At 70.9% G+C, this 114,971-nt stretch carries 106 protein-coding genes and 4 tRNA genes (1 of these 110 running past the window's edge); 32 read left to right on the plus strand and 78 right to left on the minus strand.

Annotated features, from left to right (window positions below; translation table 11 throughout):
• Positions 1–140: 140 nt before the first annotated feature.
• The 24 genes from DDP54_RS17185 to DDP54_RS17300 all read right to left on the minus strand — a co-directional run bounded on the left by DDP54_RS17185 (position 141) and on the right by DDP54_RS17300 (position 26,933).
• Positions 141–584: a type II 3-dehydroquinate dehydratase gene (locus DDP54_RS17185; RefSeq protein WP_109133224.1), complete on the minus strand. Its 444-nt coding sequence runs from the start codon at positions 582–584 to the stop codon at positions 141–143.
• 25 nt (positions 585–609) lie between these two features.
• Positions 610–1,752, minus strand: a complete 1,143-nt coding sequence (gene aroB, locus DDP54_RS17190) for a 3-dehydroquinate synthase (protein WP_109133225.1) — start codon at positions 1,750–1,752, stop codon at positions 610–612.
• On the minus strand, positions 1,739–2,344 hold the full coding sequence (locus tag DDP54_RS17195) for a shikimate kinase (RefSeq protein ID WP_197711478.1): 606 nt from the start codon (positions 2,342–2,344) through the stop codon (positions 1,739–1,741). The genes aroB and DDP54_RS17195 overlap by 14 nt, the downstream gene beginning before the upstream one ends.
• 23 nt (positions 2,345–2,367) lie before the next feature.
• A complete protein-coding gene (locus DDP54_RS17200; protein ID WP_109133227.1) occupies positions 2,368–4,218 on the minus strand; it encodes a hypothetical protein in 1,851 nt (616 codons plus the stop codon).
• Positions 4,219–4,286: 68 nt separating this feature from the next.
• Positions 4,287–5,477 (minus strand): chorismate synthase, encoded by a 1,191-nt coding sequence (gene aroC / locus DDP54_RS17205; RefSeq protein ID WP_109133331.1) that lies wholly within the window; start codon positions 5,475–5,477, stop codon positions 4,287–4,289.
• A 60-nt stretch (positions 5,478–5,537) separates the two neighbouring features.
• The gene (locus DDP54_RS17210; RefSeq protein ID WP_109133228.1) at positions 5,538–6,344 is read right to left on the minus strand and encodes a hypothetical protein; all 807 of its coding nucleotides are present in this window, start codon (positions 6,342–6,344) and stop codon (positions 5,538–5,540) included.
• Position 6,345: 1 nt separating this feature from the next.
• Positions 6,346–7,044, minus strand: a complete 699-nt coding sequence (locus tag DDP54_RS17215; protein ID WP_109133229.1) for a fimbrial assembly protein — start codon at positions 7,042–7,044, stop codon at positions 6,346–6,348.
• Entirely contained in the window at positions 7,041–8,105 is a 1,065-nt protein-coding gene (gene pilM / locus DDP54_RS17220) for a type IV pilus assembly protein PilM (protein ID WP_109133230.1), read from the minus strand. Before pilM ends, DDP54_RS17215 begins: the two co-directional genes overlap by 4 nt.
• Positions 8,106–8,214: 109 nt before the next feature.
• Positions 8,215–9,015, minus strand: a complete 801-nt coding sequence (locus DDP54_RS17225; RefSeq protein WP_109133332.1) for an A24 family peptidase — start codon at positions 9,013–9,015, stop codon at positions 8,215–8,217.
• Between the two features lie 27 nt (positions 9,016–9,042).
• Entirely contained in the window at positions 9,043–10,596 is a 1,554-nt protein-coding gene (locus DDP54_RS17230; protein WP_146192468.1) for a hypothetical protein, read from the minus strand.
• Positions 10,584–11,189, minus strand: a complete 606-nt coding sequence (locus DDP54_RS17235) for a type II secretion system protein (RefSeq protein ID WP_242448577.1) — start codon at positions 11,187–11,189, stop codon at positions 10,584–10,586. Before DDP54_RS17235 ends, DDP54_RS17230 begins: the two co-directional genes overlap by 13 nt.
• Before the next feature lie 58 nt (positions 11,190–11,247).
• Entirely contained in the window at positions 11,248–12,903 is a 1,656-nt protein-coding gene (locus tag DDP54_RS17240) for a prepilin-type N-terminal cleavage/methylation domain-containing protein (protein WP_146192469.1), read from the minus strand.
• Between the two features lie 118 nt (positions 12,904–13,021).
• Positions 13,022–13,441, minus strand: a complete 420-nt coding sequence (locus tag DDP54_RS18865; protein ID WP_277949613.1) for a prepilin-type N-terminal cleavage/methylation domain-containing protein — start codon at positions 13,439–13,441, stop codon at positions 13,022–13,024.
• Between the two features lie 210 nt (positions 13,442–13,651).
• Complete coding sequence (locus DDP54_RS17250) at positions 13,652–14,881, minus strand: type II secretion system F family protein (RefSeq protein ID WP_109133234.1); 1,230 nt, start codon at positions 14,879–14,881, stop codon at positions 13,652–13,654.
• Positions 14,881–16,395 carry a type IV pilus twitching motility protein PilT gene (locus tag DDP54_RS17255; protein WP_277949614.1) on the minus strand — a complete coding sequence of 505 codons (1,515 nt, stop codon included), beginning with the start codon at positions 16,393–16,395 and terminating at the stop codon, positions 14,881–14,883. Before DDP54_RS17255 ends, DDP54_RS17250 begins: the two co-directional genes overlap by 1 nt.
• Before the next feature lie 138 nt (positions 16,396–16,533).
• Positions 16,534–18,207: an ATPase, T2SS/T4P/T4SS family gene (locus DDP54_RS17260; RefSeq protein ID WP_109133236.1), complete on the minus strand. Its 1,674-nt coding sequence runs from the start codon at positions 18,205–18,207 to the stop codon at positions 16,534–16,536.
• A 114-nt stretch (positions 18,208–18,321) separates the two neighbouring features.
• A complete protein-coding gene (locus tag DDP54_RS17265) occupies positions 18,322–19,230 on the minus strand; it encodes a shikimate dehydrogenase (RefSeq protein WP_109133333.1) in 909 nt (302 codons plus the stop codon).
• A gap of 5 nt (positions 19,231–19,235) precedes the next feature.
• Positions 19,236–20,387, minus strand: coding sequence for an endolytic transglycosylase MltG (gene mltG / locus DDP54_RS17270; protein ID WP_109133237.1), 1,152 nt, complete (start codon positions 20,385–20,387; stop codon positions 19,236–19,238).
• Positions 20,380–20,985, minus strand: a complete 606-nt coding sequence (ruvX, locus tag DDP54_RS17275; protein ID WP_109133334.1) for a Holliday junction resolvase RuvX — start codon at positions 20,983–20,985, stop codon at positions 20,380–20,382. The genes mltG and ruvX overlap by 8 nt, the downstream gene beginning before the upstream one ends.
• Position 20,986: 1 nt before the next feature.
• Entirely contained in the window at positions 20,987–23,689 is a 2,703-nt protein-coding gene (gene alaS / locus DDP54_RS17280) for an alanine--tRNA ligase (RefSeq protein WP_109133238.1), read from the minus strand.
• A gap of 98 nt (positions 23,690–23,787) precedes the next feature.
• The gene (locus tag DDP54_RS17285) at positions 23,788–24,159 is read right to left on the minus strand and encodes a hypothetical protein (RefSeq protein WP_109133239.1); all 372 of its coding nucleotides are present in this window, start codon (positions 24,157–24,159) and stop codon (positions 23,788–23,790) included.
• On the minus strand, positions 24,156–24,533 hold the full coding sequence (locus tag DDP54_RS17290) for a DUF948 domain-containing protein (RefSeq protein ID WP_109133240.1): 378 nt from the start codon (positions 24,531–24,533) through the stop codon (positions 24,156–24,158). Before DDP54_RS17290 ends, DDP54_RS17285 begins: the two co-directional genes overlap by 4 nt.
• 123 nt (positions 24,534–24,656) lie before the next feature.
• Positions 24,657–25,283, minus strand: a complete 627-nt coding sequence (gene rpsD / locus DDP54_RS17295; protein WP_109133241.1) for a 30S ribosomal protein S4 — start codon at positions 25,281–25,283, stop codon at positions 24,657–24,659.
• 243 nt (positions 25,284–25,526) lie between these two features.
• Entirely contained in the window at positions 25,527–26,933 is a 1,407-nt protein-coding gene (locus DDP54_RS17300; protein ID WP_109133242.1) for a replication-associated recombination protein A, read from the minus strand.
• 84 nt (positions 26,934–27,017) lie between these two features.
• Between DDP54_RS17300 and DDP54_RS17305 the strand changes: the two genes are divergently transcribed.
• Entirely contained in the window at positions 27,018–29,252 is a 2,235-nt protein-coding gene (locus DDP54_RS17305; protein WP_347338544.1) for an MMPL family transporter, read from the plus strand.
• 14 nt (positions 29,253–29,266) lie between these two features.
• Positions 29,267–29,614 (plus strand): hypothetical protein, encoded by a 348-nt coding sequence (locus DDP54_RS17310; RefSeq protein WP_109133243.1) that lies wholly within the window; start codon positions 29,267–29,269, stop codon positions 29,612–29,614.
• A 25-nt stretch (positions 29,615–29,639) separates the two neighbouring features.
• Here DDP54_RS17310 and aspS read toward each other — a convergent pair whose 3' ends face one another.
• The 3 genes from aspS to DDP54_RS17325 all read right to left on the minus strand — a co-directional run bounded on the left by aspS (position 29,640) and on the right by DDP54_RS17325 (position 33,617).
• Positions 29,640–31,415 (minus strand): aspartate--tRNA ligase, encoded by a 1,776-nt coding sequence (gene aspS / locus DDP54_RS17315; RefSeq protein WP_109133244.1) that lies wholly within the window; start codon positions 31,413–31,415, stop codon positions 29,640–29,642.
• A gap of 75 nt (positions 31,416–31,490) precedes the next feature.
• Positions 31,491–32,870 (minus strand): histidine--tRNA ligase, encoded by a 1,380-nt coding sequence (hisS, locus tag DDP54_RS17320; protein WP_109133245.1) that lies wholly within the window; start codon positions 32,868–32,870, stop codon positions 31,491–31,493.
• Positions 32,871–32,900: 30 nt separating this feature from the next.
• Positions 32,901–33,617: an MBL fold metallo-hydrolase gene (locus tag DDP54_RS17325; protein WP_109133246.1), complete on the minus strand. Its 717-nt coding sequence runs from the start codon at positions 33,615–33,617 to the stop codon at positions 32,901–32,903.
• A 176-nt stretch (positions 33,618–33,793) separates the two neighbouring features.
• Between DDP54_RS17325 and DDP54_RS17330 the strand changes: the two genes are divergently transcribed.
• From DDP54_RS17330 to DDP54_RS17340, 3 genes are all read left to right on the plus strand, one after another.
• A complete protein-coding gene (locus tag DDP54_RS17330; protein WP_347338545.1) occupies positions 33,794–34,762 on the plus strand; it encodes a peptidylprolyl isomerase in 969 nt (322 codons plus the stop codon).
• The gene (locus DDP54_RS17335; protein ID WP_242448588.1) at positions 34,686–36,386 is read left to right on the plus strand and encodes a DUF349 domain-containing protein; all 1,701 of its coding nucleotides are present in this window, start codon (positions 34,686–34,688) and stop codon (positions 36,384–36,386) included. Before DDP54_RS17330 ends, DDP54_RS17335 begins: the two co-directional genes overlap by 77 nt.
• 101 nt (positions 36,387–36,487) lie before the next feature.
• Positions 36,488–37,129 (plus strand): hypothetical protein, encoded by a 642-nt coding sequence (locus DDP54_RS17340; RefSeq protein ID WP_146192470.1) that lies wholly within the window; start codon positions 36,488–36,490, stop codon positions 37,127–37,129.
• Here DDP54_RS17340 and DDP54_RS17345 read toward each other — a convergent pair.
• From DDP54_RS17345 to DDP54_RS17440, 20 genes are all read right to left on the minus strand, one after another.
• Positions 37,078–39,411 (minus strand): bifunctional (p)ppGpp synthetase/guanosine-3',5'-bis(diphosphate) 3'-pyrophosphohydrolase, encoded by a 2,334-nt coding sequence (locus tag DDP54_RS17345; RefSeq protein WP_109133248.1) that lies wholly within the window; start codon positions 39,409–39,411, stop codon positions 37,078–37,080. The two genes, DDP54_RS17340 and DDP54_RS17345, sit on opposite strands and share 52 nt — an antisense overlap.
• A 113-nt stretch (positions 39,412–39,524) precedes the next feature.
• A complete protein-coding gene (locus tag DDP54_RS17350; RefSeq protein ID WP_109133337.1) occupies positions 39,525–40,058 on the minus strand; it encodes an adenine phosphoribosyltransferase in 534 nt (177 codons plus the stop codon).
• 47 nt (positions 40,059–40,105) lie between these two features.
• Positions 40,106–41,188 (minus strand): protein translocase subunit SecF, encoded by a 1,083-nt coding sequence (secF, locus tag DDP54_RS17355; RefSeq protein WP_109133249.1) that lies wholly within the window; start codon positions 41,186–41,188, stop codon positions 40,106–40,108.
• Positions 41,188–43,086 (minus strand): protein translocase subunit SecD, encoded by a 1,899-nt coding sequence (gene secD / locus DDP54_RS17360; RefSeq protein ID WP_109133250.1) that lies wholly within the window; start codon positions 43,084–43,086, stop codon positions 41,188–41,190. Before secD ends, secF begins: the two co-directional genes overlap by 1 nt.
• 84 nt (positions 43,087–43,170) lie before the next feature.
• Positions 43,171–43,572 carry a preprotein translocase subunit YajC gene (gene yajC, locus DDP54_RS17365; RefSeq protein ID WP_242448578.1) on the minus strand — a complete coding sequence of 134 codons (402 nt, stop codon included), beginning with the start codon at positions 43,570–43,572 and terminating at the stop codon, positions 43,171–43,173.
• 96 nt (positions 43,573–43,668) lie between these two features.
• Complete coding sequence (gene ruvB / locus DDP54_RS17370) at positions 43,669–44,718, minus strand: Holliday junction branch migration DNA helicase RuvB (RefSeq protein ID WP_242448579.1); 1,050 nt, start codon at positions 44,716–44,718, stop codon at positions 43,669–43,671.
• Positions 44,711–45,319: a Holliday junction branch migration protein RuvA gene (gene ruvA, locus DDP54_RS17375; RefSeq protein ID WP_109133252.1), complete on the minus strand. Its 609-nt coding sequence runs from the start codon at positions 45,317–45,319 to the stop codon at positions 44,711–44,713. The genes ruvB and ruvA overlap by 8 nt, the downstream gene beginning before the upstream one ends.
• 87 nt (positions 45,320–45,406) lie before the next feature.
• Positions 45,407–45,979 (minus strand): crossover junction endodeoxyribonuclease RuvC, encoded by a 573-nt coding sequence (gene ruvC, locus DDP54_RS17380; protein WP_109133253.1) that lies wholly within the window; start codon positions 45,977–45,979, stop codon positions 45,407–45,409.
• Positions 45,980–46,047: 68 nt separating this feature from the next.
• Positions 46,048–46,803 carry a YebC/PmpR family DNA-binding transcriptional regulator gene (locus tag DDP54_RS17385; RefSeq protein WP_109133254.1) on the minus strand — a complete coding sequence of 252 codons (756 nt, stop codon included), beginning with the start codon at positions 46,801–46,803 and terminating at the stop codon, positions 46,048–46,050.
• 62 nt (positions 46,804–46,865) lie between these two features.
• Positions 46,866–47,477: a pyridoxal 5'-phosphate synthase glutaminase subunit PdxT gene (pdxT, locus tag DDP54_RS17390; protein WP_109133255.1), complete on the minus strand. Its 612-nt coding sequence runs from the start codon at positions 47,475–47,477 to the stop codon at positions 46,866–46,868.
• Between the two features lie 23 nt (positions 47,478–47,500).
• Positions 47,501–48,700: a pyridoxal phosphate-dependent aminotransferase gene (locus DDP54_RS17395; RefSeq protein WP_109133256.1), complete on the minus strand. Its 1,200-nt coding sequence runs from the start codon at positions 48,698–48,700 to the stop codon at positions 47,501–47,503.
• A 74-nt stretch (positions 48,701–48,774) separates the two neighbouring features.
• Positions 48,775–49,344 (minus strand): NUDIX domain-containing protein, encoded by a 570-nt coding sequence (locus tag DDP54_RS17400; RefSeq protein ID WP_242448580.1) that lies wholly within the window; start codon positions 49,342–49,344, stop codon positions 48,775–48,777.
• On the minus strand, positions 49,341–50,288 hold the full coding sequence (pdxS, locus tag DDP54_RS17405; RefSeq protein ID WP_277949615.1) for a pyridoxal 5'-phosphate synthase lyase subunit PdxS: 948 nt from the start codon (positions 50,286–50,288) through the stop codon (positions 49,341–49,343). Before pdxS ends, DDP54_RS17400 begins: the two co-directional genes overlap by 4 nt.
• A gap of 67 nt (positions 50,289–50,355) precedes the next feature.
• Entirely contained in the window at positions 50,356–51,039 is a 684-nt protein-coding gene (locus DDP54_RS17410) for a hypothetical protein (protein WP_109133259.1), read from the minus strand.
• The gene (locus DDP54_RS17415) at positions 51,036–52,232 is read right to left on the minus strand and encodes a glycosyltransferase family 4 protein (protein WP_109133339.1); all 1,197 of its coding nucleotides are present in this window, start codon (positions 52,230–52,232) and stop codon (positions 51,036–51,038) included. The genes DDP54_RS17410 and DDP54_RS17415 overlap by 4 nt, the downstream gene beginning before the upstream one ends.
• A 32-nt stretch (positions 52,233–52,264) precedes the next feature.
• Positions 52,265–53,233: a phosphatidylinositol mannoside acyltransferase gene (locus DDP54_RS17420; protein ID WP_197711480.1), complete on the minus strand. Its 969-nt coding sequence runs from the start codon at positions 53,231–53,233 to the stop codon at positions 52,265–52,267.
• The gene (pgsA, locus tag DDP54_RS17425) at positions 53,230–53,838 is read right to left on the minus strand and encodes a phosphatidylinositol phosphate synthase (RefSeq protein ID WP_109133260.1); all 609 of its coding nucleotides are present in this window, start codon (positions 53,836–53,838) and stop codon (positions 53,230–53,232) included. The genes DDP54_RS17420 and pgsA overlap by 4 nt, the downstream gene beginning before the upstream one ends.
• Positions 53,839–53,845: 7 nt before the next feature.
• Positions 53,846–54,442, minus strand: a complete 597-nt coding sequence (locus tag DDP54_RS17430) for an HIT domain-containing protein (RefSeq protein WP_109133261.1) — start codon at positions 54,440–54,442, stop codon at positions 53,846–53,848.
• Between the two features lie 9 nt (positions 54,443–54,451).
• On the minus strand, positions 54,452–56,440 hold the full coding sequence (gene thrS / locus DDP54_RS17435) for a threonine--tRNA ligase (protein WP_109133341.1): 1,989 nt from the start codon (positions 56,438–56,440) through the stop codon (positions 54,452–54,454).
• 187 nt (positions 56,441–56,627) lie between these two features.
• Positions 56,628–56,699 (minus strand) — tRNA-Val (locus DDP54_RS17440).
• 249 nt (positions 56,700–56,948) lie between these two features.
• Between DDP54_RS17440 and DDP54_RS17445 the strand changes: the two genes are divergently transcribed.
• On the plus strand, positions 56,949–57,377 hold the full coding sequence (locus tag DDP54_RS17445; protein WP_109133262.1) for an SsgA family sporulation/cell division regulator: 429 nt from the start codon (positions 56,949–56,951) through the stop codon (positions 57,375–57,377).
• A gap of 88 nt (positions 57,378–57,465) precedes the next feature.
• Here DDP54_RS17445 and DDP54_RS17450 read toward each other — a convergent pair whose 3' ends face one another.
• Positions 57,466–58,329 carry an aminotransferase class IV gene (locus tag DDP54_RS17450; RefSeq protein ID WP_109133263.1) on the minus strand — a complete coding sequence of 288 codons (864 nt, stop codon included), beginning with the start codon at positions 58,327–58,329 and terminating at the stop codon, positions 57,466–57,468.
• Positions 58,326–59,486 (minus strand): chorismate-binding protein, encoded by a 1,161-nt coding sequence (locus DDP54_RS17455; RefSeq protein WP_109133264.1) that lies wholly within the window; start codon positions 59,484–59,486, stop codon positions 58,326–58,328. The genes DDP54_RS17450 and DDP54_RS17455 overlap by 4 nt, the downstream gene beginning before the upstream one ends.
• 126 nt (positions 59,487–59,612) lie before the next feature.
• Here DDP54_RS17455 and DDP54_RS17460 point away from each other — a divergent pair.
• The 3 genes from DDP54_RS17460 (at position 59,613) to DDP54_RS17470 (ending at position 59,925) form a co-directional block, all read left to right on the plus strand.
• Positions 59,613–59,684, plus strand: a tRNA-Gly gene (locus tag DDP54_RS17460).
• 59 nt (positions 59,685–59,743) lie between these two features.
• Positions 59,744–59,814: transfer RNA gene (locus DDP54_RS17465), tRNA-Cys, on the plus strand.
• Between the two features lie 36 nt (positions 59,815–59,850).
• Positions 59,851–59,925, plus strand: a tRNA-Val gene (locus tag DDP54_RS17470).
• A gap of 244 nt (positions 59,926–60,169) precedes the next feature.
• Here DDP54_RS17470 and DDP54_RS17475 read toward each other — a convergent pair.
• The 6 genes from DDP54_RS17475 to DDP54_RS18295 form a co-directional block, all read right to left on the minus strand.
• Positions 60,170–60,454, minus strand: coding sequence for a sulfurtransferase TusA family protein (locus DDP54_RS17475; protein WP_109133265.1), 285 nt, complete (start codon positions 60,452–60,454; stop codon positions 60,170–60,172).
• A 12-nt stretch (positions 60,455–60,466) separates the two neighbouring features.
• Positions 60,467–61,606, minus strand: a complete 1,140-nt coding sequence (locus DDP54_RS17480; RefSeq protein ID WP_242448581.1) for a cysteine desulfurase family protein — start codon at positions 61,604–61,606, stop codon at positions 60,467–60,469.
• Positions 61,607–61,678: 72 nt separating this feature from the next.
• Positions 61,679–61,927 (minus strand): DsrE family protein, encoded by a 249-nt coding sequence (locus tag DDP54_RS17485; RefSeq protein WP_197711481.1) that lies wholly within the window; start codon positions 61,925–61,927, stop codon positions 61,679–61,681.
• 151 nt (positions 61,928–62,078) lie between these two features.
• Positions 62,079–62,747 carry a metalloregulator ArsR/SmtB family transcription factor gene (locus DDP54_RS17490; RefSeq protein ID WP_197711482.1) on the minus strand — a complete coding sequence of 223 codons (669 nt, stop codon included), beginning with the start codon at positions 62,745–62,747 and terminating at the stop codon, positions 62,079–62,081.
• 267 nt (positions 62,748–63,014) lie between these two features.
• The gene (locus DDP54_RS18775) at positions 63,015–63,755 is read right to left on the minus strand and encodes a DUF4389 domain-containing protein (RefSeq protein WP_242448582.1); all 741 of its coding nucleotides are present in this window, start codon (positions 63,753–63,755) and stop codon (positions 63,015–63,017) included.
• A gap of 54 nt (positions 63,756–63,809) precedes the next feature.
• Positions 63,810–63,950 carry a hypothetical protein gene (locus DDP54_RS18295; protein ID WP_158274569.1) on the minus strand — a complete coding sequence of 47 codons (141 nt, stop codon included), beginning with the start codon at positions 63,948–63,950 and terminating at the stop codon, positions 63,810–63,812.
• A 53-nt stretch (positions 63,951–64,003) separates the two neighbouring features.
• On the opposite strand from DDP54_RS18295, the gene DDP54_RS17500 reads away from it, so the two are divergent.
• Together DDP54_RS17500 and malQ are read left to right on the plus strand one after the other, a co-directional pair.
• Positions 64,004–65,236, plus strand: coding sequence for an IS256 family transposase (locus tag DDP54_RS17500; RefSeq protein ID WP_109130386.1), 1,233 nt, complete (start codon positions 64,004–64,006; stop codon positions 65,234–65,236).
• Positions 65,237–66,082: 846 nt separating this feature from the next.
• Positions 66,083–67,699 carry a 4-alpha-glucanotransferase gene (malQ, locus tag DDP54_RS17505; protein WP_158274570.1) on the plus strand — a complete coding sequence of 539 codons (1,617 nt, stop codon included), beginning with the start codon at positions 66,083–66,085 and terminating at the stop codon, positions 67,697–67,699.
• Between the two features lie 122 nt (positions 67,700–67,821).
• Here malQ and DDP54_RS18030 read toward each other — a convergent pair whose 3' ends face one another.
• Positions 67,822–68,001, minus strand: coding sequence for a hypothetical protein (locus DDP54_RS18030; protein ID WP_146192471.1), 180 nt, complete (start codon positions 67,999–68,001; stop codon positions 67,822–67,824).
• A 643-nt stretch (positions 68,002–68,644) separates the two neighbouring features.
• Positions 68,645–70,690 carry a BTAD domain-containing putative transcriptional regulator gene (locus DDP54_RS17510; RefSeq protein ID WP_109133268.1) on the minus strand — a complete coding sequence of 682 codons (2,046 nt, stop codon included), beginning with the start codon at positions 70,688–70,690 and terminating at the stop codon, positions 68,645–68,647.
• A gap of 186 nt (positions 70,691–70,876) precedes the next feature.
• On the opposite strand from DDP54_RS17510, the gene DDP54_RS17515 reads away from it, so the two are divergent.
• Together DDP54_RS17515 and DDP54_RS17520 are read left to right on the plus strand one after the other, a co-directional pair.
• Complete coding sequence (locus DDP54_RS17515; RefSeq protein ID WP_109133269.1) at positions 70,877–71,506, plus strand: FAD-binding protein; 630 nt, start codon at positions 70,877–70,879, stop codon at positions 71,504–71,506.
• 189 nt (positions 71,507–71,695) lie between these two features.
• Positions 71,696–72,301 (plus strand): hypothetical protein, encoded by a 606-nt coding sequence (locus tag DDP54_RS17520; RefSeq protein WP_158274571.1) that lies wholly within the window; start codon positions 71,696–71,698, stop codon positions 72,299–72,301.
• A gap of 188 nt (positions 72,302–72,489) precedes the next feature.
• Here the strand turns inward: DDP54_RS17520 and DDP54_RS17525 are convergent, their stop codons facing one another.
• The 5 genes from DDP54_RS17525 to uxaC form a co-directional block, all read right to left on the minus strand.
• Positions 72,490–73,515 carry an ANTAR domain-containing protein gene (locus DDP54_RS17525; RefSeq protein WP_109133271.1) on the minus strand — a complete coding sequence of 342 codons (1,026 nt, stop codon included), beginning with the start codon at positions 73,513–73,515 and terminating at the stop codon, positions 72,490–72,492.
• Between the two features lie 192 nt (positions 73,516–73,707).
• Entirely contained in the window at positions 73,708–74,475 is a 768-nt protein-coding gene (locus DDP54_RS17530) for a GAF and ANTAR domain-containing protein (protein WP_158274572.1), read from the minus strand.
• A 106-nt stretch (positions 74,476–74,581) separates the two neighbouring features.
• Positions 74,582–76,144, minus strand: a complete 1,563-nt coding sequence (locus tag DDP54_RS17535) for a gluconokinase (RefSeq protein ID WP_109133273.1) — start codon at positions 76,142–76,144, stop codon at positions 74,582–74,584.
• On the minus strand, positions 76,141–77,559 hold the full coding sequence (locus DDP54_RS17540; RefSeq protein ID WP_109133274.1) for a mannitol dehydrogenase family protein: 1,419 nt from the start codon (positions 77,557–77,559) through the stop codon (positions 76,141–76,143). The genes DDP54_RS17535 and DDP54_RS17540 overlap by 4 nt, the downstream gene beginning before the upstream one ends.
• Positions 77,556–78,965, minus strand: a complete 1,410-nt coding sequence (gene uxaC, locus DDP54_RS17545; RefSeq protein WP_109133344.1) for a glucuronate isomerase — start codon at positions 78,963–78,965, stop codon at positions 77,556–77,558. Before uxaC ends, DDP54_RS17540 begins: the two co-directional genes overlap by 4 nt.
• A 98-nt stretch (positions 78,966–79,063) precedes the next feature.
• Between uxaC and DDP54_RS17550 the strand changes: the two genes are divergently transcribed.
• On the plus strand, positions 79,064–80,353 hold the full coding sequence (locus DDP54_RS17550) for a lactate racemase domain-containing protein (RefSeq protein WP_109133275.1): 1,290 nt from the start codon (positions 79,064–79,066) through the stop codon (positions 80,351–80,353).
• Here the strand turns inward: DDP54_RS17550 and DDP54_RS17555 are convergent.
• Positions 80,287–81,348, minus strand: coding sequence for a LacI family DNA-binding transcriptional regulator (locus tag DDP54_RS17555; protein WP_109133276.1), 1,062 nt, complete (start codon positions 81,346–81,348; stop codon positions 80,287–80,289). The two genes, DDP54_RS17550 and DDP54_RS17555, sit on opposite strands and share 67 nt — an antisense overlap.
• A 125-nt stretch (positions 81,349–81,473) precedes the next feature.
• On the opposite strand from DDP54_RS17555, the gene uidA reads away from it, so the two are divergent.
• The 4 genes from uidA (at position 81,474) to DDP54_RS17575 (ending at position 87,329) form a co-directional block, all read left to right on the plus strand.
• A complete protein-coding gene (uidA, locus tag DDP54_RS17560; protein ID WP_109133277.1) occupies positions 81,474–83,252 on the plus strand; it encodes a beta-glucuronidase in 1,779 nt (592 codons plus the stop codon).
• 164 nt (positions 83,253–83,416) lie between these two features.
• Positions 83,417–84,865 (plus strand): glycoside-pentoside-hexuronide (GPH):cation symporter, encoded by a 1,449-nt coding sequence (locus DDP54_RS17565; protein WP_158274573.1) that lies wholly within the window; start codon positions 83,417–83,419, stop codon positions 84,863–84,865.
• Between the two features lie 53 nt (positions 84,866–84,918).
• Positions 84,919–86,382, plus strand: a complete 1,464-nt coding sequence (gene gndA, locus DDP54_RS17570; RefSeq protein WP_109133279.1) for an NADP-dependent phosphogluconate dehydrogenase — start codon at positions 84,919–84,921, stop codon at positions 86,380–86,382.
• An 80-nt stretch (positions 86,383–86,462) separates the two neighbouring features.
• Positions 86,463–87,329, plus strand: coding sequence for a D-hexose-6-phosphate mutarotase (locus tag DDP54_RS17575; protein WP_158274574.1), 867 nt, complete (start codon positions 86,463–86,465; stop codon positions 87,327–87,329).
• Here the strand turns inward: DDP54_RS17575 and DDP54_RS17580 are convergent.
• Positions 87,317–87,610, minus strand: coding sequence for a hypothetical protein (locus DDP54_RS17580; protein ID WP_109133281.1), 294 nt, complete (start codon positions 87,608–87,610; stop codon positions 87,317–87,319). The genes DDP54_RS17575 and DDP54_RS17580 overlap by 13 nt on opposite strands.
• Positions 87,611–87,825: 215 nt before the next feature.
• On the opposite strand from DDP54_RS17580, the gene larE reads away from it, so the two are divergent.
• A complete protein-coding gene (gene larE / locus DDP54_RS17585; protein ID WP_109133282.1) occupies positions 87,826–88,680 on the plus strand; it encodes an ATP-dependent sacrificial sulfur transferase LarE in 855 nt (284 codons plus the stop codon).
• On the plus strand, positions 88,673–89,356 hold the full coding sequence (gene larB / locus DDP54_RS17590; RefSeq protein ID WP_197711483.1) for a nickel pincer cofactor biosynthesis protein LarB: 684 nt from the start codon (positions 88,673–88,675) through the stop codon (positions 89,354–89,356). Before larE ends, larB begins: the two co-directional genes overlap by 8 nt.
• A 72-nt stretch (positions 89,357–89,428) precedes the next feature.
• Here larB and larC read toward each other — a convergent pair whose 3' ends face one another.
• Both larC and DDP54_RS17600 read right to left on the minus strand, forming a co-directional pair.
• A complete protein-coding gene (gene larC / locus DDP54_RS17595) occupies positions 89,429–90,709 on the minus strand; it encodes a nickel pincer cofactor biosynthesis protein LarC (RefSeq protein WP_242448583.1) in 1,281 nt (426 codons plus the stop codon).
• Between the two features lie 149 nt (positions 90,710–90,858).
• Positions 90,859–92,781, minus strand: a complete 1,923-nt coding sequence (locus DDP54_RS17600; protein ID WP_109133284.1) for an FAD-dependent oxidoreductase — start codon at positions 92,779–92,781, stop codon at positions 90,859–90,861.
• Between the two features lie 315 nt (positions 92,782–93,096).
• On the opposite strand from DDP54_RS17600, the gene DDP54_RS17605 reads away from it, so the two are divergent.
• The gene (locus tag DDP54_RS17605; RefSeq protein ID WP_109133285.1) at positions 93,097–94,770 is read left to right on the plus strand and encodes an AarF/UbiB family protein; all 1,674 of its coding nucleotides are present in this window, start codon (positions 93,097–93,099) and stop codon (positions 94,768–94,770) included.
• A 33-nt stretch (positions 94,771–94,803) separates the two neighbouring features.
• Here DDP54_RS17605 and DDP54_RS17610 read toward each other — a convergent pair whose 3' ends face one another.
• The gene (locus DDP54_RS17610) at positions 94,804–95,031 is read right to left on the minus strand and encodes a hypothetical protein (RefSeq protein ID WP_109133286.1); all 228 of its coding nucleotides are present in this window, start codon (positions 95,029–95,031) and stop codon (positions 94,804–94,806) included.
• Positions 95,032–95,146: 115 nt separating this feature from the next.
• On the opposite strand from DDP54_RS17610, the gene DDP54_RS17615 reads away from it, so the two are divergent.
• From DDP54_RS17615 to DDP54_RS17640, 6 genes are all read left to right on the plus strand, one after another.
• Positions 95,147–96,538 carry a pyridoxal-dependent decarboxylase gene (locus DDP54_RS17615; RefSeq protein ID WP_109133287.1) on the plus strand — a complete coding sequence of 464 codons (1,392 nt, stop codon included), beginning with the start codon at positions 95,147–95,149 and terminating at the stop codon, positions 96,536–96,538.
• A 71-nt stretch (positions 96,539–96,609) separates the two neighbouring features.
• Positions 96,610–97,869, plus strand: a complete 1,260-nt coding sequence (gene dinB / locus DDP54_RS17620; RefSeq protein ID WP_109133288.1) for a DNA polymerase IV — start codon at positions 96,610–96,612, stop codon at positions 97,867–97,869.
• 70 nt (positions 97,870–97,939) lie between these two features.
• Entirely contained in the window at positions 97,940–98,944 is a 1,005-nt protein-coding gene (locus DDP54_RS17625; protein ID WP_109133289.1) for an alcohol dehydrogenase catalytic domain-containing protein, read from the plus strand.
• Entirely contained in the window at positions 98,935–99,690 is a 756-nt protein-coding gene (locus DDP54_RS17630; protein ID WP_109133290.1) for a carboxymuconolactone decarboxylase family protein, read from the plus strand. The genes DDP54_RS17625 and DDP54_RS17630 overlap by 10 nt, the downstream gene beginning before the upstream one ends.
• Positions 99,691–99,732: 42 nt before the next feature.
• A complete protein-coding gene (locus DDP54_RS17635) occupies positions 99,733–100,575 on the plus strand; it encodes an SDR family oxidoreductase (protein WP_109133291.1) in 843 nt (280 codons plus the stop codon).
• Positions 100,576–100,756: 181 nt separating this feature from the next.
• Positions 100,757–101,794 carry an alcohol dehydrogenase catalytic domain-containing protein gene (locus tag DDP54_RS17640; RefSeq protein ID WP_197711484.1) on the plus strand — a complete coding sequence of 346 codons (1,038 nt, stop codon included), beginning with the start codon at positions 100,757–100,759 and terminating at the stop codon, positions 101,792–101,794.
• Between the two features lie 45 nt (positions 101,795–101,839).
• On the opposite strand, the gene DDP54_RS17645 is transcribed toward DDP54_RS17640, so the two are convergent.
• Complete coding sequence (locus DDP54_RS17645) at positions 101,840–102,283, minus strand: hypothetical protein (protein ID WP_109133293.1); 444 nt, start codon at positions 102,281–102,283, stop codon at positions 101,840–101,842.
• Positions 102,284–102,448: 165 nt separating this feature from the next.
• On the opposite strand from DDP54_RS17645, the gene DDP54_RS17650 reads away from it, so the two are divergent.
• Positions 102,449–102,862 carry a nitroreductase family deazaflavin-dependent oxidoreductase gene (locus DDP54_RS17650; RefSeq protein WP_109133294.1) on the plus strand — a complete coding sequence of 138 codons (414 nt, stop codon included), beginning with the start codon at positions 102,449–102,451 and terminating at the stop codon, positions 102,860–102,862.
• Positions 102,863–102,926: 64 nt separating this feature from the next.
• Here DDP54_RS17650 and DDP54_RS17655 read toward each other — a convergent pair whose 3' ends face one another.
• Both DDP54_RS17655 and DDP54_RS17660 read right to left on the minus strand, forming a co-directional pair.
• Entirely contained in the window at positions 102,927–103,253 is a 327-nt protein-coding gene (locus DDP54_RS17655) for a hypothetical protein (RefSeq protein ID WP_197711485.1), read from the minus strand.
• Between the two features lie 11 nt (positions 103,254–103,264).
• Positions 103,265–103,813 carry a flavodoxin domain-containing protein gene (locus tag DDP54_RS17660; RefSeq protein WP_109133295.1) on the minus strand — a complete coding sequence of 183 codons (549 nt, stop codon included), beginning with the start codon at positions 103,811–103,813 and terminating at the stop codon, positions 103,265–103,267.
• A 163-nt stretch (positions 103,814–103,976) separates the two neighbouring features.
• Here DDP54_RS17660 and DDP54_RS17665 point away from each other — a divergent pair, with 163 nt between their 5' ends.
• Positions 103,977–104,258 carry a DUF1876 domain-containing protein gene (locus DDP54_RS17665; protein ID WP_109133296.1) on the plus strand — a complete coding sequence of 94 codons (282 nt, stop codon included), beginning with the start codon at positions 103,977–103,979 and terminating at the stop codon, positions 104,256–104,258.
• Between the two features lie 168 nt (positions 104,259–104,426).
• Positions 104,427–106,256, plus strand: a complete 1,830-nt coding sequence (locus DDP54_RS17670; protein ID WP_109133297.1) for a 5'-nucleotidase C-terminal domain-containing protein — start codon at positions 104,427–104,429, stop codon at positions 106,254–106,256.
• An 88-nt stretch (positions 106,257–106,344) separates the two neighbouring features.
• Here the strand turns inward: DDP54_RS17670 and fdxA are convergent, their stop codons facing one another.
• The 6 genes from fdxA to DDP54_RS17700 are packed head-to-tail and all read right to left on the minus strand — an operon-like array spanning position 106,345 to position 110,907.
• Positions 106,345–106,704 (minus strand): ferredoxin, encoded by a 360-nt coding sequence (gene fdxA, locus DDP54_RS17675; protein WP_109133298.1) that lies wholly within the window; start codon positions 106,702–106,704, stop codon positions 106,345–106,347.
• Between the two features lie 57 nt (positions 106,705–106,761).
• Positions 106,762–107,202: a hypothetical protein gene (locus tag DDP54_RS17680; RefSeq protein ID WP_109133299.1), complete on the minus strand. Its 441-nt coding sequence runs from the start codon at positions 107,200–107,202 to the stop codon at positions 106,762–106,764.
• On the minus strand, positions 107,203–108,612 hold the full coding sequence (locus DDP54_RS17685; protein WP_109133300.1) for a multicopper oxidase domain-containing protein: 1,410 nt from the start codon (positions 108,610–108,612) through the stop codon (positions 107,203–107,205).
• Positions 108,609–109,802 carry a hypothetical protein gene (locus DDP54_RS17690; RefSeq protein ID WP_197711486.1) on the minus strand — a complete coding sequence of 398 codons (1,194 nt, stop codon included), beginning with the start codon at positions 109,800–109,802 and terminating at the stop codon, positions 108,609–108,611. Before DDP54_RS17690 ends, DDP54_RS17685 begins: the two co-directional genes overlap by 4 nt.
• Positions 109,796–110,134, minus strand: coding sequence for a metal-sulfur cluster assembly factor (locus DDP54_RS17695; protein WP_197711487.1), 339 nt, complete (start codon positions 110,132–110,134; stop codon positions 109,796–109,798). Before DDP54_RS17695 ends, DDP54_RS17690 begins: the two co-directional genes overlap by 7 nt.
• The gene (locus DDP54_RS17700) at positions 110,131–110,907 is read right to left on the minus strand and encodes a helix-turn-helix domain-containing protein (protein ID WP_109133301.1); all 777 of its coding nucleotides are present in this window, start codon (positions 110,905–110,907) and stop codon (positions 110,131–110,133) included. Before DDP54_RS17700 ends, DDP54_RS17695 begins: the two co-directional genes overlap by 4 nt.
• A gap of 80 nt (positions 110,908–110,987) precedes the next feature.
• On the opposite strand from DDP54_RS17700, the gene DDP54_RS17705 reads away from it, so the two are divergent.
• Together DDP54_RS17705 and DDP54_RS18780 are read left to right on the plus strand one after the other, a co-directional pair.
• On the plus strand, positions 110,988–111,287 hold the full coding sequence (locus DDP54_RS17705; protein WP_109133302.1) for a DUF2249 domain-containing protein: 300 nt from the start codon (positions 110,988–110,990) through the stop codon (positions 111,285–111,287).
• Positions 111,277–111,759, plus strand: a complete 483-nt coding sequence (locus tag DDP54_RS18780; protein WP_242448584.1) for a DUF2249 domain-containing protein — start codon at positions 111,277–111,279, stop codon at positions 111,757–111,759. Before DDP54_RS17705 ends, DDP54_RS18780 begins: the two co-directional genes overlap by 11 nt.
• Here the strand turns inward: DDP54_RS18780 and DDP54_RS17715 are convergent.
• Both DDP54_RS17715 and DDP54_RS17720 read right to left on the minus strand, forming a co-directional pair.
• Positions 111,756–114,038 carry an EAL domain-containing protein gene (locus tag DDP54_RS17715; RefSeq protein WP_109133303.1) on the minus strand — a complete coding sequence of 761 codons (2,283 nt, stop codon included), beginning with the start codon at positions 114,036–114,038 and terminating at the stop codon, positions 111,756–111,758. The genes DDP54_RS18780 and DDP54_RS17715 overlap by 4 nt on opposite strands.
• Positions 114,039–114,096: 58 nt before the next feature.
• Positions 114,097–114,971: the 3' portion of an ATP-binding protein gene (locus tag DDP54_RS17720; RefSeq protein ID WP_109133304.1), read on the minus strand. 256 nt of this gene lie beyond the right edge of the window; 875 of the gene's 1,131 nt are visible here — the last part of the coding sequence; its start codon lies off the right edge, out of view; the stop codon is at positions 114,097–114,099.

Genomic DNA, 114,971 nt, shown 5'->3' on the forward strand with positions numbered 1-114,971 from the left:
GACGACCTGGCTCCCCTGCTGATCTATCGTCATGACCCACATACAACAAGGCTAGCGACCTGTTCGTGATCTAACAAGCCTCGATGTCGTCGACTCGAGGCTCTGCGCATCTAGCGTCCAGAACCCTCGGGTCCACCGGGTCAGCTGAGCCGGGAGGCGACTGCCAGCAGCGCGAGGTGGTACGACTCGAAACCGAAGCCCGCAACCGTTCCGGTCGCGACGCCGCCGATCACCGACGTATGCCGGAACGTCTCGCGTGCATACGGGTTCGACAGGTGCACCTCGACGAGCACGAGGCCGGCCTTCGTGACCTGGGCCGCGGCGTCGCGCAGCGCGTAGGAGTAGTGCGTGAACGCGGCCGGGTTGAGCACGACGTGCGTGCCTGAGTCGACGGACTCATGGAGCCAGCCGACGAGCTCGGACTCGGAGTCGGTCTGGCGGACCTCGACGTCGAGGCCGAGCTCGGCTCCCCAACGGGCGCCCGCGGTGACGAGGTCGGCGTACGACGCGGAGCCGTAGACGTCCGGCTCGCGGACTCCGAGCCGACCGAGGTTGGGACCGTTGAGCACCAGGACACGCGTCATGCGCCGAGCCTAGGGGACGCGAGGCTCAGAGCGAGATCGCGCGGCTCGGCGCGGCGGCACCCTCGCTGACCTCGGCGTATGCCGCGGCGAGGAGTGTCGGGTCGGGGCCTTCGAGACGAGTCGGCCGCCCGATGCCCTCGAGCACCACGAACCGCAGCAGGTCGCCGCGCGTCTTCTTGTCGCGGCGCATCGCGGCGAGCAGCTGGTCCCAGCGGTCCCCGCGGTAGGTGACGGGAAGCCCGACCGAGGTCAGCGCCGAGCGGTGGCGCTCTACGTCGGCGTCGCTGAGCCGGCCCGCGAGCCGTGCGAGCTCGGCCGCGAAGACCATGCCGACCGACACGGCCGCGCCGTGGCGCCACGAGTACCGCTCGACCTGCTCGATGGCGTGACCGAACGTGTGGCCGTAGTTGAGGATCTCGCGGAGACCGGCCTCGCGCAGGTCCTCCCCCACGACGCGCGCCTTGACGGCGACGGACCGCTCGATGAGCTCGAGCAGCTCGGCAGAGCCGGCCGCCCGGACCGGGTCGGCAACGAGCGAGGAGTTGGCCTCGACGATCTCGAGGATGCGCGGGTCGGCGATGAAGCCGGTCTTGATGACCTCACCGAGGCCCGCGATGTAGTCGAAGCGCGGCATGGTCTCGAGCGACGCGAGGTCGCACAGGACCCCGGCGGGCGCATAGAACGTGCCGACGAGGTTCTTGCCCTCGACCGTGTTGATGGCCGTCTTGCCGCCGACGGCGGCGTCGACCATCGCGAGCAGCGTCGTCGGGACGTGCACGACGCGGATCCCGCGCAGCCACGTCGAGGCGACGAACCCGGCGAGATCCGTCGTGGCGCCGCCGCCGAGCGAGACGATGGCGTCGCTCCGGGTGAAGTCGGCTTGCCCGAGCACCTGCCAGCAGAAAGCGGCGACCTGGGCGGTCTTCGCGGCCTCCGCGTCGGGCACCTCGGCGAGCAGGGCCTCGTACCCGTGGGACAGGAGGTCGTCGCGGATCGCGTCCGCCGACGTCGCGAGCGCGGCCGCGTGGATGACGAGGACCCGCTGCACACGGTCGCCCAACAGTCGCGGCAGCTCGCCGAGGAGGTGATGGCCGATGACGACGTCGTACGGCGCATCCCCCGCGACGCTCACGACCCGCGCCCCACCGTGCGCCTCAGTGCTCGTCATACCCAGCCTCGTTCCCGTCCTCGGTGCCGCGACCGAGCCGCAGCCGGCTCAGTCCGCGTTCGATCTCCTCGGCGATCTCCGTCGGTGTCACGCCGTCCGTGGCCACGCGCAGCGTGGACACCCGCTCGTACACCGGTCGCCGCTCCTCCATGAGGGCCGCCCAGCGCGCGCGCGGGTTCCCCAGCAGCAGCGGTCGGGCCGTGTTGAAGCCGACGCGGGGCGCCGCGTGCGCGAGCGAGACGTCGAGGAACACCACGACACCTCCCGCCGACGCGTAGGCCGCGAGGGCAGCCTGTGTGGCCTCGTCGAGCACCGATCCCCCGCCGAGCGCGAGAACACCGTCGTGCTCGGCGAGCGCGGCCGCCACCGCCGCGCGCTCGAGCTCCCGGAAGGCCGGCTCGCCGTCGTCAACGAAGATGTCGCTGATCGACTTCGCAGCGACGCGCTCGATGTCGTCGTCGGTGTCCCGGACCGCAAGCTGCCAGCGTTGACCGAGCGCCGCGGCCACCGTCGACTTGCCCGACCCGGGCGGTCCGATGAGCACGATGCGAGGGCCGCCACCGGGGCGTAGGGCTGGGAGGTCGTCAGGCACAGGGGAACCGTACCGCCCGCCAGTCACGTCCCCGGTGGACCGCCCACGAGAACGACGACGGCGACGACCGCCAGGACGATCCACGCGAGCACGACGGCCACGAGCGGGCCTGAGAGCTGGATGACGCTGCGCTCCACCAGACCAGTCGCCAGCCAGCGGGTGAGTGATCGGCGCTGGACAGCCGCGATCGCACGCCAGGCAAGGGCCGCGAGAACGGCGGCGACGACCGCCACGAGGGCCGCGCCGGCGACTGGCGACGCGGAGGTGCAGCAGTGCGACCCCGCTGACGTGAACAGCCCGGTCGCCCACGTCAGCCAGCGGTCGACGACGACGGCAACGCTGTCGACCGCGTCGACCTGCCGCATCCACCGTCCCCACGCCGCCAGATGGGTCCAGCGGTACGCAACGACGAGGGTCGCCGCCCCGAGCCACGTCACGACGCGCAGGACCAGTGACAACCAGTCGCGACCCTCCCAGGGCATCCAGCTCGTCCCTGTGCCGCCGGAGTCGCGCAGGGACGGCCGGGCCCGCAGACCGCGCCGTGCGCCGAGCTGGGCGCCGCCCGGTGCGAGGGCACCGGGGCGCATGGCGAGCTCACGGATCCTCGGCAACGCTCCGCTCGCGTGGGCGAGCACCCTCGGCACCGTCTCGGCGAGGTCCGACGCGTAGGACACATGGTCGTGGAGCACCGACATGCCGCCCGGTACCAGCGTGACCCGGTATCCGGACACCCCCTGCTCGACGGCTCGTCCGTTCGGGACCAGGTCGAACGGCGCCCACAGGTCCAGCCAGTCGACGCCGATGAGCGGGTCGAGGCGAGGGATGGCGCCGTCGCCCGCGAACCGCCTGGACCAATAGACCCACTGGAGCGCGCCGATCGCGCAGATCCACGCCACCGGAACGAGCACGAGCGCCGGATGCAGTCCGAACAGCGGCAGTATCGAGAGAGCCGCGACGGCGCTCGACGTCGTTGCGGCGGTGGCCCACGACGGGAGCGGGTCGAGGTGCCGCAGGTCGTTGAGCCGCCCGGTCGCGGCGCCGACGGTCGTGAACCTGGTCGGACGTCGGTCGGGCGGCATGCCTGCGAGGACGCCGTACGCGATCGACCCGCCTTGGGAGTGCGCGAGCACGTGGACCCGGCGGGGGTCGCCGAGGCGCGCCAGCTCGTGGTCGATGGTCCACCGGACGCGCGCCCTGATGGCCTTCAGGGACGTCGGGTCCTGCAGCGCGGTCGTGACGTCACCGATGCCGGCGCTGAGGAAGCCGAGGCCACCCGCAACCGCGCGACGCAGACCCGGGATCGGCAGCACCGTCACCACGAGCAGGGCGAGCGCGATAACGGCCAGCACGGGCGCGAGCAACGCGACCGAGACCAGCTGGAACGTCACCGGGAGGATGCGGGTCAGTGCACCCCACCGACGCACGACCGTCGCGGCCGTACTGGTCCGCTGCGAGCCGCCAGGCGACAGCGGCTGCACGTCGCGGTGCGCGGACAGCACCGCCTGCGCGACGGCGAGATTCGGGCCGAGCGTGAACAGCCAGCGCACGACCTTTCTGATGCTCGGCGCCGGGAAGGCGTTCGCCCAGTACGCGTCCACGAACTGCAGCCGCACAACCGGCAGGCCGGCGACGACGCCCGGCGCGTTGACCTCGACCGTGTAGGCGGGCGGCGCGCCGATGCCCGGCGGGACGACGTCGGTGATCCGCGCGGGCGTCCCGCTGCGCGTGAGGAACTCGACCGCCGACTGCGCCCAGTCGCGCGCGGTGGCGCCGTCGGACTGGCTGCCGATGCCGTGCACGACGACCAGGCTCAGCTCGGGGACCTCAACCTCGGCGTGAGCTGCGGGGGTCGATCGTCGGGTCGTGTCGCGCACGTCCCGATCATCCCGGTCTGCCCGGTCGGGCAACAGCCCCCGCCGCCCGGGAATGCCGGGCGCGTTGCTCAGCGCTGCAGCTCGGGGATGGCGTCGAGGTACGCGTGCAGGTTGCGGCGCACCTCGCCCACGGAGTCTCCCCCGCACTTCTCGAGCAGCGCGTCCGCGAGCACGAGCGCGACCATCGCTTCCGCGACGACCGCTGCAGGCGGCACGGCACACACGTCGGAACGCTGGTGCAGAGCCTTGGCAGGCTCCGACGACGTGGTGTCGATCGTGTCGAGCGCTCGCGGCACCGTCGAGATGGGCTTCATCGCGGCGCGGACACGCACGATCTCTCCGTTGGTCATGCCGCCCTCAAGGCCGCCGGCCCGGTTGGTCCGCCGCACGATCCGGCCCGACGCATCCCGCTCGATCTCGTCGTGCGCCTGCGAACCCCGGCGTGCCGCGGTCCGGAAGCCGTCGCCGACCTCGACGCCCTTGATGGCCTGGATGCCCATGAGGGCACCGGCGAGCCGCGCGTCGAGGCGACGGTCGGCGTGCACGTACGAGCCGAGACCGGACGGGACGCCGTACGCGAGCACCTCGACGACCCCGCCGAGCGTGTCGCCCGCGTCATGGCAGTCGTCGATCTCGGCGACCATCGCGGCCGACGAATCGGCGTCGAGGCAGCGCACCGGGTCCGCGTCGAGCGCGTCCACGTCGTCGGGCGTGGGCAGCGCGGCGTCGTCGGGCACCGCGACCGGACCGATCGCCACGACGTGCGAGACGAGCCGGATTCCTGCGGCCTGCTCGAGGAAATGGGCCGCGACAACCCCCAGGGCGACACGCGTCGCGGTCTCGCGGGCGCTCGCTCGCTCCAGCACTGGACGGGCGTCGTCGAACGCGAACTTGCGCATGCCCACGAGGTCGGCGTGGCCGGGCCGGGGACGCGTGAGCGGGGCGTTGCGCGCGCGGTTCAGCTTCTCGGGGTCGTCGACCGGGTCCGCGGACATCACGTCGACCCACTTGGGCCACTCGGAGTTGCCGATCTCGATCGCGACCGGGCCGCCCTGGGTCTCCCCCAGGCGCACGCCGCCGAGGATCCGCACCTCGTCCTGCTCGAACTTCATCCGTGCGCCGCGCCCGTAGCCGAGGCGCCGACGGGCGAGCGCCGCCCGGATGTCGGCGGACTCGACCGCGACGCCGGCCGGCACCCCCTCGAGGATGCCGACCAGCGCCTGGCCGTGGGACTCACCGGATGTCAACCAACGAAGCATGGTGCGCATCTTCCCATGTCGGGCGGGGCTTGGAGCGCCTCATCCGGGCCGTGGGTCGTGCTACTTGCCGCCGAGCGGGATGAGCGGGTTCTTGCCGGCGACGGCACCCGGGAGCGCGGGCACCGCGGCGGCAGGATCCGCTGGAGCTTGGATCGCGGTGGGGTCTGTCAGGACATACGTGAAGCCGGTGACCGCCAGCTCGATGTCCCCGATCGCGGTCGCGGGGCGGCCACCCCCGGCGACGATCTGGGCCTGCGACGTCCCCGTCAGCCCTGTCACGAGGAACAGTCGCGGCGTGGCGTTCTGCAGGTCGCTGAGAAAGGCCAACCCGTTGTCGTAGGTGCCGACCACGGTCATCGTGAAGGGAATTGCCGCAAAGCCCGTGGGTCCTGCGTTGGCGACAGGCGCGGCAGCTGTAGCGCTCGTCGCGTCTGTTCCTGTGGCGTCTGCGGCGGTGGCCTCGGCGGTTGGTGCAGGGGTCGGCACGGCTGCTGCTGCCGCGGCGGACACGACCGGGACGACCATCTCCGCCACCGACGGGTTCACGGAAGTCAGCGTCACCGAGTGCGCGACGGCGATCGCGTCGAGCTGCCGGAGATAGCCGGACAGGTCGGCGCCGACCGGGATCTGCACCCGGACTGCCGCGAGGTCCGCCTTGTACTCGGGAAGCTTGGCGAAGTCCGCCGCGAGCTGCGTGATCTTCCGCTGCAGCAGCTCGTTGGACTGCTGAGTCGACTCGACCTCGGCGCGCGTCTCGGACGCCGTGGCCAGCGTCGGGGACACCGCGAGGAAGTATGTCGCGACCATGATGACCAGCGCGACGAAGACCGTTCCGCCGATCCAGGTACTCCTCTTGGCTCCGCCCATGTCACTTGGTCCCTTCAGCTGCGGCGAACCGCTTGGCGTACGCAACGTCCGTGACCTGGACGGTCGAGTTCACGGTGTAGTAGACGACCTTGTTGGTCTCGCCGATCGCGGTCGTCGACACCCACGCGTCGGAGAAGCCTGGGACGGCATTGAGGGCGTCGATCCATGCGGCCGTGTCAGGCAAGGTATCGATGCGCCCACTGAACTGGATCTGCCCGACGCTGGCCGATTGCAGGACACTGCCTGGTGCCGCCGCCGCTGTCATCGGCGTCGCTCCCGTGACGGTGATGGTCTCGAGGCTGACGCCCGCCGGCATCACCGCCGTGATCGCGTCGAGGTAGTTCTTCCACTGCACCTCGGTCGACATCCCGAGAGTCCGCGCCGCCTTCGCGTTCGCCAGAGCGTTCAGCACGAGCGGCACCTCGGCGTACTGCTGCTGCTCCTTCTGAAGCCGAGCAGTCTCGTCCTGCGCAGTGACCAGGTCAGACTGCGCAGCGGCGGCGGACATGAGGCTCACGCCGTAGGCCAGCACGCAGAGCACGAGCGTCGCGAGCAGACTCACGCCAAGCCACCGCTTGAGGACCTTCAGGCCACGCTTGGCGCGGACCTCGGGCGGCAGGAGGTTCACCTGCGGCAGCGACACGCCGATCAGCGTCGGTCCAGCGTTCTTCGGCTTCGAGCGATCCATCACGGCGGTCATGCGGCAACTCCGTAGGCAAGGCCGATCGGCAGGGCGACCAGAGACTCGAGTCCGGCAAGCGCGCCCCGAGGCATCGACTTGCCGATCTTGAGGCCGGCCAGCGGATCGCCGAGCGTCACCGGCAGGCGACCCGCGCTCGACAGGTACTGGCCGAGCCCAGGCAGGTGTGAGCCGCCGCCTGTCATGACGGCGACCTCGATCGCCGCCCCCGGGTTGTTGCCCGAGTAGTAGACGAAGGTGTTGCGCACGGCCTCGACGAGAGTCCGCGCTACGTTGCTGATGGCCTCTGCCGCGACGGCCTGCTCAGGCCCGACGGCGAAGCCGACACCGATCTCCCGCTTGAGCATCTCGGCCTCGGGGGCCGCGATCCCGAGCGCGGCCGCGACGCCGTTCGTCACGTTCTGCCCACCCAGGGGCAGCGTCCTGATGAGGCGCGGCACACCGTGCACGGCGATCACCACGTTCGTCACGCTTGCGCCGATGTCGACGAGTGCGACGATCCGCTGGGCCAGGTCGCCTCGCGCCACCGAGCGCAGCAGGGCGAACGCGTTGAGGTCGACCATCGTCGGGTGCAACCCGGCGCTCTCGGCAGCGAGCACGTTCGCGCTGACCGTGTCGCGCTGAGCAGCGACGAGCATCCCCTGGACGGTCCGTCCGTTCGGCCCGTCGAACTCGCTCGTCGGGAAGTAGTCGAGCAACGCCTCGTCGGTCGACATCGGCAGCAGCTCCTGCACCTGGAACGGCAGCGAGGCCTTGAGCTGGGGCAGCGGCATCCACGGGAGGTCGAGCTCGCGGACCAGGACGCGCTGGTTCCCGACGCCGATCACGACCTCGCGTGAGCTGAACTTCTGCTGGAGCCACAGCTGGCGGAGCGCAGTTGCGACGGTCTCCGGCTGGATGGCCTCACCGTCGCGCACCGCGCCCATCGGGAGCGGGACCTGCCCGTAGCGGAGCAGCGTGGCGCCGCCCTTGCCGGTCGGCCCACCGCTACCGAACTCGAGCTCTGCAGCCCGGACAGCCGTGGTGCCGATGTCGAGCCCGATCACCCGGGTGCTGGCCACTGGTGCCCCTTTCGATTCCGAACGCTTCCGTTCCCTCTATCGGGCGTACGCCAGGGGACCTTGAGCGGGTGACATGGATTCGTCCCGAAGCGTTGCTCCGACGCCGGTCTCAGAGCACACCCAGATACCAGTCGGCGATCGCCTGCCCGCAGGCGATCCCTACAGCTGCACCAAGGAGGAGCCACGGACCGAACGGGATCCCCGTCTTGCGGTTGGCGCGTCCCGCCACCAGCAGACCGATCGCAAACAGGCCGCCGAGGAGGAACGCAGCGAACCAGCCGACGACGAGAGCGCCCCACCCGATCCAGCCGAGGAACAGCCCGAGCACACCGGCCAGCTTCACGTCGCCGAAGCCCATGCCGGCCGGGTAGACGACCATGAGCGCGAAGTACACGGCGTACAGTGCCGCGCCGGCGAGGAGCGCGCGTCCCAGCGCGGACCAGTCACTCGCGCCGCCCGGGTTCCAGCTCGCCAGCGCCAGCAGGGCGATCGCGGCTGGATACGACGGCAGCACGATCGCGTTCGGCAGCCTCTTCGTGTCGAGGTCGATGAGCGCGAGCGCGACCGAGACCGCGGCGAGGAACAGATAGGCCGGCAGTGCCCAGCTCAACCCGAAGTGCCACGCCGTGAGTCCGAACAGCACGCCCGTGCTGGCCTCGACCAGCGGGTAGCGCCGAGAGATCGGCTCACCGCAGTCCCGGCATCGGCCGCGGAGGATCAACCACGAGATCACCGGAACGTTGTCGCGTGCGCGGATCACGTGGCCGCACCTCGGGCAGGCGCTGGGCGGGGAGACGATCGACTCGCCGCGGGGAACGCGCCAGATCACGACGTTGAGGAAGGAGCCGATCAAGAGGCCTACACCTGCGGCGATGACAATTACGATTGCGGCAACGGTGCCCGCAGACACTCCGTACTCAACGATCACCGACTGGCCTCAGGATGTCTCTCGCTTGGCGACGATCTCTGCAGAATACGACATCGCGCTGATGTTCTGGATGCCGGTGACGGGGAGGAGGCTGTAGGAGAGGTCCATGACGTTGTTGATCTCGGCGACGCACCCGCTGAAGATCTGGCCGATGATCTCGCTGTTACCCGACGCCGAGTAGAACTTGTTCGGTGTGTACATGAGCAGCCGGATGTTCTCGTCGGCGGTGATGTGGTTGTTCACATCGATCCCGACCTTCGTGCAGTCGGGCGTGTGGTAGTCCTGGATGAAGTACAGATTCTTCAGCGCACCTGGAGTGCCGACGAAGTGCGGGCGACCCGTGATGTTGAAGGCCTGGCCGTTCGCATTGAGTCCGCGCGCGAAGATCGCAACGTCCTTGTTGAGGTACATCACCTGGCCGTTGACGTTCGTGAAGTCGACGGTGCAGTCGTTGGGCATCCGGACGAGCGTGTTCTGCGTCAGCGTGGGTCCGCTGTTCTTCAACCAGTATCCGAGCGATGCCGGGTTGCCGAAGTCGGCAATGCACGTCGGAAATGTGATGGTGGTAAACCCCAGGCCCAGCCCGGGAGGATCGGTGACCGGTTCAGTCCAGTGAGCGTCGGTCAACTCAGGAAATGTCGCTGTGGGCGGCGGGTTGATGGACTGGCCCGAGTTGCACTTCGCGCTCGGGCAGGCTGAACCCGAGACCGCTACATGGGCCCATGCCTTGCCGCCGAAGACCTTGTTCGACTGAGCGCCGAGCTGGTTGAGGAAGATGCTCCCCGACGACGACTTGATGTCACCCACCATGGTCATGCTGTTGGGGTTGGCCGTGACGTTTCCGACAGCCCAGACATCGCCGGCGATCCAGTCGCAGTCGTTCTCGAACGTGACAGTCGTCCCTGCGTAGACAGATCCGTAGATCTGGCCCCGGCAATTGACGTAGCCGTTCGAGTAGACGTCGCCGTTGTTCGCGCCGTTCTCGCCGTTGACCACCGTGTTGTTGTTAGTGATCGTCACGCCGTCGTTGCCGAAGATCGCCTGCTTCATGTTGACATTGAGGTGCAGGTTGATGATGGTCTCGAAGTGCCGCACCACCGCTGCCTTGTTGGGGAGAGGGGTTGACGTCGTTGTCGCGCGCACGGCAGCCGTCCGCGCCTCGATGGCGCCGCTTGCCACGTCCGCACAGTTCATCGGCGATCCGTCAGCCTGGAAGTACGTGACGGTGGACGTGACAGTCAGGTCGTCTCGGCCGACGCGCGAAGTGAACGCAGGGACGGTGCCGCACAGCGTCCCGTCGGTCAGTGAGCTCACGGACGCATGGTCGATCTGCGAGACGAGCTCGTCCACCTGGCCCTCGGCACTCGCGATGGACACTGCCCGTTGCCGCTCCCGGCCAGACAGACCGTTCTCCCGCAGGACGAGCACGAGGATGGTCGCCACCACGGCCGAGACGAGCATGATCACCGCAACGGCGATCACCATCGCGATACCCGCCTCGCGGTCAGAGCCGCGGGCGTTCGACCAGACTGCCTGTGCACGGAGGGGCTTCACGGCGTCCAACCTTCTGAGGGAACGGGCTCGCACCGTCCTGTGTCGTAGCCGTAGCTCGTGTTGCGCCCCGAGATCGAGGAAGCGATGGACACGTTGATGTCCCTGTCCGCGTCGTACGACTTCAGGCCGACATCCAGGAGTCGGCGGTCGTAGGGCGTCGCCGCCCCTTGGAGCTCGAATGGTGGATTCGTGGCATCGAGCGTCAGGCCACGAGCGACGGTGCGCCATGGTGTCACGTCGTTCGACGTGGACCAGAGCGGGTCCCAGTTTCTGGTCCGAAGGATCGCCTTGCCGTTGCCGCCAGGAGAAACCTCGAGGACCTGCCACTGGACGCACCGAGAGATTCCGTTGGTCTGGGTGAAGATCCGCATGCAACTGCCACGGTCCGTGCCGTCTGCCGCCTTGATGCATGAGAGGACCGCGGTGGGCTCGTCCTTGGGACTGAACAAGACGTTGCCTGAACGCATCTGCTTGCTGATGTCAGCGAGACCCACCCGGATCTCGCTCTGCGCATCCGCCCGGTTGAAGGCGCCGTTGCTAACGGTCATGAGCGTGATGAGAGCACCCATGACGATGGTGATGACGATGGTGAAGATCGTCATCGAGACGAGCAGCTCGACGAGTGTTGTCCCTTGGTCGCTCTTGGCGCGACCGCTCTGGTTAGCCAACTGGAGCCGCCTGGTATGCGGAGATGGCCGAGACGCCGCCGAGTGCCAGGTCCACCCGATAAGCGCTGCCTGGAGACGTCACCTGGAAAGACCCGGCGATGGACCCGCTCTTCTGGGTGGAGACGCAGGCGGATGCCAGGCAGTTGGCGGGCCCGCTGGCAGTCGATCCGGCTCGGGTGATCGTCAGGCTCCCGGAGATCGTCGTCGTGCCCACCGTGATAGGTGGATATGTCGAACCCGCCGCCGTCCCCCAGGTCCAGGTCCCTTCGGTGGTCCCGGAGAGCGTGACCAGCGGCGCGTACGCCGTCCCGTTCCAGAGCTTGAGCGTCCCTGAACGCGTCGCGGGCGGTGAAGTCGCGGAGGCACCCGCCTCGGAGACCGCGAACTCTTTGAGGTTCGAGATCTCCCAGAGTCCGGAAGGGCCAACGACAGGAGCAAACGTCAGGACGTCGACCGCTCGCTTCACCGACGAGTGGGCGCACCCCGGTGCCGCAGCGCCGCAGATTCCAGGCGTCGACACACCGACGACATTCGCCGCTCCTGCCGAGCCGGAGATCCCCGACGCCGTGAGCAACGCGTTCGAGGAGAGGGTCGCCGTGGCGTTGCCGGGGCCCGAGATCGTGGCAGCGCTGCAGGGGCGGAACTCTCCAGCAGGACCTGTGGCAATCTGCACGGTGCCGGTGGCCGTCGGCAACGTGCACACCGCGCCGCTCGCCGCGACATCACCGTTGAGGCTGGCGCTCGACGACGAGGCAGAGAACGCAGCCGGCGTCGGACTCAATGACCCGCCTGCGATCGTGTAGCTCTGTGAGTAGTTCCGGGTGCTTCCCGAGGTCGGGTCGCTGTTCGCTTCGAGAACCCTGCTCGTCACCACCCCGGAACCGAGAGCATCCTGAGCGCCTGCTCCAATACCAGTCGACATCAGTGCGACGGTCTGCTCGACCTCAAGGCTGCTGCTGACAGCGGGGAGTCCGAGGCTCCCGATGAGCGGGCCGACGATCGAAGTGTCAGTCGGGTCGAGCTGCGTGACGGTCAGATTGAAGGAGTCCGACCCCGCGCGCCCCGAGAACGCAGACTGACAGGGGCCTGAGAAGGGGTGCAGGGTGCTCACCAGGCAGCCGCCCGGCGAGAAGGTTGTCGATCGCTCCGCCGAGTAGGTGGTGGCGCCGCCGTGCTTCGTCCAGCTCGCGATCGACGTCAGGTTGTACGCATCAGTAGTGGTCGACTGCGTCACGTACTGCCGGACCGTGTAGGTCGTGTTGCCCTGCACAGTGGTGCGCTGGCACGGCGACTGGCTGTTCACCACGAGGACTTCTGCCGGGACCGAAAGGACGGTTGCAGGGGGCGTGAATGTCTGGGCGAGGCCGACGGTGGTCACGTACGTGCTCGTGGCCGCCAGTCCGAGGGAAGTGTTGCACCCGCCAGGTGCGCCGGCGGTCACCGTCGCATACGGCAACGCGCGAAGGGACTCGATCGCCTCTGTCGCGAGAGCTGATCCGGACTGTCGCTGTCGGGACTGGGCCAGCGTTCCGAGCGCTGAGACCACGAGGCCGAGCACCGTGGTCATCACTGCGACAACGATGAACATGGCGAGGATGATCTCGATGAGGGTGAACCCGTCGTCACCTAGGTCCCTGACGGTGCTCACGGAGCGTCTCATCTGTCCTCCTCCCAACGTGGTCCGGATATCGCCAACGCGCCATGGTGGAGCAGATGCGCTACGGCATCCGCTCCACCATGACGGCGCGGTGTGACTACTACGACTACTAGCAGGCGCCCTTCTTGAGCCCATCCTGGTTGTAGCTCCAGATACCTGCGCCAGCGATGGAGGCGCCCGGGTCGACCTGCACGCAGAAGTTGGTGCCATCCGTGACCGTGCCGCTTGTGGTGTTCTTCCCCGAGAGCTTGCCGCTCGTGGTGTAGACGGGTGTTCCAGCATCTGCGAGCGTCCACACGGGCGGAGTCACTGCTGCTGCCGTGACAGTGAGCGTCAGCGGAAGCGTTCCATCGACGTAGTACGCCGCGATCTCCTTGCCGATGGTGCTCACGTCCGCCTTGGCTGCGGTCTCGGCAGCCTTCTTGCGCTGGTTGAGGAAGACCGGGATCGCGATGGCCGCGAGGATGCCGATGATGATCATGACGACAAGGAGCTCGATCAGGGTGAAGCCCTGGTCCTTCTCCTTCATGGACTTCTGAATACGAGCGATCACGTGAGTGCTCCCGTTCGAGGTGTGCTGATGAGGTTGACTTCTACTTCAGTGCCGGCCAGGAGCCGGATCAGGGTGCTGCACCGACTTCATCGGTGACGACGGTCGCACCCTTGAGGCTCCGGGTCGCTGTGACGCGGAATTCACCCGGTCAGCCCAACGGTCAGGAGATCGGCCGCCGGATCGCCGCTACTTGATCAGGTCGAAGACGCCGAAGATCGGCATGTACATGGCGATGATCATCGACCCGATGATGGCTCCGATCACGACTATCATGATCGGCTCGATGAGGCTTGTGAGCTGATCGGTCGTCGCCTCGACCTCTTGGTCGTAGAAGTCGGCGATCTTGTCAAGCATGGTGTCGAGCGCTCCTGTGTCTTCACCCACGGACATCATCTGGACGACCATGGGCGGGAACACGGGGTGCTGCGAGAGGGGACCAGTCAGTGACTCGCCACGCCGCACGGACTCCCCGACTGCCTTCGACGCGTTCTCAATCACGACATTGCCGCTCGTCTCGCCAACGATGTCAAGCGCCTGAAGAATCGGCACGCCCGCGTGGATCATCGTGCCGAAGTTGCGGGTGAACCGTGAGACGGCGATCTTCTGGAACAGCTGGCCGAAGACGGGTGCCTTCAGTTTCCACGGATCGACCCGTGTGCGAACCCCATGGTCGTTCTTGTGCTTGCGCCACCAGGCAGCGAAGACGGCCAAGGCAATGACGAACGGGATGACTGTCCACTTCATGACCGTCGACATCATCATGAGGATGCGGGTCGGCAACGGCAGAGTCCCGCCGAGGGTGGTGAACATCGTGGCGAACACCGGAACGATGAACAGCAGCATGCCGATGGTCGCGAGGATCGCGATAACGAAGACGACCACCGGGTAGGTCATGGCCGACTTGATCTTGCCATGCAGCTTGACCTCGGCCTCGAAGTTCTCCGCAACCGAGAGGAGCACCTGGTCGAGGAACCCGCCGACCTCGCCGGCCTTCACCATGTTGATCATGAGTGGCGGAAACACCGCGGCGTGCTTGCTGAGCGCCGCGGAGAACGAGATGCCGGTCTCGACATCGTTGCGCACCTGCGCGAGGACCTTGGCGAGAGGCTTCGACTCCGTCTGGTCCGCGAGGATCGCGAGGGCCCGGATCAGTGAGAGGCCTGCGTTGATCATGGTCGCGAGCTGACGCGCCATGATCGCGAGGTCCTTGAGGGTGATCTTCTCCCCGAAACCGGGGATCGAGATCTCGCGACTCATCCCGGTGTTCTTGACCTCGGCGATGGAGACGGGCGCGAGGCCCATCCCCTTGAGCCGACCGGCGACCGCGGCCTGGTTGTTCGCCTCGATGCGTCCCTTGACGAGGCTGCCGGTGCGGTCGCGGACCGCGTACTCGAAGACCTTCGTGTCGGTGGCCATCAGAACGCCTGCATCCCGAGGCCCTGAGCGCCTCCGAGAGCCTGCATGCCGCCGACGCCCGCGGCGCCCTGCGACCCGCCGGAGAACCGCCCGGTGAGCCGGTTGAAGTCCTCGATGTGCTGGCACTTCTCGAGGCCGGTCTCGTACGAGATCTTGCCGACCTTGACGAGCTCGGCGAGGTGCTGGTCGAGGGTGTGCATGCCGAGCTGGGCGCCGGCCTGCATCGACGAGTAGATCTGGTGCGTCTTGCCCTCGCGGATGAGGTTGCGGATCGCGGGGGTCGCGATGAGCACCTCGGTCGCCACCACGCGTTCGGGTGAGTCGGCGCGCTTGCAGAGCGTCTGGCAGACGACGCCCTGGAGCGCGGCGGCGAGCTGGGTGCGGATCTGCGACTGCTGGTGGGACGGGAACACGTCGATGATCCGGTCGATCGTCTGCGCGGCGTCCGACGTGTGCAGCGTCGCGAAGACGAGGTGACCGGTCTCGGCCGCCGTCAGGGCCACGGAGATCGTCTCGAGGTCACGCATCTCGCCCACCAGGATGATGTCGGGGTCCTGGCGCAGCACGTGCTTGAGCGCGGCGGCGAACGAGTGCGTGTCGGCGCCGACCTCACGCTGGTTGATGAGCGACTTCTTGTGCCGGTGGAGGAACTCGATCGGGTCCTCGACCGTCATGATGTGGTCTTCGCGGGTCCGGTTTGCGAGGTCGACGATCGCGGCGAGCGTCGTGGACTTGCCGGAGCCCGTCGGGCCTGTGACAAGGACCAACCCACGCGGCAGCCCGGCGAACGTCCCGACGACCGGCGGCACGCCGAGGTCCTCGAGCGCCTTGATCTCGTACGGGATGACGCGGAAGGCCGCGCCGATCGAGTCGCGCTGCTGGTAGAGGTTGACCCGGAACCGGGCCACACCGCGCACCGCGTAGGCGAAGTCGAGCTCGAGCTCGTCCTCGAACTTCTCACGCTGCTTCTGGGTCAAGATTGCGTAGATGCTGCGCTGGAGAGCCTCGCCGTTGAGGATCGCGAAGCCCTCGAGCGCCTTGAGTGAACCGCTCTTGCGGATCATGGGCGGCGCGCCGGTCGTCAGGTGCAGGTCAGACGCACCGGCCTTGACCATGGCGATGAGTGCCTCGTCGAGCGGCAGATCGTCCGGGTGGGCCTCCTGCGCCATGCCGATGCGGGCGGCGCGATCGCGACCCGCTGGCGGTGCGTGGGGCGTGGGTGGAGCGGGGGGCGCCGTCGGCTCCGGTCGCCGAGCGGCGGGCGCGGGCGGGGGAACCTGTGCGCTGCCGTTCGCGGGAGAAATCGTCGGCGTGTAGGCCGTCGCGGCCGGCTGGGGGTTGGCGACCGGCGCGCGGAGCTGCGGGGGCACCGCACCGGTGCTCTGCGACGGCACAGGCGAGTACACCGGCTGGGTCGGCCGGTCGGGCACAGCGCCGACCTGGGGACCGGCGGGCCGGTAGGGCGGCAGCGGCCGGGTCGGTTCCCCATTCGGGGCCTGGTATGGGTCGCTCACGGTTCAGCCTCCACGTCGTCGCACACGCGTCCTGGGTGGTGCCGCGCCGCCGACGGCGGGCCGGGCACACCCATGAGCATTCATCGGTCCGGTTCCGCCCAGCCTTGAGCGATTTCCGGGGAACGGGTCACGCAGGACTCAGGCCACGACGCGCAGGATCTCCTCGATCGAGGTCTGGCCCATGACGACCTTGATCCAGCCGTCGTCGCGGAGCTGGACCATGCCCTGCTTGCGCGCCATGAGGGCGATCTCTGCGGCCGAGGCGTGCGACACGGCGAGACGCTCGATCTCCTCCGACACGCGCATCACCTCGTGCAGCGCGATACGCCCGCGGTAGCCCGTCTTGGAGCACGTCGCGCACCCGACCGGACGGTAGAGGATCGGCATCTCCTCCCCCGGCATCCATGGGAAGCGGGCGCCCACGAGCTCGACCTCTGTCGGCTCGTACGGCTCCTTGCACTTGTCGCAGAGCTTGCGGGCGAGCCGCTGAGCGACGATGGCGTCGAGCGCCGAGCCGACGAGGAAGGGCTCGATGCCCATCTCGATGAGACGCGTGATGGCCGAGGGTGCGTCGTTGGTGTGCAGCGTGGACAGGACGAGGTGGCCGGTGAGGGCGGCCTCGATCGCGATCTGGGCAGTCTCGTGGTCGCGGACCTCACCGATGAGGACGACGTCGGGGTCGGACCGCAGGATCGAGCGCAGCGCACTCGCGAACGTCAGGCCGGCCTTGGGGTTGACCTGGACCTGGTTGATCCCGTCGAGTCGGTACTCGACCGGGTCCTCGACCGTGATGACGTTGATCTCGGGGCGTGAGACGGCGTTGAGGGTCGCGTAGAGGGTCGTCGACTTGCCCGACCCCGTCGGCCCCGTCACCAGGATCATCCCGTAGGGCTTGGTGAACGACTCGTGATACGTCTCGTAGTTGTCGTCGAGGAACGACAGGTCCCGCAGGTCGAGGCTCGCCGTGGAGTTGTCGAGGATTCGCATGACGATCTTCTCGCCCCACACCGTGGGGAGCGTCGCGACGCGGAGGTCGATCTTCCGGCCGTTGTGCACGACGGACATGCGGCCGTCCTGCGGCTTGCGCTTCTCCGCGATGTCGATGTCCGAGAGGATCTTCACGCGGCTGATCACGCCGCCCTGGATCTGCTTGGGCGACCGCTGCATCTCGTGGAGCACGCCGTCGATCCGGTACCGCACGCGCAGGTCGTGCTCGGCCGGCTCGATGTGGATGTCGGACGCTCGGTCGGTGATGGCCTGGCTCACGAGCAGGTTGACATAGCGGACGATCGGCGCGTCGTCGTCGACGTACTCGCCGACCTTCGCGGCCTCCGCCTCGGCGAGCGAGGCCTCCTCCTCGAACGCCGAGGACAGGTCCTCCATCTCGCCGTCCGAGCGGCAGTACCGGTCGATCGCCCGCGCGAGGTTCTCGAACGTCGCGACGACGGGCGTCACGGGCATCCGCGACATCGTCCGGACGTCGTCGACCGCGACGACGTTGCCGGGGTCGGCCGTGGCGAGGATCAGCGTGCCGTTCTGGATCGCGATCGGCAGCACCGTGTAGCGCCGGCACAGCGCGGCGGGGACGGTCGCGACCGCCATGCGGTCCACCGGGTAGTCGTCGAGGTCGATGAACTCCATGCCGACCTGCCGCGCGAGCGCCGCCACGAGCTGACCCTCGGACAGGACCCCGATCTCGACGAGGGTGCGGCCCAGCGACTGCCCGCGTGCCACCTGCTCGTCCAGCGCCGCCATGAGCTGACCCTCGGTGACCAGCCCCTCGTCCAGCAGGATCTCGCCCAGTGCCTTCACGGTGGGTCCTCTCGTCACGGTGCTGTGCTCCGACCGCACAGGTGCCATCAACCAGATCGGCACGCGAACGGGTGAGGGTAAGGATCCGCGGCGTGTTTCGCCGGATGGATTTCGTCAGGCGCGCGGTGCGGGGTCTGCCTGGGCGTCGACCTGCTCGAGCGCGTCGGCCAGCGCGGCCGCCATGGCGTCGACGGGCCCGGGGCGACCCGTCATGAGCCGCACCTGCTCGGCGGCCTGGTGCAGCAGCATGCGTTCACCGCCGACGACGGGGCCCCCGGCGCGCGCCCACGCGGCCGCGAGGGCAGTCGGGCGCGGGTCGTAGGCGACATCGAGGAGCACCCCGGTCGGTGCGACGGCGCCGTGCTCGGAGGCCCGCGCGGCGATCTGCGTCGCGAGGACGTCGGCGGCGTGCGGGGGCAGCGTCGAGACGACGAGGTCGGCGGACGTGATCTCGTGAGCGGCGGTGTCCGAGCTCACGTACCGCGGTTCGACTCCCATCCGGTGGGCGGCGCGCATGAGCCCACCGATCCGTCCGAGCGAGCGCACGTACACGACGGGCGTCGTGCACCCGAGCTGCGCGAGCGCTGCGAGCGTCGAGGCGGCGGTCGCACCACCGCCGAGCACCGCGGCGGTTCGCCGGGCCGACGCGACGGGGCCGGTGGTGAGCGTCTCCGCCAGCGCAGTGACGATCCCGTACACGTCGGTGTTGGCGCCGGTGAGCACCGGGCGGCCGCGCCCGGCCTGGACCAGCACGGTGTTGACGGCACCGACGACCTCGGCGAGCGGCTCGATGTGGTCGAGCAGCCCGATGACCGTCTGCTTGAGCGGCATCGTCAGGCTGAGCCCGGCCCACTCCCCCGTCAGCGACTCGAGGAATGCCGGCAGCTGCTCCTCCGTGACGTCCACGGCGTCGTACCGCCACGTGTCCAGGCCGAGCGCGGCGTAGGCGGCACGGTGCAGCACCGGCGAGAGCGAGTGCGCGATCGGGTGCCCGAGGACGGCGGCACGCCGTCCACCGCGCACGTCGGTCACTTCCCGTTGGCCTTCTGCCACGCCCTCAGCTCGGCGACGTTCACGTTGTGCTCAGCAAGCGTCGTGGCGAACTTGGTCTCACCCGTGTCGAGGTTGACCGCTGTCCAGAACAGCCAGTCTCCTGGCGTCGGGTTGAGGACCGCATCGATCGACACCTCGCTCGGCGACGCGATCGGGTACGGCGGCAGACCGACCCGGTTCTCGAGGTTGAACGGGTTGTCGACCAGCTTGTCGTCGTTCGTCAGCGAGGTGCCTGGCCGACCCAGCCCGTACGCGAGAGATGCGTCGATCTGCAGGCGCATGTCGATGTCGAGCCGGTTCTGGATCGCCTGGGCGATCTTCGCGCGGTCCTCGGGCGACTTGCCCTCCTCCTCGACGAGCGAGGCGCGGATGAGCGTGTCCTCCCACTTCGCCTGCGGGACCTGCTTGGCGGTGAGCACCTCGACGGTCTTGGCCACCATCGGCGTGAGCACCGAGCTCGCCGTCGCACCGGGCTCGACCTGGTACGTGAGCGGGAACAGCCAGCCCTCGAGCTGACCACCGGCCTCCGCCGGCAGCCCCAGAGCGGCGGTGTCAGCCGCGGCCGCGTCGAGGTCTGCCGCGGGGATCCCGGTCGCGGTGGAGATCTTGGCGAGGATCTCCTTGACCGAGAGACCCTCCTGGATCGTGACCTTGAACGAGACTCGGCTCGCCGGGTTCAGCAGCGCAGAGACGGCGTCCGACGCCTTCATCTGCATGAAGAGCCGGTACGTCCCGGGCTGGATCGACGCCGCGGCAGGGTTCGCGTTGAACGCCTTCGTGAAGGCGCCCGCGGTGGCGACGACATCCGCCTTCTGGAGCGTCGCGCCGATCGCTGCGCCGCTGTCGCCGGTCGCGACGACGACGTCCACCGAGCCCTGGCCCGGGCCCGGGTAGTCCGTGACGGCCTTCTGGGAGCTCGTCGAGGAGAAGTCGATGCCGAGCACGCTGACGACGACGTACGCCGCCCCGCCGACGAGCGCGAGAGCCATGAGCAGAACCACCAGGCTCCGGCGGCGACGGCTGCGGCGTTCCTTGGCCTTGCGTGCCTTGCCCCGCTGGTGGGCCCGGCGGGACGGCAGGGGCTCCTCCTGGTGGTGAGCCGGGGCCCCGAGGAAGAGATCACTCATCGGGTCGTCCCTCCGTTCCGTCGTGCAGGTCATGGGCGATGCGGCCCTGGGTCGTCGAGTCGTCGGCCCCGCAGCCCCCCTCGCGCTGGTCCGGAGTGCCGGGGTCGACCTCGACCCGTTCACCGGATCGCCGCCCGGTCGCACGTTCCGCATCCAGCGCGGCCTGCAGGATCACCACCGCGGCCGCTTGATCGATGACCTGCCGGTGGTGGCGCCCGGACCTGCCGGACGCATGCAGCGCTTGATGGGCGGTCACCGTGCTCATCCGCTCATCGACGAGCCACACCCCCACGGGTGCAACCGCCTGCGCCAACGTCACAGCGTACCCACGTGCCGAGGCCGATGACGCCCCTTCGTGGCCCGAAAGATGTCGAGGCAGCCCGACGTACACAGCAGCTGCACCCCGCTCACGCACCTCCGTCACGATCCGCGCCACGTCCGAAGGGAACCGACCCGGGCCGGGCCGCGCCGTGTCCCGCGCCAGGGTGTCGACGGGCGTCGCGATCAGGCCGTCAGGATCGCTGGTCGCCAGTCCGACGCGGACGCTGCCCACGTCGACCGCGAGCCGAGGTCCTCGGGAGACAGTCAGACCCGGCACCTCAGGCTGCCGCGCCGATCGCCGTGCGGATGCCGTCGAGCGCCTCGCCGAGACGGGTCGCGTCGGTGCCACCGCCCTGAGCCAGGTCGTCCTTGCCGCCACCGCCACCACCGAGCACGCTCGAGGCGACCTTGACCAGCGCCCCGGCGCGAACGCCGCGCTCACGGGCTGCGGCGTTCGTCGCGACGACGACGAGCGGACGGCCCTTGTGAACGCCTCCGATGGCGACGACGACCGGCGCCGACTCGCCCAGCCGGGCGCGCACGTCCAGGACGACCGTGCGCAGGTCGTCGGCCGAGCCGATGTCACCCGCGTCGTGCGTCACGACCTTGACTCCACCGGCGTCCACGGCGCCGTCGGCCAGGGCTCCCGCCCCGGCGAGCGCCTGCGCCTGCCGGAGTGCGCCGAGCTCCTTCTCCGAGTCCTTGAGCCGCGTCAGGAGAGTCGAGACCCGGTCGCTCAGCTCGTCGGGACGCGCGCCGAGAAGGCCGGACAGCTGCCCGACGAGCGCGTGCTCCTTGGCCTGGAACCCGTAGGCGCCGTCGCCGACCAGCGCGTCGACGCGGCGCACACCGGAGCCGATCGAGGACTCGCCGAGGAGCGTCACGAGACCGAGCTGGCCCGAGCGGCGCACGTGGGTCCCGGCACACAGCTCCCGCGACCAGTCGCCGCCGATCGAGACGACCCGCACACGGTCGCCGTACTTCTCCCCGAACAGCGCCATCGCGCCCAGGGCACGCGCCTCGGTGATCGGCATGACCTCGTCGGTGACGTCGAGGTTCTCCGCGAGCTGGGTGTTGACCCGCTCCTCGATCTCGGCCAGGACGCCGCCGGGCACGGCGGAGCCCGACCGGAAGTCGAAGCGGATCCGGCTGGGGGCGTTCTCGGAGCCGGCCTGGGTCGCCGTCTCGCCGAGCGACTCGTGCAGGGCCTTGTGGATCATGTGCGTCGCCGTGTGGGCGCGGCTGATCGCCTTGCGGCGGAAGACGTCGATCGTCGCGGTGCCCGACTCGCCGAAGGTCACGGTGCCGTCGACCAGGCGGCCGTGGTGCACCGACAGGCCCTTGACGGGCGCCTGGACGTCGTCGACCTCGATGCGCGCGCCGCCGTCGAGCAGGATCGTGCCCTGGTCGGCGAGCTGCCCGCCGCCCTCGGCATAGAACGGCGTGCGGTCGAGCACGATCTCGACGTCGGCCGGCGCCGTCGCAGCCGGAGCCGGGACCCCGTCCACCAGAAGGCCCACGACGCGCGAGCGCGCCGTCGCCTCCGTGTACCCGAGGAACTCGACCGGGCCGGCCGTGTCGGTGCTGAGCTCGGCCTTGAGCTGCTGGTACGCCGTGGTGTCCGCACGCCCGGCACGCTTCGCGAGCGTGTCCGACCGCGCCCGGTCGCGTTGCGCCTGCATGAGCGAGCGGAACGCGGTCTCGTCGACCTCGACGCCCTGCTCCGCCGCCATCTCGAGAGTCAGATCGATGGGGAAGCCGTAGGTGTCGTGGAGCTGGAAGGCCTTCTCGCCGGACAGGACGGGGGTCGATGCCGCAGCGGTCGGCGCGGCCTTGACTGCCTGCACGGCCGTGTCGAGGATCGTCGTGCCGGCGACAAGGGTGCGCCGGAACGCGTCCTCCTCGTTGTACGCGATCGCGCTCAGACGCTCGAAGTTCGCCGCGAGCTCCGGGTAGGACGGGCTCATGGCGTCCCGGCTCGCCGGAAGCAGCGACGGGAGCGCGAGGTCCTCGACGCCGAGCAGCCGCATCGCGCGCACCGAGCGGCGCAGGAGCCGACGGAGCACGTAGCCGCGTCCTTCGTTCGACGGGGTCACACCGTCACTCATGAGCATCAGGCCGCTGCGCACGTGGTCGGCGACGACGCGCATCCGGATGTCGTCCGCGTGGTCGGCGCCGTACCGGCGACCCGAGAGCTCCTGCGCGGCCTGGATGACCGGGAACACCTGGTCGATCTCGTACATGTTGTCGACGCCCTGCATGAGGTACGCGACGCGCTCGAGTCCCATGCCGGTGTCGATGTTGCGCTGCTTGAGGTCACCCAGGATCGGGAACGACTCCTTGCCACCGCCGTCGCCGCGCTCGTACTGCATGAAGACGAGGTTCCAGATCTCGATGTACCGGTCCTCGTCGACGATCGGCCCGCCCTCGAGGCCGTAGGCCGGGCCGCGGTCGACATAGATCTCGGAGCACGGGCCGGCGGGCCCGCGGGCGCCCGTGGACCAGAAGTTGTCCTTCATGCCGCGGCGCTGGATGCGCTCGTCGGGCAGCCCGGCGATCTTCTTCCAGAGCAGGGCCGCCTCGTCGTCGTCGTGGAAGACCGTCACCCAGATCGTGTCGGGGTCGAAGCCGTACCCGCCGTCGGCCTGCGAGCCCGTGATGAGCTCCCACGCGTAGGTGATCGCGCCTTCCTTGAAGTAGTCGCCGAACGAGAAGTTGCCGTTCATCTGGAAGAACGTGCCGTGCCGGGTCGTCTTCCCGACCTCCTCGATGTCGAGGGTGCGCACGCACTTCTGCACGCTCGTCGCGCGCGGCCACGGGGCCGTCTGCTCGCCGAGCATGTACGGGATGAACGGCACCATGCCCGCGATGACGAACAGCGTCGAGGGGTCGGGCGAGATGAGCGGGGCCGACGGGACGACGGTGTGCCCGTGGCCCTCGAAGTAGTCGAGCCAACGCTGGCGGATCTCGGCGGTAAGCATGATGTCCTCGGTGTTCGTCTGTGCTGGGGTGACCTGCGTCGTCCGCCGGTCGCGGGTGGGTCTGCGTACTGGGTGTCGGGGTGCTGGTGGAGCGAGGTTCAGAAGAACGAGTACGGGAGGCCGTCGTCGCCGTCGTCCTCAGGGTCCTCGGTCGGTCCGTCCGCCCACCCGCGGCCGGCGCGGGTGGCTCGGGGAGCGTGAGTGCGGTCCGCGCGGTCCCGAGCGCGCTCGGAGCGGAGGGCCTCGACGTCGACGTCGCCGATCAGGTCGTGGCGCAGCTCGACCTCGCGCTCGGCGATACCGGCAAGGAACTCGGTCTTGACGGTCCGGGCGGCGCTCGCGACCCGACCAACCGTCCCGGCGGCGTCACGAGCGCCCGCGGGGAGATAGCGCTCGCTCAGCTCGGCACCCTTGCGGATCACGACGACGGTGACCGCAGCCCCGATCGCGATCCACACGAGGCGCTTCATCGCTTGCTCCTCGATGCGCGGGCGGCCGCGCCCAGTCCGGACAGGGCGCGCCGAACGCCGTACGAGAACGCGGCGACCTTGATCATCGGGGAACCGACGGTGGCGGCGAACAGAGACGTGAGCGCGGACACGTTCTCAGAGACCTGCGCCGCCGACGACGTGATCGCATCCACCCGCTCGATCTGGACGTTGGTCGAGGCGACGGCCGAGGCGGCCTCATCGAGCACGGGCACCGTGTGGTCGGTCAGCTCCTTGACCGAGACGCGCGCCTCGTCGAGCACGCGGCCGAGCTTGACCAACGGCAGCGCGAGGAATCCGACGAGCAGCACGAATGCGATCGCCGCGATGAGTCCCGCGACGTCTCCGACCGACATGTCCCGTCCTTCCCCGATCCGTGGCCACGGATCACCTCTCCCGACACTACCTGGACAGCGCAACGCCCCGTGCCCGCCGCAGGCGGCGCACACGGGGCGTTGCGGTAGCTCCAGTCGCTCGCGTCAGCGGGCGTAGTACTCGACGACGAGCTGGACCTCGCAGGTCACGGGGACCTCGGCGCGCTTCGGGTGACGCACCAGGACCGAGCTGAGCTTCTCAAGCTTGACCTCGAGGTAGCCCGGGACGGCCGGGAGCACGTCGCGGTGGGCACCGGCGGCGGCGACCTGGAACGGCACGGTCGCCTGGCTCTTGGGCTTGACCTGGATGGTCTGGCCCGGCTTCACGCGGAACGACGGGCGGTCCACGATCTTGCCGTCGACGAGCATGTGGCGGTGCACGACGACCTGGCGGGCCTGGAGGATCGTGCGGGCGAAGCCGGAACGCAGGACGAGCGCGTCGAGACGCGTCTCGAGGTTCTCGACGAGCGCCTCACCGGTCAGGCCCGGGGCCTTGCGGGCGTCCTCGAACGCACGGGCGAGCTGCTTCTCGCGGATGCCGTACTGGGCACGCAGGCGCTGCTTCTCCCGCAGGCGGACCGCGTAGTCCGACTCGGTGCGGCGACGCGCGCGGCCGTGCTCGCCGGGCGGGTAGGGACGCTTCTCGAAGTGCTTGACAGCCTTGGGCGTCAGCGCGAGGCCGAGGGCGCGCGAAAGGCGCACCTGGCGACGTGCACGGGTCACACTGCTCACAGAGGAACTTCCTGTCGTTGTAGACGTCACACCCGGACGCGGAGGTATCCGGCGGGCGTGGGGCCGACCATGGTGCGATCCCGGCGTGCAGATCGCGGCGGCTGAGGCCCCAGGTGGTCACCCGACCGGCATGTCCGTGCTCGCGCACGCCCATCACTCGCCAGGCAACTTCCCGATCATACCGTCTCGTGGGCGTCGGCCGAACCCGGGCCGGCGCGATGCCCTTGGTCGCCGCTCGTGCGCTCAGCGCTCCGTGGTCGGGGTGTGGGAATCGCCGGAGGAGAGGATCGCGCGGATGCGGTCCAACCGCTCCGCGACGAGGCGTTCGTGGCCGCGGTCCGACGGCGTGTAGTAGCGCGTGCCGACGAGCTCGTCAGGCAGGTACTGCTGCGCGGCGACCGCGTGGGGCTCGTCGTGCGCGTACCGGTAGTCCTGACCGTGCCCCAGCGGGCGTGCACCGGCGTAGTGGGCGTCACGCAGGTGCATCGGGACGGTGCCGATGCGACCGGCGCGCACGTCGGCCAGCGCGGCGTCGATCCCCCGGTAGGACGCGTTCGACTTCGGCGCGGTCGTCACGTGCACGACGGCCTCCGCCAGGATGATCCGCGCCTCCGGCATGCCGATGAGCGCCACGGCCTGGGCCGCTGCGACCGCTGTCTGGAGCGCGCTCGGGTCGGCCATCCCGACCTCCTCGGCCGCCGCGATGACGATGCGCCGCGCGATGAACCGCGGGTCCTCCCCCGCCGCGACCATCCGCGCGAGGTAGTGCAGCGCGGCGTCGACGTCGGAGCCGCGCATCGACTTGATGAACGCGCTGATGACGTCGTAGTGCTGGTCGCCGTCCCGGTCGTACCGGACGGCTGCCACGTCGATCGCGCGCTCCACCGTCTCCAGGTCGATGACCACCGGGGTCGTGCCCGACGCGTCGTCGAACGGGCCGGTCAGCGCGGCGCCCGTCGCGGCCTCGAGGATCGTCAGCGCCTTGCGCGCATCTCCCCCGGCCAGCCGCAGCAGGTGTTTCTCGGCGTCCTCGGTCAGCGCCACGGTGCCACCGAACCCGCGCTCGTCCTCGATCGCCCGACGCACGAGCAGGCGCACGTCCTCGACACCGAGAGGCTGGAGCGTCAGCAGCAGCGACCGCGACAGGAGCGGGGAGTTGACCGAGAAGCTCGGGTTCTCGGTCGTCGCCGCCACGAGGGTCACCCACCGGTTCTCGACGCTCGGCAGCAGCGCGTCCTGCTGGGCCTTGGTGAACCGGTGCACCTCGTCGATGAACAGGACGGTCTCGCCGCCATCGGTCGCCAGCCTGCGACGCGCGTCCTCGATCACCGCGCGGACGTCCTTGACCCCGGCGGTGACGGCGGACAGCTCGACGAACCGGCGCCCCGACGTCGCGGCGATGAGGTAAGCGAGCGTCGTCTTTCCTGTCCCCGGCGGTCCCCACAGGACGACCGACGTCGGGGCGGCCCGGCGCGCGTTCGCATCGCCGGGCTCGACGAGTCGCCGCAGGGGGGAACCTGGCACCAGCAGGTGCGCCTGCCCGGCGACCTCCTCGACAGTCCTGGGGCGCATCCGGACCGCGAGCGGCGAGCCAGCCGACGCGACTGGGAGCCCCTGCGCCGTCGAGCTCACGGTGTCGAACAGGTCCATGCGTCGAGCCTACGCACCGCCCAGGGAACTCTTCGCCCTCGTTGGGTGTGCGCGGCGGCCCGGAGTGCTGGGATGCTGATCAGCGTGTTCGAGAGCCTAGGTCGCGCAGTCGCCCATCATCCCCGTCGCGCCCTTCTCGCGTGGCTCGTCATCACCGTGCTGGGGTTCGGGCTTGCGCTGTTCGGGGTCCAGGGCGAGAACCTGTTCGACCGGTTGTCGACCGGGGAGCCTTCCGTGCCTGGCTCGCAGAGCGCGACCGCCAACGGCATCCTGCGCGACGCGAGCACGAGCGGTGCGTCCCTCACGCTCGCGGTGCAGAACGTCGACCCGTCGACCGCCGGTCTGGGCGACGCCCTGACCGCGGCACGCACCGACCTCATGGCGATCGGCGGGGTCGCGTCGGTCATCGACCCGCTCGTCCTTCCCGGCGGTGCGGCCAACCCGGCAGCAGCGCCGCTCATCGCCCAGGACAAGCAGGGCTTCCTCGTCGTCGTCGAGCTGACGCCCGGACTCAGCTCGTCCGCCGAGGCCACTGCGCTGGGCGCGGTCGAGCGTCGGCTCAACCAGGTCCCGTCCGACCTGCGTGCCGTGGCCCCGGAGGCGACCGGGCAGGTCGGCGGCGCGAAGCTCATCTTCGACGCCATCACCTCCCAGGTGGAGAAGGACCTCCTCACCGGCGAGACGATCGCCCTGCCGGCAGCACTGCTCGTGATGATCATGGTCTTCGGCGGCTTCCTGGCCGCGTCGATGCCGATGGTCGGTGCGATCGCGTCGATCGCGGGCGGTCTGGGCGCACTCCTCGGGCTGTCCTACGTCATCGACCTGGACTCGTCCGTCGTCAACGTGGTGACGATCCTCGGCCTGGGGCTCTCGATCGACTACGGCCTGCTCATCGTGTCCCGGTTCCGCGAGGAGCTGCACCATCTGACCGACGGCGACGGGGGCCTCGCGGCCAGGCGACGGCGAGGAGACGGCGCTGTCGTGACCGCCCTCGTCCGCACCATGTCGACGGCCGGGCGCACCGTCACGTTCTCCGCGCTGACGGTCGCGATCTCGATCGCCGGCCTGCTCGTCTTCCGTCCGCAGATCCTGCGCGCCGTCAGCGCAGCGGGTGTCGCGGTGATCGTCGTCGCGGTGGCCACGGCCCTCACGCTCGTGCCAGCGATGCTCGTCCTCTTCGGACGCCGGCTCGTGCGACCCGGCCTCATCTCACGCGTGCCCGGTCTGCGCACGCTGCTGGCGCGCACCGCTGACGTGCAGTCCGAGGAAGGCGTCTTCTCCCGGCTCACGGGGCGCGTGCAGCGCCACCCGTGGTGGGTCATGCTCGGCGCGCTCGCGCTGCTCGGCGTGCTCGCCGTGCCGCTGACCCACCTCGAGCTGCGCAACTCCACGACCCAGCTGCTGCCGCTCGGCAGCGACCAGCGTGACTACGTCCAGCTCCTCGCCCGGGAGTACCCGGCGGCGACGACCGCGCCGGTCATCGTGGTCGCGCAGACGTCCCTCGAGGCGGCGACCGCATGGGCCGCCCGGCTCGGCGACATCGCCGATGTCGTGTCGGTCGACCCGCCCTCGCCGACCGGCTCGCACGTGGTCATCGGGGTGCGGCCCGACGACACCGATCCCGGCGGCGCCGTGGCGGAGCACGTCGTCACCGAGGTGCGCGCGCTCGACGCGCCGTTCCCCGTCTGGGTCACCGGCCAGGCCGCCGGACAGCTCGACTTCACGGCGTCGCTGATGTCGCGGGTGCCCTGGGCCGTCGCGATCGTCGCGCTCGCGACCCTCGTCCTGCTGTTCCTCATGACCGGGTCCGTCGTCATCCCCATCAAGGCGCTGCTGACGAATGCGATCTCCATCGCTGCCTCGCTGGGGGTCCTCGTGTGGGTGTTCCAGGACGCTCACCTGTCCGGCCTGCTCGGCTTCGTGTCGACGGGCGGCATCGAGACCTACGTCCTCGTCCTCGTCATCGCCTTCGCGTTCGGGCTGGCGATGGACTACGAGGTGTTCCTGCTGTCGCGGATCAAGGAGCTGCACGACTCGGGCCTCTCGAACGACGACGCGGTGCGACTCGGGCTCCAGCGCTCGGGACGGATCATCACGTCCGCAGCAGCGATCATCATCGTGGTCTTCGCGGGCTTCGTCGCCGGCAAGCTGCTGGTCATCAAGGAGGTCGGCTTCGCGCTGGCGGTCGCGGTCCTCATCGACGCGACGGTCGTCCGGCTGCTGCTCGTCCCGGCCACGATGACCGTCCTGGGGCGTGGCAACTGGTGGTCGCCGCCATTCCTGCGTCGGCTGTACGCGCGCCTCGCGATCACGCACTGACGGCATCCGCCACCGTGGTCTCGCCACCGCCGATCGACCGCGTCGCGTACCTGCGTCTGCGGTGGCGCGCCCGCATCGCGACGGGATCGTTCCTGCTCGTCGGCGTGTGGCTGAGCTACCGCATGGCACGGCTCGGCGCCAGTCCGTTCGCCGTGATCCCGTTCCTCGCGTTGGCCGCCCTCGGCGCAGCGGCGTGGCCGGTGCTGCGCGGCATGTGGGCTCGCTCGTTCGCGGCACGCCCTGTCACGCTGCGGCTCGATCCCGACTCCGGCGAGCTCGTGGACCGTGCGGCCGCCACCGACGACGAGCCCCGTCGCCATCAGGCGTTCACGGGCGAGGTGCGGCCTCCCCGACGGTGGTGAGGCCGCCCGCCCCGACGGGCGCGCACTACTCCGAAGCGACCGCGACGACCTTCGGCTTCGCGTCCACACCGGCGTCGCGGCGCTGCTCGGGCGTGATGGGCGCCGGGGCACCGGTCAGCGGGTCGTAGCCCCCGCCAGACTTCGGGAACGCGATGACGTCGCGGATGGACTCGGACCCCGTCAGCAGCGCGACGACGCGGTCCCAGCCGAGCGCGATCCCGCCGTGCGGCGGCGCGCCGAACTGGAAGGCGTCGAGGAGGAAGCCGAACTTCTCCTGGGCCTCGGCCTCGTCGATGCCCATGACCCCGAAGACGCGCTCCTGGACGTCGCGGCGGTGGATACGGATCGACCCGCCGCCGATCTCGTTGCCGTTGCAGACGATGTCGTAGGCGTAGGCGAGCGCAGCACCGGGGTTCTGCTCGAACGTGTCGATCCACTCCGGGGTGGGCGAGGTGAACGCGTGGTGCACAGCCGTCCAGGCGCTGGTGCCGAGCGAGACGTCGTCGTCCTCGCCCGTGGGCTTGAAGAGCGGTGCGTCGACGATCCAGACGAACGCCCACGCGGCCGGGTCGATGAGGCCGCCTCGCCGCCCGATCTCGAGCCGGGCCGCACCGAGCAGCGTCTGGGCCTCGGCGCGCTTGCCGGCGGCGAAGAACACAGCGTCCCCGGGGTTGGCGCCGACGGCTGCGACGAGCCCGGCGCGCTCGGCGTCGGAGAGGTTCTTCGCGACCGGCCCTGCGAGCTCGCCGTCCTCGGAGACCGTCACGTACGCGAGCCCCTTGGCGCCGCGCTGCTTGGCCCAGTCCTGCCACGCGTCGAAGCCGCGGCGGGGCGTCGCCGCGCCACCCGGCTGCACGACGGCGCCCACGTACGGCGCCTGGAACACGCGGAACGGGGTGTCGGTGAAGTACTCGGTCATCTCGACGAGCTCGAGACCGAAGCGGAGGTCGGGCTTGTCGCTGCCGAAGCGGTCCATCGCGTCGGCGAACGTCATGCGCGGGATGGGCGTCGGGATCGTGTAGCCGATGAGGTCCCACAGCGCGACGAGGACCTCCTCGCCGAGCTCGATGACGTCGTCCTGCTCGACGAAGCTCATCTCGACGTCGAGCTGGGTGAACTCCGGCTGCCGGTCGGCGCGGAAGTCCTCGTCGCGGTAACAACGGGCGATCTGGTAGTACCGCTCCATGCCGGCGACCATGAGCAGCTGCTTGAAGAGCTGCGGCGACTGCGGCAGCGCGTACCAGGAACCGGGCGACAGCCGGGCCGGCACCACGAAGTCGCGGGCGCCCTCGGGGGTCGAGTGGGTCAGGGTCGGCGTCTCGATCTCGACGAAGTCGTGCGCGTCGAGCACGCGCCGCGCAGCCTGGTTGACCTTGGAGCGCAGGCGGAGCGCATGGGCGGGTGCCGGACGACGCAGGTCGAGGTACCGGTACTTCAGCCGGACCTCCTCGCCGACCGTCTCGTCGAGCGCCGAGGACACCTGGAACGGCAGCGGGGCGGACTCGTTGAGCACGACGACCTTCTCGGCGACGATCTCGATCGCCCCGGTGGCCAGATGCGCGTTCTCGTTGCCCTCCGGGCGGGCGCCGACCGTGCCGGTCACCTGCAGGACGTACTCGTTGCGCAGCCCGTGCGCGACGGACTCGTCGCGGATCACGACCTGGGCCACCCCCGACGCGTCCCGGAGGTCGATGAACGCCACCCCGCCGTGATCCCGGCGCCGGTCCACCCAGCCCGTGAGGGTGACGGTGGTGCCGATGTGCTCGGCTCGCAGCGAGCCGGCCGTATGGGTGCGAAGCACGAATCAGTCCTTCCGGGACGATCAGGGGCGCGCGGAGACCGGCGCTCTGGAGATCTTAGTCAACGGCGGCGACGATCAGGTCGCGGGCACGACTCTGGGCCACCAGTCGTCCGACGACGGCTCCCACGTCGCGGCGTCGGCCGCCAGCTGGTCGCCCGAGCGAATGTCCTTGACCTGGTCGGGTGTCGGGAGGCCGTCCTCGTCGGGCGCGCCGACGAACCACACGAACGGGATGCCGCGCCGGTCGGCGTGACGGATCTGCTTGCCGAACTTCGCCGCCGAGGGCGCGACCTCCACGGGGATCCCCCGGGCGCGCAACGCGCTCGCCACGGCGTCCGACGCCGGGCGCAGGTCCTCGGAGGTGACCGCGACCAGCACCGCGCTCGGCACCGACCGGGTGGCCCGCACGAGCCCACCCGCCAGGAGCCGCGAGACGAGACGGGAGACGCCGATCGACAGCCCGACCCCGGGGTAGGTGGTCGTGCCGTCCGACGCGAGCGTGTCGTAGCGTCCGCCCGAGCAGATCGAGCCCAGCTGCTCGTGCCCGACGAGCAGCGTCTCGTAGACCGAACCCGTGTAGTAGTCGAGCCCGCGGGCGATCTTCAGGTCGGCCACGACGACACCGGGCGCGCGGGTCGCGGCGGCCCGCAGGAGGGCTCCGAGCTCGCCCAGCCCCTCCTCGAGCAGCTCCGAGGTCACGGCGTGCGCGGTCGCGAGCTCACGGACCCGCGCGATGACGCCGTCGTCGTCCCCCGAGATCGCTGCGAGGGCGAGGCACGCGTCGGCCTGCGCCGCCGTCGCGCCGGTCTCGGCCACGAGAAGTGCGGCGACCGCGCCGGCGCCGATCTTGTCGAGCTTGTCGATGCTGCGCAGCACCCCGTCGACGTCGTCAAGCCCGAGGCCGCGGTAAAAGCCCTCGGCGACCTTGCGGTTGTTGACGAGGATGCGCACGGCCGGGACGCCGATGGACCCGAGGGCGCCCAGCGCCTCAGCCATGACGAGCGGCAGCTCGACCTCGTAGTGGTACGCGAGCTCCCCCGCGGCGACCACGTCGATGTCCGCCTGCACGAACTCGCGGAAGCGCCCGTCCTGGGGCCGCTCGCCGCGCCACACCTTCTGGATCTGGTAGCGGCGGAACGGGAACGCGAGGTGGCCGGCGTTCTCGAGCACGTACCGCGCGAAGGGCACCGTCAGGTCGAAGTGCAGTCCGAGCTGACCGGCGCGGTCGTCCCCCGACGTGTCCGTCTCCTCCTGGAGACGGCGCAGGACGTACACCTCCTTGGAGGTCTCGCCCTTGCGGAGCAGCTGGTCGAGCGGCTCGACCGCACGCGTCTCGATCCCGGCGAAGCCGTGGAGCTCGAAGGTGCGGCGCAGCACGTCGAGGACGTGCTGCTCGACGATGCGCCCGTCGGGCAGCCACTCAGGGAATCCGGACAGAGGGGTCGGTCGGGCCATGGTGCCCCATCCTGCCAGGTGCCCGGGGACCTACCCGCGCAGGTACGGGTTGGCACGCAGCTCGTCGCCGAGCCGGGACGACGGCCCGTGCCCGGGCAGCACGAGCGTCTGCGGGTCGAGATGGCGCACCACGTCACGGAGCGTGACGGACATGACGGCCGCATCACCCCCGGGCAGGTCGGAGCGACCGATCGACCCTGCGAAGAGCACGTCGCCGGTGAGCGCGACCGCCGGCTCGCTGTCGAGGAGGTAGAGCGTCGATCCCTCGGTGTGGCCGGGCGCGTGGCGGGCGACGAGTCGTACGCCGCCGAGCTGGAGCTCGACGTCGGCCGTGCGGCCGTCCGCGCCGGGCTCGCTGCCGAACGGCTCGACCCGGCCGGGCGCGCGGTACGTGGCGGGGGCCGCGCCGATGCCGACCAGGGCGCGGGCGAGCGGCCCATTCTCGTCATGGGTCGCCCCCAGCGGACCGAGCGTGCCGAACGGGTCCGCCAGGCGGTAGGCATCCGCGGTGTGGAGGACGAACGGGACGTCGAACGCCGAGGTGAGCTCGCCACCGTCCCACGTGTGGTCGGCGTGCCCGTGCGTGGCCAGGACAGCGACGGGCGTCAGGCCCCGCTCGGCCACGAGGCGGCGCACGCCCGGTGCGACCCCTGCGCCGGCGTCGACGATGACGCACGTGCTGTCGTCGGCGACGATCACGTAGCAGTTCGTGCCGAACACGGGTGCGACCACGGTGAGGAGCTCCATGCAGCCACGCTACCGACCACGGCCGAGGCCCGGGCGCCACCGGTCGAGACCAGACCGTGACCTCGACGCGGGCCGCGGTGGCGATCAGCTGGTCATGGCTGCCTAGACTGTCGGGGTCCAGGAGTGCGTCGCGGCAGGCCAGAGTCTCGCCGCTCGCCCGTCGTCGAGGAGCATGCGTGTCGTCGAGCAAGCGCGAGCGCGAGTACGAGCGCCGCCGGTACGAGAAGTGGCAGCAGCGTCAGGCCGAGCACAAGGCACGTCGCCGCCGTCTGCAGGTCATCGTCGGCTCCCTCCTCGGCGTCCTGCTGGTGGCTGTGGGCGTCGGCGTGGCCGTCGCCGTCACGAACGACCAGCCGAGCGCCGCCCCGTCCGCCACCGGCTCGGCGTCGGCATCGCCGTCCTCCACGCGCACCCTGCCCGACGCCAGCATCGCCGGTGCCCGCACCTGGACCGGGACGCTCACGCTCAACGGTGGCGCGGTCGCCATCGAGCTCGACGGTGCAGCGGCACCGCAGGCGGTCGCCAACTTCGTGACCCTTGCCCAGGACGGCTTCTTCAACGGCACCGTGTGCCACCGGCTCGCGCTGAGCATCCACGTGCTCCAGTGCGGCGACCCGACCGCGACCGGCGACAGCACGTCGGACGGGACCGGTGGCCCGGGCTACGCGTGGGGCCCCATCGAGAACGCCCCGGCCGACGGGGTCTACCCGGCCGGCACGATCGCCATGGCCCGTCAGTCGAACGACGGATCCTCGATGGGCAGCCAGTTCTTCCTGGTCTACCAGGACACGACCATCCCGGCGGACTCCGCGGGGGATACACGATTTTCGGCCACATCACGTCCGGACTGGACGTGGTGCAGGCAATCGCTGACGCGGGAGTCACGGGGGGCGGCACCAACGGTGCGCCCACCACCCGCGTCACCATCGAGGGAGTGGAGACCCAGTGACCGAGAAGCCGGCTGCGACGCAGCACGAGCCCGACGAGGTCCCCGCACCGTCTGCTGCAGGTCCCGACGACGTGACGTCGTCGACCGACTCTGCGGTCGACTCCGCGGACGAGGTGACCGTGGCGGAGGATTCGGCGCCGAACGAGGCCGACCAGGGGTCCGCAGTCGAGATCGCCACTCCTCAGGAGGTGCCTGAGCCGGCCGCTCAGGAGGCAGTGGTCGCCGAGGAGCCTGCAGTCGCTGAGGAGCCCGCGGTCGCTGAGGAGCCTGCGGTCGCCGCAGAGCCTGTAGTCGCTGAGGAGCCCGCGGTCGCCACGGAGCCCGCGGTCGACGAGGAGCCCGCAGTCGACGAGGAGCCCGCGCCGGCGACGGCCGAGCCTGAGGCCGCAGACGAGCCCGTGGCCGCCACGTCGGAGACGCCCCCGAGCCCGCGACCGGTGCCGCGTCCCGTGCCTCGACCGATGCCGCGTCCGCCCGTCCACCCTGTCCCCCCCGCCGGTCAGCGCGGCGACTCCCCCGCAGCCCCCGCTGCGCCGGTCGCACCGCCGATCGACGCGGTCGAAGGTGCTGCCGCAGCCGCCTTCGGGCGGGTCGACGACGACAGCACGGTGTGGGTCCGCGAGGCCGCCGGCGAGCGCACGGTCGGTCAGTTCCCCGGCGCGAGCGCCGAGGACGCCCTGGGCCTCTACGTCCGACGGTTCCTCGACCTGAAGGCCAAGGTCGTGCTCTTCGAGACCCGCCTGACAGCGACGGACCTCGCGGTCAAGGAGATCGACCAGACCCTTGCGAAGCTCGCCGAGGAGCTCGCCGAGCCCGCCGCCGTCGGGGACCTCGACGAGCTTCGTGCCCGGCTCGACGCCTTGCGCCCGATCGCTGCCGAGCGCCGAGCGGCCGCCGAGGCCGAGCGGGCAGCAGCTCGGGCGATCGTGCTGGCCGAACGCACCCAGATCGTCGAGCAGGCCGAGAAGATCGCCGGCACCGACCCGGAGCGGATCCAGTGGCGGCCGGCCGGCGAACAGCTGCGGGTGCTCCTCGATCAGTGGAAGGAGGCGCAGCGCAGCGGACCGCGCCTCGACCGCGCTTCCGAGGAGTCGCTCTGGAAGCGCTTCAGTCACGCCCGCACCACGTTCGATCGGGAACGTCGCCACTTCTTCGCCGAGCTCGAGTCGCGCAACGCCGGGGCGAAGGCCGCCAAGGAGGACCTGGTACGTGAGGCCGAGAGTCTCGCGACCAGCACCGACTGGGGAACCACAGCCGGTGTCTACCGCGACCTGATGGCTCGCTGGAAGGCGTCGGGGCGCGCGAGCAGGTCCGACGACGACGCGCTGTGGGCGAGGTTCCGTGCCGCTCAGGACGCGTTCTTCGCGGCCCGCGACGCGGCCGCCGCCTCCACCGACGACGAGTACCGCGCGAACCTCGAGCTCAAGGAAGCGCTGCTGACCGAGGCCGAGCGACTTGTCCCCGTCAAGGACATCAACGCGGCCAAGGCGGCGCTGCGCACGCTGCAGGACCGGTGGGAGTCGGCGGGCAAGGTGCCCCGCGCCGACGTCCAGCGGATCGAGGCCCGGCTCCGTGCAGTCGAGACCGCTGTCCGCGACGCCGATCAGGCCGTGTGGCAGCGGAGCAACCCGGAGACGCGAGCCCGCGCCGAGGGCGCGGCGGCACAGCTCGAGAGTGCCATCGCGGGTCTCGAGGCCGACCTCGCCGCGGCTGAGGCCAAGGGCGACGCACGCAGGGTCGCCGAGGCCCAGGCTGCGCTCGATGCCCGCCGGTCCTGGCTCGAGCAGGTCCAGCGAGCCGCTCAGGACGCGCGCGGCTGATCGACGGTTCGTGCCCCCGGCGCTGCGGCGTCGGGGGCGCAGCTGTCCACAGATCTACGCCGGGCCCCGCACGACGGCTCTGCCGACGCGATGCTGGGCGGATGCGCGCACGCCCGTGGCTGCCACGCCCGACGAATCCCGAACCACCTGACCGGCTTCTCCCGGAGCTTCTCGGCCCTGTCGCCCACCGGGCGATGATCCGGGACGGGATCACCCGCCTGATCCGCGCGGACCTGACGATCCCGGCCGACGTCGTGGCCACTCCGGAGCTCCGGCTCGCCTCGCTGGCCGAGCTGGTGCCGGCTCGGTGCGTCGTGGGGCGCCAGGCGGCCCTGTGGGTCCACACCGGCGCCCACGAGCCCTTACGGGTCGCTGTGCTCGTGGGCCCCCGCGTCCGTCGCCCCGATCCCCATCCGGGCCGGACGACGCACGAGTGCGAGCTCACCGACGACGATGTGGTGGCGCTGGGCGCCCTCCGGGCCACTGCGGTCCAGCGCACCGGCGTGGACCTGGCGCGCTGGTTCCCTGCTGACGAGGCGCTGCGCCTGCTCGAGCCGCTGTGCGACGCGGGCTTCGACGCCGCCGCGGCGCTGCGCTCGCTCGACACGCTCGGCGGGTACGCGGGTGTCCGGAACGCCCGCGACACGTTGGCCCGCATCGCGAGCAGCCAAGACCTCGCGGCCCGGATGGATCAGGCCCGGATCACCGGGTGCTCGGCGGCCTTGGCCCCCGTGAGCCGGTAGACGTCGAAGACGCCCTCAACCTTCCGGACCGCCGCGAGCACCGACGCGAGGTGCGACGGCTCGGCCATCTCGAACACGAAGCGGGACAGCGCCACGCGGTCGCGTGACGTCGAGACCGACGCCGAGAGGATGTTCACGTGGTGGTCCGAGAGGACCCTCGTCACGTCCGACAGCAACCGGCTCCGGTCGAGCGCCTCGACCTGGATCTGCACGAGGAACAGGCCGCTGCCGCCCTGGGTCCACTCGACCTCGACGATCCGCTCGGGCTCGGCCCGCAGGGCGCCCACGTTCACGCAGTCGGTCCGGTGCACGCTGACACCGGCCCCCCGGGTCACGAACCCGACGATCTCGTCGCCGGGGACCGGGGTGCAGCACTTGGCGAGCTTGACCCACACGTCCTCGACGCCCTTGACGACGACCCCCGAGTCCCCGGTGCGGACCCGCCGGCCGCTGACTCCGGGGAGCGTCGTCTCGGCGAGGTCCTCCTCGGCGCCGGGCTCGCCGCCCATCGAGTGCACGAGCCGTTGGACGACGGTCGCCGCCGACACCTGTCCCTCACCGATCGCGGCGTACAGCGACGAGACGTCGGCGTGGCGCATCTCGTGCGCGAGCGCCACGAGCGCCTCGTGGGACAGCAGGCGCTGGATCGGCAGGTTCTGCTTGCGCATCGCCTTCGCGATGGCGTCCTTGCCGTGCTCGATGGCCTCTTCGCGGCGCTCCTTGGAGAACCACTGACGGATCTTGTTGCGTGCCCGAGGGCTCTTGACGAAGCCCATCCAGTCACGGCTCGGACCGGCAGTCTCCGACTTCGACGTGAAGACGTCGACGACGTCGCCGTTCTCGAGCGTCGAGTCGAGCGGCACGAGGCGGCCGTTGACGCGTGCCCCCATCGTGCGGTGGCCGACCTCGGTGTGGACCGCGTACGCGAAGTCGACCGGGGTCGAGCCCGCCGGCAGCGCCATGACGTCGCCCTTGGGGGTGAACACGTACACCTCGGCGCCGGCGATCTCGAAGCGCAACGAGTCGAGGAACTCGCTCGGGTCGGCGGTCTCCTTCTGCCAGTCCACGAGCTGGCGGAGCCAGGTCATGTCGTTGCCGCTCGAGTCCGTCGTCGTCGGGCCGAGCTTCGCGTTCTCCTTGTACTTCCAGTGCGCGGCGACGCCGTACTCGGCGCGGCGGTGCATGTCGTGGGTGCGGATCTGGATCTCGACGGGCTTGCCGCCGGGGCCGATCACCGTCGTGTGCAGCGACTGGTAGAGGTTGAACTTCGGCATCGCGATGTAGTCCTTGAACCGGCCGGGCACCGGGTTCCAGCGCGCGTGCAGCGCACCGAGCACCGCGTAGCAGTCCCGCACCGAGTCCACGAGGACACGCACGCCGACGAGGTCGTAGATGTCCGTGAAGTCGCGGCCGCGCACGATCATCTTCTGGTAGATCGAGTAGTAGTGCTTGGGCCGGCCGGTCACCGTCGCCTTGATCTTCGCTGCCCTCAGGTCGGCGCTGACCTGGTCGCGAACGACCGCGAGGTACTCCTCACGGGCGGGCGCCCGCTCGCTCACGAGGTGCACGATCTCCTCGTACACCTTGGGGTACAGGGTCGCGAAGGACAGGTCCTCGAGCTCCCACTTGATCGTGTTCATGCCGAGCCGGTGCGCCAGCGGCGCGTAGATCTCGAGCGTCTCGCGGGCCTTCTTCTCCGCGGACGCGGACGCCACGAACTTCCACGTCCGGGCGTTGTGCAGGCGGTCGGCGAGCTTGATGACCAGCACCCGGATGTCGCGGGACATCGCGACGACCATCTTGCGGACGGTCTCCGCCTGCGCTGCCTCGCCGAACTGGACCTTGTCGAGCTTGGTCACGCCGTCGACGAGCATCGCGATCTCGGGACCGAAGTCCGCGCGCAGCTGCTCGAGGGAGTAGTCCGTGTCCTCGACCGTGTCGTGGAGCAGGGCCGCAGCCAGCGTCGGCGGGGTCATCCCCAGCTCGGCGAGGATCGTCGCCACGGCGACCGGATGCGTGATGTACGGGTCGCCGCTCTTGCGCAGCTGACCCCGGTGCGCGCGTTCGGCCACGACGTAGGCCTGCTCGACGACCGACAGGTCGGCCTTCGGATGGTTCGAGTGGATCGCCAGCAGCAGGGGTTCGAGCGCAGGCGAGGTCGCGGCGCCACGTGAGCCGAAGCGCGCCAGGCGGGAGCGCACCCGGTTCGCCGACCCGCTCGGCACTGCCTCCGTCGATCCGGTCTGGACGTCGGACTCGGCCGCGCGCACGTCGTCAGTCATGGCACGGACCTCCCAGCGTCGACCGTCGGATGCCGCAGCGCGCGATGCACAGGTGCACGTCGCCGCGGTGGGTCTCCACCGACCCGATCGGGAAAGTCTACGTCCGCGGCTCTCTAGAGCACGTCAAGCAGGGTCTCCACCCGGTGGCCCTCGAGCGAGGCGCGCCCGCCCAGGAACCTCAGGTCGACCAGGAAGGACAGTCCGACGACGGTGGCGCCGCACTCCTCGAAGAGCCGGATCGTGGCGCCCGCCGTGCCGCCGGTGGCCAGCACGTCGTCGACGATCAGCACGCGCGACCCGCGGGGCACCGTGAAGGGGTGCACCTCGACCGTTGCGTGGCCGTACTCCAGCTCGTACTGCTGCGAAGCCGTCGGGCCGGGCAGCTTGCCCGCCTTGCGGACCGGCACGAAGCCCGCGCCGAGCGCGATCGCGACGGGTGCCGCGAGGATGAACCCCCGCGCCTCCGTCCCGGCCACCAGATCCACAGGACCGTCCACGCGAGCAGCGAGCTCCGCCACGACGGCGGCGAACGCCTCGGCGTCCGCCAGCAGCGGGGTGATGTCCTTGAACCCCACGCCGGGGCGCGGGAAGTCGGGGACGTCACGGATGAGCTCGTGCAGCCGCGCGACGAGCGCGTCGCCCGTCAGACGGTCGCCGATCGAGCCCGAGCGCGGGTTCACGTCCGTCGACGCGGTCACTTGCGGCGTCGCGGCTGTGCGGCGTTGCCCTGGTGCGACCCGGGGCGCAGCTGGGCGGTGGCCCGTCCGACGGCCGCAGCCCCGACCTGCTCGCCGGAACCGTCCTTCGCACGGTTGGCCAGGACCTTCGCGGTGTGCTCGTGCAGCTTCGGCTCGCGCTCACGCAGGAGGACCTCGAACGGGGTCGCGAGGAAGATCGAGGAGAAGGCGCCGATCGCCATGCCGACGAACAGGGCGAGCGCGATGTCCCGCAGCGTCCCGGCGCCGAGCACGAACGCCCCGATGAACAGGATCCCGCTGACCGGCAGAAGCGCCACGACCGAGGTGTTGATCGACCTCACGAGGGTCTGGTTGACGGCCAGGTTCGCCTTCTCGGCGTAGGTGAACCGCGACTGGTCGAGGACCCCGGTGGTGTTCTCGCGCACCTTGTCGAAGACCACGACGGTGTCGTAGATCGAGTACCCGAGGATCGTCAGGAAGCCGATGACCGTTGCCGGCGTGACCTCCCACCCGACCGCTGCATAGATGCCCACGGTGATGATCAGGTCATGGAAGAGCGCGAGCAGCGCCGCCACCGCCATGCGCCAGTTCCGGAAGTAGATCGTCAGGACCAGCGTCACGAGGACGAGGAACACGATCAGTCCGCGAATCGCCTTCGACGAGACGTCCTGGCCCCACGACGGGCCGACGAAGTTGCTCGTCACCTGCGTGACGGGGACGTCGTAGGCGACGGCGAGTGCCGCTGCCGCCTTCTCGACCTCGGTGTTGCTCAGGGTCGCGGTCTGGATCCGCAGCGACGAGGTACCCACCGTCGACACTCGCGGGATCTCCTCGGGCGCGAAGGACGCGACGGTGTCGGCGGCGAGCTTCTGATCGTTCGTCGGGACGCCGGAGATGACGAACTCCGAGCCGCCGCGGAACTCGATGCCGGGGTTCAGACCCGGCTTGACGAGCAGGATCGCGCAGATCGCGACGAGGGTGAAGGAGATCGTGAACCAGAGGCGCTTGCGTCCGACGATGTCGTAGGACCGGCGGCCCGTGTAGAGGTCATTGCCCCACTGGGCGAATCCAACGGCCATCAGAGCTCGTTCCCTTCGGTACGACCGGACGTGGGCTCCGCCTCGGCGGCGGTGCTCGTCGTGTCCGGCGGCAACGGCTCGGTGCCCTCAGCAGGGGGCGCGGAGCTCGCGGCCGCCGCCCGCGCGGCCGCGCGCCGCTCGGCGATGGTCTGGTGGCCGGAGGGCGACCCGACGGTAGCGACGGCCGGCACCTTCTCGCCAGGGACTGCAAGGCGGTCGGGTGCAACCGCGGGCTGCCCCGTCACGATGCGACCGCGACCGGCGTACCGAGGCGTCTGGGGCGCGCCCAGCCGGCGCGGGTCGAGCCCTGACGCCGGGTGCCCGTGCCCGAAGAACTCCGTCTTGGCGAGCACGGCGAGCATCGGGTGCGTGAAGCAGAAGACGACGACGAGGTCGATGATCGTCGTCAGGCCGAGGGTGAAGGCGAACCCGCGGACCCCGCCGACGGCGAGGAAGTACAGGACCACCGCGGCGAGGAAGTTCACCGCGTCGGACGCAAGGATCGTGCGGCGGGCCCGTTCCCAGCCCTTCTCGATCGCGGCGGGGAGCGTGCGACCCTCGCGCAGCTCGTCACGGACGCGCTCGAAGTAGACGATGAACGAGTCGGCCGTGATACCGATCGCGACGATCAACCCCGTCACACCCGGGAGCGACAGCCGGTAGCCCTGCGTCCACGACAGCACCGTGATGACCCCGTAGGTGATCAGCCCGGCGATGACGAGCGAGGCGACCGTCACGAGGCCCAGCGTCCTGTACTGGAGCAGCGAGTAGACCACGACGAGCAGCAGGCCGATCAGGCCGGCGATGATGCCCTTCTCCAGCTGCTCGGAACCGAGCGACGCCGAGATGGTCTGCTCGCTCTGCACGGTGAACGTCAGGGGCAGTGCGCCGAAGTTGAGCTGGTTGGCGAGCGTCGCGGCCGTCAGGCGGGTGAACGAGCCGGAGATCTCCGCCTTGCCGTCCGTGATGATGACGCCGGGGGCGAGCGACGGGGCTGAGATCACGAGACCGTCGAGAACCATGGCGAACTGGTTCTGCGGGGAGGTCAGGCCCTGCAGACGAGTCGTCGTGACGCGGAACTCGCTGCCACCCGTGCCCGTGAACTGGATGTTGACGACCCACTTGCCCGTGGACGTCCCGTTCGCTCCGACACCGAGGCCCGAGGACGCAGACGAGATCTCCTTGCCCTGGATCTCCACCGGCCCGAGCAGGTACTTGGCGGAACCCGTGGGGTCGCACGCGACGAGGGCCTTGTCGGCGGCCGAGAGCTTCCCGCCGGTCTGGTTCGCCTTGTTCGTGCAGTCGAGCGCGAGGAAGTCCGCCTCGACCTTGGGCGTGATGTAGTACGCCGTGTCGCTGGGGTTGTCCGGGGCCGCCTTGGTCGGGGTGTCCGACGGGGCAGCGGTCGCCGTGGCGCTCGGGGTCGGGGTCGCAGCAGCATCGGCCGCGGGAGTCGCGGCGTCCGTCGGCGTCGCGGTGGCCGTCGAGGTGTCGGTCGGCGTGGGAGCCGAGATCCCGAGGACCGGTCGGAACTCCATCTGCGCCGAGGTCCGCACGAGGTTGAGCGTCTCCTCGCTCGGGGTCCCCGGGAGCGCAACCACGATGTTGCGGCCGCCCTGGCTGGTGATCTCCGCCTCGGCGACACCCGAGGAGTCGACGCGCTGGCGGATCACATCGATCGCCTGGGTGATCGTCGCGTCGGTGATGGCTGCCTGGTTCTCGGCGACCGGCGTCAGGATGATCTGCGTGCCGCCCTCGAGGTCCAGGGCGAGCTTCGGGGTCAGCGTCGCAGTCGACCAGTGCGAGCCGGAGATCAGTGCGCCGAACAGGGCGACGATGAGCACGCCGAGGGTGACGAGCGTGCGTACGGGCCGCTCGCGGCGGGTGGGCTGGGCCAACGGAGTGTCTTCTCTCGTGCGCGCACCGTCGGCGCGATGCCGACGGTGGGGTTGTGGTCCGCCAACGGCGGCGGACCCTGCCGGCTACTTCTTCTCGGGGTCCTCGTCACCGCGTGCAGGAGGGAGAGAGGACAGGTCGTCGGGGACGTCGACGACGGTGTCGTCCGCACCATCCACGTCGTCGTCCGCTGCGTCGTCCTTGTCTGCGTCGTCCTCGTCTGCGTCGACCGGCGGCTCGATGACCTTGGCGATCGCCGCACGGAGCCACCGGGTCTGGCTGCCCGGGGTGGACTCGATCGTGATGACGTCGTCGTCGACAGCAACCACCGTGCCGAACATCCCGCTGCCGGTCATGACCTCCTGGCCGGGCGCGAGGTGCGAGCGGAAGTCCGCGGCCGCACGCTGCTGCTTGCGGGTGCGGCTCGACATGAGCCACATCGCGCCGAAGGCGATCAGGATGATGACGAGAAAGGGTGCGTTGTCCACGAGCGTGGGTCTCCGGATCTGCGGTGAATGTCGGGCCGAAGTCTAGGCGCAGCGGCTCCGAGTGCCTAACGTGCGGATCTGCCTACCGGTTCCCGATCAACCGAACAGCGACTCCGCCTGCGCAGGCGGTGTGAGGCCGAGGTGGACCCACGCCGCGGGCATCGCGATCCGTCCGCGCGCGGTCCGTCCGACCAGTCCCTCGCGGACCAGGAACGGCTCAGCGACCGTCTCGACGGTCTCGGGCTCCTCGCCGACGGCGACGGCCAGAGTCGTCAGCCCGACGGGTCCCCCTCCGAACCGGGTGCACAGGGCGGTCAGCACGGCGCGGTCGAGCCGGTCGAGGCCGAGGAAGTCCACCTCGTACACCTGGAGAGCGGCGCGGGCGGCGTCGAGCGACAGTGTCCCGTCGCCGCGCACCTGCGCCCAGTCGCGCACGCGGCGCAGCAGCCGGTTCGCGATCCGTGGCGTGCCGCGTGACCGCATCGCGATCTCGGGTACGGCATCCGGCGCGAGATCGACGCCCATGAGCCTCGCGGACCTCACGAGCACCCGCTCGAGCTCGTCGGGCGAGTAGAAGTCGAGGTGGCCGGTGAAGCCGAACCGGTCGCGCAGCGGCGCGGGCAGCAGACCGGCGCGGGTCGTCGCCCCGACGACGGTGAAGGGCGGCAACGACAGCGGGATGGCACTCGCCCCCGCGCCCTTGCCGACGATGATGTCGACCCGGAAGTCCTCCATCGCGACGTAGAGCAGCTCCTCGGCGGGTCGCGCGATCCGGTGGATCTCGTCGATGAACAGGACCTCGCCCTCGTCGAGCGACGACAGCACGGCCGCCAGGTCGCCGGCGTGCTGGATCGCGGGCCCGCTCGTGACGCGAAGGGATGCGCCGAGCTCGGCCGCGATGATCATGGCCAGAGTCGTCTTGCCGAGACCTGGAGGGCCGGACAGCAGCACGTGATCGGGTGCGCGGCCACGGCCGACCGCCGCCTGGAGCACGAGCGACAGCTGCTCGCGCACGACCGCCTGGCCGACGAACTCCTCGAGCCGGCGTGGACGCAGTGCGGCCTCGGCGGCCCGTTCGAGATCGTCCGCCTCGGGTCTCACGACGAAGTCGTCGACCTCAGGACCTGCGAGGGCGTCGTCAGCCACGGACGCCGCCCAGGGCGCGCAGCGCGGAGCGCAGGACTCCCGCGACCTCGTCGCCACCGACCGGACCCGTCGCGCCGTCGAGCACGCCCGCGACGGCATCCTCGGCGGCGCGCGCGGTCCAGCCGAGCCCGACGAGGGCATCGACGACCTGGGAGCGCCGGTCGTCCTGCTGTGCCGGACCGGCGTCGGGCGCCGACGAGGGTGCCCCGAGGCGGTCGGCGAGCTCGAGAACGATCCGCTGGGCGCCCTTGTGCCCGATGCCCGGCACCCGCTTGAGTGCCGCGAGGTCCTCCCCCGCGACCGCGCGGCGAAGGCCGTCGGGGCTGTGCACCGCGAGCATCGCGAGCGCGAGCCGAGGGCCGACCCCGCTCACGGTCTGCACGACCTCGAAGACCTCGCGCTCGTCGTCGTCGGCGAAGCCGAAGAGCGTCAGGGAGTCCTCACGGACGACGAGGGCCGTGGCCAGCCGAGCCGGCGCGCCAGGACGGAGCCCGGCGAGCGTCGCGGGGGTCGCATGCACGAGCATGCCCACACCGCCGACCTCGATCACCGCGGCGTCGAGCCGCACCGCCAGCACCGTGCCGCGCACCGACGCGATCATCGACGCCTCCTGTCACCTCAGAGTCTCCCCGGTCCCACCGGAGCACCCGAACACCTGTACGAGCCGCAGATACCGTAACAAGGACCGTCAGCCGCGTGACGCCCGACGCGCCGCCTGCTCGGCGCTGGCCCAGGCGCGCTGCGCCGCCGTGAGCGAGCCCGGCGCGCGCTGCGGCGCACCGAGCGCTCCGGCCGGGCGCCACAGGTGGCAGATCGCGAGCGCGAGGGCGTCGGCTGCATCGGCCGGCTTCGGCAGCTCGTCGAGCGAGAGGAGCCGGGCGACCATCGACTGCACCTGCAGCTTCTCCGCCCGACCGTTGCCGGTGACGGCCGCCTTCACCTCGCTCGGCGTGTGCAGCGCAACCGGGATCCGACGCCGGGCGGCCGCCAGCATCGCGATGCCGGCCACCTGCGCGGTCCCCATCACCGTGGACACGTTGTGCTGCGCGAACACGCGCTCGACCGCGACCGCGTCGGGGGCGTGCTCCTCGATCCACTCGTCGATCGCGGTGGCGATGAGCAGCAGTCGCTGATCCGCGTCGAGATCGGGGTCAGACCGTGCGACGCCCACCGCGACGAGCGCCACACGGCGCCCTGAGAGCCCGTCGACCACGCCCAGGCCGCACCGGGTCAGGCCGGGGTCCACTCCGAGCACGCGCACCGCTCAAGTCTCCCAGCGTGGTCGGATCCGTCCGGGAGGTGTCCGTTCCCGGCGCGGCGGCAGCGAGCTCAGTCGGCGTCGAGCTCCGCCATGACCTCGTCGGACGCATCGAAGTTCGCGTACACGTTCTGCACGTCGTCGGAGTCCTCGAGCGCGTCGATCAGGCGCAGGATCTTGCGGGCGCCCTCGGCGTCGACCGCGATCTGCGTCGCCGGGTAGAAGACGACGTCCGCCGACTCGTAGTCGATGCCCGCCTCCTGGAGCGCCGTGCGCACCTGGACCAGGTCGGTGGCCTCGGAGAGGACCTCGAAGGAGTCGCCGAAGTCGTTGACCTCGAGAGCGCCCGCCTCGAGCACCGCCTCCATGACGGCGTCCTCGGTGGTGCCCTCCTTGGAGACGATGACGACGCCCTTGCGGGAGAACAGGTACGAGACCGAGCCTGGGTCCGCCATCTGACCCCCGTTGCGCGTGAACGCGACGCGCACGTCAGAGGCCGCACGGTTGCGGTTGTCGGTGAGGCACTCGACGAGCACGGCGATCCCGCCGGTGCCGTAGCCCTCGTAGATGATCGACTGGTAGTCGGCGCCGCCGGCTTCCTGGCCCGAGCCGCGCTTGACCGCGCGGTTGATGTTGTCGATCGGGACCGACGACTTCTTGGCCTTCTGGACCGCGTCGACGAGCGTCGGGTTGCCGGCGAGGTCACCACCGCCGGTCCGGGCCGCGACCTCGATGTTCTTGACGAGCTTGGCGAAGAGCTTGCTCCGCTTGGCGTCGACGACGGCCTTCTGGTGCTTGGTGGTGGCCCACTTGGAGTGACCCGACATCGTTGGTGCCCCTTCGTCTCCGTCCACCACACCCCTGCGCACCCGGCACGCCGGGAGGTCCGTCAGAGGCTGTCGCGGACGATCTTCACGAACAATCGGTGCACGCGCATGTCACCGGTGACCTCCGGATGAAAGGAGGTCGCGAGCAGTGAACCCTGCCGCACCGCGACGATCCTACCGGCGGCTGGACCCGTCTCCACCCGCGCCAGCACGGTCGCGGCGGGACCGACCTCCTCGACCCACGGCGCCCGGATGAAGACCGCGTGCACGGGCTGCGTGGCGGTGTCCTCGATGCCGTCGATCACGAGGTCCGTCTCGAACGAGTCGACCTGGCGGCCGAACGCGTTGCGACGCACGGTGATGTCGAGTCCGCCCAGGGTCTGCTGGCCGTCGGCCGCCCCGAGCAACCGGTCGGCGAGCAGGATCATCCCGGCGCACGAGCCGTAGGCGGGCATCCCGGCACGCAACCGTTCCTGGACCGGCTCGAACAGGTCGAAGGCGCGCAGGAGCTTGTCGATCGTGGTGGACTCCCCGCCGGGAAGGACCAGGGCGTCGACCGCCGCGAGCTCCCTGGCGCGCCGCACGGGCACGGCGCCGGCTCCGCAGAGCTCCAGGGCGCGGGCGTGCTCGCGAACGTCGCCCTGCAGGGCCAGGACACCGATCGTGGGACTCACGCGGACATCCTAAGGACAGGTGGTCATCCCGTGACCGCGACGTTCGCCGCTCCGCGCGCGTCGGTGGTCGCGCCCCACCCGTGCACCAGGTCCGCGAGGCGGTCGAGTCCCTCGAGCAGACCCGACCGTTCGCTCGCGAGGGAGACTCGGACCATCCCCTCGGCACCCGCACCGAAGGCGCTGCCCGGCGACACCGCCACATGCCGCTCCGCCAGCAGCCGCACCGCGAAGGCCGTGCTGTCGTGGGTGGCCGCCGAGACGTCGACCATCAGGTAGAAGGCGCCGTCGGGCCGCACGCACGGAACCCCGCGCGCCTCGAGGAGCCGTACTGCGGCGTCCCGACGCTCGCGGTACGACGCGACCGCATCGGCCACCGCGACCTGCGGCCCCACGAGCGCGGCGAGCCCGGCGCGTTGGCTCACCGACGACGGGCACGCGACAGTGGCCTCCGCGAGCTGACCGAGCAGTGCCTGCACCTGCGGGTCGCGGGCGTGGACGTATCCCAGGCGCCACCCGGTCATCGCGTACGTCTTGGAGAAGCTGAAGAACGTCAGGACCCGTCCGTCGGTGTCGAAGGTCGCTGCGCTGACGTGCGGCACGCCGAAGGTGATCGCCTCGTAGCACTCGTCCGAGAACACCCACAGGTCGTGCCGGCGCGCCAGCGCCACGATCCCCGCGAGCAGCTCGGGCGGGTAGACGGCACCGGTCGGGTTGTTCGGGGAGCACACGACGACGACCCGGGTCTGCGGCGTGATCGACGCCTCGATGTCGGCGAGCGTCGGGACGAACCCGTTCATCGCGTGCGTCGGGTAGCAGCGCACCTCCGCGCCCGCCGCCACGGCCGCCATGCGCCAGTTGGGGAACTCCGGGTCCGGAAGCAGGATCTCGTCACCAGGGCCGGTCAACGCGTTCATCGCCATCGCCAGACCGCTCATGGCGCCGTGCGTGACGACGATGTCGTCCGGCGTCGCCGCCAGCCCGTTGACGGCCTCGACCTTGGCGGCCAGCGCCGCGCGCAGGTCGAACGCGCCGATGCTCGACGTGTACCCCGTGTGCCCGTTCCGTGCGTCGTGCGCCGCCGCATCGATCACGTGGGGCGCCGTGGGCACGTCGGGCTCGCCGAGCTCGAGCCGGATGGCCGTCGGGTCCTGGATCGCGAGCTCCATCAGCTCGCGGATCCCGCTGCGGTGCATGCGGACGACGGACGACGATGACGTTGGCATGCACGTCACCGTATTCCTCCCGCATGACGGCCGTGTTACCCGTCAGCCGCGCAGTGTGAGCGCCCGTCGCGCGGTCACAGGTGGCGGGTGATGCCGTCCCAGCGAGGCAGCAGCCCCTGCACCAGATCGGCCAGACCCAGGGGAAAGACCTCCTCCGTCACCAGGCGTAGCGCGTCGAGCTCCCACCACCGCAGCTCGTCGAGGACGTCCAGCTCCAGGTCGGTCCAGCCCTCGCGGCTGAGTGCCTGGTCGTCGTCCCGCGGGACGACCCGGGCCAGGAAGATCTCCTCGTCCTGCCGGCACGACTCCGCGAAGAAGTCGAACACCGCCGACCGCGTGAACACCGGTCCGACCAGCTCGGCCGGCGCCAGCACCAGACCGGTCTCCTCGCGGACCTCCCGGACCGCCGCGGACCGCGCGTCCTCCCCCGGGTCGATGCCGCCGCCGACGGTGAACCACCAGCTGCGCTCGGGCTGGTCGACGTCGTGCCCGCGCAGGAGCAGGAGCCGGTCGGAGTCGTCGAGCAGGATCACCCGCGCCGCCCGACGGAACCGCAGGCCGTCGGCGCCGAGCACCCACTCGGCACCGAGCCTCGACCCCGCGGTCGGCCCGCCGGGGGCATCCCGCGGCGGGCCCGCTGTCACCAGCCGCGCTCGGCGAGCCGGTGCGGGACGGGCAGGTCGGCGACGTTGATGCCCACCATGGCCTCGCCCAGCCCGCGCGAGACGTTCGCGATCACGTCGGGGTCGTCGAAGAACGTCGTGGCCTTGACGATCGCGGCGGCGCGCTGGGCAGGGTTGCCCGCCTTGAAGATGCCCGAGCCGACGAAGACACCCTCGGCACCGAGCTGCATCATCATCGCGGCGTCGGCCGGAGTGGCGATGCCACCCGCGGTGAAGAGCACGACGGGGAGCTTGCCCGCGACCGCGATCTCCTTGACCAGGTCGTACGGCGCCTGGAGCTCCTTCGCCGCGAGGTACAGCTCGTCCTCGGGGAGCGACGTCAGGCGGCGGATCTGGTCACGCAGCGTGCGCATGTGCGTCGTGGCGTTCGACACGTCACCGGTGCCGGCCTCACCCTTCGACCGGATCATCGCCGCGCCCTCGCTGATGCGCCGCAGCGCCTCACCGAGGTTGGTCGCACCGCAGACGAACGGGACGGTGAACGCCCACTTGTCGATGTGGTGCTCGTAGTCGGCGGGCGTCAGGACCTCGGACTCGTCGATGTAGTCCACGCCGAGGCTCTGCAGGACCTGCGCCTCGACGAAGTGGCCGATGCGAGCCTTCGCCATGACCGGGATCGAGACGGTGTTGATGATGCCGTCGATCAGGTCGGGGTCGCTCATGCGGGCGACGCCACCCTGGGCGCGGATGTCGGCGGGGACCCGCTCGAGCGCCATCACGGCGACAGCTCCGGCGTCCTCGGCGATCTTGGCCTGCTCAGCCGTGACGACGTCCATGATGACGCCACCCTTGAGCATCTCCGCCATGCCCCGCTTGACGCGAGCCGTCCCGACCTCGCCGGCGCCCTGGCTGTGCGAACCGAGGCCGTGCGAACCGAGGGTGGACTGAGTGTTCTCGCTGGTCACGCTGTGCCTCACAGATCAGGGTCGGGGCTGGGGGCCGGGCCCGCCGGACGCGCCCGATCCGTCCATCCTAGACTGCCGGATCGGCCCGCCCGGGGGCGTCGGCCAGTTGCCCGGGCCGTCCCAGCGCCTGCGGCCAGGCGTCATCCAGCTCGAGCGTCTGAGGGACAGGCGCCCGTCCGGCGAGCCGGAACGCACGCACCGGCCAGCCGCGGCGGACGCGCTGGGTCTGGGCGACGGCCTCGTTGTGGAACCGCCGCGCGAGCTGTGCGCGGTACCAGGCGTCGGCGAGGGCCGACACGAGCTCGTCGCCACCGAGCTCCGCGCGCATCTCGGTGACCTCCTGCGCGTCGTCGAGCGCCGCTCGCAGGGTCGACGACAGCTCGCTCTCGACGAGACCGACGTCGACCGGCGCCCTCGGCGGGCACTCCGGGTCCGGCGCGTCAGGAACCCCGCCGCCGAGCTCCGCCAGCTGGGCGGGCAGCTGAGCGAACGTCTCGACCGAGCTGCTCCCGGCCGCGACCGCTGCCCAGGCTGCCTCGCCCACGAGAAGCGAGCTCACCGGGTCCATGAGGCCGGACGCCGCGAGGTTGGCGGCCGCCGACGCGCGACGCAGCAGCTGGGCGTCCACGACCGCGCGGGACGACGCCACCTTGCGGTGGAGCCGGTCGAGCCGCGAGGCGGACACCCACAGCCGCCATCCGACCACCAGGACGACCGCGCCGACGACGACAACGATCTCGGACCAGCTCATCGGTCGTCACCCCGGCTCCGGAGGCGGTCGAGGTGCCATCCGCCGCGACGCGACGACGGGTCCTCGCGGACCGGCTCGACGCGACCGTCGACGACCATGTCGTAGACCGTCAGGATCTCGTGGCTCACCGAGGACCAGTCGTACCGGCGGACCGCGGACGTCGCCGTCGCGACCAGCTGCTCGCGCAGCGGGGCGTCGTCGAGCACCCGCAGGAGCGTGCGGGCCAGGTCGGCCGAGTCGCCGGTGCGGAACAGCACCCCTGCGGTGCCCTCCTCGAGCACGCGGCGGAACGCACCGAGGTCGCTCGCGACGACGGGGGTCCCGGCACTCATCGCCTCGACGAGCACGATCCCGAAGCTCTCACCCCCGGTCTGCGGTGCGCAGTACACGTCGACCGACGCCAGCAGGCTCGCCTTCTCCTCGTCGGTGATCCCTCCGAGGAACTCGACGGCCTGCGCAGCGTCGCCGATCAGCTCACGCGCCTCGTCGGGGCCGGTCTCACCACGCCCGGCGACGAGGAACCGCGTGCCGGGATGAGCGGCCAGCACCCCGGGCACAGCCCGGAGCAGAACCTCCAGGCCCTTGCGCGGCTCGTCGAGCCGACCTAGGAAGGCGACCGTCGGGGCGTCGGGGGTGCCGCGCCACCGGTCGTCGGGCCGGGCGCTCGTGAACGCCTCGACGTTGACGCCGTTGGGGATCACGACGGCGTCGCCACCGAGGTGCTCGACGAGCGTGCGGCGCGCGTCCTCGGACACCGCGATCCGCGCCGAGATCTTCTCCATCGACTGCCGGACCAGCGGGTAGGCCATCTGCAGCGGCCTCGACCGCACGAGCGACGTGTGGAAGGTCGCGACGATCGGTCCGTCCGCGATCCACAGTGCGAGCATGCCGAGCGACGGCGTCACAGGCTCGTGCAGATGCAGCACGTCGAACTCGCCCGCGATGAGCCAACGACGCACGCGAGCGGCTGTCACCGGTCCGAACGTCAGCCGGGCGACGGCGCCGTTGTACCGCACCGGCACGGCCCGGCCCGCGGAGGTCATGTACTCGGGGATCGGGGTCTCGTCGTCGGCAGGGGCGAGGACCGACACGGTGTGCCCACGCGCGATGAGCGCCTCCGCCAGGTCCCGGACGTGGAACTGGACTCCCCCCGGGACGTCGAACGAGTAGGGGCAGACGATGCCCACGCGCAACGGGCGGTCGCGGCCGGCGACGTCCTGGGCGCTCACGCGTCGTGCTCCTGCGCCGCGACGGTCGCGGCGTACCGGTCGGCGTCGAGATCGTCGACCCAGACCTTCTGCAGCATGTGCCAGTCCTGCGGATGCGCCGCGATGCCGCGAGCGAGCTCGTCGACCCAGGCCTGGGTGAGGACCTGGACCTGGTCGGCGCGCGTGCCCGACGTGGGCACCTCCAGGAGCTCGCCGAACTCGACGACGATGCCCCAGGGCGACCCCGCCGCGCGGCGCCGTGCGCCGTGCAGGCGCTCGTAGAAGATCGAGGTCCCGGCGACCCGTGCGCCGGTAGCCACCGCGAGTGCAGCGGGGCCTGCGGCCACTCGCGCGACCTCGCCGAACAGCGAGACCTCGACGCCTCGGGCCGTGAGGTCCCGGTCGGCGAGCAACGGGAGCAGACCCGAGCCGCCTCGGACCGCGCGCACGAGGTCGCGGAACACGTCGCCGCCGTTCTTCTTCAACGGGATGATCGTCAGACCCAACCGTTCACGCAGCCCGAGGAACTCCTGGAAGAGCTCCTCCGGCTCCAGGTGCTCCGCGACCGTGACGACCCTGGCGACGTGCGCCGTAGCCCAGGCCCCCGCCAGGTCCCAGTTCGCCAGGTGGCCGAGACCGAGCACGATCGTCTCTCCCGCGTCGAGCAGAGGGGCGTACCGCTCGAGCCCCGTCGTCCGCACGCGCGCCTCGATCTGGTCGCGCGTCAGCGACGCGATCGTGAAGGCCTCGCCGTAGTAGCGCAGGTACGAGCGCATCCCTGCCCTGCTCAGGCGCCTCAGCTCACGCGGCCGCAGGTCGGGACGCACGCGACGCAGGTTGGCCTCCAGCTGCCGGACGCCGCCGCCGCGAGCGACCCAGGCCGCGTCGGCGGACACCGCGCACAGCGCCCGGACGACCCCGCCGGGGACGTTGCCCGCGACGCGCAGCCCCAGGACGGCGAGGCGGCCCGTGTCCGGTCGCTTCACAGGGCGGCCCTCGACTGTCGGCGCACCGTGGCGACGCGCTGGCCGACCGTGACGGCGGAGGCGACGGCGAGAAGCGCGAGCACGACCGTGAGCACGACGACGGGCAGGCCGAGCCCGACCAGGAAGGTGCCGAGGAGCACGAGAACCAGGCGGTCGGCCCGCTCGGCGATGCCGACGGCCGCCGTCATGCCGAGGCCCTCGGCGCGGGCGCGGGCGTAGGGCACCACGGATCCCAGGACGAGGCAGGCAAGGGCAAGGACGGCCGTCGCACGGTCGTCACCGCGTCCGATGAACCACAGGACCAGGCCGGAGAAGATGGCCGCGTCCGCGAACCGGTCCAGCGTCGAGTCGAGGAAGGCACCCCAGGGCCCCGAGCGACCCGCGCGTCGTGCCATGACCCCGTCGAGCGAGTCGGTCAGGGTGAACACCGCGATCAGCAGGGCGCCTGCCAGCAGGTGGCCGGTCGGCACCAACCAGAGTGCCATGACGACGACGCCGACGGTGCCCGTGATCGTCACGGCGTCCGGCGACACGCCTCGACGGATCAGGAGGTCGGCGAGCGGGGTCCAGAGCGTCGTCATGAAGCTCCGCAGGCGATTGAGCACGCGGCGATCATCCCTTCGGTTCGGTGGGCCAGGCGGCAGCCAGCCGGGCCCGCGTGTCTGCCAGCAGCGCGGGCAGGGCCCGCGTCTGAGCGACGATCGGCAGGAAGTTCGAGTCGCCCATCCAGCGCGGGACGACGTGCTGGTGCAGGTGAGCAGCGATCCCCGCGCCGGCGACGTCGCCCTGGTTCATGCCCAGGTTGAAGCCCTGCGGCGCCATGACCTCGCGCAGGACGCGCATCGCGGTCTGGGTCAGGGCAGCGACGTCGGCGACCTCGTCCTGGGTCAGGTCCGTGTAGTCCGGGACGTGCCGGTACGGGCACACGAGCAGGTGGCCGGAGTTGTACGGGTAGAGGTTGAGCACGACGTACGCGGCCCGGCCGCGCGCGACGACGAGACCCTCGACGTCAGGCAGGGTTGGGATCCGGCAGAACGGGCAGCCCACGCCGGGCGCACTGTCGGACGGCTTGTCCTGGCCGCCGATGTACACCATCCGGTGCGGCGTCCACAGCCGCTGGAACCCGTCGGGCGCACCGGCGAACGCAGCGGCGTCGTCGAACTTCCCCACCACCTCGAGGTCGTCGTCCGCCCGGTCCTCGGTCGTCATCGCGCCCGCCTAGACCTGCGCATGGTCGCGGACGGCCGTGACGATGCGCTCGATCGCCTCCGCGACCGGCACACCGTTGTCCTGGCGGCCGTCGCGGTACCGGAACGACACCGCGCCACCCTCGGCGTCCTCACCACCGGCGATCACCACGAACGGCACCTTCTGGGTGCTCGCGGTGCGGATCTTCTTGCCGAAGCGGTCGTCGGAGTCGTCGAGCTCGGCGCGGATGCCGTGGGCACGCAGCTGCGCGACGACATCGGCCAGGTAGTCGTTGAACGGCTCCGCGACCGGGACCGCGACGACCTGGACGGGCGCCAGCCAGGCCGGGAAGGCGCCCGCATAGTGCTCGGTGAGGACGGCGAAGAACCGCTCGATCGAGCCGAACAGCGCACGGTGGATCATGACCGGGCGCTGCCGCGTGCCGTCGGCGGCCTGGAACTCCAGGTCGAACAGCTCGGGCAGGTTGAAGTCGAGCTGGATCGTGGACAGCTGCCACGTGCGCCCGATCGCGTCCTTGGCCTGGACGGAGATCTTCGGCCCGTAGAAGGCTGCACCGCCCGGGTCAGGCACGAGGTCGAGACCCGAGGCCACGGCGACCTCCTCGAGCGTGCGGGTCGCCTCAGCCCAGACCTCGTCCGAGCCCACCGACTTCTCGGGGTTACGGGTCGACAGCTCGAGGTAGAAGTCGTCGAGCCCGTAGTCCTTGAGGAGGTCGAGGACGAAGGTCAGCAGGCTCGTCAGCTCACCCTTCATCTGCTCCGGGGTGCAGTAGATGTGCGCGTCGTCCTGCGTGAAGCCGCGTGCGCGCGTCATCCCGTGCACGACGCCGGACTTCTCGTAGCGGTACACGGTCCCGAACTCGAACAGCCGCATGGGCAGCTCGCGGTACGAGCGGCCGCGCGCACCGAAGATGAGGTTGTGCATCGGGCAGTTCATCGGCTTGAGGTAGTAGTTCTGCCCGGCCTTGCGGATGTTGCCGTCGGAGTCGCGCTCCTCGTCCATCTGCATGGGCGGGTACATCGACTCCGCGTACCAGTCGAGGTGCCCCGAGGTGCGGAACAGCTGCTCCTTGGTGATGTGCGGCGTGTAGACGAACTGGTACCCCGCGTCGACGTGCCGCTGGCGCGAGTAGTTCTCCATCTCCTGGCGGATGATGCCGCCCCGCGGGTGGAAGACGGGGAGCCCCGAACCGATCTCGTCGGGGAACGAGAACAGGTCGAGCTCGGCACCCAAGCGCCGGTGGTCGCGGCGCTCCGCCTCCGCAAGACGCTCCAGGTGCGTGCGCAGCTCGTCCTTGGTCGGCCACGCCGTCCCGTAGACGCGCTGGAGCTGCGGGTTCTTCTCGCTCCCGCGCCAGTACGCCGCCGCGGACCGGGTCAGCTGGAACCCGTTCGCGATCAGACGCGTGCTCGGCAGGTGCGGGCCACGGCACAGGTCCTGCCAGGCGACCTCGCCACCGCGTCGGACGTTCTGGTAGATGCTCAGCCCGCCGAGCCCCACCTCGACCGAGGCGCCCTCGGCGTCGCCCGCGTGGCCCTTGAGCCCGATGAGCTCGAGCTTGTACGGCTCGTCGGCCAGCACGGTGCGCGCCTCGGCCTCGGTCACGTCCCAGCGGCGGAACGTCTGACCCTCCTTGACGATCCTCGTCATGGCCTTCTCGAGCGCCTTGAGGTCGTCGGGGGTGAACGGGGTCTCGACGTCGAAGTCGTAGTAGAAGCCGTCCGTGATGGGCGGGCCGATGCCGAGCTTGGCCGTGGGGTTGATCGACTGGACCGCCTGCGCGAGCACGTGGGCCGCCGAGTGGCGCAGCACCGCGAGGCCGTCGGGCGAGTCGATCGTGACCGCCTCGACGACCGCCCCGGCCGGCAACGGGAGGTACAGGTCGGTGAGCACGCCGTCGACACGGACGACCACGACGTCACGACGGTCGGAGTAGAGCTCAGTGCCCGTCGTCCCCGGCTCCATCGTGGTCGTGGTGCCATCGACGGTGAGGGTCATGGTCTCGGGCACGGCTGTTGTCTCCTTGCATCGGGTCCGCTCGTGACGGCGGACGCACCTGATGCTACCGAGACACAGGTCGCCGCCTGACGCGCCGCGGTTGAGCGAGGCGCCCGAGTCAGGCGCGGTCAGTGACGCGGCCTGGAACGAGAACGGCCCCTGGTCGCAGGACCAGGGGCCGAAACGGTGGGCGATACTGGGTTCGAACCAGCGACTTCCTCGGTGTGAACGAGGCGCTCTACCACTGAGCTAATCGCCCGCTGCGTCACTGAGCCTACCCGCGGCACCAGCGGCGTTCACAGCGACGTGGGGGCGGCCACCCTGTGGAACGATGGCCTGGCGACGACTCGTCACGACGACGTCGAGAGGATGCTACCCAAGGTCCGGCGATATGCCGAACCGGACGACGCAGGGCCTTCCGGGTGAACTGCGTCCACAAGGCAACCCATATGTCGTCCGGGCCTGCCATGATGTAGGCAATAGTCCGGCACCTATGAGGAGGACGGCGATGACGCAGCAGTCGTACGACGTCGTCGAGGTCGTCGCCATGCAGCTGATCAGCTCCGACGCGAGCGTGGTACCGGTCAGCACGGAGCTCTCGTTCCGCACCTCGGACCCCTACACGGTCCGTGCGGTGTTCACCGGACCTCAGACCATGTCGACGTGGCTCCTCGGCCGCGAGCTCCTCGTCCAGGGTCTGCTCGCCGTCGCCGATGACCCGGCGGGCACCGGCGACGTCCAGGTGTGGCGAGATGACGACCCCGAGTTCGCACTGATCTCCCTGAGCGGTGTCGAGGGCAGCGCGCTCCTCGCGGCTCCGACCGAGCAGCTCGAGGCGTTCCTCGCGCGGACCGAAGAGCTCGTCCCCCTCGGCGAGGAGAGCGACCGCATGGAGAGCGAGATCTCTGCGCTCATCGCGGCTCTCCTGACAGCCTGAGCCCTGCGTCAGCAGACAGCGGTCCGTCCCTTCGGGACGGGCCGCTCAGTCGTTCAGTGGCCGGCCGGTCGGACGGTGCCGATGGGTCTCACGGATCGACGTTCTCGGCACTCCGGGTCTCGAACAGGTGCCTCGCGGCCAGGCTGAGCTCACCGGGAACGACATCGCGCTCGTCGAGCGACACGACGGGGACGACATTGCGGATCGAGCCGCTCAGAGACAGGTGACCTGTCCCGGCGGCAACGGCGTCAAGGACCTCGAACGGCAGCTCACCGGCACGGGCCTCGCGCACGGGGAGCCCGTCCTCAGCGGCCCACTCGAGCAGCAGCTCGCGTGTGATGCCCGCCAGGCAGCCGCTCGCCAGGCCAGGAGTCACGAGCTCGCCACCACGCTCCACGAGCACGTTGGAGCCGGTGCCCTCGCAGAGCTCTCCGACCGTGTTGGCGAGCAGCGCCTCGTCGGCGCCGCGCCGGTACGCCTGGGCGAGCGCCACGACGTTCTCGGCGTACGACGTGGTCTTCAGCCCCGCGACCGCGGACCGCTCGTTGCGGACCCACGGCACGCGGACCACGCGGGCCACGGCGGAGCGGACCACGGGGCCGGCCAGGACCAGGACGGTCTGGCGAGCGGTGCCGGGCTCAGCCCTGTTCGAGCCCAGCGGGCCCGGGCCCGCGGTGACGGTGATCCGCACGCGCCCGACGTCGGGCCCCGCTGCGGCGAGGACAGCCTCGACGCCCGCCCGGATGGCGTCCTCGTCGGGGTCGGTCAGCCCGAGGCCGCGCGCGGACCTCGCGAGCCGCCGCAGGTGCCGGGTGAGCGCAAAGGCATGCCCGTCGGCGACGGAGCAGGTCTCGAAGATGCCGTCTCCCACGGTCAGGCCGTGGTCGACGGCCGTCACGACCGGGTCGCCAGGGCCGCAGAGCCGTCCGTCTGCCCAGATCACTATGCTCATCCCAGCAGTCTCCCATCGGCCGTGTCGCGCGTGTCGCCTGACGCGAGGGCGACGAGCCGACGGGCCTTCAGCTCGGTCTCGACCCACTCCGCGCTCGGGTCGCTCCCCCACGTGATCCCGGCGCCCGTACCGAACCTCAGCGTCCCGCCGCCCGGTCCGTCGGGGGTCCACCAGAAGGTCCGGATGCCGACGGCGAGCTCGGCCCGCACCGCACCGTCAGGTGCGACCTCCACCCAGCCGACCGCGCCGCAGTAGGGGCCCCGCGGAACCGGCTCGAGATCAGCGATCAGCCGCAGGGCAGCCACCTTCGGGGCGCCCGAGACAGAGCCCGGTGGGTACGTCGCCGCCAGGAGTCGAGGCCAGAGATCGGGTGAACGATCGAGGCCCGGCTCGAGCACCCCGCGCACCGTCGACACCAGGTGCACCAGCCCGGGGTGCTCCTCGACGCCCAGCAGCGTGGTGACCTCCACCGAGCCCGGCACGCACACCTGCTGCAGGTCGTTCCGGACGAGGTCGGTGATCATGACGTTCTCGGCCTCGTCCTTCGCCGAGAGACCCGTCACCGTCGTAGCTGTCCCCTTGATCGGGCTGGACGTCAGCGCGCCGTCCTCGATCCGCAGGAACAGCTCGGGTGACGCCGAGACGACCCAGACCGGCTCGAAGCCCGATCCGGCTGGGACGTGGATACCGCCTGCGAACGGAGCCGGGTTGCCAGTCGCGAGGACGGCGGCGAGTGCCTGCGCGTCGGGCTCGGCGTCGCCGCGCGGCAGCGGGGCGGCCAGGACCCGGCAGATGTTGGCCTGGTAGACCTCCCCTGCGCGGATCTCGTCACGAATGCGCGAGACAGCCCGCTCGTACCGCGCGCGGTTGAGCGACGACGTCCACGCCGCGGCCGACGGGCCGCGCCACACGCCGGCAGCGTCCTGGGGGTCGAGACAGCCGTCCGTCACGCGCTCGACCTGCGCGAACCGCCATGCGCGCACTCCCCCGTCGAACTGCCCCACCATGACCCAGAAGCCAGGCTCCGCGAGCCGTTGCGGCTGGGCCAGGACGTCGATGCACTCCACGACGCCGGACGCCCGGACGCCTGCGAACCACGCCTCGCTGCGGAGCGCACCAGTCGCCGCCGGGAGCGCGAACGACGAGGTGGGGGGCACAGCAGCCACCGTACCGACGCCCCTGCACGACGCGCCGCAGCGACGGCCAGTTGGACTCTCGACGAAAACGTCAGTTAGAGTTCGGGACGCACACGGAACGCCGGTGAGAACCGGGGGAAGTGTCGTGCGGACGTGGCTCAGTGGTAGAGCATCACCTTGCCAAGGTGAGGGTCGCGGGTTCGAATCCCGTCGTCCGCTCGGAGACAGACACTCCTGGCCGGTTGCCCTCGGGCGCCGAGAAGGAACTGGTGTCTCACGGTGGAGTGGCCGAGTGGCGAGGCAGCGGCCTGCAAAGCCGTATACGTGGGTTCGAATCCCATCTCCACCTCGAGGTTTGCAGTACCCGGGTCGATGCAGTGCCCCGGGGCGATTGGCGCAGCGGTAGCGCGCTTCCCTGACACGGAAGAGGTCACTGGTTCGATCCCAGTATCGCCCACCATATTTGTGCAGGTCAGAGGCCGTTTCGGAGTGATCCGGAACGGCCTTCTTGTACCCCCGTACCCCAACGCGTACCCCGATGGCGCTGACGGCGGACGTCGGCGGACATGCCTCAACGGTTGCACCGCGCTGGCCGGGGCGACTCCCCCGAATTGTCGGCGCAGGTCAGCGGCTCGTGGCCGCAAGACGCTGGCTGAGTGCGACCGGCCGGCTCGAGCGTCCGATTCGGGCCGAGGTGTGCCCTGCTACGGCACCCTGTGCCAGGGCCTGTCGCCGCGGGTTGGTGCCGGTCGCCCGGTCAGCTGGACGGCATAGGTCGGTCGTCCCGGGGCCGTGACGGGGCCGAGGTAGGTGTGCCCGACCATCCGGCACCATGCCGGTAGGTCGATCGGTGCGACCGGGTCGCTGGTCGTCAGGTGCACGACGGTCCCGGCGGGCAGCTTCGCCGCATGGTCGCGCAAGAGGATCAGCAGCCGCGCGCAGCCAAGGTCGCCCCCGTCGAGGTGATAGACGGGGTCCGCCGGGTCCATGTCCGTCACGCCTCAGGCGACGAGACCGTTGTAGGCGGCGCTCAGGGCGCGCGCCGCGGCATCGATGTGCTGCTGGGTCGTGCCGCGACCCAGCGAGAGGCGCAGGGTCCCGCGCGCGGCGGACGGGTCCACCCCCAGGGCGAGCACCGCGCTCGACGGCGTGTGGACGCCTGAGTGGCAGGCCGAGCCGGTTGCGGTGGCCACGCTCGGACACGCGTCAAGCACGTCCCAGCCCGCGACGTCGGGCAACATGACCAGCAGGGTGTTGGGCAAAGCGTCGCGGATCGGGGTGAGGCGCACAGCACCCGGGATCGCGCTGAGGAGGCGACGCCAGAGGTCGTCGCGCAGGGCGGCGGTGCGGGCGAGCTCGACGACCAGTCCTTCTCGCACGAGCGCGCACGCGGCGCCGAGGCCGACGATCCCGGCGACGTTCTCCGTGCCGGGGCGCAGCCCGTGCTCCTGCCCGGCCCCGCGCAGCACCGGCGTCAGGGGTGTGCCGGTGCGCACGAACAGGGCCCCCACACCCTTGGGGGCGTAGAGCTTGTGGCCCGCGATCGAGAGCAGGTCGACCCCGAGTGCGTCGACGTCGACGACGATCTTGCCGACAGCCTGGGCCGCGTCGGTGTGGACGAGGGCTCCGGCTGCGTGGGCGATCGCGGCGACCTCGGCGACGGGCATCAGGGCGCCGGTCTCGTTCTGGGCAAGCATCACCGTCGCCAGTGCGACGTCGGATCCCATGGCGGCCCTGAGCTCGGGCACGTCCAGGTGACCGCCGGTCGTGACGGGCACCGTGGTGACGTCCCAGCCGTGGGCGGCCAGGTGGGCCAAGGGCTGCACGACAGCGGGGTGCTCGACGGCTGAGGTCACCATGCGGCGCCGGTCTGGCGGTGCTGCTGCTGCGACGCCGCGCAGCGCGAGGTTGTTCGCCTCCGTGCCGCCGGAGGTGAAGACCATCTCCGGCGGCTGCGCTCCGATCAGGGCAGCGACCTGTTCGCGGGCGACCTCCACTGCCTCGGCGGCCCGGCGCCCCAAAGAGTGCGGGCTGGACGGGTTGCCGAACGCCTGGGTGAGATACGGCAGCATCGCGGCCAGCACCTGCTCCGCGACCGGCGTCGTCGCGTTGTGGTCGAGGTAGATCACGTCGTCGGTCACTGTCATCTCCTCAGCACGTCCGGCCGGGTCGGCGACGTGCACACGGCGTCAACCTGGCGCGATCTCCCACCGTCAGAACACCAGGACCTTGTCTGCGGCGATCGTCAGGTCTGCGAGCTCGTCCATGGTCGAGCGGTGCGCGTCGTCCGTGAGCAGCTCCTCGTTGATCCCGCGCGCGTCCATGCACGTGCCGCAGCACAGCACCGCACCACCGCTGCGCGGCACCGCGGCCAGCATCCGGTCGAGCCTGTAGTAGCCGTCCGGAGTCTTCTGGTTGCGCATCGCGACGGTGACGCCGTCGCCCATGAGGAACACGCTCACGACCTGGCCGTCCTTCTTGCTCGGGCCACCGCGAGGCGCACGGCGTTGTAGGTGGCGTCGGAGCCGTAGGCCGGGCCGTTGATGATCAGCAGCGTGCGCATGCGGGGTGGTCCGTTCCTCGGAGGAGTGATCGGTGTGGAGGTGCGTGAGCTCAGGCTGCGCCGGACTCGACCGGCCGGCCGGTCTGGCGCCAGTCGTCGACGCCGGCATCAAGGCGTCGCGCCGGGATCCCCGCCGCACGCAGCCGTCGCACGGCCTGGGCGGACAGCACGCAGTACGGACCGCGGCAGTAGGCCACGACCGCGGCGTCGACAGGCAGATCCGCCATCCTGTCCGTCAGGTCTCCCAGCGGGATGCTGACCGCCCCCGGGATGTGCCCCGCGGCGAACTCCTCGGCCGGACGCACGTCGACCACGACCACGTCGCCGCGCGCGGAGCGCTTGACGAGCTCCTCGAGACTCAGGGGCTCGACACCGTCGACCTCACCGAAGAACGCCTGCGCGAGCTGGCGCACTTCCGCGATCCGCGCCTCGGCCGTGTCCCGCAACGCCCGGTAGGCCGCCACGACGCTCGGGTCAGCGATCCGGTACACCACGCGCTGGGCATGACGCGTGGAGGTCACCAGACCGGCGTTGCGCAGGATCTGCAGGTTCCGCGACGTGGCGTTCACCGTCATCGACGCCTGCTGGGCGATGGACTCGACAGACCGCGGCCCCTGCGCCAGCAGATCGACGATCTCCAGGCGCTTCGGGCTCGCGAACGCGCCAGCCACCCGCGCGAACTGCTCGAACACTGCGTCCTTGAACTCGCGGCTCTGCACACGACCACCTCGTTCCCGCATTCCCGTGAATTCGAGATTATCAGGCCCACGACCGCAGGGACCGACCCCCGCGCCGACGGGGCGCTTGGCAACGAGCGGTCGCCGCCCGTCATCTCGAAGGTCGACACAGCTCTGAGCGTGAGGTCTGGCCCCGAGCGTCCACGGGGCAGGTCACGCACTCGCAGGTCAGCGGCTCGCGGCCATCAAGAGCTGGCTGAGGACGACCACCTGGCCGTTTCGCCCTCCAGGCCGGCGGTGTTGTCGTCCTCAGCGCAGGGTGAACGGCGGGTAGGTGTCGGTGACGAGCAGGAAGGCGTAGGCCTGCACGCGCAGCCCCCACCGGGCCACGCCGACGGTGTAGTCGAACAGGGCCTTCGGGTAGCGCCCGGTGAACAGGATCGCGAACCAGGCGATCACCCACACGAAGAGCGCACCGACCCACAGGAACACGAGCACGACGTAGTGGGGGACGGCGAGCAGCCACTTGACCAGCGGTAGCCAGCGGCTGAGGTCTGGCTCGACGTCGGGGTAGTCGATCTCCAGGTGCACCGACTGCGCCTCGACCGTGGAGGGGTAGGTGTCGGTGAGCAGGAACAGGTAGGCACCGACTCGCGTACCGAAGCGCGCGAACTCCCGCGCGAAGTCGAACCACCATCGCGGGTAGCGGCGGCGGAACACGATCATCAGCACCGTGGCCGCGAACAGCCCACCGGCGACGCCGCCGCCGCTGCGGGTAGTGGTGGTGATCACGTTGTCGCCGGTGATCGTGGTGACGGTCTCGTTGACCGACGCGCTCAGGGCCGACGAGACGATGGCGATCGGGATGATCGCAATGAGTCGGAAGAACGACGTGAACCGGTCAAGCTTCTGGGGGTAGTCGATGTCCAGGTGGGCCGGGTAGGGCTGCTCCGATGCGACCGTCGCGTGCCTCCTGCTGGTGGACGACCTGCGCTGTCGGCGGGAACCGGGCGCCTGGCCGTTGTCATCGAGCGTTCTCGGTTCCCGCACCAACGTCAACAAGGCCAGCGGGCCGGCGCCAGATGACGGGAAGCCGTGAGCAGGTCAAGAGCTCCTCGCGCCTTCCATCGATGGCGTCACGCGGCCGACGGTGGAGTCCGGATGTGAGGACGTGAGGGTGGCGTCCCGTGAGGTGGTGTAGTTCTCGATCTTCTTCGTCGTGGTGACCACGACGGAGAAGGCCATCGTGCGATGGTCGGTGAGACCGGACTAGGGAACTCACGGAAGGACATCGCACGATGGCTATGGACCAGTCTGCCCTGCTCGACCTGCTCGCCGCATTGAAGGACACCGACGTCAGCGACCGGATCCGGACCGCGACCGAGCACCTGTATCAAGAGCTGATCGACGCCGAGGCGACCGCGGTGATCGGCGCCGGCCCCTGGCAGCGCACGCAGGCCCGCACGGCGTTGCGCAACGGGTCGCGGGACCGGGTGTTGACGACCACGGCCGGGGACCTGGACCTGCGGATCCCCAAGCTGCGCACCGGGTCGTTCTTCCCGTCCTTGCTCGAGCGGCGCCGCCGGGTCGACCAGGCACTGTTCGCGGTCGTGATGGAGGCCTACCTGCACGGGGTCAGCACCAGGAAGGTCGACGACCTGGTCAGGGCCCTGGGGGCCGACACCGGGATCTCCAAGAGTGAGGTCTCCCGGATCTGCGCGGGCCTGGACGAGGAGGTCTCGGCGTTCCGTGACCGGTCCCTGGCCGACGCGGGGTTCCCCTACGTGTTCCTGGACGCGACGTACTGCAAGGCCAGGGTCGGGCGCCGGGTGGTGTCCCAGGCCGTGGTCATCGCCACCGGGGTCCGCGCCGACGGGCACCGTGAGGTCCTCGGCTTCGACGTCGGAGACTCCGAGAACGGCGCCTTCTGGACCAGCTTCCTGCGCTCGCTCAAGGCCCGCGGGCTGGGCGGTGTGGCGCTGGTCATCTCCGACGCCCACGAGGGCCTGAAGACCGCGATCGCCTCGGTCCTGCTCGGCTCGTCCTGGCAACGCTGCCGGGTCCACTTCACCCGCAACGTCCTCGACGCGGTGTCCAAGACGAACGCCGAGATGGTCGCCGCCGCGATCCGCACGATCTTCGCCCAACCCGACGCCGCCCACGTCGCCGAGCAGTTCGAAGTCATCGCGACCATGCTGACCCGCTCCCACCCGAAGGTCGGGCACATGCTCACCGACGCCCGCGAGGACCTGCTCGCCTTCACCGCGTTCCCCGCCAGCCACTGGAAGAAGATCTGGTCGACCAACCCCCTGGAACGACTGAACAAGGAGGTCAAACGCCGCACCGACGTCGTGGGGGTCTTCCCCAACCCCGCCGCCCTGCTGCGCCTGGCCGGCGCCGTCCTGGTCGAGGCCCACGACGAATGGGCCGCCACCGACCGCCGCTACCTATCCGAGAACTCCATGGCCCAACTCGCCACCATGACCCTGACGACCCAGGAGGTGGACCACACCGAACTCCTCACGGCATGATCTGAGCACTGACCCGCACGGTGTCGAGAAACTCCACCACTCAGCGGGACGTCACCGACGTGAGGCGACTGGAGTGATGACTGAGTCTGCGCGTGGCGAGGCGCTCGAATGCCCAGCCCGATGAGGCGGCTGACCCCCCGACTGCCGCCACGATGGTTCATCGAGTTCTGCTGGAAGGCGCACCGGTCGCTCGTCAGGCTCCCGGCTCGCACGGCGGCCGGCCGGCGTGAGTACGCCGCGCTTGGTGGAGTCCGCTCCCCCTCGGGCCGCCCGACGGCGGATCGCCCGGGTGGCGGGTGCATCGGCACCGGCGGTGTCAGGGCTCGTTGAGGGCGCCCACCTGATGACCTGGGTCAGCAGCGTGGGGGTGTACTTTAGCCACCGCAACCACTTGCAGAGAGTTACAGCAATTCTGTCCTCGTTCCGTCGCTTCCCGGATCCCATCCGTCCCATGGGTCGCATCGTGCGACCCGACCGAGCCTGGCCCTGGAGCAACCACCCTTTCCCATGGAGTGCGGCTTGCCGACCCGACCCCAGCGAAGGAGCTTCATCGTGCGCGCAGCCATCTCCCCCAGACGTCGGACCAGGGCTCCCGGCCTGCTACGAGCCGTTCGACGTTCGCTGTTCGACCGGGCTGGGAGTGCCCCGTACACCCTGGCCGACCTGGGAATCCCGGAGAGCTACGTCGATGCGCACGGGCATGTCCGGAACCCGCCGGCGGCAACGCTCGTTGCGGTCGCTTCGGCGATCGGCGCAGGCCCTAGGGCGGCCGAGCCGTTGGTCTGCACCCCCGGTCAGGCGCGCCCCGACCTCGACGGCAGCCTCTTCGATCTCACGGGGGCTGACGTGCCCGGGCCCGCTGGCATCGGGCCGGAGCCGGGGTACTACCACCTGCGCACGCCGGACGGCCGGCGCCGTCTGGTGATCAGCGCACCGGAACGCTTGCCGCAGCCGGTCCGGGGCTGGGGTTGGTCGGTGCAGCTGTATGCGGCACGCTCCCGGGACTCCTGGGGCATCGGTGACTTCGCTGGCCTCGCAACGATCACTCGGGCGGCAAGGGCCGCCGGGGCCACCTCAGTCCTGATCTCCCCCGTGCACGCCGCCGCACCCGTCCCCGCGCAGCAGGCGTCCCCGTACTCGCCCGCGTCCCGGCAGTGGCTCCAGCTGCTCCACATCGCCATGGCAGACGTCCCCGGCGCCGGCGAGGTCGACCTCGCCGACCTCGAGCTGGCCGGGCGCGAGCTCAACGCCGAGCGACTCATCGACCGCGACGCCGTGTGGAAGTTGAAGCGTTCGGCCCTCGAGCGCATCTGGTCGGCCACCAGGTGGACGCTGCCCGTCGAGCACGAGGTCTGGACAGCAGAGCACGGGCAGAACCTCACCCGATTCGCCACCTGGTGCGTGCTGGCCGAGACCTATGGCACGGGGAACTGGCGGGAGTGGCCGTCCGAGTTCCACTCCCCCGCGGGCGCGCTCGACTTCGCAGCCGAGCACACCGACCGGGTTGCCTTCTACGCGTGGGCTCAATGGGTCGCCGACACCCAGCTTGCTGCGGCCTGCCGAGCCGGCGCCGGCGTCGTGGTGGACATCGCCGTCGGGTTCGACTCCTGCAGCGCGGACGCGTGGGACAGCCAGGACGAGGTCTGCTTCGACTTCGAGGTCGGCTGCCCGCCGGACCGGCACAACGTCGACGGCCAGAAATGGGGGCTTCCCCCCTTCAACCCGCTGGCCCTCGTCGCCGCAGACTTCGCTCCATTCATCAAGATGGTCCGCTCCGCGCTGCGCCACGCGGACGCGCTGCGCATCGACCACGTCATGCAGCTGTGGCGCCTCTTCTGGGTACCGGCGGGCGAGGGGGCAGGTCAGGGTGCCTATGTGCACTACCCGACCGAGGCGATGCTCGCGATCGTGCGCCTCGAGGCCAGCCGAGTCGGCGCGTGGGTCGTCGGGGAAGACATGGGAACGGTGGCCGACGAGGTCCGCGACACGATGGCCCGGGACGGAATGCTCGGCTACCGGGCCGCGCTGCGCCTGCCGGTCGATCAGTTCCCGGAGGCCGCCATGGGTGCGTCCTCCACGCACGACCAGGCCACGATTGCCGGCACCCTGACCGGGTCGGACACGAACGACCTGCGCGCCATCGGCAAGGCCGCGAACTTCGAGCAGCTCGAGCAGGCGCGGCGCGAGCTGGCCGCCGCCGCGGGCGTCGACCCCGACGGTCCTATCGGACCCGAGGAGATCAGGCGTGCGGTCCTCGCCCAATACACCCGCTTGGCTGCCTGCAAGGCCCGGGTGGTGCTGGCCTCCCTCGACGACGTCGGCGCGGTCGCCGAACGACCGAACATGCCCGGAACGGTCACCGCCTGGCCGAACTGGTGCCTGAGCCTGCCGCGGCCGGTCGAGGACATCCTGCGCGAGCCCCTTGCGCAGGAGCTGGCACAGGTCTTGGGTACGCGCGCCTGACCGGGGACCTGGGCCCGCATCGGCACGTAGGCCCGGAGCGGCCTCCTCGCGGCTCCGGGCTCCACCGCCGCTGACGCCGGCTGCGGGTCGGCACGACCTCGTCGGCCCTCGTCGTGAACGACTCAGATGGAGGTGCCGCGGCGATCGTGCTCGAGGGCGGTGTCTGTCGCGAGCTGCTCGACATGGGCGCACGCCGCCGGCAGGTCCCACGTCGCACCCTCAGCGAGCGCGCGTACCCAGGCCGGCTCGTCGAGCGCGGCCCGGGTGGCCGCTCGGTAGCCCTCGCCGTCCATCGGGTCCATGCGGAAGGGTCGTAGCCGATACGCTGGGACAGGCGTCCCACAGCCCCGAGGATCCGGGCACCGTCCTCGGCGCGGCCCGCGGCGGTCGCGGCCCCCGCGGCCACGAGGAGTCCGGCCAGGCTCCCCGTGCGGTCCCCGTCGGTGCTGGCCGCCGTGACCATGCGGGCGACGCTCGCGAGGGCGCGGGTGCCCTCCCCGGCGTCGACGTGCACCTTGGCGCGCACCCAGCGCGTGCTCGCGAGGGCCCACCGGTGTCCCAGCGCCTGGGCGCGCTCCTCGGCGATGGTCAGGAGCGCCAGGGCCTGGTCGCGGTCCCCGGTGGCGCGAGCGAACTGGCCCTGCGCCATCGCGATCTCCGCCTGGATCCAGGCGCTGCCATGCTCGTCGGCCGCCTCGCGACCGCGGGCCAGGTCCGCCGCGACCTCGTCGCCTGCCTCCCCGCGCAGCGCGCGGACGAACCCACGGAGCACCAGGCCGAGGGCGAGGCTCGGGTCGCCGGCCTCCTCGGCCGCGGGCACCAGCCGCTCGACGTCCGAGGTGACGGCGGCGACGTCGCCCATCAGGTACGCCAGAAGCGCATGCGCCAGCAGGACGCGGCTGAGCAGGGCAGGCTCGTCGGGCGGCAGTGCCGCCACCGCCGCGCTCAGCGCCGCGCGACCCTCGTCGACGTGGCCGCGCTGGTACCACCACCAGCCGACGGACGCAGCGATGCGGGCGGCCGTGCGACCGTCCCCGCGCGCGAGCGCGTGCGCCAGGGCGGCCCGGATGTTCTGCTGCTCCGCGTCGAGCCGTGCCCAGCCTGCCTCCTGCCCGGTCCCGCGCAGCAGAGGCTCGAGCCGTTCGACAAGATCGGCGACGACCCTCGCCTGGCGGTCCCGGTCCGCCAGGAGCGCCGCGGGCTCCTGCTCGTGCTCGACTGGCGCAGCGTCTCCAGCATCCGGTACCGCCCACGCTCGCGCTCCAGGACGACCAGGGACTGGGAGACGAGAGCGCGCAGCGCGCTCAGCGCCTGGCCGGAGGAGGAGCCGGCCACCGCGTCGACGGTGTCGGTGGCGAACCCGCCAGGGAAGGCGGCCAGCTGCTCGAAGAGTCGACGCTCGGCGTCGTCGAGGAGGTCCACGCTCCAGCGCACGGTCTGCACCAGCGTGCGCTGGTGGGGCGCGGCGCTGCGGCGCCCCTCGGTGAGCAGCTCGAACGGGTCCTCGACCCGGCGTGCGACCTCCGTCAGCGGCAGGGCTCGCAGGCACGCGGCAGCCAGCTCGATGGCCAGGGGCAGCCCGTCGAGACGGGTGCAGACGTGGTGGACCAGGCGACTTGTGCCGATGTCGTCGGACACGGGCGCTCCGACGAGTCGCGCTCGGTCGCGGAACAGGAGGACCGCGTCGTCGTCCAGCTCCCCCACCGGCAGGGGGCCGCACGGCAGGACCGCCTCCCCGTCCAGGCCCACGGGTTGCCGTGACGTGGCCAGCACGACGAGGTGCGGGCAGCTGGCCAGGACCTGCGCGCACCAGGCCGCGACGTCGTCGACCAGGTGCTCGCCGTTGTCGAGGATCACGGTGACCGCGCGGTCCTGCACCGCGGTGACCACGGCGTCGACGGGCCCCGCGCCGGTCAGGCTGACGTCCAGCACGTCGGCCACCTGCGCGCCGACCAGCGCGCCGTCCTGGATCCCCGCCAGCTCCACGACGGCCACCTCGCCCGGTACGAGCCCGCGCCGCAGGGCCTCGCAGACGAGCCGCGTCTTGCCCGAGCCGCCCGGGCCCACCACCGTGACCAGCCGGTGCGCCCGCAGCGCCGCTGCCAAGAAGTCCAGGTCCTCCTCCCGGCCGACGAACGTGGTCAGCGCGGGCCCGAGGCTCGGCGGTGACGGCGCGGGCGGTGACGAGCGACGCGGCTGCTCGGCGACCGAGCCCGTCGGCCGCCGGCTGGGCAGCAGGCCCGGGTCGTGCCGCAGCACGCGCGCCTGCAGCTCGCGCAGCTCTGGTCCAGGGTCGACGCCCAGCTCGTCGGCGTGCAGCAGCCGGACGTTCTCGATGACCGAGAGCGCCTCCGCCTGTCGCCCGGCGGCGTACAGCGCCCGGACCTGGGCCGCCCGCACCCCCTCGTCGAGCGGCTCGGCCTGCACCACCGGCAACAACCGCTCCACCGCCTCGTCGGGCCTCCCCAGCCGCAGCACCAGGTCCGCCGCGAGCTCGGCGGCGGTTCGGCGTCGGCGCTCGAGACGCATGGCCTCCTCGCGCGCGAAGGGGCGCTCGACGTCGGCATAGGCGGCGCCGTGCCAGAGCGCGAGGGCGCCATCCAGAAGGCTGACGGCGCCCGTGAGGTCCTCGGCGGACCGCGCCACCTTGGCCTCGGCGAGCGCGCGCTCGAACCTGCGGGCGTCGACGGCCTCGTCGGGCAGCGCGAGCAGATAGCCCGGTGACCGGGTGAGCAGCAGCTGCCAGGCCCCGTCGACCACACCGGGCTCGAGGATCCGCCGCAGCCGCGAGACGGCGGGCAGCAGCGCGGCGGGCCCGACGTCCTCACCCCAGACCCGCATCGCGAGCAGGTCCGCCGGCACCACGTGGCCGAGGTTCAGCACCAGGGCCGCCAGGGCGGAACGAAGGCGTGGGGGCACGACGAGATCGTCCGGCGTGCCACCGACCCGCACCCGGACCGGGCCCAGGGCCCGGACACCGATGCCCTCCATCACGCCCGAGGCTACGGGGCGACGGGGGCGATCGCCAGGGTGCGAGGCCTCAGGACGCCAGCCGGTTCCCCCCGGTGGAACGCCGCAAGCCCGTCGGCAAGGTCGCTGCAACCGGCTCGCAACGGCATCGTCCGAAGGTGGCGTCACTGATCCACCCCAGCCCCACCGCACCGAGGGAGATAGTCGATGTCCGTGCACGACACCCAGCAGCGCCTCGCCCACCCGCACCCCACGGACGAGCGTCGCGACCGGCCCCACCCGGAGCCGCGCTGGGACCAGCTGGCCGCCCACCTCACCGGGCACGTGGTCCTGCCCGACGACCCGGGCTACGACGCCCTGGTCGGATCCTTCAACCTGACCCAGCACCCGCACCCGGCGGCCGTCGTCCAGGCGGCCGATGCCGACGACGTGGTCGCGGCCGTCCGCTTCGCCGGCCGGCACGGCATCGAGATCGCGCCGCAGGCCACCGGTCACGGCGCGACGGACGCCCTGGACGGCGCGTTGCTGATCCACACCGGCCTCCTGCAGGAGCTGCAGATCCACGCCGAGGGGTGGGCGCGCATCGGCGCCGGGGTCCGGTGGCAGCAGGTGCTGGAGGCCGCCGCACCGCTCGACCTCATGGGCCTGGCTGGCTCGTCACCCACCGTCGGCGTGGTCGGCTACGTCACCGGTGGCGGCCTGTCACCGCGTGGCCCACGCCTACGGTTTCGCCGCGGACCGCGTGCGCGCCCTCGACCTCGTGACCGCCGACGGGGTGCTGCGCCGGGTGACCCCCGAGCTCGAGCCGGACCTGTTCTGGGCCGTGCGCGGCGGTAAGGGCAGCGTCGGGATCGTCACGGCCGTTGACCTGGACCTGCTGAACGGCGCCCACGTCTACGGCGGGGCGGTCTGGTTCGACGGCACCGACGCCGGAGCCGTGCTGCGCACGTGGCGCACCTGGGGAGAGCAGCTCCCGACGGCGCGACGACCTCGATCGTGTTCATGCGACTTCCGGAGGCGCCCTTCGTGCCACCGCCCCTCGCCGGGAAGCTCACGGTGAGCGTCCGCTTCACCTGGCACGGCGACGCCCAGCGCGGGGCGCAGCTGCTGGCCCCGCTGCGCGCGTGCGCCCCGGCGATCATCGACACCGTAGATCTTATCCCGTCCACGGCGCTCGGCCAGGTGCACAGCGACCCGACGGACCCGATGCCGTTGCTCGAGGACCACGTCCTGCTCGAGGAGCTGACCCACGACACCGTTGAGACGCTGCTGGGGCAGGTGGCAGCCTCGCCGGCGCTCGCGATGGTCGAGGTACGCAGGCTCGGGGGTGCGCTCGCGTGGCACCCGCGGCACGCGAGCGCGATCAGCCACCGCGACGCTCCGTTCAGCCTGTTCGCGGCCGGCCTCGCGATCCCGCCTCTCGCGGAACTCGTCCCGGCGCAGCTGGCGGCTGTCATGACGGCCGTGCAGCCGTGGTCCCGAGGCCGCACGCTGGTCAACTTCGCGCCGCTGACCCGGCCGGAGCGGGTCACCTCGGCCTACGACCCGGCGACGATGGCCCGCCTGCGCCGGGTCGCGGCGCACCACGACCCGCACGGGATCCTGCGGGCCCGCCGGTTCCTGGACGCCTGAGCGTCGGGGCAGGACGAGGCGTCGGCGACGAGCCGCGGCGGGCGCGTGTCAGGACGACAGCGCCCGCCGCGCCTCGCGCTGCTGCGCCTCGCACCGCCGCGCCTGCACTGTTGCGAGAGCTCGGCGAGGTCAGCGGTCTCGGCGGCTACCGCCTCTGCTCAAGGCAGCTCCCCGCCGAGCCGCGTTGCTCAGGCCTGCACGGCGTCGACGTCGTCCGGGTCCCGACCAGGGACGACGACCGTCTGCACGACGGCGGCGACGGCGGAGGGATTCAGCGTCTCGTCGCCGACCAGTGCGTGGATCTCCGCTGACTTCCGGGTCAGTCGTCGACGCGCTGAAGCGAGCTCGGCGAGTCCTTCGGGACCGACGCGCGCACAGCCCGAGAGATCCACCACGACCCCGTGCTCGGCGCTCGCGCGCGCGCACGCCGACCGCAGGGCGCCGCCGAACGCCGGTGCGGTCGCGAGGTCGACGTCGCCCGTGACGACGATGCGGACGACGTCGGCGTCCATCTGCAGGGTGACCTCGATGGGCCGTCGGGCCTCGTCGCGGATCGCGGGGCGCGCGGTGCTCGCCGGTCCGTTGCGCGCGAGGTCGAGGAACTTCTCGTCGAAGAGGTCCTTCATGGCGGTCGGCAACGCGTGGGCGCTGCTCAACGAGTCGACGATCTCGCTCGCGACGGTACGAAGCTTGACGTTGGTCTGCTGGGAGTACAGCTTCAGGAGGTTGAAGGCGGTCGACTCGTCGGTCCCGTAGACCAGCTCGAGCGCACCCTTGGCCTGGTCGATGATGCTGCGCGACTCGAGGGCCTCAGTCAGGATGGACGTCACCGCGTCAGCGCTCGCTCGGGCATGGCGGGCGGTCAGATCGAGCATCGAGGCGTACATGCAGCTGTCGGACGACGACCAGTCCACGGTGAGCGCCACCCAGTGCTCGTCACCACGGGCGTCGATCAGCCTGTACTGCTCGGCCGCGTAGGACAGCTCGCTGTCGTCGGCGACCAGCACCGCCGCCAGCCGGTCCCGGTCGGCGGCGTGGCAGTGGGCGAGCATCACCTCGGCCGTGGGCACGACCTCGCCCGGCGCGAAGCCGTGCATGGCGTACACGCTGTCCGACCAGGTCCAGACGTCCCCCTGGGCGCGAACGGTGCCCAGCGGGATCTCGGCGTCGTGTGCTCCGGGCCGGTCGTGCAGGTCATCTGGTGTGTGGATCATGGAATCCCCCGAACGAGCTGCCGCTACCTCGACCCGAACCGCCGCGCGCACCTCTGCTGTCAGCGCGACCGACCCGAGCCGGTGCCACCGCCTAGTTCTGCCCTCGTGCGGGGCCTCCTTGCCCCAGGGTCCATCATGCGGCCGACGCGACCCCGTGTCGACACAGACGCTCTGTCCGACGACGAGCGCTCGTCATCGCTCACCGTGCCCTGCGCGGCCGTCGTTGGTCCCTGGGGATCTCGTGGTCCTGCGCCACGGCCGACCGGAGTCGCCGGGAGTGCCGGAGAGGTCCAGGTGTCGGCTCACCACAGCCGACGCGACCGCCGTGAGCTCGCTCGAGGACGTGTAGGCGTGCGCCCGGAGCAGCGCGAGCGCGTCCGCCGGCGGGATGCCGAGCTGGGCGACCACCATCCCGATCGCCTGATGGACGACAGCCCGATCTGACCATGCAGCCAGCGAGGCGGGGACCTCTGTCCGGGCATCCTCCAGCAGGGCGGCACCGACGGCGTCGGCGACCGCCTGGGCCTCGCTCAGCCCGCGACGTAGTCCGCCCGACGCCCGGTACAGGGTCAGGACGCCGATCGTCGTGCCGTTCGGCTGCATCGGGAGTGCCCAGATGGTGACGTTGCCCGCGAGGTTCTCGGCCATGGCGTCGAACACGGCGTACGGGCCGGGCGCGGCGGCGCCGACGCGAACCACGACGGGCCGTCCCGAGTCGAACGCCTCCCGGCTGGGTCCTTCGCCGATGACGTCCTGGACGCTCTCGATGCCTGCTGCCGTCCGGTCCGTCGCCCAGATCGTCACGCTCTCTGGTCGCGACGTGGCCAGCGTGATGGCCGCTCCCCCGGCGCCCAGGATCTCGAGGCATGCTCGGCACAGGCGCTGGGCCAGCGGCTCGCCGCCCGCACCGCGGTCGACGGCGCGCGCCAGCAGCGTCATCACCTCGGCGCTCTCGTCCACCTGCGCTCCTGAACCATCGGAGTGCGTCCCCCGGTTCACCGAGTCACGCCCCTGCGACCAGTCTCCCCCGTGCGCGGGCAGAAGCACCACCGTCCAGGTGCGGGCGTCAGTCTTCTCCCATCGACCGGAAGAGCCGTGCGACATCGTCGTAGGCGGCGAGCAGACCCGGCACCGCGGCGCGCATGCGCGCGTAGACCTCGGAGTGCTCGGGCATGGCAGCGGGCATCGCCGACGAGCTCGCATCCGCGTCGTCGGGCTCGAGGACCCCGACCCCGTCGCCCAGCTCGCTCACGCGGCCGAGGGCGTACAGGCCGAGGGCGGCGGCCCCGAGAGCGGAACCCTCTGCTCCGCCAGTCACGCAGACGGGCCGACCGAGAGCGCCCGCCATGATGTCGCGCCAGAGCGGGGAACGGAACACACCTCCGGTCGCGCGGACGCTCGTCACCGGCTCGATGCGGTCGAGCCGGTCCACGATGGTCGAGAGCTGGAGGGCCACGCCCTCGACGGCAGCCCGCACGAAGTGCCCGCGGGTGTGTGCGTGGCGGATCCCGAGGAAGGCGCCCGTCAGGTCGGGGTCCCACAGCGGGGCGCGTTCGGCGAGAAGGTACGGGAGCATGAGCAGGCCGTCGCTGCCGGGCGGCACGCTCTCGGCCAGCGCGAGCAGAGCGGCGTCTGGCGCCACCCCGCCCGCGTCACCGGCGAGGTCGCGGCCGAAGATGCCGCCGGCCCAGCGCACGACGACGCCACCGTTGCTGACGGCGCCGCCGATGACCCAGTGCTCGTCGGTGAGCGCATAGCAGAACAACCGGCCGTCGGGATCCAGCATCGGTTCGGGCACGACCATCCGCACGGCTCCGCTCGTGCCGAGAGAGAGCCCGACGACGCCGGGCGCCATCGCGTTGGTGCCGAGGTTGCCGAGAGGGCCGTCCGCGGCTCCCACGACAACGGGCAGACCCACGGGCAGTCCCACCCGGTTCGCCACGGTCTTCATGAGGCCGAGCGCAGAGGTTGTCGGCAGGACGGGCGGGAGCTGGTCGGCGGAGATGCCCGCAAGGTCGATCGCTGCAGGGCTCCAGTCGCGCGTCTGCAGGTCGAGCATCCCGGTGCCCGACGCCGACGACAGCTCGGTTGCGAGCGTCCCCGTGAGGGTGACGAGAACGTAGTCCTTCAACCCCACCCAGTACCGCACGGTCGCGCACAGCTGCGGCTCGTGCGCAGAGAACCACATGAGCTTGGTGAGCGGTGACATCGGGTGCACGGGCGTGCCCGAGGTCCGGTAGAGCGCACCAGCCAGGCCGGACTCCCGAAGGCTCCGCGCCTCGTCGCGGGCGCGAGCGTCGGCCCATGTCACCAGCGGTGTCAGAGGACGCAGCTTGGCGTCCAGACCGATCAGGCCGTGCATCGCGGCGCTCACCGAGAGCGCCACGACGCTGGAACCGCCGACGGCATCCACGCACTCCGCCAGCGCACCTTGGACTGCCGCTGCGATCGCCTGGGGGTCCTGCACCTGCCAGCCCGGAGCCGGCTGCACGAGCGGGTACTCCCGGATGGCGGTGTGGCGCCACGGCGAGCCGAGCCCGAAGGCCACGACCTTGGCGGCTGTCGTGCCGACGTCGAGCCCGATGATCACCTCGGCCGGCGGGTGCACCCCGGCCGTCTGAGCGCTCATGACTGCGCTGCCGCGGGTGTCGCCAAGGACCGTGCGTGCTCGAGCACCGCCGCCCGCACGCGCTCGTCCGCGGCCAGGTCCACGCCGAGGAAGCCGAGCACCTTGTCCACCGACTCCTCGAGGGTTCCGTCGCCGAGTCGCCTCACCTCCTCGGCCCGCGCGTCGTGGACGGGAGCGCCGTGGCCGCGCAGGTGACCCACCCAGGCCGCGACCGCCCGGGTCGCGCCGACGGGCACCCGGCCCGCGGCGAGCTCGGCCCGCAGGGCCGGAACGATCCGGACGGGAATCTTCTGCGAGCCGTCGGCGGCGATCTGGGCGAGCGCGTGCCGGATCCTCGGGTTCTCGAACCGGCGCAGCAGCGCGGCGCGGTACGCCGCCACGTCGGCCTCGGCGAGCGAGAGGTGACGCGACGCCTCGGCCCACCACTCCTCGACCCAGCCACGGCACACCGGGTCGGCGATCGCCTCGGCGACGGTCTCGTGCCCTCGGATCGACCCGGCATAGGCGAGCAACGAGTGGGAGCCGTTGAGGAGCCAGAGCTTGCGCTGCTCGAACGGCATCACGTCGTCCACGAGCCTCGCGCCGGCGGCCTGCCAGTCGGGGCGGCCGTTCGGGAACGCGCCCGCGATGATCCATTCGCTGAACGGTTCGGTCGGCACCGGGGAGGCATCCACGAGGCCCGTCCCGGCGAGGACTGCCGCACGGTGCTCGTCGGTGGTCGCGGGTGTGATCCGGTCGACCATCGTCGTGCCGAACGCCACGTGATCGGCGACCCACCCCGCCAGGCTCCGATCGACGAGGTCCACGAGGTCCGCCACGACCGCAGCGAGCGCGGGGCCGTTCCCCGGGAGGTTGTCGCACGGCAGGATCGCGAGCGGTCCGGCGCCCGCGGCGCGCCGCGCCAGCAGCCCGGACACGATGCGCCCTGGCGTCGTCCGTGCTGGAGCCGTCGGGTCGGCGCCGAGCGCCTCCACGTCCGCTCGGACGTCCGGGTTGGAGGTGTCGAGGCGGCCGGTGGGAGAGCGCAGGTAGCCCGCCTCGGTCACGGTGAGCGTGACGACGGCGAGGTCGGGAGAGGTCCAGCAGGCGAGCCACGCGTCGTGATCGGCCCCGTCGTGCACCGCCGAGATGCTGGACACCACGTCGAACCGGTCACCGTCGGCGCCGCGCGTGATCAGCGTGTAGAGCCCGCCCTGCGGGTCGAGCGCGTCGACCATCGCGGGTGACCGGCCGGTGAACGCCGCGATCCCCCACTCGGACGCGTCGGGCGCGTTGTCGGTGTACCAGGCCTGGTGCGCCCGGAAGAAGTTCCCGAGACCGACGTGGAGGATGCGCACGGGGGCGGCCGCCCGGCCGTGCCCCGCCGAGCGGGACAGACGCGGCGGCGCAGCAGGGGTGAGGGTCGGGTCGTTCACAGCTTGAACGCCTCTCGGGGGCAGGCGACGACGAGGTCATGTGCGGTGTCCATCGCCTCGTCCATCGTCAGTCGGTGGTCGACGACCATCTGTGCGAGGAAGCCGGAGTCCATCCGTCGGCTCATGTCGTGACGCGCAGGGATGGACAGGAAGGCACGCGTGTCGTCGATGAAGCCCGACGTCCGAGTGAACCCGGCGGTCTCGGTCACGGCCCTGCGATAGCGGTTCATCGCCTCGGGAGCGTCGATGAACCACCACGGAGCGCCCACGTAGACGGACGGGTAGAAGCCCGCCAGCGGTGCGAGCTCCCGCGAGTAGACCGTCTCGTCGATGGTGAAGAAGATCACCTGGAAGTTCGGCGACGTGCCGAACGCCGAGAGCATCGGCTGCACCGCGCTCGCGAACTCGACGGCGAGCGGGATGTCGGCGCCGACGTCCGCACCGTACGCGTCGAAGGTGGGGGCATGGTGATTGCGGTAGAGCGCCGGATGGAGCGTCATGACCAGGCCGTCATCGGCGGCCATCCGAGCCTGCTGGAACATGAAGCTCCGGCGCAGCGTTGCGCCCTGCTCAAGGCTGATGGTGCCCGCGCGAGCCGCTGCGTACAGGCGCTCGGCCTCGGCGTCGTCGAGCGGCTCGACCCGCGCGTCGCGGTGCGAGTGGTCGGTGGAGACGGCACCGTGAGCCTTGAAGAAGGCGCGACGGTTCTCCATCGCGGCGACCCAGCCGGCGAAGGTGCCGGTGTCGACGCCGGAGACCTCGGCGAGGTGGTCGACCAGAGAGTTCCAGGCCGGCGTGGCTGGCTCGAGGTACTTGTCCGGGCGGAAGGTGGGCGCCACCCGGCCCGTCCAGGTGGGGTCGTCAGCCAGCTTGACGTGATACCGGAGGTCGTCGCAGGGATCGTCGGTGGTCGCGATGAGCTCGATGTCGAACCGCTCGTAGAGCGCGCGGGGCGTGAACTCCGGGGTCGCGATCGTGGCGGCGATCGAGTCGTAGATGGCGTCGGCCGTCTCGGCAGACGGCACGAGGTCGATGCCGAAGATGTCCACGAGCTCGGACTCGAACCAGAACTTCACCGGAGTCCCGCGGTAGGCCTTCCAGTGCGCGCACAGGATGCGGAACGCGTTGCGCGACTGCTCCGGGGTGAGACCGGCACCGCCCACACCGACGTCGGGCAGCGACACGCCACGCGCGTGCAGCAACCGGTGCACGTAGTGGTCAGGCGTGATGAGCAACGAGGTCGGGTCCTCGAACCGGACGTCGTCCGCGAGCCACACCGGTGGGACGTGCCCATGCGGGGAGATGATGGGAAGGTCACGGACGGCCGCGTACAGCTCCCGCCCGACGTCTCTCGTCGCCGGGTCGCCAGGGAGCAGGCGGTCGGGATGGAGCTCGAGGATGGCCATGAGCCCCATGGTGTCGGCGTCGCCGGGCACTGGCAATCGGTTGCCAGGAGTTGCCGCGAGACCTTGCCGCAGTGACCCTCGGGAGGCAAGGTGGGCCCATGACCGACACCCGTGAGCTCGTCACCGCCCAGGCGCTCCAGGCCGCTCGCATCGGCGGCCCGGACAGCGTCCTGACCACCGAGGAGGTGCGCGCGTTCATCCTCGAGTCTCTCGGCGACACCGACTTCGACGGACGCAGCGTGTGCCTCGTCGTCCCTGACGGGACCCGGAGCTGCCCGCTCCCGTTCCTCCTGGGCTGCGTGCACGAGGCGCTGGTCGGGCGGGTCAGCAGGCTCACCGTCCTCATCGCGCTGGGGACGCACGTCGCCATGACCGAGGAGGCGCTGGCCAAGCACCTGGGCTACCAGGACGACGGCCTCGAAGCCACCTACCCGGGCATGACCGTGCTCAACCACGAGTGGTGGAAGCCCGAGACCTTCGTCTCCCTCGGCGCAATCAGTGCCGAGCGGGTCAGCGAGCTCAGCGGAGGGCTGCTGTCGATCTCCGCCGACGTCGCCTTGAACAAGGTGATCGTGGAGCACGACGTCGCACTTGTCGTCGGCCCCGTGTTCCCGCACGAGGTCGTGGGCTTCTCGGGTGGCAACAAGTACTTCTTCCCCGGCATCGCGGGTCCGGAGATCATCGATCTCACGCACTGGGTCGGTGCGCTCATCACGAGCGCCGAGATCATCGGGACCCGCGGGATCACACCGGTGCGGGCTCTGATCAACGAGGCCGCCACGATGATCCCGAGCGAGAAGCTCGCGCTGTGCGTCGTCGCGCAGTCCGGCACGTCGTCCCTGCATGCGGCGACGTTCGGATCGACCGAGGCCGCGTGGGCCTCCGCCGCCGAGGTCTCCGCGCAGACCCACGTCCGCTACCTGGATGCGCCCGTCAAGCGCGTCGTGTCCCTGATCCCGACCAAGTACGACGACATCTGGACCGCGGCCAAGGGCTTCTACAAGCTCGAGCCTGTCGTGGCCGACGGTGGCGAGGTGATCATCTACGCCCCGCACATCTCCGAGATCTCCGTGGTCCACCAGGAGATCTATGAGATCGGATACCACTGCCGCGACTACTTCGTGAAGCAGTGGGACAAGTTCAAGGACATGCACTGGGGCGTCCTGGCGCACAGCACCCATCTTCGCGGTGCTGGGACCTACGACGAGGTCCACGGTGAGCGGTGCCGCCTGACCGTCACCCTGGTCACCGCCATCCCCGAAGAGAAGGTGCGTCGGGCGAACCTCGGCTACATCGCGCCGGCAGACTTCGACCTCGCGGCCTACGAGGCGGACCCGGACACGTTCGTCGTGCCCAACGCGGGCGAGGTGCTCTTCCGGCTGCACTGAGCGGTCGAGCCGCGGACCACCAGCCGGACGGGCAGCACGAACGCGTGCCCCGTCTCGGCCTGGGCTCCGTTCAGCACCGCCAGGAGGTCGCGAACGCCGGTCGCACCCATCTCGCGCAGCGGAGCCGCCACCGTCGTCAGCGCCGGCCTGACCAGTCGGGACATGAGGGTGTCGTCGAACCCGATCACGCTGACATCCTCCGGCACCCGGAGTCCGGCCCGTTCGAGCCCCCGGATGACGCCGATCGCCATCGGGTCGTTGTAGGCGATCACAGCGGTCGTCGGATACGCGGCCAGCTCCCCCGCAGCCTTCAGACCGCCGGCGAAGGTGGGCGCGAAGGGCCCGATCCGTCGCGTGACCAGGTCCAGCTCATGACCGGCCTCCCGCAGCGCGCGCCACCGCATGCCATCCGCCCACGATGCATCGGGGCCCGCGACATAGGTGATGGTGTCGTGGGCGAGACCACCCAGGTGCTCGACCGCGCGGCGCATCCCCCGGAGGCTGTCGGTGACGACGCTCGGCACCCCCGTCAGCTCCCGGTTGAGCACGACCATCGGCTTCTGCTTCGCAATCGTCCGTAGGGCCGAGTCGGACATGCGCGAGCTGCCGATGACGATGCCATCGACGACCGGGAGCAGTCGCTCGAGCGTCTCGCGCTCGAGCGTGTCCGACTCCTGGGCGTCGACGAGCAGGATGACGTAGCCGGCCTCCTGGGCTGCGAGCTGCGTCCACCGAACCAGCTCGGCGTAGAACGGGTTCGTGATGTCCGAGATCATCACCGCGAGCATGCGCGTGCGCGACGTGGACAGCGCACGGGCGATCGGGTTCGCGCGATAACCGAGGTCCTCGGCCACCGCTCGGATACGTGCGGCGGTGTCCGCGTTGACCCGACCCGGCCGGGCGAAAGCCCGCGACACCGTCGAGGTCGCCACTCCCGCCACGCGCGCGACGTCGTAGATCGTCGGCGCGGGTCTGCGGGGGAACTCGCGGGTCATCCTCGATGCTAACGACGCAAGACAACTCCTGGCAACCGCTTGCATCGGGGCACGCACGCTCGGCAGATTGACGTACGACAGCGGCGCCGCGACGGCAGCCGGACCCGCCGACGAGAGGAATCCCCGTGCTCCGCCCCCAGGACACCCCCACCCGCGAACGCAAGTCGCTCAACGGGATCTGGAGCTTCCGCCTCGACGCGGAGGGCGCAGGTCGGTCTGAGAGGTGGTGGAACGCCCCACTCGACGCGGCACGTGCGATGCCCGTGCCTGCCAGCTACAACGACATCGTCCCGGACGCCACCGTCCACGACCACGTGGGCGACGCCTGGTACCAGACCAGCGTCCGCGTGCCGCGCGGCTGGGCCGGCCAGCGGATCGTGCTGCGGTTCGACTCCGCCACGCACCGGGCCACCGTCTGGGTCGGTGAGACCGAGGTCATGAGCCACGAGGGCGGCTACACGCCGTTCGAGGCTGACGTCACCGCGTTCGCGATCCCCGGTGAGGAGATCCGCATCACCGCAGTCGTCAACAACGAGCTCACCTGGCAGTCCGTGCCGCCCGGCTTCGTCTACGACACCCCGGAGGGCAGGCGCCAGCAGTACTACCACGACTTCTTCAACTACGCGGGCCTGCACCGCTCCGTCTGGCTGTACGCGACCCCGGACGTTCACGTCTCGGACGTGACCGTGGTGACCGGTCTCGACGGGTCGACGGGAACGGTCGCCTACGCGGTCGAGACGGTCGGGGCCGAGGGCAGCTCCGTTCGCGTCCGCCTGGCCGACGGCGACGGAACCCAGGTCGCGGCGGCGAGCGGCGCGACCGGCACCCTCGCGGTCGCGGACGTCCACCCGTGGGCGCCGGGCGACGGCTACCTCTACGACCTCGTCGTCGAGGTCCTCGACGACGACACGGTCGTCGACTCCTACTCCCTGCCCGTCGGCATCCGGACGGTCGAGGTGCGCGGCACCCAGTTCCTCATCAACTCTCGCCCGTTCTACTTCACCGGTTTCGGCAAGCACGAGGACGCCGCGGTGCGCGGCAAGGCGCACGACGACGCCCTGCTCGTGCACGACTTCGAGCTGATGGAGTGGATCGGGGCGAACTCGTTCCGCACCTCGCACTACCCGTACGCCGAAGAGGTCTACGACTACGCAGACCGCCGAGGCATCGTCATCATCGACGAGACGGCAGCGGTCGGGATGAACACCGGCCTGGCCGGCGGGATCTTCGGCGGGCAGGGCTACACCACGTTCTCGCCGGACACCGTCAACGACGCGACCCGTGAGGTGCACGCCCAGGCCATCCGCGAGCTCGTCGCGCGGGACAAGAATCATCCGAGCGTCGTCATCTGGAGCATCGCGAACGAACCCGAGTCGGACACCCCGGCCGCGCGGGACTACTTCGAGCCGCTCTTCGCGCTGACGCGTGAGCTCGACCCGACCCGTCCTGTCGGATTCGTCAACGTCATGCTCGCCCCGCACGGGAAGTGCCTCGTGAGCCAGTTCGCTGACGTCCTGATGCTCAACCGGTACTACGGCTGGTACGTCAACACGGGTGAGCTCGACAGTGCCGAGCGTGAGTGGCGCACGGAGCTCGAGGCCTGGGCCACGGACGGCAAGCCGATCATCATCACCGAGTACGGCGCGGACACCATGGCGGGCGTGCACACCGTCGTGTCCCAGCCGTGGAGCGAGGAGTACCAGGTCGACTACCTCGCGATGAATCACCGTGTGTTCGACAGCGTCGACGCCGTGGTCGGCGAACAGGTGTGGAACTTCGCCGACTTCGCCACCAAGCCGGGCGTCTTCCGCGTCGACGGGAACAAGAAGGGTGTCTTCACGCGCGACAGGCGTCCGAAGTCCGCCGCGTTCGAGCTGCGCAGGCGCTGGACGACGTCCCGCTGACGCCCCGGGGAGGGGTCGAGCCACACTCCCCCAGGCAACTCGCGGCAACCACCGAGCAACAGGTGGCAACCGATTGCCACCGTTTCCGGCCGCATGTCTCAATGAATACATCGGAGCCCGTGCAGTCCCGGCCTCCAGCCTCGATCCTCAAAGGAGAGCAACTGATGGCAGTCCTCGTCCCGGTCGCCCCGCTGGCGACCATCCCGAAGAAGCTGGGCGTGCGCCAGTACTCCGGCTACGCCGCGGGAGACGCAGCCAACAACCTCGCCTTCTCGATGGCGTCGTCATTCCTGCTGCTCTACTACACCAACGTCGTCGGACTCAGCGCGGCGGCGATCGGGACGATGTTCCTTCTCATCCGGTTCTGGGACGCGCTCGCGGACCTCTTCGCGGGCCGCGCGGTCGACGCCAAGAAGCCCGGTCGGCTGGGCAAGTTCCGGCCGTTCATCGTGTGGTTCGCGGTGCCGCTCCTGCTGTCGAGCATGGCGATCTTCTCCGCGCACACGTTCTTCCCCGGCATGAGCGACACGCAGGCGCTCGTCTACGCCTACGTGAGCTACGCGGTGATGGGCACCCTGTACAGCCTCGTCAACATCCCGTACGGCTCCATCGCCCCGGCGATGACCCAGGTCCCGACCGAGCGCGCCAAGCTCGCCAGCTGGCGCGTCTGGGGCTCGAACATCACCATCCTCATGCTCTCCTTCGTCGTCGCCCCGCAGATCAAGAAGTTCGTGGGCGACCCGGAAGGCCTGCAGCGCTCACTGTTCGTCACCACCGCGATCTTCGTCGTCGTCGGCGCTGCGCTCTACCTCTACACCGTGACCTCGATCAAGGAGCAGGTCCAGCGCGACGTCGGCGCACCCACCTTGAGGCAGAGCTTCGGAACGCTGGGGAAGAACAAGCCACTGATGTGGTTGTGCGCCGGGAGTCTCGCGTTCCTGACCGGTCTCACGGCGCTGAGCACGCTGGCGGCCTACTACGCGATCTACGTGCTCAAGGACGCTCAGTACATCGCCTGGAACGCCGTCGCGCAGGCTGTGGGCACGTTCCTCATCGCGTCGTTCATCCCGAAGATCGTCCGCAGCTTCGGGAAGCGCAACGGATACATCGCTCTGGGTCTCGTCGGCGTCGTCGCCGGCGCCGGCCTCGCGTACTCCCCGCCCGTGACGCCGATGCTGGCCGTCCTCAGCTTCTTCCTCCTGGGGATCGGCATGGGCGGCGTGAACACCATGATGTGGGCCCTCGAGGCCGACACGGTCGAGTACGGGGAGTGGAAGACCGGGATCCGCACCGAAGGCACGACCTACGCGCTGTTCTCCTTCACCCGCAAGATGGGCCAGGCCCTGGGCGGTGCCGCCGGTGCCTTCGCCCTCGGCGTGGTCGCCTTTGACTCGCTCGCCGCGAAGGCCGGCACGCCGCAGTCACCCGACACGGTCCAGGGCATCCAGCTCGCCTCCGGCCTGCTCACCGCCGGATTCATCCTGCTCTCGCTGCTGATCATGTTCTTCTACCCGCTCACGGACAAGGTCTTCCGCCAGATCGTCGGCGAGATCCGCGCCCGCCGCGCCGAGCGTGAGGGCGCCGAGGTCATCAAGCCGGCAACCGAGGCGTGAGCCTCTCCCCGCTCGTCCCGCACCACCATCAACCACCACGAGGAGCGCTCGAGATGTCTACGCCCAACCCGTCGGTCAGCACACGTGGAACGGCTCAGATCGGTGTGACGGGTCTGGCGGTGATGGGTCGTAACTTGGCGCGGAATCTGGCGCGGCACGGGTATGTGACGGCGGTGCACAACAGGTCGTTCGCGAAGACGGCGTCGTTGGTCGCAGACCACGGTGGGGAGGGCGCGTTCGTGGCGTCGGAGTCGATGGCGGACTTCGTGGCCTCGTTGGAGCGGCCGCGCAAGGTGATCGTCATGGTCAAGGCCGGGGGGCCCACGGATGCGGTGATCGGTGAGCTGGTCGCGTTGCTCGACGAGGGTGACATCGTGATCGATGCGGGCAACGCGCACTTCCCGGACACGGTCCGCCGGGAGCGGGAGCTCAAGGCCCATGGCCTGCACTTCGTGGGGTCGGGGGTCTCGGGTGGTGAGGAGGGTGCGCTGCTGGGCCCGTCGATCATGCCTGGGGGGTCGCCCGAGTCCTACGCGGTCCTGGGCCCGATCTTGGAGGACATCGCGGCGAAGGTCGACGGGGTGCCGTGCTGCACGTATGTGGGGCCCGACGGTGCCGGGCACTTCGTGAAGATGGTGCACAACGGCATCGAGTACGCCGACATGCAGCTCATCGCCGAGGCGTACGACCTGCTGCGCCAGGGCCTGGGCGCCTCGGCGGCGCAGATCGCGGAGATCTTCCGGGACTGGAACGGTGGTGAGCTGGAGTCGTTCCTGATCGAGATCACCGCCGACGTGCTGGCGCACACCGACGCCGAGACCGGGCAGGCGTTCGTGGACGTGGTCCTGGATCAGGCCGAGCAGAAGGGCACGGGGCGTTGGACGGTGCAGAACGCCCTGGACCTGGGGGTGCCGATCACCGGGATCGCGGAGGCGACGTTCGCCCGGGCCCTGTCCGGGTCGGTGCCCCAGCGCGCGGCGGGGGTGCGGGCGCTGGAGGGTCATGCCGGGACGTGGGACGTGACCGACCGGGACGCGTTCATCGAGGACGTGCGCCTGGCGCTGCTGGCCTCGAAGGTCGTGGCCTACTCCCAGGGCTTCGACCAGATCGCGGCCGCGTCGGCGCAGTTCGGGTGGGCCATCGACCGCGGGGCGATGGCCCGGATCTGGCGTGGGGGCTGCATCATCCGGGCCCGGTTCCTCAACCGGATCACCGAGGCGTACGAGCGTGACAGCGGCCTGGCCCTGCTGCTCGCGGACGAGTACTTCGTCGAGACGGTCGGCAAGGGCGTCGGGGCGTGGCGCCGGACCGTCTCCCAGGCGGCGCTCAACGGGGTGCCCACCCCGGCGTTCTCCTCCTCCCTCGCCTACTACGACGGTGTGCGCGCCGACCGGCTGCCCGCCAACCTCATCCAGGCCCAACGCGACTTCTTCGGCGCCCACACCTACCGGCGCACCGACCGCGGCGGCACCTTCCACACCGACTGGACCGGCAACCGGACCGAGTCCCCCGCATGAACGGGCGCGCACCCGGCGTAACGGCCCTTCCGGCGTCGGTTCGCCTCGAGGCCGGCGAAGGGGGCCTCACCCGCGTGGTCGTGTCGGGTCGCGCAGCGTCGGCCGAGATCTACCTGCAGGGGGCGCACGTCACCTCGTGGGTGCCCTCCGGTCAGGACCCCGTGCTCTGGATGAGCGCAGCCGGTCAGTTCGGTGCCGGTCTGGCGCTGCGGGGTGGGGTGCCGGTCTGCTTCCCGTGGTTCGGTCCGGCGCCGTCGGCGGGGGGCGGTCCGCTGCACGGCTTCGCGCGCATCTCGGACTGGACCCTCCTCGAGGCGGTCGAGAAGGGCGACGACGTCATGCTGCGGTTCCTGCTCGAGGACACCGAGGCTTCGCGCGCATCAGTCTGGCCGCACGCGTTCGAGGCGCGCTACGAGATCACCGTCGGCGCCGAGCTCCTGCTGCGGCTCACGGTGACCAACACGGGCACCGTGCCCATCACCTTCGAGGAGGCGTTCCACACCTACCTCGGTGTGGGCGACGTCCAGAAGGTGACGATCGACGGGCTCGGCGACATGCCGTACGTCGACAGGCTCGGCGGGGACCACGAGGAGCCGCCGGCGGGAGAGTCGCTGCAGATCACGGCCGAGACCGACCGTGTGTACGCGCAGCCCGGCAGGATCGTGGTCCGCGATCCTGCCGGTGGCTGCGATCTGACGGTCGCCACGACCGGCTCGGCCAACGCCGTGGTCTGGAACCCGGGCGCCGCCAAGGCGGTCGCGATGGGTGACTTCGGGGACGAGGAGTGGCGCGAGATGGTGTGCGTCGAGACGTGCAACGTGCGCGAGCGCGCCGTCACGCTCGGCGCGGGCGCCGAACGCACGATGGCTGCCGCGGTCTCGGCAACGTCAACCGCACCGCGGGGCACTGGGCCGCAGCGCGGCGAACCGGTACGTCAGCTGGCGTAGGCGCCCGACGCGACCTCGTCGTAGATCCGGAAGTCCGGCCGGAAGAGGACCTTGCCGATCGGGCCGGCCTCGAGCATGATCCGGAGGGCCGCGACGACCGCCTCCGCCTGGGCCGCGTCATCCACCTCGTAGTGCAGGGCGACATAGTGGTCGTCGTCGAGCGGCCGGAAGATGCGGTAGCTGCGCACCCCGAGCGTCGCGCGGCTGGTGCGATCCTCCTCCCAGAGCGACTTGAACGCGTCGTAGTCGACGACAGGGAACTCGATCACGATGACGGTCATGCGACAGCTCCTGGGTCCGGGTGCCTCCTGGTGCGGAGGTCCTTCACCTGCCATCTTGGGCAGGAGCCAGGATGTCGGCCACCGCTTGCCGTGAGTTGCCCCCGACCGGTCGGCGCAGGCAACTCTGAGCAACCGGTTGCCTGCGGACCGCCGAGAGCGCAAAGTGGACGGCGCACGACTCCCCGACCGTCGATCGCCCTCAAGGAGGCCCCACCGTGCCCGGATCCGGCAAGCTCCTGACCGGCGACCTCGAGGCCGCCGCCCATCGCGTGACAGCCGCCCTCGGTGATCCTCGCCGGGTCGGGGTCGCCTTCTCCGGCGGCGTGGACTCCTCCGTGCTCCTCGCCCTCGCCGTCCGGGCCCTGGGCCCCGGCCGGACTCTGGCGATCCTCGGCGTCTCCCCCAGCCTCGCCGCAGACGAGCGCACGGCCGCCCACACCGTCGCAGCGGTGATCGGTGCACCGATCGTGGAGATCGAGACCCGCGAAGGCGACAACCCCGCCTACCGTGCGAACGGTCCGGACAGGTGCTTCCACTGCAAGGACGAGCTCTTCACGCGCATCTCCGACGAGGTAGCAGGGCAGTACGGGCTCACCGCCATCGCCTACGGCGAGAACGCGGACGACACCCTCCGCCCGGACCGTCCCGGATCCCGAGCCGCAACGAACCACCGGGTCCTGCGGCCCCTTGCCGACGCAGGCATCGACAAGGCGGCTGTTCGGGCGCTCGCTCGCGCGTTCGAGCTCCCGTGCGCCGACAAGCCTGCTGCTCCGTGCCTGGCGTCCCGCATCCCCCACTTCGACGAGGTCACGCCCGAGAAGCTGCATCAGATCGACGCCGCCGAGTCCGCCCTGCGCGCTCTCGGGTTCATCGACTCGCGGGTCCGGCACCATGGCGACGTCGCGAGGATCGAGCTACCCGCCGACGACCTCCCTCGAGCGGCCGTCGCGGACGTTCGCGGCCAGATCCACCGCGCCGTGCGGGCCGCCGGGTTCCGGTTCGTCACCCTCGACCTCGGCGGCATCCAGTCCGGTGCCTTCACGCTCCCGCTCGTCGCCGCCCGTGCCTGATCGCCCCTGGGAGCCACCGGCCTCGCTGCGGGGCATCGCCGAGCTCGACCACGACCGCGCGCACCGGCGCGGGTACGCCGAGGCGATCTACTGCGAGGCGAAGACGCCGGCGCAGGTCCGTGCGATCGCCGCAGCAGTGCGCGAGCACGGCACCCCGACCCTCTTCACCCGCGCGGCGCCGGACCATGCGGACGCCGTGCTCGCGGAGCTGCCCGACGCTCGATACGACGCCGAGGCGCGGCTCCTCGCGTGGCCACCGACCGCTCCGGAGCCGACGGGCGGGCTCGTCGTCGTCGCCGCGGCCGGCACGTCCGACCTGCCGGTGGCGCGGGAGGCCCTTCTCGTCGCGACCTACCTCGGTCGCGAGTGCGAGCTGGTCATCGATGTCGGAGTGGCGGGCCTCCACCGCGTGCTGGGGAGGCTCGACCTGCTGCGCCGGGCCCGGGTCGTCGTCGTGGTCGCGGGCATGGACGGCGCTCTGCCGAGCGTCGTCGCGGGGCTCATCTCCGCCCCGGTCGTCGCGGTGCCGACGTCGGTGGGGTACGGCGCCGCGTTCGAGGGTCTCGCGCCGCTCCTCACGATGCTCACGTCGTGCGCGCCCGGCGTCGCCGTGGTCAACATCGACAACGGCTACGGAGCCGGTCACCTCGCGGCCCAGATCGCCGCCCCGGTCTGACCCGCCGGCCCGGATCCGGACCCTCACCCACGGGCGAGCGCTCGGTTCAGCGGCACGACGTGCGCCGAACCGTCAGTCCGGCACCGCCGACCCGGGCGTGAGGCCCGCCGCGACCGCAGCCGCGACCGCCCGGTCAAGGACGTTCCGGACCGCGCTCCCCGACTCCCGGGCGGCGAGGGCAGCATCCTCGAACTCGGGCGTCGCGGTGACGATGGCGCCCCGGGCGTGCGCGAGCTTGATCCGTACCGCCGCACCCTCCACGTCGACCGTGCGCCAGGTGCGCTCGAGGACGGACCTGCGCACCACGCTCTGACGCACACCGAGGGTCGGGACCAGGCCGAACATCCGCGCGCGGAGCTCGGCGACGCGGTCGGGCGAGGTGAGCACAGCCAGCGTGTGCGCCGGGCGACCCTTCTTCATGAGGATCGGCGTCAGCCACGCGTCCGACGCGCCGTCGTCGATCAGCGCGGCGATCACACCCGGCCAGACGCGGGGGTCGAGGTCGTCGACGTTGGCCTCGAGGACGACGGCTTCCTCGAGCTCGGGATCCTCGAGCTCCCCGGCTGCCACGACCGGTGACCCGACGACGACGCGGACGACGTTCGGCCTGCCGTCGACGTCGCGCGTGCCTGCACCGACCCCCACCGCTGCGACGACGATCGCCGGCAGCTCTTCGCACACGGCCGACAGTGAGGTCACGAGGGCCATCCCGGTCGGGGTGGCGAGCTCGCCCTCACCGCCAGCAACGACACGCCAGCCCGCGGACAGCTCGAGCACCGCGGGCACCGGGACGGGGATGTCACCGTGCGCCGTCTTGATGCTGCCGGAGCCGAGCGCCACCGGCCCGGCACTGAGCCGCGCTATCCCCAGCTCCCCGAGCGCCGCGCACACGCCCACGACGTCGGCGATGGAGTCCCACGCTCCGACCTCGTGGAAGTGCACCTCCTCCGGGTCGATCCCATGGGCGCGCGCCTCAGCCTCGGCCAGCCGGCCGAAGACTGCCAGGGCCCGATCGCGGGTGGCATCATCGAGTCCGCTCGCCGCCCTGAGCATGTCGCGGATGTCGGCCCAGAGGCGGTGCGGCAGGTCCGCGGCGAGCAGCTCGACGTCGACCTTCGTCGCCCTCATCCCGGCACGGCGGACCTGACGGGACGTGAGCCGCACCGTGCCGGGGATCACCGCGTCGACTGCGCGCTGCAGCTCCCCGAGCGGTGCCCCGGCATCCACCAGGGCACCCAGCAGCATGTCGCCGGCGATGCCGTTCCGGGCATCGATCCATGCGACGCGCGCCGCGGGTCCGGCCGGCTGAGTGACGAAGGGCTCCACGCGGGGCGTCGGTTCGAGTTTGCTCACACGGCACGCTAGCGCGGGAGCGAGCCGGAACGGTCAGCGACCGTGCGCTCCGGGTCGGTCGTGTGCCTGCAGGAGCACCCGCGCGAGCGCCACGAGGGGCGCCGTCTCCCGGACGACGCCCCTCGCGACTACAGCTCCACGTGCGTGCGTCAGAGCGTCAGCGCCGCCATGAACCCCGCGTTGATCGCCTCGCCGACCTTCGCAGGCGTCACGCAGTCGCCCACGCTGACGACGCCGTCGCGCCCGGCCAGCGCCTCGGTCAGCGACGTCGCGGGCCGCACGCCGAAGGCGAGCACCACGGTGTCGGCGTCCACGTGGACCTCACCGTCGGGGCCGTGGGCCGTGAGTCCCTTGTCGTCGATCGCGGTGACGGCGTGGCCGGTGAGCACACGCACGTTGTTCTCGGCGAGCTCACGAAGGAGCGTGATCCGGTTGATGATGATCATGTCCCGGGCGATCTCGTCGGCCATCTCCACCACGGTGACCTCGCGGCCATCCTGCGCGAGCTCGAGCGCGAGGTCGGCACCCGACAGGCCGCCGCCCGCGACGGCGACGCGTGAGCCGAGCGTGGCTCCCAGGTGCGCGTCCACGACCTCGACGACGTTCGGGCCGTCGACGCCGGGGATCGAGGCCGGCACGATCGGCGTGGACCCGACGGCGACGATCACGGCGTCCGCGCTGTCGAGCTCGGGTGAGGCGGCGGTCAGCTCACGACCCAGGTGGACGGTCACGGGCAGGTCCGCGATCTGGCGCTCCCACCACGCGATCATGCCGCGCAGCTCCTTCTTGAACTCGGGGGTCGCGGCCGGCCACAGGACGCCACCCAGCTGCTCCGAGCGCTCGTACACCTCGACGGAGTGCCCCCGCAGACCGGCGACACGTGCCGCCTCGAGCCCCGCGGGGCCGCCACCGACGACGACGACGCGCTTGGGCTCGTCCGCCGGCGTCACCTGACGCTCGAGCTCCATGCCGACCTGCGCGTTGACGGCGCAGCCGAGCGGCAGGGCGAAGAAGGCGTTGCCGACGCACATGGCGTGGCAGCGGATGCAGGGGCGGATGTCCTCGCGGCGGCCCGCGGCGAGCTTGCCGGCCCACTCGGGGTCCGCGATGAGCCCACGGCCGATCCCGACGAAGTCCGCGTCGCCCGCGACGAGCACGGCCTCGGCGTTCTCGGGCGTGAGGTTGCCGACCGCCATCACGGGGATGGTGAGGACCTCCTTGAGCGCCTTCGCGGCACTGACCATGCACGCGTCCCCGAGGTAGTACGGCGGGAAGACGTAGTCCATGGCCTCGTAGGAGCCGTCGTCGGCCATCATCAGGTCGAGCCCGGCGCTCTCGAGGACGAGGGCGATCTCGCGCGAGTCCTCGGCGGTGCGCCCACCGGGGAAGCGGTGGTCCACCGACAGGTGGAAGCTCACGGGCAGGCCCGGAGCGGCGGCCTTGACCGCCTGGATGACCTCGACGGCGAAGCGGCAGCGGTTCTCGACCGAACCGCCGTACACGTCGGTCCGGCGGTTCCAGACCGGGCTCATGAACTGGTCGATGAGGTAGCCGGTGTGGCCGTGGATGTCGAGGGCGTCGATGCCGGCGGCGGCGGCGCGCGCGGCGGCCTCGCCGAACCGCTGGACGATGAGCTTGATCTCGTCGGTCTCGAGCGGGCGGCACAGCACGTCGGGCTGCGAGAAGTGCGGGTTGTCGGACGCGCTGATGGGCAGGCGCTCGGGGTCGACCAGGTTGATGTTGCGGCCGAGGCCGGCGGTGAGCTGGAGCGAGACGAGGCCGCCGACGGCGTGGATCGACTCGGCGAGCGTGGTCAGGCCAGGGATGCAGTCGTCGGTGTCGACGCGACACAGGCCTGCGTTGATCTGCTCGAAGTCCTGCGAGACGGCGCTGATGCCGGTCACGACCAGGCCCGTGCCGCCGCGCGCCCGCTCGGTGTAGTACGCGATCTCGCGCTCGGTGAAGAGACCCTCGTGGGTGCCCAGCTCGGTACCCATCGGCGCCATGATCACGCGGTTGGGCAGCTCGAGCGACCCGATGCGGCCGGGCTGCAGGACGCGCTCGTAGGACATGGTCGACCCCTTTGCCTCCCGGCGGCGAGGACAGGGGCGCCGGATCCCTCATACGTATGAGCACCATCGTCTCCCGCTGCCGACCGGGCTACCCAGGGCGATGGTCCCAGTGCCGTGCTGCACGTCCGTCCGCGATCCCGTGCTGCCGCGTCACCAGGCTGCAACGGCAGATCGGGTGTCCCGGCGCGGTGACGTCGGCCGCTCCGGCGCCCATCTCCGGCCAGCGTGGCCGGACGGGTGGACCAGCAGTAGCGTGACGGAGACGGGCCCGATGCCGCGACGGCCGGGGTTCCGCGGGCACCAGCGGAGGCTTCGATGGCATCGACCCACCTGCGCGGCCGGTACGTCCACATCCTGACGTTCTTCGCCGGTGTCATCGCCCGCTTCATCTGGTGGGACATCGTCCTGCGACGCCTGGGGTTCCGCGGGTGGGTGCGGCGCAACCGCACCGAGCGGCTCCGGCGCGAGGCGACGCGGTTCCGGGAGCTCGCCATCGGCATGGGCGGCGTCATGATCAAGGTCGGGCAGTTCCTGTCCTCACGGCTCGACGTGCTGCCGCGCGAGGTGACCGACGAGCTCGCCAACCTGCAGGACGAGGTGCCGGCGGAGGACTTCCAGGCGATCCGCGAGCTGGCCGAGGTCGAGCTGGGCGCGCCGTTGGCCGAGCTCTTCGATCGGGTCGAGCCCGTCCCGCTGGCCGCTGCGTCCCTGGGTCAGGTGCACCGTGCCCGGCTCGGGAGCGACCACGACGTCGGCTACCGCGACGTCGTGATCAAGGTTCAGCGCCCCGGGATCGCCGCGATCGTCGAGACGGACCTGTCCGCGCTGAGCAGGGTGGGTTCGTGGCTCATGCGCTACCGACCGATCCGCGCGCACGCCGACGTCCCCGCGCTGCTGCGTGAGTTCTCGGCAACGCTGCACGAGGAGATCGACTACGAGCACGAGGCGACCAACGCCGAGACGTTCTACCGCAACTTCGCCGACGACCCGACCGTTCAGGTGCCGCGGGTCGTGCGGTCGCTGAGCACCCGGCGGGTGCTCACCCTCGAGGACGTGTCCGCGATCAAGATCACGGACTATGCCGCGATCACCGACGCGGGGATCGACCGTGCCGCCGTCGCCGAGCGGCTCGTCGCCGTGTACCTGAAGCAGATCTTCGAGGACGGGTTCGTGCACGCCGACCCCCACCCCGGCAACCTGTTCGTCACTCCCCTGCCCGGCCCGGCCGGCGAGCCGGTGACCTGGCGGCTGACCTTCGTCGACTTCGGCATGATGGCGCGCGTCCCCGACACCGTCCGCGACAGCCTGCGGGAGCTGCTCATCGCGGTCGGCACACGGGATGCAGGCCGCGTCGTCAAGGCGTACCAGATGCTCGACATGCTGCTGCCCGGCGCCGACCTCGCGGCGATCGAACGGGCCGAGGCGCACGTGTTCGACAGGTACTGGGGCCTGTCGATGAGCGAGCTGCGGAACATCGACGTGCAGGAGGTCCGGGAGTTCGCCCAGCAGTACCGTGACCTGCTGCTCGACATGCCGTTCCAGGTCCCGCAGAACCTCATCTACGTCGTGCGCACGGTGGCGATCCTGTCGGGCATGTGCACGGGCCTCGACCCGGACGTGAACCTCTGGCAGCAGATCGGTCCGTACGCCCGACGCGCCGTCCAGGACGAGGCATCCTCAGGCGTCGGCCACTGGCTCGACGAGATCGGTGACGCGGTGCTGGCCCTGCTCGCCCTCCCGGCTCAGACGAGCCGGGCCCTCGCCCGAGCGGAGAGCAGCGGGTTGCTGGTCCGGGACGAGCACGTCGGCCACGAGCTGCGCTCCGTGAGCCGGGCGATCGACCGGCTCGGCGACACCGTCGTCGTGGCGGGCCTGCTGGTCGCGGGCTCCGTGCTCGTCAGCGCGGGGCGCATCGGCGTCGGAGCGGCGCTGCTCGTCGTGGCGGGTCTGGCGCTGGTTCGGGTCCTGATCGCCGGCGCGCGGCGGTAGCCCGACCCGCGACGGCCGAGGTCGAGCCGCTCGCTACGGCCGGGCCTTCCGCTCGTCCATGCGGCCGATGGCCGCATCGATCACACCGCGCCACGCCAGGAGCATCTCCCGTCGAGCAGTATCACGGTGCTCGAAGAACTCCGCCGGGAGGAACGTCTCGAAGCCCTTGCGCATCTCGGCGCGGGCCGCACCCATGTGCTCGCGCACCTCGGGCGGGACCTGGGAACGGAAGCCCTCGTGGCGGTCTCTGAAGTCGGTCATGGTCGTCTCCTCACCGCACTCTTCATTATGGAAGGCCCCCGCAACGAGGCGCCACCCAGCAACCCCGCTCGCGCACCATTGCCGTGGCATCGGTGCGGATGGGAACCTGTCGAGGGTGACAGCCCGCTGGGAAGTGTTCGCTCCGGCCCTCGACCGTGCCCTCGTGCACGCTCGGCACTGGCTCACGTCCGTCCCGGACCGCCCCATCCCCGCGCAGACCACGGCAGATGCGGTCCTCGCGAGCATCGGCGGGCCACTGCCCGACGACGGGCGCGCCCCTGAGCTGGTGATCGACGAGCTCGCCGCAGCTGTGGAGCCCGGGCTGATGGCCATCGGCTCCGGACGGTTCTTCGGCTGGGTCATGGGAGGCAGCCAGCCCGCGCCGCTCGCCGCAGACTGGCTGACGAGCACGTGGGACCAGAACAGCGCCATGCGCGCGGCCACCCCCGGGACGGCCGCCGTCGAGGAGGCGGCCGCGACGTGGCTCCTGGACCTGCTGGGGCTGCCCGGCTCGGCCGACGTCGGGTTTGCGACCGGCGCCACCACGGCCAACTTCATCGGCCTGGGCGCCGCGCGGCACCAGGTCCTGGCGGATGCGGGGTGGGACGTCGAGACGGCGGGACTCACGGGCGCCCCCCGAGTTCGTGTCCTCGCCGGTGCGGAGCGGCACGGGAGCGTCGACCTTGCCCTGCGGTACCTGGGCCTCGGCACGCCGACCGCGGTGGCCGCCGACGACCAGGGGCGGATCCGTGTCGCCGACCTGGCCCGTGAGCTCGCGGCCGGCGACGGACCGACGATCGTCTGCCTGCAGGCCGGAAACCTGCACTCGGGCGCGTTCGACCCGTTCGGCGAGGCGATCGCCGTCGCGCACGCCCACGGCGCATGGGTCCACGTCGACGGCGCCTTCGGGCTGTGGGCCGCCGCCTCACCACGTCTGCGCGTGCTCGTGGACGGCTACGCGGCGGCCGACTCGTGGGCCACCGACGCCCACAAGACCCTCAACGTGCCGTACGACTGCGGCGTCGCGATCATCGCCCGGCCCGACGCCGTGCGCGCGGCGTTCTCGCTCCAGACCGCGTACTTCGCGGGCTTCCAAGGTGCCGGTGAGCCGATGGACAAGGTGCCCGAGATGTCGCGGCGGGCCCGCGGCGTACCGGTGTGGGCGGCGCTGCGCGCGCTGGGACGACGTGGCGTCGCCGAGCTCGTCGAGGGTCTCGTCGACCGGGCCCACCAGCTCGCCGAGGGGATCGCACGGATCGACGGCGCCGAGATCGTCAACGACGTGGAGTTCACGCAGGTGTGCGTGACCTTCGGTTCGGACGAGCGCACGCGCGAGGTCACCGAGCGCCTGCTCGCCGACGGGGCCACCTGGATGTCCGGGTCACGGTGGCGGGACCGTGCGGTGCTGCGCATCTCGGTGAGCAACTGGTCGACCGACGACGAGGACGTCGCACTCTCGCTCGAGGCGGTCCGTCGGACGGCCGCCGGGCCCGGCCCCGCCGCCTGACCGGCACGGAGCCATGCGGTCGGGCTCGTAGGTCGTCGTTATTCGAACACCTGTTCGACTACAGTGGTGGGATGCCCAGCGGTGGCGCGACGATCCTGCACGCCGACCTCGACGCCTTCTACGCGTCGGTCGAGCAGCTCCTCGATCCCGCGCTGCGCGGGCGCCCGATCGCTGTCGGCGGCGGCCCTCGCGGCGGTGTCGTGCTCGCCGCGTCCTACGAGGCCAAGCGCTTCGGGGTGCAGGGTGGCATGCCCGGATGGCGCGCCGCGCGGCTCTGCCCCGAGCTGCGGTTCGTCCGCGGTCACTTCTCCGAGTACCAGCGCCTCGGGGACGCGGTCATGGCGGTCCTGGCGGACTTCACGCCCCTCGTGGAGCGGATCTCGATCGACGAGGCGTTCCTCGACGTGTCGGGCTCGACGCATCTGTTCGGCCCCCCCGAGGCGATCGGCGCGACGATCCGCCGCCGGGTCCGGGTCGACATCGGCCTGCCCATCTCGGTGGGCGCCGCACGGACCAAGCACCTGGCCAAGATCGCGTCCCAGGTGGCGAAGCCCGACGGGCTCGTCGTGGTGAGGCCCGGATTCGAGCGGGAGTTCCTCGACCCGCTCCCGGTCGGGCTCATCTGGGGCGTCGGGCCCGTGAACCAGAAGCGCCTCGCCGATCAGGGCATCCGGACGATCGGCGAGCTCGCCCAGACGCCGTCGTCGGCGGTCGAGCGTCTCCTCGGTTACGCCGTCGGGCGCAAGCTCAACGCCATGGCGCTGGACGAGGATCCGCGCCGGATCGTGACCGACCACCGCGCGCGGTCGGTGGGCGCGCAGTCCGCACTCCCCCGCCGCAGCCCCGAGCCCGAGGACCTGCGGGCCGTGCTCGCCCACCTGGCGGACCGGATCACGCGGCGGATGCGCGCGAAGGATCTCGCGGGGCGCACGGTCACTGTTCGCGTGCGGTTTCCCGGGATGCACGCGGTGACCCGCTCCCACACGCTGCGGGAGCCGGTCGCCGCGACTCTCACGCTCACCGAGATCGCCGAGCGACTGGTGTGGTCGGCGATCAACGACGCCCCCGCGCCGTGCGAGATCACGCTGCTCGCGGTCTCGGTCTCGAACCTCACCGAGCAGCGCACGATCCAGCTCGAGCTCGACCTCCCGCCGCAGGACCCGTGGCGGCCGGGTACCGACGCCGGCGCCGCACGGCGGGCCGTCGACGGGTCGATGGACCGGATCAGGAGCCGGTTCGGCGGTGACGCGGTGGGCTACCTGCCCGTCGTCCTGCGCAACGGCGGCGTGGTGCCCGACGAGTTCAGGGAGCTCGCCGAGCACGAGCTCTGAGGAGGGGGCATCGCGAGGGACGTAGTGGCAGGGCCTCCCACCCGCGGCGAACTCGGTGTGGGATGAAGGCATGCGAGGAGCAATCATTCATGCACCCGGGGACGTCCGCTACGAGGACCGTCCCGACCCCGTCGTCATCGAGCCGACCGATGCGGTCATCCGCACGGTGGCCGCCTGCGTGTGCGGGTCGGACCTGTGGCGGTATCGCGGACTGGCGGACGTGGCGAGGCCGGTGCCGATCGGGCACGAGTACGTCGGGATCGTCGAAGCGGTCGGCGCCGCCGTCACCACGGTGAAGCCCGGCGACTTCGTGGTCGGCGGCTTCCTGTACAGCGACAACGCCTGTCCGGTGTGCCGCAAGGGCACGCACTCCGCGTGCCAGCACGGCGGCGGATTCGACGGCTGCCAGGCCGAGAAGATCCGCATCCCCCACGCCGACGGCACCCTGATCGCGACGCCCGGCCGGCCGCCCGCCGACCTCGTCCCGAGCCTGCTCGCCCTGTCCGACGTGATGTGCACCGGATGGCATGCGGCGGTCTGCGCCGGTGTCGAACCGGGCATGAGCGTGGTCGTCGTCGGCGATGGCGCGGTGGGCCTGAGCGGCGTCCTTGCCGCGGCCCAGATGGGGGCGACCACCGTCATCGCGATGAGCCGGCACGCCTCACGTCAGAAGATCGCACGCGAGTTCGGTGCCACCCACATCGTTGCTGTGCGTGGCGACGAGGGGATCGGTGCCGACGCGGTGCTGGAGTGCGTGGGCACCGAGGACGCACGCCTCCAGGCCGTCCGGGCAACCCGTCCAGGCGGCATGATCGGCGTCGTCGGCGTCCCCCACGGCGACCTGCCGACCGACCAGATGTTCTGGGCGAACAAGGGCTTCCGCGGTGGCCCCGCTCCCGTGCGCGCCTACCTGCCGCACCTGATCGACCTCGTGTGGAACCGGCAGATCGACCCCGGGAAGGTCTTCGACCTGACCCTCCCGCTCTCCGCGGTCGCCGAGGCGTACAAGGCCATGGACGAGCGGCGAGCGATCAAGGTGCTCCTCGAGCCCGAGGGCGTGACCTCATGGCAGTGAGCGCAGCGGCCCAGGCGAACCACGACGAGCTGTTCCCGGGTCACGTCTCGACCCTGGCGCAGACCGACCCCGAGCTCATCGAGTACTTCGACAACTTCGCCTTCGACGAGGTCCTGCAGCACGGTGACCTGGACACCCGCACGCGGCTCATGGTGCAGCTCGCCTCGATGATCGCCGGCCAGGCGTTGCGGGAGTACCGCGTCATGCTCGGCGCCGCGCTGACCGTCGGCGTGACGCCGGTCGAGGTCAAGGAGATCGTCTACCAGGCGGTGCCCTACGTCGGCACGGCGCGGGTCGTCGACTTCCTGCACGCCACGAACGAGGTCCTCACCGACCGCGGGGTCGAGCTGCCCCTCCCGGGCCAGTCGACGACCACGCCCGAGGACCGGTTCGAGCGAGGGCTCGCGGTGCAACGGCAGATCATCGGCTCGGAGACCGTCGACTCGCTCTACGCCAATGCGCCGGACGACGAGGCGCACATCCAGCGCTACCTGTCGGGCAACTGCTTCGGCGACCACTACACGCGGAGCGGGATCGACGTGCCGACCCGCGAGCTGCTCACCCTGAGCATGCTCGTGGCGCTCGGCGGCTGCGACCCGCAGGTCAGGGGGCACGTGGCGGCCAACCTGAACGTCGGCAACGACCGTGCCCGGCTGATCGCCGTCGTCACCCAGCTCCTGCCCTTCATCGGCTACCCACGCACGCTGAACGCGCTCCGCGCGATCGACGACGTCACGGCTGCGTGACGACGCCCTGACGACCCCCACCTCGAACGGATCGGCCTTCCCATGGCACCACGCACCTGGCTCATCACCGGCGTGAGCAGCGGCTTCGGTCGCGAGCTCACCACCCAGCTCCTGGAGCGCGGAGACCGCGTCGTCGGCACCGTCCGTGACACCAGCAAGGTCACCGACCTGCTCGAGCGGCACCCGGGCACGTTCCACGTCAAGGTGCTCGACGTGACCGACGCGGACGCCGTCCGGTCGGTCGTCGACGCGGCGTTCGCGGAGCAGGGTCGGATCGATGTCGTCGTGAGCAACGCGGGCTACGGCCTGTTCGGCGCTGCCGAGGAGATGTCCGACGCGCAGGTCGACCGGCTGATCGCGGCCAACCTCACCGGGTCGATCCAGCTCATCCGTGCCGCACTGCCGCACCTGCGCGCGCAGGGCGGCGGCCGGGTCGTCCAGATCTCGTCGTACGGCGGGCAGGTCGCCTACCCCGGCAACTCCCTGTACCACGCGACGAAGTGGGGCATCGAGGGGTTCGTCGAGTCCGTCGCACAGGAGGTCGCGCCGTTCGGCATCGGCATGACGATCGTCGAGCCCGGCGGAGCACGGACCGAGTTCCGGTACGGCAGCGCTCAGGTCGCCGATCTGACCGAGGTGTACGACGGCAACCCGGCGCACGCCTTCCTGGCGATGCTCGACCCGGCGAACGGCTTGGCCCCCGGCGACCCTGCGCGGATGGCTGCGCGCATCATCGACAGCGTCGACATCGAGCCGGCGCCGCTGCGCATCGTGCTCGGCTCGCAGGCGCTCGCGGGCACGCTGGCGACGCTGCGTGCCCGGGTCGCGGACTTCGAGACCCAGACCGAGCTCGCCGCGTCGACGGACTTCCCGCCCGGGGAGTGACACCTCGCGCGTGAGCGAACGTCGGGTCCGGGCGGCCGCCTGTTCGGACCCGCACAGGGGGTCTGCCAGTACCCGGAACGACCGGGACTCCCCCGCATGACGACGACCAGGTTGGCTGGTCGTCTGCCGTCGCGCGCTCCGGCGCACGACCACCGATGTCACCTGAGTCCTTGGAGGACAGTTGCGCGCAACATTCATGTACGGCGCCGGCGATGTGCGGGTCGAGAACGTCCCCGACCCGACCATCCAGCAGCCGACCGACGCGATCGTGCGCGTCGTCCGGTCTTGCGTCTGCGGGTCCGACCTGCACCCGTTCCACACGCTGCCGACCCAGGTCGCGGGGCTGCCGATGGGCCACGAGCTCCTCGGCGTCGTCGAGCAGGTCGGCAGCGCCGTCTCCACGCTGGCGAAGGGCGACTTCGTCATCTCTCCGTTCGCGTTCCAGGACAACACCTGCGTCTTCTGCCGCGAAGGCGTGCAGACCTCGTGCGTGCACGGCGGCTGGTACGGCGCAGGTGGCGTCGGCGGCGGGCAGGCGGAGGCCGTGCGCGTGCCGCAGGCCGACGGGACCCTGGTCACGGTGCCGGGCGAGGTCGACGACGCGCTGCTGCCGTCGCTTCTCACGCTGTCCGACGTCTACCTCACGGGCTACCACGCGGCTCACATGGGCAAGGTCGACGCCCGCACCACCGTGACCGTGATCGGTGACGGCGCCGTCGGCCTGTCGGCTGTTCTGGCCTCTCGCCAGCTGGGCGCCGAGCGGATCATCCTCATGGGCCGCCACGTTGCCCGGACCGACCTCGGCCGCGAGTTCGGTGCGACCGACGTCGTCGCCGAGCGCGGCGCGGAGGGCGTGGCGAAGGTCATGGAGCTCACGGGCGGCGAGGGCAGTCACGTCGTCCTCGAGGCCGTCGGTCACATGCCTGCCTACGAGCAGGCCTACGGCATCGTGCGGCCCGGCGGCGTGATCAGCCGCGTAGGTGTTCCGCAGTACGAGTCCGCACCGATCGGGTTCGGCTCGCTGTTCGGGAAGAACGCCGCGCTGACTGGTGGTCCCGCGCCCGTGCGCGCCTACATCGAGGCCGCGCTGCCGGACGTGCTCGAGGGGCGGATCGAGCCCGGCAAGGTCTTCGACCGCACGATCGCCCTGTCCGACATCGCCGAGGGGTACCGCCTCATGGACGCCCGCGAGGCGCTCAAGGTGATCGTCACCCCGTGACGGACCGCGCCCGGCCGCGAGGCCGGGCGCGCTTTCCGCGCGCTGTCACACAGCTCGTAGCACGAGCAGGAACTGTCCACCGCCCGCCTCGACCTGCGTCCCGACCGCCAGCTCCGGCGCGAATCGCGACAGGCGGTCGAGCAGCCACACCGCCGCCTCGTCGGCGTCGGCCTTGCTGGGACAGCGGGCCACCACCTCTCGGCCGCCCTTGCGGGTCAGCCGCTCGACGGTCGAGACGATCGGGGCCGGCTCGACGACGAACAGGTCCGGCGACCACGGCACGACGGGCTTGACCGCACCCTTGCGGGTGTTGCAGGCCCGGTGCGCCAGACGCTCTGATCCTGGCGGAACCTTCTTCCCCTTCGGAGCGGCACCGCCGTCGATGCTGGGACCGCGGTCGGCATTGACGGACGCGTCGGGGTCGACCGGCTCGTCGCACAGCCAGCATCGCCAGGCGTCTTTCTCGCCGACCTCGTGAAGGGTGCTCATGGCCCGAGGCTACGGGTCGCCCTCGACCGGTCCAACCTGCCCCGTGCACGCGGCGCACACCGACAGGCACCGGCTCACCGATGAGCACCCCGGGACCAACGTCTCTCGCGGCGGCGTGTCTCACGTTGAAGCGTCGGAGGTGCAGGGGCGTGGGGAGGTTCAGCCATGGTCTATCTGAAGCCGCCGGGCTTCACGCGGCACGTGGTCAATCCGTTGGTGAGTCGCCTGAGGACAGGCGGTGTCGAAGAGCTCACGGTATCCGGTCGGCGCAGCGGCCAACCGCGGCGTGTCCCGGTGATTCCCGTCCAGGTCGGGACGCACCGGTACCTGGTGGCACCGTTCGGTGAGTCTCGCTGGGTGCAGAACCTCCGCGCGGCCGGCGAGGGTGAGCTCCACGGGCACGGGCAGCCCCAGCACTTCGTCGCGCACGAGATCCCCGTCGACCAGCGGGCCGAGATCATCGACGGATACCGCAGGATCGCCGGTCGCAGCGTCGAACGATGCTTCCGGTCACTGCCCGACCCCGGGGACCATCCCGTCTTCGAGATCGAGAGCCGACTCGAGTCGCCGACCGGATGACCGCCGCGCGCACGTCGGGCTGAGATCGGCTTGGCGAGCGCCCGCGGGAGTCCGTCAGCCGGGCTCAGTCAGACGAGGCACGCCGCCGCGTGCTCCGCCGGGACGAACGCGGGCCCGCGGCGGCACTCGAGCGCCCTGCCCCCGAGAGTGCAGCGGATGCGCCGAGCATGAAGCCGAAGTTGTACCAGCCGCCGTTGTTGTGGACCTCGTAGATGTTGACGTCCGAGTTGAAGAGCGAGACCACGAACGTGATCGGGCTGATCGCGCCGTGCCACAGTCCGAGCCAGAACCCCGCCAGGTCCGGGGCGTCCGCCACAGCAGCGGTGTTCGGGCCGGCGGCGCATGCCGCGAGCACGAGGACCAGGACGAGGAGCCCAGCGGCTCGCGTCACGCGCCGACGCGTCATCGCGCGGCCTCCCCCGCGGTCCCGGTCGTGAGCTCCTCGGCGATGTCCTTCGCCCACTGCTCGATGTCGGCCCAGTCGCGGAAGTCCCCAGCCGGCATGATCGCCCGCGCAGCCGGCAACCGTCGCAGCGCCTTCTCGGGAAGGGTCAGGCTGCTGGGATCCAGCGCACCGAAGAAGCCCCGGTGCTGGCGCGGGTGGACCGCTGCAAGGAGCTCCGCGGTCTCCTTCGGCTCGGACGCCTCGCGCAGGTCTTTGCCCTCGGCGTCGGTGGGCTCGGTGCCCAGCGGGCCGCTGCTGAACAACCAGACCGGGCGGGTCGCAAGGAGCTCGCGGTGGCTCGCGACGAACTCCGCGGCAGGCTTGAGCCAGTGGCCCATGTAGACGGCGCTCCCGATGACGAACGCGTCGTAGCCGTCGATCGCGCCGGCGTCCTGGACCGGGCGGACTGCGACCCGTTGACCCGCCGCTGTGAGGGTGACGGCGATGCGCTCCGCGATCCCCTGCGTGGAACCGTGCTTGCTGGCGTAGAGCACGAGCATCGACATGCGACTGCCTCCCCATCGACCGGTAGCTCTGAGTCAACCAGAGTCCGACGCCCGCCGTCCGGTGGTTGACCACCCCGCAGCCACCGGTCTGGCGCACCCCGGGCGTGTCGCCGCGATGCGCGCGACGATGGGTACGACAGACGAGCCTGAGAGGAGCGCCGCCATGACCCACACCTGGCACGTGACCATCAATCTCTTCGACACCGACGACCTGAAGGCCGACGGGGTGGTCACCAAGGCCCACGCCGTCCTCACGACGTCGGCCGGCACGACCCTCAACGGCTACGGGCGCGCCCGCCGCGCCCCGGGCGACCCTGACGTCCCGGAGATCGGCGAAGAGCTCGCGTCCGCCCGCGCACTGCGCGACGTGGCCGACCGGCTGCTCAAGGCGACGTCCGACGACATCTCCCAGCTCGAGCACCACGAGGTGCATCTCCCGCAGTAGGCACGCCGGTCGGCGCAATTCCCCGGACTGGACCGGGGTCCGGGGAGTGAATCGCAGCTGAACAGTGAATCCGACGTTCCCGACATGTTGCCGTCCGGGGCAATGGGGCCAAGCATGGACCAGCACGAGTTCCTGTGCGCCCCCTGAGAACTCCGGAGGATCCCCAGCATGAGCATCCCCATCGCGCGCCGCGTCCGGCGGCTCGGAGTGTTGGCTGCGGCCGTGGCGCTCGTCGCCGTGGCCGCTTCTCCTGCCGTGGCCGACAAGGGCCACGGGCACGAGAACGACTACCACCTGACGGTCATGGGCACCACGGACCTGCACGGCAACGCCCTCAACTGGGACTACTTCAAGAACGCCGAGTACGACGACAAGGCCAAGAACGACCTCGGCCTCGCCAAGATCTCGACGCTGGTCGACCAGGTCCGGCAGGATCGCGGTCGATCGAACACCCTGCTCATCGACGCGGGCGACACGATCCAGGGCACTCCCCTGGCGTACTACTACGCCAAGGTCGAGCCGATCACCTCCGGCGGCATCCACCCGATGGCCGCGGCGATGAACGCCATCGGCTATGACGCCGCGGCGCTGGGGAACCACGAGTTCAACTACGGCATCCCGCTGCTGCGGAAGTTCCAGTCGCAGCTGAACTTCCCGCTGCTGGGCGCGAACGCGATCGACGACGCGACCGGCGAGCCCGCCTTCGCGCCGTACGTGATCAAGACGATCCACCCCGCCCACGGCAAGCCCATCCGCGTCGGCATCCTCGGGCTGACCAACCCCGGGATCGCGATCTGGGACAAGGCCAACGTCGAGGGGCAGCTGAGCTTCCCCGGCCTCGTCGAGCAGGCGAAGGTCTGGGTGCCGAAGATGCGCAAGGCCGGCGCAGACGTCGTCATCGTCGCGGCCCACTCGGGCGCCGACACGTCGTCGTCGTACGGCGACGCGCTCCCCTTCCCGGAGAACGCCGCGACGCTCGTGGCCCAGCAGGTCCCCGGGATCGACGCCATCCTGGTCGGCCACGCCCACCAGGAGATCGCCGAGCGCATCGTCACGAACGAGTCGACCGGCAAGCCGGTCGTGCTCACCGAGCCGCTGAAGTGGGGCGAGCGACTGTCCCTGCTCGACGTCGACCTGTCGTTCACGCACGGCCGCTGGACGGTCGGCTCGGTGCACTCGAGCATCCTCAACTCCAACACCGTGCCCGAGGACCCGAAGATCGTGAACCTCCTGAAGTCGGACCAGGACAAGGTCGTGAGCTACGTCAACGGCGTGATCGGGACGGCGACGGAGCCGATGTCGGCTGCGACGGCCCGGTACGAGGACACCGCCGCGCTGGACTTCATCAACTACGTCCAGGCCCAGGAGGTCAAGGCGAACCTGACGGGCACCGACGTCGGCCTCCCCGTGCTGTCGATCGCAGCGCCCTTCAACAAGGACGCCGCGATCCCTGCCGGTGACGTGTCGGTGCGCGACATCGCGGGGCTGTACATCTACGACAACACCCTGCTCGGCATCAAGCTGACCGGCGCCCAGGTCAAGGCGTACCTCGAGAAGTCCTCGGAGTACTTCAAGGCCGTGGCGGGTCCGGGCACCTACGCGGCCGCGGACGTGACGAACGCCCCGACAGCCACGGCACCCAGCGGCACACCGGACTACAACTACGACGTCATGGGCGGGCTCGACCAGCCGCTGACGTACGACGTCGACCTGTCGCAGGCTCCCGGCGCACGGATCACCCACCTCCAGTACGGCAGTCAGGCGATCGACGACGCCGCGGTGTTCGTCGTCGCCATCAACAACTACCGGCAGTCGGGTGGCGGGAACTTCCCGGGCGTCACGACGGCACCGGTCGTCTACAACAAGCAGCTGGAGATCCGCCAGCTGCTCATCGACTGGGTGACCGCCGAGCAGGTGATCGATCCGTCGACCTTCTCCAAGACCAACCCTGACTGGCAGCTGACCTTCGGCGACCAGGCGCTCACCATCACTCCGTAGCGTTCTCGACGACCACCGCCGCACCCGAGCGGTGCATGACGAGGGCCCCGCGCCGGCATCCCGGTGGGGGGCCCTCGTCCGTCGATCGTCACACGCCGGCGCTCGGCTCCTGCGGCCCCGGGTGGCCGGCGACGAGGGCTGTGTCCACCCCCACAGCTCCGAGCTTCGCGGCACCCCCAGGTGACCCGAGGGGCGCCGAGCGCCCGGGGAGGGTCTCCTCGAAGAACCGCGCGTTGTCCGCGAGGAAGGGCAGCTGGATCCCCGGGAGGTCGTCCTCGTAGTAGATCGCCTCGACCGGGCACACCGGCTCGCACGCACCGCAGTCCACGCACTCGTCCGGGTGGATGTACAGCGTGCGGGCTCCCACGTAGATGCAGTCGACGGGGCACTCCTCGACGCAGGCGCTGTCCTTCACGTCGATGCATGGCGCACCGATCACGTAGGTCATCTCGGTCTCCTTCGGATGGTCGATCTCGTGGAGGGGTCGAACGCCCCGGCCGGTTCGTCAGCTCACCGGCAGCGCGGTGGCCAGGAGCACGACGACGAACGAGCCGAGCAGCGACGAGACCGCGAGGGCCCGCGCGACGACCGTGCGCCCGGCGCTGTTCGCCCAGCCGTGCAGCCCGGCAGCGAGCATCACGAGCACGAACGCGACGAGCTTGCCGGCGAGGGTCCGCCCGTACCCGGGCTGCGCGAGGGCGCTCCACGTGACCCCCTTGTGCGCGGCGAGCGCGACACCGGTCGCCACCTGCAGCGGGATCAGGACGATGACGGTCGCGATGCCGAACCGCATCCCCAGGGTCCGCATCAGGCCGGCGCGGTCGGTCGCCTCGAGCCGCCGCCGGGCGGCCGGCAGCACCAGCGCCGAGATCGTCAGCTGACCGCCGAGCCAGACGACGGCGCCCAGCACGTGGACGAACCGCACCAACGACCACAGCCCGAGCACCTAGTACGCCTCGACGATGCCGTGGGCGCCCCGTTCGCCGTCGACGACGGCATGGTCGGTGAACGGGTAACGACCGGGCTCCGGGAGCACGAGCTCGACGAACCCTCCTTGTGCGGGCGCGAGGTCCATCACCTGCGAGGCACCCTGCTCGGCATTGCCGGCCTTCAGGCGGTAGGCGCCCTCGGCGTAGACCGTGTCGAACTGGGCGCCGACGACGTGGAAGGCCGTCCCCCGCTGCGGGCCCGCGTCGACGACCCAGACCCGCAGCCGTGACCCTGCCTTGACGCGGATCGGCGCATGGACGTACTGGTCGACGTACCCGTTGAACACGAGGGCGTCCGGCGTCTCGGCGGCGATCTTCGCCTCGTCCGCCGTCCCGTCCTGCGGGCCGAGGTACAGCTCGGACTGCACGAGCACGACCTCCGTGTCGACCGCCGGGAGGTTCGGCGGGTCGATGATCACGGCGCCGTACATCCCGTTGGCGATGTGGAGGGACATCGGCATCGTGCTGCAGTGGTAGAGCCAGGCACCTGAGTAGCGCGCGACGAACTGGTACGTCAACGACTGGCCGGGGTCGAGCGTGCGCATCGGGACGTCCGGGGCGAGCGAGCCCGCATGGAAGTCGATCCCGTGGCCCAGGTCCGCATCGTTGACGAACGTGATCGTGAAGACGTCGCCGACGCGGCCGTGCAGCGTCGGTCCGGGCGCCGTCCCGTTGTAGGTCCACAGCGTCTGCCGGACGCCGGGAGCGACCTCGACCACGGTGTCTCGCACCGCGATCGTCAGCCGGTGCTCGGTGGCCCCAGCGGCTGGCTGCAGAGTCGGGTCGTACGGTCGCCAGTCCGGTCCCGGAGCGGCCTGGAAGTCGATGACGGGCGCCGCAGCGCCCGAGGTCGCGGTCGCCATTCCACCCATGTCGTGCCCCGAGCCCGCACCCGCACCCGCAGCACCGGTCACGACGATGCTCAGCGTCATCCCCGCGGCCCGGTGCCCGGGGACGCTGCACCACCCCTCGATCGAGGCTGTCACCGGGCCGACGTCGAGGTTCGTGGAGCCGCCCGCGGCGAGCAGCGGCGTCTGCTGGCCGGTCGCAAGGACGAGGTCGTGGCGCATCGCGTCGGTGTTCGTGACGGCGAGCACCAGCCGCGTACCGGACGGCACCTCGATCACCGACGGCGTGATCCGCATCCCGGCCAGGGTCACCGCAACCGTCTGGGTGCCGCCGGCTCGGACGACCGCGCGAGGATCGCCCGCGGCGGAGCCGGATCCCCCGCCCAGCGCGACGACCAGGGCGACGACCAGCATCATCGCGCCAAGCACTGTGCCCCACAGCAGACCCCTCCGGTCTTCGGCGGGCGCGGGTGCCGCGGGCTGCTCGGTCAGGGGCGCCGTCGCGTCGGTGGCGGTCATCGGGTCGACCCCGCGGGCTGTGCACTGCCCCGCGGTCGCACCGACGTCGCACGTCGTGCTTGCGCGACCGCCGTGATGGACGACCCGAGGAAGAGCAGGATCGCGACCTCCGTCCCCACGCCGCCGGCGCGCCACCACGCGGCGAGACCGAGCGCGTCGCCGAGCACCACCCGCACCAGGAGCGAGACGTGGAGCAGGGCCACATGCGCGTAGAACCACCCGCGGAACGGGAGGCGGACCCGCATCACAGCGGGCACGATCACCGGTGCGTGGCCGAAGATCATCGACATCACGAAGCCCAGGAAGACCGCATGCAGCGCGGCGTCGTAGACCGCGACGCTCACGCCGAGGTCCCCGGCCAGGAGCCAGATGACCCCTCCCACGAGCAGCCACACGTACCCGGCCAGCAGGCACACCGCCATGAACCGCGTGACACCGGCGATCTTGACGGTCCGCCGCGCGACGTCGTGCAGCGCCCCCCAGACCGCCAGCCCGACCATCCCGGCGCCGACGAGCCGGACGCCGACCTCCGTCGCCCCTCCCGGCATCGTCGTGAGCACGAGTCCGGCACCGAACAGCACAGCGGCGAGCAGGAACTGGCGGACCGAGGTGCGCGTGAGCATCGCGACGCGTGCCAGCTCGAGCCGCTCGCCGAGGATCGTCAGCACGAGGAAGCCTGCGATCCACGGCACCAGCCGCGGCAGCGTCCAGCCCGTCAGCCAGAGGAGGGTCGCGACGTACCAGCAGACCGCGCCGGCGGCCATGACCCGCAGGTGCAGCGCGGGCTGGATGCGGTGGACGACGACGTAGACGACGACAAGCACGATCGACGCCACGCACAGCAGGAGCCGCCCGACGACGGGAGGCAGGCTGACCAGGACGGCGAGGCCGCCCACACCGGCGAGCGCGGGCGCCGCGTAGGCCCATCCGCGACCGAGCGCCACGGCCCGCTCGAGCGAGATCACGGTCCCCAGGAACCCGAGCGCCATGAGTGGTCCGTGGTCCGCGGCGGTTGTCGCCAGAAGTGTCGGGACGGGCAGTCCGAGCAGGAGCAGACCGCCCCACAGTGCCGCCAGCAGGCAGACCAGCCCGGCAAGCAGGAGGGGGATGCGGTGGCGAGGGACGGCGGGCGCCAGGCGGGACGATGCGCCGGCGGCAGGGCGAGGGCCGGACTGTGCGGACGTCACCATCCGAACGCCTGCTTGGTCTCGGCGGTCATCATGTCGGGCGTCCACGTCGGCACGTGGGTCAGCACGACCTCGACGCGGTCGACCGCGCCGCCCGCGAGGAGCACGCGGCGCACCTCGTCGGTCAGGTACTCGCCGAGCGGGCACGCCGGCGTCGTCGTCGTCAGGACGACGCCCGCGACCCGGTCGTGGACGTCCAGCCCGTAGACCAGCCCGAGCGAGACGATGTCGATGCCGAGCTCGGGGTCGATGACGTCGCGCAGGGATTCGCGGAGCTGGTCGGCCTCGGTCCCGGGACCGAGCAGGCGCGTCACGGACAGCAGGTCGCGGCTCATGCCGCTCCCCCGGTCCCGGCCGCGTCCGTGGTGCCGGCCGGGGAGACGTGGGCGAGGCAGAGCCCCGGCCGGACGAACGGTTCGAGACGGATCGATGCGTGGGGCGCGCCCATCTGCTCCAGGGCACCCTGCATGAGTCCGAGATGGACGCCGCAGACGACGTCGGAGTGCTCGACGGCAACCTCGCGGAAGGGGCACCGGTGCAGCTCGATCACGGTGCCGCGCACCCCAGGGCCATCGCCGTCCTGCGAGGCGGGGGCGTGGAGCGATGCGCTGACCCGCGGCGCGAATCCCACCTCGTCCAGCAGGGCGACGATGCGGGCGACGCCGTGCTCCGCGTCCACCGGCCCGTTGGCAGGGCCGTCGGAGCCGACGACCGTGCGACCCCATCGCCGGCCGGCCTCAGCAGCTGCGCTCCCCGCTGTCGGTGCGCCCGGTGCCGACACCGACGCACCCGCGTCGATCGTGCTCGCCAGGATCCCGGCCAGCAGCTTGTACGAGTCCGCCTCGGCGGCAGGCGCTGCCGCGGATGCGCGGAACAGCACGCGCGGGCGACCGGGCGTGGTCCGCGCCTCGATTGAGGCGTCGACGAGGCCGGCCTCGACGAGCTGGTCCAGATGCGTGCGCACCGTGTTGGGGTGAAGTCCGATCTGGGCGGCGATGGCCTGGACGTCCTGGGCGCCCGGGACGGCGCGCAGCACCTCGACGATGGCCACCCGGCTCACGCCGGCGAGCGCCTTGTGGGACGAGAGGTCGATCGGTTCGGAGGGCACGGTCTGTAGTTTTCACTGGATCTGTAGTAAAAACAACCCGCACCCCGTACGCGCCCGATCCGAGACCCCCAGGAGCTCGCATGCCCCTCGACGCCGACAGTCCCGCACTCGCACCTTCCGCTTCACCAGCGCCGACGCTCAGCGGTGGCCGCCCCCTGCATGAGCTCGACGTCCGGACGCTGCCGCACGGCGGGCGGCACGAGATCATCTTCGCCAGCCTCGACGCTCTCGAGCCCGGCGAGGCCTTCGTCATCCTCAACGACCACGACCCGAAGCCTCTGCGCTACCAGACCGAGACGCTGTGGCCGGACGTCTTCACGTGGGACTACCTCGAGGCCGGGCCGGCCCTGTGGCGCGTCGCGATCACCCGTGCCCGCTGAGGCCGCGGACGTCGTCGACGGGCTGAGCCGCGTCCTGTCGCGGGCGTGCCGTCAGCTCGCGGAGGCCGGCCAGCCGCAGCGAGCCGGCCGCCTGGCGGCCGATGGCTGGGTCCTGCTCCGCCGCACCCACCCCGTCCAGGCGCAGCGCCTCGACGGCACCATGCACCATGCCGCGCGTCTCGAGCAGCAGCTCGAGACGTCCGCGGGACCCGACCGAAAGGACCGACCTGTGCCTGTCACCGACCGAGTCGTCGATGTCCGTACCGAGATCCCCCGCACCCGCCACGAGCTGATCTTCTCGACGTTCGCCACGCTGCCAGCGGGCACCGCGTTCATCCTGGTGAACGACCACGACCCGAAGCCGCTCTCCTACCAGCTGGCCGCGGAGAACCCCGGCGAGTTCACGTGGGAGTACCTCGAGGAGGGCCCCGAGGTCTGGCGCGTGCGGATCGGTCGCACCGGTCCGGCCTAGGACGACTGGGGCTCGAGGGTGGTCGAGGTCGCGGACGACGCCAGGAGGCAGGCGACCACCGTCGCGGGCGCCGGTCGCGCGAAGAGGTAGCCCTGGGCCGTGTCGCAGCCCGCCAGCGTGAGAGCGCTGAGCTGGGCCTCGGTCTCGACGCCCTCGGCAACCACCGTCAGGCCGAAGGCATGCGCGGCGTGGATCACCAGCCGGACGAGCTCGATCGTGCCCGACGCTGACGACTCGACGAGGCTCCGGTCGATCTTGAGGATGTCCGCCCGCAGGTGCTGCAGCTGGCTGATCGAGGTGTAGCCCGTCCCGAAGTCGTCGATGCTGACGGCAACTCCGAGCGCACGCAGCGCACGCATGTGAGCGTCCGCGGTCGGCTGGTCGACCAGCACAGTCTCGGTGATCTCGAGAACGAGGCGATCAGCGGCCAGCTCGGCCGCTGCGAGAGCTGCCACGACGTCCGTGACGATGCCGGCGCTCGCGAGGTGACGACCGGAGATGTTGACCGCGACGGTCATCCGCCCGCACACGTCGGGCCATCGCGCGGTCCACTCGGCCAGCTGACGTGTTGCCTCGCGCAGCACCCAACGGCCCAGGTCGCAGATCAGGTCCGACAGCTCGACGGTCGGGATGAAGTCGTCGGGCGGGACCATCCCGTGCCCGGGCCGCTGCCATCGCACGAGCGCCTCGTACCCCTCCACCCGACCCGTGGTGACCCCGACGATCGGCTGGTAGTGGAGCTCGAGGTCGTCGTCGACCAGACTCGCTCGCAATGCCTGCTCCAGCAGGGCCCGCTCGTGGAGCTCACGGCGCAGTCCGTCGTCGAAGACCTCGGCGCGACCACGGCCGGCTGCCTTCGCGCGGTGCAGCGCCGCATCGGCGCCGCGCAGGAGCTGGTCGGCGTCGGTGCTGCCGTCTCGGACGAGCGCGACACCGATGCTCGCGCTCACCACCACATCGACAGCGCCCGCGCGTACCGGCTCGGCGATCGCCGTCACCAGCCGCTGGGCGAGGGCCACGAGCGCGGCCTCGGAGTCGAGCGCCTCGACGACGACCACGAACTCGTTGCCGCCGAGCCGGCCGACCGTGTCACCGGCGCTGACGCTGCGGCGCATCCGGCGCGCCAGCTCCCGCAGGACCCCGTCACCGACGGCGTGACCGTGCGCGTCGTTGACTGTCCTGAAGTGGTCGAGGTTGACGATCAGCAGGCCGACGCTGCTCGCGGAACGGCGGCCGCGATGCAGGGCCGCCTCCACGATGTCGAGCGCGCGGGCCCGGTTCGCCAGCTCGGTGAGTGAGTCGTACGCGGCCCGGTGCGTGAGGTCGTCACGGAGCCTGTCGCTCTGCGCGGTCGACGCCTGGACCGCTTGCCCGGCCAGCGACATGCGCGCCACGACGAGGAAGAACGCGGCGATCGAGCACAGGGCGACCGGCCACGCGTCGAGGGGGACGCCGAGCACGAGCTGGACGATCAACGTGCCCGGCGCGATCAGGACGGCGAGGGTGAGCCCCGCGAGGCGCCGCGACGTGAGGGTGTGCGGCTCTGTGCCGCGCTCCGAGAGCTCCGTCATCGACGGATGCAGCGCAGCGGCGCCCCAGAGCACGTAGGCGGCGAGCCAGAGGAGGTCGACGACGCCGCCGCCGTAGGTCGACGCTGCGCTCAGCACGGCGAACAGCGTGTCGGCGAGATAGAGGAGCACGCCCGCGCCGACGAGCAGACGGAACGCCACGGTCCGGGCGCCGGCGCCGATCACCAGTCGGACGACCATCGCGAGCAGGAGGATGTCGCCGGCCGGGTAGGCCAGACCGACGGCGCGTGAGAACGCCGTCCCGTCGCCGGACCGCACGATGGGACCGGCGAGCACCACCCACGCCACCAGGCCGAGGTTGACCGTGACGATGCCGGCATCGATCCAGCCGACGACGTCCCGACCGCGCCTGCGGGCCCTGATCAGGAGCGCGACGCACACGGCGAGCATCGGGTATGCCGCGAGGTACAGGAAGTCGGCCGACGACGGGTAGGGCGAGACTCCTGCGACGTCGTCGTACCAGGAGTAGAGCGTGTCGCCCGCGACCCAGCACAGCTGGCCGGCCGCCAGCCAGTACCACGCGGCACGGCGGGCGGGACGGTTGCGCCGGACACCGACGACGATCGCGACCACACCGGACAGCCCGACGACCAGGTACATGCCGTCGCGGGCCAACCCTCGGGGAACGGCGAGGTAGGCCGCGACGACCAGTGCTCCGCCTAGCACGTACGCCCGCCACCATCGGTCCACGCCCCACTATCGGTTCCGTTCCAGCCGATCTGAGCGCTGCACGCCTCGGACTGTCACCTCACCCGGTCGCGAGCCGAGGAAGCTCCAACCGGAAGGTCGCACCGGTCCCACGACCGGCACTCGTCGCCGTGAGCGTGCCGCCGTGGCCGGCGACGATCGCGCGGGCGATCGTCAGGCCGATGCCGCTGCCGGCGGTGCTCCGTGTCCTCGAGGAGTCGGCGCGGTAGAACCGTTCGAAGATGCGCTCGCTGTCCGACGGGTCGAACCCCTCACCGGTGTCGACGACCTCGAGAACGGCGACGTGCGGTCCCGAGCGGACGACGACGCGGACCGCGCCGCCGCCGGGCGTGTGCCGCAGGGCGTTGTCGAGGAGGTTCGCGAGCACCTCGGTCAGCCGTTGGGGGTCGGCGCGCACCACCGGCGCGGGTCCCACGACCTCGACGTCGAGGCGGACGTCCGCGGCGGCAAAGCGGGCGCCCGCCGCCGCGACGGCGTCTGTCGACAGAGCCGCAAGGTCGACCGGCCGCGGGTGCAGGTCGAGCTGTCGCTCCTCGGCTCTCGAGACGGCGGCCATGTCGGCGACGAGGTGCTTGAGCCGTCCGGTCTGGTCGACGAGCGTCGCCAGCGTCGCGCCGTCGGCCGGCAGGACGCCGTCGACGACGGCCTCGACGGTGGCCTCGATGGAGGCCAACGGAGTCCGCAGCTCGTGCGCGAGGTCCCCGATGAGGCGGGACCGCATCGTCTCCGAGTCCGCCAGCCGGCTTGCCATGGCGTTGAACGCGTCCGCGAGCAGCGCCAGCTCGGGGCCGACCGCCGGGACCTCGACGCGCACGGCGAGATCGCCCCGCGCGAGCCGGTCGGTTGCTTCCGCGACCGCAGCCACGGAGCGCCCGAGCCGCTGCGCCACGACCCAGGTCACAGCGAACGCGACGA

Source organism: Cellulomonas sp. WB94 (assembly GCF_003115775.1).
GTDB lineage: Bacteria > Actinomycetota > Actinomycetes > Actinomycetales > Cellulomonadaceae > Cellulomonas_A.

What these genes read in the sequence shown, in the direction of transcription:
- DDP54_RS17185 (WP_109133224.1), bottom strand. Translation starts at nt 584, where the DNA reads ATGACGCGTGTCCTGGTGCTCAACGGTCCCAACCTCGGTCGGCTCGGA.
- aroB (WP_109133225.1), bottom strand. Translation starts at nt 1,752, where the DNA reads ATGACGAGCACTGAGGCGCACGGTGGGGCGCGGGTCGTGAGCGTCGCG.
- aroC (WP_109133331.1), bottom strand. Translation starts at nt 5,477, where the DNA reads ATGCTTCGTTGGTTGACATCCGGTGAGTCCCACGGCCAGGCGCTGGTC.
- DDP54_RS17210 (WP_109133228.1), bottom strand. Translation starts at nt 6,344, where the DNA reads ATGGGCGGAGCCAAGAGGAGTACCTGGATCGGCGGAACGGTCTTCGTC.
- DDP54_RS17215 (WP_109133229.1), bottom strand. Translation starts at nt 7,044, where the DNA reads ATGACCGCCGTGATGGATCGCTCGAAGCCGAAGAACGCTGGACCGACG.
- DDP54_RS17235 (WP_242448577.1), bottom strand. Translation starts at nt 11,189, where the DNA reads ATGACGATCTTCACCATCGTCATCACCATCGTCATGGGTGCTCTCATC.
- DDP54_RS18865 (WP_277949613.1), bottom strand. Translation starts at nt 13,441, where the DNA reads ATGAAGGAGAAGGACCAGGGCTTCACCCTGATCGAGCTCCTTGTCGTC.
- DDP54_RS17250 (WP_109133234.1), bottom strand. Translation starts at nt 14,881, where the DNA reads ATGGCCACCGACACGAAGGTCTTCGAGTACGCGGTCCGCGACCGCACC.
- mltG (WP_109133237.1), bottom strand. Translation starts at nt 20,387, where the DNA reads ATGAGTGATCTCTTCCTCGGGGCCCCGGCTCACCACCAGGAGGAGCCC.
- alaS (WP_109133238.1), bottom strand. Translation starts at nt 23,689, where the DNA reads ATGCTTACCGCCGAGATCCGCCAGCGTTGGCTCGACTACTTCGAGGGC.
- DDP54_RS17285 (WP_109133239.1), bottom strand. Translation starts at nt 24,159, where the DNA reads ATGAAGCGCCTCGTGTGGATCGCGATCGGGGCTGCGGTCACCGTCGTC.
- DDP54_RS17290 (WP_109133240.1), bottom strand. Translation starts at nt 24,533, where the DNA reads ATGTCGGTCGGAGACGTCGCGGGACTCATCGCGGCGATCGCATTCGTG.
- DDP54_RS17300 (WP_109133242.1), bottom strand. Translation starts at nt 26,933, where the DNA reads ATGGACCTGTTCGACACCGTGAGCTCGACGGCGCAGGGGCTCCCAGTC.
- hisS (WP_109133245.1), bottom strand. Translation starts at nt 32,870, where the DNA reads ATGGCCCGACCGACCCCTCTGTCCGGATTCCCTGAGTGGCTGCCCGAC.
- DDP54_RS17325 (WP_109133246.1), bottom strand. Translation starts at nt 33,617, where the DNA reads ATGGAGCTCCTCACCGTGGTCGCACCCGTGTTCGGCACGAACTGCTAC.
- DDP54_RS17340 (WP_146192470.1), top strand. Translation starts at nt 36,488, where the DNA reads ATGCGCGCACGCCCGTGGCTGCCACGCCCGACGAATCCCGAACCACCT.
- DDP54_RS17345 (WP_109133248.1), bottom strand. Translation starts at nt 39,411, where the DNA reads ATGACTGACGACGTGCGCGCGGCCGAGTCCGACGTCCAGACCGGATCG.
- secF (WP_109133249.1), bottom strand. Translation starts at nt 41,188, where the DNA reads ATGGCCGTTGGATTCGCCCAGTGGGGCAATGACCTCTACACGGGCCGC.
- ruvA (WP_109133252.1), bottom strand. Translation starts at nt 45,319, where the DNA reads ATGATCGCGTCGGTGCGCGGCACGGTGCTGGCGGTGCGGCTCGACGCC.
- DDP54_RS17385 (WP_109133254.1), bottom strand. Translation starts at nt 46,803, where the DNA reads ATGTCGGGTCACTCCAAGTGGGCCACCACCAAGCACCAGAAGGCCGTC.
- DDP54_RS17395 (WP_109133256.1), bottom strand. Translation starts at nt 48,700, where the DNA reads ATGCCAACGTCATCGTCGTCCGTCGTCCGCATGCACCGCAGCGGGATC.
- DDP54_RS17410 (WP_109133259.1), bottom strand. Translation starts at nt 51,039, where the DNA reads ATGAGCTGGTCCGAGATCGTTGTCGTCGTCGGCGCGGTCGTCCTGGTG.
- DDP54_RS17430 (WP_109133261.1), bottom strand. Translation starts at nt 54,442, where the DNA reads ATGACGACCGAGGACCGGGCGGACGACGACCTCGAGGTGGTGGGGAAG.
- thrS (WP_109133341.1), bottom strand. Translation starts at nt 56,440, where the DNA reads ATGACCCTCACCGTCGATGGCACCACGACCACGATGGAGCCGGGGACG.
- DDP54_RS17445 (WP_109133262.1), top strand. Translation starts at nt 56,949, where the DNA reads ATGACGCAGCAGTCGTACGACGTCGTCGAGGTCGTCGCCATGCAGCTG.
- DDP54_RS17450 (WP_109133263.1), bottom strand. Translation starts at nt 58,329, where the DNA reads ATGAGCATAGTGATCTGGGCAGACGGACGGCTCTGCGGCCCTGGCGAC.
- DDP54_RS17475 (WP_109133265.1), bottom strand. Translation starts at nt 60,454, where the DNA reads ATGGACCCGGCGGACCCCGTCTATCACCTCGACGGGGGCGACCTTGGC.
- DDP54_RS18295 (WP_158274569.1), bottom strand. Translation starts at nt 63,950, where the DNA reads ATGGCCTTCTCCGTCGTGGTCACCACGACGAAGAAGATCGAGAACTAC.
- DDP54_RS17500 (WP_109130386.1), top strand. Translation starts at nt 64,004, where the DNA reads ATGGCTATGGACCAGTCTGCCCTGCTCGACCTGCTCGCCGCATTGAAG.
- DDP54_RS18030 (WP_146192471.1), bottom strand. Translation starts at nt 68,001, where the DNA reads ATGGACCCGATGGACGGCGAGGGCTACCGAGCGGCCACCCGGGCCGCG.
- DDP54_RS17510 (WP_109133268.1), bottom strand. Translation starts at nt 70,690, where the DNA reads ATGGAGGGCATCGGTGTCCGGGCCCTGGGCCCGGTCCGGGTGCGGGTC.
- DDP54_RS17515 (WP_109133269.1), top strand. Translation starts at nt 70,877, where the DNA reads ATGTCCGTGCACGACACCCAGCAGCGCCTCGCCCACCCGCACCCCACG.
- DDP54_RS17525 (WP_109133271.1), bottom strand. Translation starts at nt 73,515, where the DNA reads ATGATCCACACACCAGATGACCTGCACGACCGGCCCGGAGCACACGAC.
- DDP54_RS17535 (WP_109133273.1), bottom strand. Translation starts at nt 76,144, where the DNA reads ATGAGCGCTCAGACGGCCGGGGTGCACCCGCCGGCCGAGGTGATCATC.
- uxaC (WP_109133344.1), bottom strand. Translation starts at nt 78,965, where the DNA reads ATGGCCATCCTCGAGCTCCATCCCGACCGCCTGCTCCCTGGCGACCCG.
- DDP54_RS17550 (WP_109133275.1), top strand. Translation starts at nt 79,064, where the DNA reads ATGACCGACACCCGTGAGCTCGTCACCGCCCAGGCGCTCCAGGCCGCT.
- DDP54_RS17555 (WP_109133276.1), bottom strand. Translation starts at nt 81,348, where the DNA reads ATGACCCGCGAGTTCCCCCGCAGACCCGCGCCGACGATCTACGACGTC.
- DDP54_RS17565 (WP_158274573.1), top strand. Translation starts at nt 83,417, where the DNA reads ATGGCAGTCCTCGTCCCGGTCGCCCCGCTGGCGACCATCCCGAAGAAG.
- gndA (WP_109133279.1), top strand. Translation starts at nt 84,919, where the DNA reads ATGTCTACGCCCAACCCGTCGGTCAGCACACGTGGAACGGCTCAGATC.
- DDP54_RS17580 (WP_109133281.1), bottom strand. Translation starts at nt 87,610, where the DNA reads ATGACCGTCATCGTGATCGAGTTCCCTGTCGTCGACTACGACGCGTTC.
- DDP54_RS17600 (WP_109133284.1), bottom strand. Translation starts at nt 92,781, where the DNA reads ATGTCCTACGAGCGCGTCCTGCAGCCCGGCCGCATCGGGTCGCTCGAG.
- DDP54_RS17605 (WP_109133285.1), top strand. Translation starts at nt 93,097, where the DNA reads ATGGCATCGACCCACCTGCGCGGCCGGTACGTCCACATCCTGACGTTC.
- DDP54_RS17610 (WP_109133286.1), bottom strand. Translation starts at nt 95,031, where the DNA reads ATGACCGACTTCAGAGACCGCCACGAGGGCTTCCGTTCCCAGGTCCCG.
- dinB (WP_109133288.1), top strand. Translation starts at nt 96,610, where the DNA reads ATGCCCAGCGGTGGCGCGACGATCCTGCACGCCGACCTCGACGCCTTC.
- DDP54_RS17625 (WP_109133289.1), top strand. Translation starts at nt 97,940, where the DNA reads ATGCGAGGAGCAATCATTCATGCACCCGGGGACGTCCGCTACGAGGAC.
- DDP54_RS17630 (WP_109133290.1), top strand. Translation starts at nt 98,935, where the DNA reads ATGGCAGTGAGCGCAGCGGCCCAGGCGAACCACGACGAGCTGTTCCCG.
- DDP54_RS17635 (WP_109133291.1), top strand. Translation starts at nt 99,733, where the DNA reads ATGGCACCACGCACCTGGCTCATCACCGGCGTGAGCAGCGGCTTCGGT.
- DDP54_RS17645 (WP_109133293.1), bottom strand. Translation starts at nt 102,283, where the DNA reads ATGAGCACCCTTCACGAGGTCGGCGAGAAAGACGCCTGGCGATGCTGG.
- DDP54_RS17650 (WP_109133294.1), top strand. Translation starts at nt 102,449, where the DNA reads ATGGTCTATCTGAAGCCGCCGGGCTTCACGCGGCACGTGGTCAATCCG.
- DDP54_RS17660 (WP_109133295.1), bottom strand. Translation starts at nt 103,813, where the DNA reads ATGTCGATGCTCGTGCTCTACGCCAGCAAGCACGGTTCCACGCAGGGG.
- DDP54_RS17665 (WP_109133296.1), top strand. Translation starts at nt 103,977, where the DNA reads ATGACCCACACCTGGCACGTGACCATCAATCTCTTCGACACCGACGAC.
- DDP54_RS17670 (WP_109133297.1), top strand. Translation starts at nt 104,427, where the DNA reads ATGAGCATCCCCATCGCGCGCCGCGTCCGGCGGCTCGGAGTGTTGGCT.
- fdxA (WP_109133298.1), bottom strand. Translation starts at nt 106,704, where the DNA reads ATGACCTACGTGATCGGTGCGCCATGCATCGACGTGAAGGACAGCGCC.
- DDP54_RS17685 (WP_109133300.1), bottom strand. Translation starts at nt 108,612, where the DNA reads ATGACCGCCACCGACGCGACGGCGCCCCTGACCGAGCAGCCCGCGGCA.
- DDP54_RS17690 (WP_197711486.1), bottom strand. Translation starts at nt 109,802, where the DNA reads ATGGTGACGTCCGCACAGTCCGGCCCTCGCCCTGCCGCCGGCGCATCG.
- DDP54_RS17695 (WP_197711487.1), bottom strand. Translation starts at nt 110,134, where the DNA reads ATGAGCCGCGACCTGCTGTCCGTGACGCGCCTGCTCGGTCCCGGGACC.
- DDP54_RS17705 (WP_109133302.1), top strand. Translation starts at nt 110,988, where the DNA reads ATGCCCCTCGACGCCGACAGTCCCGCACTCGCACCTTCCGCTTCACCA.